Origin of the sequence: Croceicoccus gelatinilyticus (assembly GCF_018398395.1) — a bacterium.
Taxonomy (GTDB): domain Bacteria; phylum Pseudomonadota; class Alphaproteobacteria; order Sphingomonadales; family Sphingomonadaceae; genus Croceicoccus; species Croceicoccus gelatinilyticus.
The window spans coordinates 554,387-669,729 of sequence record NZ_JAHCBF010000001.1; the positions used below are offsets into that span (position 1 = coordinate 554,387).

Annotated in this window: 96 protein-coding genes (2 of these 96 running past the window's edge); 51 read left to right on the forward strand and 45 right to left on the reverse strand. The window is 61.8% G+C overall.

Annotated features, from left to right (window positions below; genetic code table 11):
- The 4 genes in view from nirB to cobA are tightly spaced (at most 4 nt apart) and all read left to right on the forward strand, a layout consistent with a single transcriptional unit that may run on beyond the window.
- Positions 1–2,386, forward strand: the 3' portion of a protein-coding gene (gene nirB / locus KIH45_RS02945; RefSeq protein WP_213174681.1) for a nitrite reductase large subunit NirB. Its footprint begins 101 nt before the window's first position; only the last 2,386 of its 2,487 coding nucleotides appear in the window; its start codon lies off the left edge, out of view; it ends in the stop codon at positions 2,384–2,386.
- Positions 2,386–2,763: a nitrite reductase small subunit NirD gene (nirD, locus tag KIH45_RS02950; RefSeq protein ID WP_213174472.1), complete on the forward strand. Its 378-nt coding sequence runs from the start codon at positions 2,386–2,388 to the stop codon at positions 2,761–2,763. The genes nirB and nirD overlap by 1 nt, the downstream gene beginning before the upstream one ends.
- A 4-nt stretch (positions 2,764–2,767) precedes the next feature.
- Positions 2,768–5,356: a molybdopterin-dependent oxidoreductase gene (locus KIH45_RS02955; protein ID WP_213174473.1), complete on the forward strand. Its 2,589-nt coding sequence runs from the start codon at positions 2,768–2,770 to the stop codon at positions 5,354–5,356.
- A complete protein-coding gene (gene cobA / locus KIH45_RS02960) occupies positions 5,353–6,153 on the forward strand; it encodes a uroporphyrinogen-III C-methyltransferase (protein WP_213174474.1) in 801 nt (266 codons plus the stop codon). The genes KIH45_RS02955 and cobA overlap by 4 nt, the downstream gene beginning before the upstream one ends.
- A 244-nt stretch (positions 6,154–6,397) precedes the next feature.
- Here cobA and KIH45_RS02965 read toward each other — a convergent pair whose 3' ends face one another.
- Positions 6,398–8,224, reverse strand: coding sequence for a S9 family peptidase (locus KIH45_RS02965; protein WP_213174475.1), 1,827 nt, complete (start codon positions 8,222–8,224; stop codon positions 6,398–6,400).
- Between the two features lie 434 nt (positions 8,225–8,658).
- Here KIH45_RS02965 and KIH45_RS02970 point away from each other — a divergent pair, with 434 nt between their 5' ends.
- On the forward strand, positions 8,659–9,594 hold the full coding sequence (locus tag KIH45_RS02970) for a hypothetical protein (RefSeq protein ID WP_213174476.1): 936 nt from the start codon (positions 8,659–8,661) through the stop codon (positions 9,592–9,594).
- Between the two features lie 16 nt (positions 9,595–9,610).
- Here the strand turns inward: KIH45_RS02970 and KIH45_RS02975 are convergent, their stop codons facing one another.
- A complete protein-coding gene (locus KIH45_RS02975; RefSeq protein ID WP_213174477.1) occupies positions 9,611–10,066 on the reverse strand; it encodes a DUF1330 domain-containing protein in 456 nt (151 codons plus the stop codon).
- A gap of 345 nt (positions 10,067–10,411) precedes the next feature.
- Between KIH45_RS02975 and KIH45_RS02980 the strand changes: the two genes are divergently transcribed.
- Positions 10,412–17,332, forward strand: a complete 6,921-nt coding sequence (locus KIH45_RS02980; protein ID WP_213174478.1) for a hypothetical protein — start codon at positions 10,412–10,414, stop codon at positions 17,330–17,332.
- A 136-nt stretch (positions 17,333–17,468) separates the two neighbouring features.
- On the opposite strand, the gene KIH45_RS02985 is transcribed toward KIH45_RS02980, so the two are convergent.
- The 5 genes from KIH45_RS02985 to KIH45_RS03005 all read right to left on the reverse strand — a co-directional run bounded on the left by KIH45_RS02985 (position 17,469) and on the right by KIH45_RS03005 (position 22,507).
- Positions 17,469–18,980, reverse strand: a complete 1,512-nt coding sequence (locus KIH45_RS02985; RefSeq protein WP_213174479.1) for a SulP family inorganic anion transporter — start codon at positions 18,978–18,980, stop codon at positions 17,469–17,471.
- On the reverse strand, positions 18,977–19,660 hold the full coding sequence (locus tag KIH45_RS02990; protein ID WP_213174480.1) for a carbonic anhydrase: 684 nt from the start codon (positions 19,658–19,660) through the stop codon (positions 18,977–18,979). The genes KIH45_RS02985 and KIH45_RS02990 overlap by 4 nt, the downstream gene beginning before the upstream one ends.
- Before the next feature lie 80 nt (positions 19,661–19,740).
- Positions 19,741–21,057 (reverse strand): ATP-binding protein, encoded by a 1,317-nt coding sequence (locus KIH45_RS02995; protein WP_213174481.1) that lies wholly within the window; start codon positions 21,055–21,057, stop codon positions 19,741–19,743.
- A gap of 23 nt (positions 21,058–21,080) precedes the next feature.
- Positions 21,081–21,791, reverse strand: a complete 711-nt coding sequence (locus tag KIH45_RS03000) for a response regulator transcription factor (RefSeq protein WP_213174482.1) — start codon at positions 21,789–21,791, stop codon at positions 21,081–21,083.
- A gap of 59 nt (positions 21,792–21,850) precedes the next feature.
- Positions 21,851–22,507: a hypothetical protein gene (locus tag KIH45_RS03005; RefSeq protein ID WP_213174483.1), complete on the reverse strand. Its 657-nt coding sequence runs from the start codon at positions 22,505–22,507 to the stop codon at positions 21,851–21,853.
- A gap of 155 nt (positions 22,508–22,662) precedes the next feature.
- Between KIH45_RS03005 and KIH45_RS03010 the strand changes: the two genes are divergently transcribed.
- Positions 22,663–23,571 carry a LysR family transcriptional regulator gene (locus tag KIH45_RS03010; protein WP_213174484.1) on the forward strand — a complete coding sequence of 303 codons (909 nt, stop codon included), beginning with the start codon at positions 22,663–22,665 and terminating at the stop codon, positions 23,569–23,571.
- Between the two features lie 90 nt (positions 23,572–23,661).
- Positions 23,662–25,635, forward strand: a complete 1,974-nt coding sequence (locus KIH45_RS03015; protein WP_225899594.1) for a TonB-dependent receptor domain-containing protein — start codon at positions 23,662–23,664, stop codon at positions 25,633–25,635.
- Positions 25,636–25,719: 84 nt separating this feature from the next.
- Here the strand turns inward: KIH45_RS03015 and KIH45_RS03020 are convergent, their stop codons facing one another.
- The gene (locus tag KIH45_RS03020) at positions 25,720–26,091 is read right to left on the reverse strand and encodes a hypothetical protein (protein ID WP_213174707.1); all 372 of its coding nucleotides are present in this window, start codon (positions 26,089–26,091) and stop codon (positions 25,720–25,722) included.
- Here KIH45_RS03020 and KIH45_RS03025 point away from each other — a divergent pair.
- Together KIH45_RS03025 and KIH45_RS03030 are read left to right on the forward strand one after the other, a co-directional pair.
- Positions 26,014–27,627, forward strand: coding sequence for a PepSY-associated TM helix domain-containing protein (locus KIH45_RS03025; protein WP_213174485.1), 1,614 nt, complete (start codon positions 26,014–26,016; stop codon positions 27,625–27,627). The genes KIH45_RS03020 and KIH45_RS03025 overlap by 78 nt on opposite strands.
- Positions 27,624–27,902: a DUF3325 domain-containing protein gene (locus KIH45_RS03030; RefSeq protein ID WP_213174486.1), complete on the forward strand. Its 279-nt coding sequence runs from the start codon at positions 27,624–27,626 to the stop codon at positions 27,900–27,902. Before KIH45_RS03025 ends, KIH45_RS03030 begins: the two co-directional genes overlap by 4 nt.
- A 26-nt stretch (positions 27,903–27,928) precedes the next feature.
- On the opposite strand, the gene KIH45_RS03035 is transcribed toward KIH45_RS03030, so the two are convergent.
- Positions 27,929–28,999 (reverse strand): aromatic ring-hydroxylating oxygenase subunit alpha, encoded by a 1,071-nt coding sequence (locus KIH45_RS03035; RefSeq protein WP_213174487.1) that lies wholly within the window; start codon positions 28,997–28,999, stop codon positions 27,929–27,931.
- 47 nt (positions 29,000–29,046) lie between these two features.
- Between KIH45_RS03035 and KIH45_RS03040 the strand changes: the two genes are divergently transcribed.
- On the forward strand, positions 29,047–30,069 hold the full coding sequence (locus tag KIH45_RS03040; RefSeq protein WP_213174488.1) for a helix-turn-helix transcriptional regulator: 1,023 nt from the start codon (positions 29,047–29,049) through the stop codon (positions 30,067–30,069).
- 49 nt (positions 30,070–30,118) lie between these two features.
- Here KIH45_RS03040 and KIH45_RS03045 read toward each other — a convergent pair whose 3' ends face one another.
- Together KIH45_RS03045 and KIH45_RS03050 are read right to left on the reverse strand one after the other, a co-directional pair.
- Positions 30,119–30,904 (reverse strand): SDR family NAD(P)-dependent oxidoreductase, encoded by a 786-nt coding sequence (locus KIH45_RS03045; RefSeq protein ID WP_213174489.1) that lies wholly within the window; start codon positions 30,902–30,904, stop codon positions 30,119–30,121.
- Between the two features lie 37 nt (positions 30,905–30,941).
- Positions 30,942–31,457 (reverse strand): quinone oxidoreductase family protein, encoded by a 516-nt coding sequence (locus KIH45_RS03050; protein ID WP_337925390.1) that lies wholly within the window; start codon positions 31,455–31,457, stop codon positions 30,942–30,944.
- A gap of 8 nt (positions 31,458–31,465) precedes the next feature.
- Between KIH45_RS03050 and KIH45_RS19060 the strand changes: the two genes are divergently transcribed.
- The gene (locus tag KIH45_RS19060) at positions 31,466–31,912 is read left to right on the forward strand and encodes a hypothetical protein (RefSeq protein ID WP_225899666.1); all 447 of its coding nucleotides are present in this window, start codon (positions 31,466–31,468) and stop codon (positions 31,910–31,912) included.
- A 90-nt stretch (positions 31,913–32,002) separates the two neighbouring features.
- Here the strand turns inward: KIH45_RS19060 and KIH45_RS03055 are convergent, their stop codons facing one another.
- Positions 32,003–32,869 (reverse strand): LysR family transcriptional regulator, encoded by an 867-nt coding sequence (locus KIH45_RS03055; RefSeq protein ID WP_213174490.1) that lies wholly within the window; start codon positions 32,867–32,869, stop codon positions 32,003–32,005.
- A gap of 105 nt (positions 32,870–32,974) precedes the next feature.
- Between KIH45_RS03055 and KIH45_RS03060 the strand changes: the two genes are divergently transcribed.
- The 5 genes from KIH45_RS03060 to KIH45_RS03080 all read left to right on the forward strand — a co-directional run bounded on the left by KIH45_RS03060 (position 32,975) and on the right by KIH45_RS03080 (position 38,018).
- On the forward strand, positions 32,975–33,547 hold the full coding sequence (locus KIH45_RS03060) for an NADPH-dependent FMN reductase (RefSeq protein WP_213174491.1): 573 nt from the start codon (positions 32,975–32,977) through the stop codon (positions 33,545–33,547).
- 14 nt (positions 33,548–33,561) lie between these two features.
- Positions 33,562–34,332 carry a 4,5-DOPA-extradiol-dioxygenase gene (ygiD, locus tag KIH45_RS03065; RefSeq protein WP_213174684.1) on the forward strand — a complete coding sequence of 257 codons (771 nt, stop codon included), beginning with the start codon at positions 33,562–33,564 and terminating at the stop codon, positions 34,330–34,332.
- Positions 34,333–34,411: 79 nt separating this feature from the next.
- Positions 34,412–35,527 carry an MBL fold metallo-hydrolase gene (locus tag KIH45_RS03070; RefSeq protein ID WP_213174492.1) on the forward strand — a complete coding sequence of 372 codons (1,116 nt, stop codon included), beginning with the start codon at positions 34,412–34,414 and terminating at the stop codon, positions 35,525–35,527.
- 32 nt (positions 35,528–35,559) lie between these two features.
- Complete coding sequence (locus KIH45_RS03075; RefSeq protein ID WP_213174493.1) at positions 35,560–36,321, forward strand: SDR family NAD(P)-dependent oxidoreductase; 762 nt, start codon at positions 35,560–35,562, stop codon at positions 36,319–36,321.
- 281 nt (positions 36,322–36,602) lie between these two features.
- A complete protein-coding gene (locus KIH45_RS03080) occupies positions 36,603–38,018 on the forward strand; it encodes a purple acid phosphatase family protein (protein WP_213174494.1) in 1,416 nt (471 codons plus the stop codon).
- A 60-nt stretch (positions 38,019–38,078) separates the two neighbouring features.
- Here KIH45_RS03080 and KIH45_RS03085 read toward each other — a convergent pair whose 3' ends face one another.
- The 3 genes from KIH45_RS03085 to KIH45_RS03095 form a co-directional block, all read right to left on the reverse strand.
- Positions 38,079–39,008: an SDR family oxidoreductase gene (locus KIH45_RS03085; RefSeq protein ID WP_213174495.1), complete on the reverse strand. Its 930-nt coding sequence runs from the start codon at positions 39,006–39,008 to the stop codon at positions 38,079–38,081.
- Positions 39,008–39,736: a TetR/AcrR family transcriptional regulator gene (locus tag KIH45_RS03090; protein ID WP_213174496.1), complete on the reverse strand. Its 729-nt coding sequence runs from the start codon at positions 39,734–39,736 to the stop codon at positions 39,008–39,010. Before KIH45_RS03090 ends, KIH45_RS03085 begins: the two co-directional genes overlap by 1 nt.
- Positions 39,737–39,824: 88 nt before the next feature.
- On the reverse strand, positions 39,825–41,525 hold the full coding sequence (locus KIH45_RS03095; protein ID WP_213174497.1) for an FAD-dependent oxidoreductase: 1,701 nt from the start codon (positions 41,523–41,525) through the stop codon (positions 39,825–39,827).
- 333 nt (positions 41,526–41,858) lie between these two features.
- Between KIH45_RS03095 and KIH45_RS03100 the strand changes: the two genes are divergently transcribed.
- Positions 41,859–44,297 (forward strand): TonB-dependent receptor, encoded by a 2,439-nt coding sequence (locus tag KIH45_RS03100; RefSeq protein ID WP_213174498.1) that lies wholly within the window; start codon positions 41,859–41,861, stop codon positions 44,295–44,297.
- 103 nt (positions 44,298–44,400) lie between these two features.
- On the opposite strand, the gene KIH45_RS03105 is transcribed toward KIH45_RS03100, so the two are convergent.
- Together KIH45_RS03105 and KIH45_RS03110 are read right to left on the reverse strand one after the other, a co-directional pair.
- Positions 44,401–45,747: an aromatic ring-hydroxylating oxygenase subunit alpha gene (locus tag KIH45_RS03105; RefSeq protein WP_213174499.1), complete on the reverse strand. Its 1,347-nt coding sequence runs from the start codon at positions 45,745–45,747 to the stop codon at positions 44,401–44,403.
- Between the two features lie 12 nt (positions 45,748–45,759).
- On the reverse strand, positions 45,760–46,962 hold the full coding sequence (locus tag KIH45_RS03110; RefSeq protein ID WP_225899595.1) for an aromatic ring-hydroxylating oxygenase subunit alpha: 1,203 nt from the start codon (positions 46,960–46,962) through the stop codon (positions 45,760–45,762).
- Positions 46,963–47,154: 192 nt separating this feature from the next.
- Between KIH45_RS03110 and KIH45_RS03115 the strand changes: the two genes are divergently transcribed.
- Positions 47,155–49,110: an oxidoreductase gene (locus KIH45_RS03115; RefSeq protein WP_213174500.1), complete on the forward strand. Its 1,956-nt coding sequence runs from the start codon at positions 47,155–47,157 to the stop codon at positions 49,108–49,110.
- Here the strand turns inward: KIH45_RS03115 and KIH45_RS03120 are convergent.
- The gene (locus KIH45_RS03120; RefSeq protein WP_213174501.1) at positions 49,107–49,691 is read right to left on the reverse strand and encodes a TetR/AcrR family transcriptional regulator; all 585 of its coding nucleotides are present in this window, start codon (positions 49,689–49,691) and stop codon (positions 49,107–49,109) included. The genes KIH45_RS03115 and KIH45_RS03120 overlap by 4 nt on opposite strands.
- Before the next feature lie 128 nt (positions 49,692–49,819).
- Between KIH45_RS03120 and KIH45_RS03125 the strand changes: the two genes are divergently transcribed.
- Positions 49,820–51,139 (forward strand): spinster family MFS transporter, encoded by a 1,320-nt coding sequence (locus tag KIH45_RS03125; protein ID WP_213174502.1) that lies wholly within the window; start codon positions 49,820–49,822, stop codon positions 51,137–51,139.
- Between the two features lie 34 nt (positions 51,140–51,173).
- On the opposite strand, the gene KIH45_RS03130 is transcribed toward KIH45_RS03125, so the two are convergent.
- The 3 genes from KIH45_RS03130 to KIH45_RS03140 form a co-directional block, all read right to left on the reverse strand.
- Positions 51,174–52,949, reverse strand: a complete 1,776-nt coding sequence (locus KIH45_RS03130; protein WP_213174503.1) for an asparagine synthase-related protein — start codon at positions 52,947–52,949, stop codon at positions 51,174–51,176.
- 210 nt (positions 52,950–53,159) lie between these two features.
- Positions 53,160–53,297: a hypothetical protein gene (locus KIH45_RS03135; RefSeq protein ID WP_213174504.1), complete on the reverse strand. Its 138-nt coding sequence runs from the start codon at positions 53,295–53,297 to the stop codon at positions 53,160–53,162.
- 99 nt (positions 53,298–53,396) lie between these two features.
- A complete protein-coding gene (locus KIH45_RS03140) occupies positions 53,397–54,386 on the reverse strand; it encodes a L,D-transpeptidase (RefSeq protein WP_213174505.1) in 990 nt (329 codons plus the stop codon).
- 293 nt (positions 54,387–54,679) lie between these two features.
- Here KIH45_RS03140 and KIH45_RS03145 point away from each other — a divergent pair, with 293 nt between their 5' ends.
- The 4 genes from KIH45_RS03145 (at position 54,680) to KIH45_RS03160 (ending at position 60,745) form a co-directional block, all read left to right on the forward strand.
- Entirely contained in the window at positions 54,680–57,913 is a 3,234-nt protein-coding gene (locus KIH45_RS03145; RefSeq protein ID WP_213174506.1) for an SMC family protein, read from the forward strand.
- Positions 57,913–58,821, forward strand: a complete 909-nt coding sequence (locus KIH45_RS03150) for a mechanosensitive ion channel family protein (protein WP_225899596.1) — start codon at positions 57,913–57,915, stop codon at positions 58,819–58,821. The genes KIH45_RS03145 and KIH45_RS03150 overlap by 1 nt, the downstream gene beginning before the upstream one ends.
- Before the next feature lie 114 nt (positions 58,822–58,935).
- On the forward strand, positions 58,936–60,282 hold the full coding sequence (locus KIH45_RS03155; protein WP_213174507.1) for an aromatic ring-hydroxylating oxygenase subunit alpha: 1,347 nt from the start codon (positions 58,936–58,938) through the stop codon (positions 60,280–60,282).
- Between the two features lie 4 nt (positions 60,283–60,286).
- Positions 60,287–60,745: a nuclear transport factor 2 family protein gene (locus KIH45_RS03160; RefSeq protein WP_213174508.1), complete on the forward strand. Its 459-nt coding sequence runs from the start codon at positions 60,287–60,289 to the stop codon at positions 60,743–60,745.
- Between the two features lie 42 nt (positions 60,746–60,787).
- Here the strand turns inward: KIH45_RS03160 and KIH45_RS03165 are convergent, their stop codons facing one another.
- Positions 60,788–62,953: a M3 family metallopeptidase gene (locus tag KIH45_RS03165; protein ID WP_213174509.1), complete on the reverse strand. Its 2,166-nt coding sequence runs from the start codon at positions 62,951–62,953 to the stop codon at positions 60,788–60,790.
- A gap of 274 nt (positions 62,954–63,227) precedes the next feature.
- Between KIH45_RS03165 and KIH45_RS19425 the strand changes: the two genes are divergently transcribed.
- The 3 genes from KIH45_RS19425 (at position 63,228) to KIH45_RS03180 (ending at position 66,148) form a co-directional block, all read left to right on the forward strand.
- On the forward strand, positions 63,228–63,575 hold the full coding sequence (locus KIH45_RS19425) for an FtsB family cell division protein (RefSeq protein WP_337925391.1): 348 nt from the start codon (positions 63,228–63,230) through the stop codon (positions 63,573–63,575).
- A gap of 123 nt (positions 63,576–63,698) precedes the next feature.
- Entirely contained in the window at positions 63,699–64,784 is a 1,086-nt protein-coding gene (pdhA, locus tag KIH45_RS03175) for a pyruvate dehydrogenase (acetyl-transferring) E1 component subunit alpha (RefSeq protein ID WP_213174510.1), read from the forward strand.
- On the forward strand, positions 64,784–66,148 hold the full coding sequence (locus tag KIH45_RS03180; protein ID WP_213174511.1) for a pyruvate dehydrogenase complex E1 component subunit beta: 1,365 nt from the start codon (positions 64,784–64,786) through the stop codon (positions 66,146–66,148). The genes pdhA and KIH45_RS03180 overlap by 1 nt, the downstream gene beginning before the upstream one ends.
- A 74-nt stretch (positions 66,149–66,222) precedes the next feature.
- Here KIH45_RS03180 and KIH45_RS03185 read toward each other — a convergent pair whose 3' ends face one another.
- The 3 genes from KIH45_RS03185 to KIH45_RS03195 are packed head-to-tail and all read right to left on the reverse strand — an operon-like array spanning position 66,223 to position 68,711.
- On the reverse strand, positions 66,223–66,726 hold the full coding sequence (locus tag KIH45_RS03185; protein WP_213174512.1) for a TadE/TadG family type IV pilus assembly protein: 504 nt from the start codon (positions 66,724–66,726) through the stop codon (positions 66,223–66,225).
- A gap of 5 nt (positions 66,727–66,731) precedes the next feature.
- Positions 66,732–67,223, reverse strand: a complete 492-nt coding sequence (locus KIH45_RS03190) for a TadE/TadG family type IV pilus assembly protein (protein WP_213174513.1) — start codon at positions 67,221–67,223, stop codon at positions 66,732–66,734.
- Between the two features lie 9 nt (positions 67,224–67,232).
- Positions 67,233–68,711 (reverse strand): pilus assembly protein TadG-related protein, encoded by a 1,479-nt coding sequence (locus KIH45_RS03195; protein WP_213174514.1) that lies wholly within the window; start codon positions 68,709–68,711, stop codon positions 67,233–67,235.
- Between the two features lie 127 nt (positions 68,712–68,838).
- Between KIH45_RS03195 and KIH45_RS03200 the strand changes: the two genes are divergently transcribed.
- Both KIH45_RS03200 and KIH45_RS03205 read left to right on the forward strand, forming a co-directional pair.
- On the forward strand, positions 68,839–69,513 hold the full coding sequence (locus tag KIH45_RS03200) for a hypothetical protein (protein ID WP_213174515.1): 675 nt from the start codon (positions 68,839–68,841) through the stop codon (positions 69,511–69,513).
- Positions 69,514–69,583: 70 nt separating this feature from the next.
- On the forward strand, positions 69,584–70,054 hold the full coding sequence (locus KIH45_RS03205) for an EF-hand domain-containing protein (RefSeq protein ID WP_213174516.1): 471 nt from the start codon (positions 69,584–69,586) through the stop codon (positions 70,052–70,054).
- 6 nt (positions 70,055–70,060) lie between these two features.
- Here the strand turns inward: KIH45_RS03205 and trmFO are convergent, their stop codons facing one another.
- Positions 70,061–71,437: a methylenetetrahydrofolate--tRNA-(uracil(54)-C(5))-methyltransferase (FADH(2)-oxidizing) TrmFO gene (trmFO, locus tag KIH45_RS03210; RefSeq protein WP_213174517.1), complete on the reverse strand. Its 1,377-nt coding sequence runs from the start codon at positions 71,435–71,437 to the stop codon at positions 70,061–70,063.
- A gap of 36 nt (positions 71,438–71,473) precedes the next feature.
- On the opposite strand from trmFO, the gene KIH45_RS03215 reads away from it, so the two are divergent.
- A complete protein-coding gene (locus KIH45_RS03215) occupies positions 71,474–72,193 on the forward strand; it encodes a lysoplasmalogenase family protein (RefSeq protein ID WP_213174518.1) in 720 nt (239 codons plus the stop codon).
- Between the two features lie 3 nt (positions 72,194–72,196).
- Here the strand turns inward: KIH45_RS03215 and gyrA are convergent, their stop codons facing one another.
- On the reverse strand, positions 72,197–74,896 hold the full coding sequence (gyrA, locus tag KIH45_RS03220; RefSeq protein WP_213174688.1) for a DNA gyrase subunit A: 2,700 nt from the start codon (positions 74,894–74,896) through the stop codon (positions 72,197–72,199).
- A 408-nt stretch (positions 74,897–75,304) separates the two neighbouring features.
- On the opposite strand from gyrA, the gene KIH45_RS03225 reads away from it, so the two are divergent.
- Positions 75,305–76,543, forward strand: coding sequence for a tetratricopeptide repeat protein (locus KIH45_RS03225; RefSeq protein ID WP_213174519.1), 1,239 nt, complete (start codon positions 75,305–75,307; stop codon positions 76,541–76,543).
- A 77-nt stretch (positions 76,544–76,620) separates the two neighbouring features.
- Here KIH45_RS03225 and KIH45_RS03230 read toward each other — a convergent pair whose 3' ends face one another.
- The 3 genes from KIH45_RS03230 to tyrS form a co-directional block, all read right to left on the reverse strand.
- On the reverse strand, positions 76,621–77,340 hold the full coding sequence (locus KIH45_RS03230) for an NYN domain-containing protein (RefSeq protein ID WP_213174520.1): 720 nt from the start codon (positions 77,338–77,340) through the stop codon (positions 76,621–76,623).
- 59 nt (positions 77,341–77,399) lie between these two features.
- Positions 77,400–77,750, reverse strand: a complete 351-nt coding sequence (locus KIH45_RS03235; protein WP_213174689.1) for a PilZ domain-containing protein — start codon at positions 77,748–77,750, stop codon at positions 77,400–77,402.
- A gap of 112 nt (positions 77,751–77,862) precedes the next feature.
- Entirely contained in the window at positions 77,863–79,092 is a 1,230-nt protein-coding gene (tyrS, locus tag KIH45_RS03240) for a tyrosine--tRNA ligase (protein ID WP_213174521.1), read from the reverse strand.
- A 93-nt stretch (positions 79,093–79,185) separates the two neighbouring features.
- On the opposite strand from tyrS, the gene KIH45_RS03245 reads away from it, so the two are divergent.
- Together KIH45_RS03245 and KIH45_RS03250 are read left to right on the forward strand one after the other, a co-directional pair.
- A complete protein-coding gene (locus tag KIH45_RS03245) occupies positions 79,186–79,716 on the forward strand; it encodes a DOMON-like domain-containing protein (protein ID WP_213174522.1) in 531 nt (176 codons plus the stop codon).
- Positions 79,713–80,909, forward strand: coding sequence for an exo-beta-N-acetylmuramidase NamZ family protein (locus tag KIH45_RS03250; RefSeq protein WP_213174523.1), 1,197 nt, complete (start codon positions 79,713–79,715; stop codon positions 80,907–80,909). Before KIH45_RS03245 ends, KIH45_RS03250 begins: the two co-directional genes overlap by 4 nt.
- On the opposite strand, the gene ygiD (KIH45_RS03255) is transcribed toward KIH45_RS03250, so the two are convergent.
- The 6 genes from ygiD (KIH45_RS03255) to KIH45_RS03280 form a co-directional block, all read right to left on the reverse strand.
- Positions 80,906–81,697 carry a 4,5-DOPA-extradiol-dioxygenase gene (ygiD, locus tag KIH45_RS03255; RefSeq protein ID WP_213174524.1) on the reverse strand — a complete coding sequence of 264 codons (792 nt, stop codon included), beginning with the start codon at positions 81,695–81,697 and terminating at the stop codon, positions 80,906–80,908. The genes KIH45_RS03250 and ygiD (KIH45_RS03255) overlap by 4 nt on opposite strands.
- A 53-nt stretch (positions 81,698–81,750) precedes the next feature.
- A complete protein-coding gene (locus KIH45_RS03260; RefSeq protein ID WP_213174525.1) occupies positions 81,751–82,401 on the reverse strand; it encodes an immunity protein Imm33 domain-containing protein in 651 nt (216 codons plus the stop codon).
- Positions 82,398–83,579: a vWA domain-containing protein gene (locus KIH45_RS03265; RefSeq protein WP_213174526.1), complete on the reverse strand. Its 1,182-nt coding sequence runs from the start codon at positions 83,577–83,579 to the stop codon at positions 82,398–82,400. Before KIH45_RS03265 ends, KIH45_RS03260 begins: the two co-directional genes overlap by 4 nt.
- Before the next feature lie 14 nt (positions 83,580–83,593).
- Positions 83,594–84,445, reverse strand: a complete 852-nt coding sequence (locus KIH45_RS03270) for an AAA family ATPase (RefSeq protein WP_213174527.1) — start codon at positions 84,443–84,445, stop codon at positions 83,594–83,596.
- A 96-nt stretch (positions 84,446–84,541) separates the two neighbouring features.
- The gene (parE, locus tag KIH45_RS03275) at positions 84,542–86,551 is read right to left on the reverse strand and encodes a DNA topoisomerase IV subunit B (protein WP_213174528.1); all 2,010 of its coding nucleotides are present in this window, start codon (positions 86,549–86,551) and stop codon (positions 84,542–84,544) included.
- An 85-nt stretch (positions 86,552–86,636) separates the two neighbouring features.
- Positions 86,637–87,803 (reverse strand): penicillin-binding protein activator, encoded by a 1,167-nt coding sequence (locus KIH45_RS03280; protein ID WP_225899597.1) that lies wholly within the window; start codon positions 87,801–87,803, stop codon positions 86,637–86,639.
- A gap of 40 nt (positions 87,804–87,843) precedes the next feature.
- Between KIH45_RS03280 and rsmI the strand changes: the two genes are divergently transcribed.
- From rsmI to KIH45_RS03300, 4 genes are read left to right on the forward strand one after another with little or no spacing between them, the layout of a single operon-like run.
- Complete coding sequence (rsmI, locus tag KIH45_RS03285) at positions 87,844–88,689, forward strand: 16S rRNA (cytidine(1402)-2'-O)-methyltransferase (protein ID WP_213174529.1); 846 nt, start codon at positions 87,844–87,846, stop codon at positions 88,687–88,689.
- On the forward strand, positions 88,686–89,051 hold the full coding sequence (locus KIH45_RS03290) for a YraN family protein (protein ID WP_213174530.1): 366 nt from the start codon (positions 88,686–88,688) through the stop codon (positions 89,049–89,051). The genes rsmI and KIH45_RS03290 overlap by 4 nt, the downstream gene beginning before the upstream one ends.
- Positions 89,052–89,074: 23 nt before the next feature.
- Complete coding sequence (gshB, locus tag KIH45_RS03295) at positions 89,075–90,058, forward strand: glutathione synthase (protein WP_337925393.1); 984 nt, start codon at positions 89,075–89,077, stop codon at positions 90,056–90,058.
- A 52-nt stretch (positions 90,059–90,110) separates the two neighbouring features.
- Positions 90,111–90,731: a DedA family protein gene (locus KIH45_RS03300; protein ID WP_213174531.1), complete on the forward strand. Its 621-nt coding sequence runs from the start codon at positions 90,111–90,113 to the stop codon at positions 90,729–90,731.
- On the opposite strand, the gene KIH45_RS03305 is transcribed toward KIH45_RS03300, so the two are convergent.
- Complete coding sequence (locus KIH45_RS03305; RefSeq protein ID WP_213174532.1) at positions 90,732–91,655, reverse strand: tyrosine recombinase XerC; 924 nt, start codon at positions 91,653–91,655, stop codon at positions 90,732–90,734.
- Positions 91,652–92,806, reverse strand: a complete 1,155-nt coding sequence (gene hemW / locus KIH45_RS03310) for a radical SAM family heme chaperone HemW (RefSeq protein WP_213174533.1) — start codon at positions 92,804–92,806, stop codon at positions 91,652–91,654. The genes KIH45_RS03305 and hemW overlap by 4 nt, the downstream gene beginning before the upstream one ends.
- A gap of 48 nt (positions 92,807–92,854) precedes the next feature.
- Between hemW and KIH45_RS03315 the strand changes: the two genes are divergently transcribed.
- On the forward strand, positions 92,855–93,409 hold the full coding sequence (locus KIH45_RS03315) for a CAP domain-containing protein (RefSeq protein WP_213174534.1): 555 nt from the start codon (positions 92,855–92,857) through the stop codon (positions 93,407–93,409).
- Here the strand turns inward: KIH45_RS03315 and rdgB are convergent.
- Positions 93,406–94,041, reverse strand: coding sequence for an RdgB/HAM1 family non-canonical purine NTP pyrophosphatase (gene rdgB / locus KIH45_RS03320; protein WP_213174535.1), 636 nt, complete (start codon positions 94,039–94,041; stop codon positions 93,406–93,408). The genes KIH45_RS03315 and rdgB overlap by 4 nt on opposite strands.
- A complete protein-coding gene (rph, locus tag KIH45_RS03325; protein WP_213174536.1) occupies positions 94,038–94,751 on the reverse strand; it encodes a ribonuclease PH in 714 nt (237 codons plus the stop codon). Before rph ends, rdgB begins: the two co-directional genes overlap by 4 nt.
- 92 nt (positions 94,752–94,843) lie before the next feature.
- Between rph and hrcA the strand changes: the two genes are divergently transcribed.
- The 3 genes from hrcA (at position 94,844) to KIH45_RS03340 (ending at position 96,906) form a co-directional block, all read left to right on the forward strand.
- The gene (gene hrcA, locus KIH45_RS03330; RefSeq protein WP_213174537.1) at positions 94,844–95,905 is read left to right on the forward strand and encodes a heat-inducible transcriptional repressor HrcA; all 1,062 of its coding nucleotides are present in this window, start codon (positions 94,844–94,846) and stop codon (positions 95,903–95,905) included.
- 39 nt (positions 95,906–95,944) lie between these two features.
- Positions 95,945–96,517 carry a nucleotide exchange factor GrpE gene (gene grpE / locus KIH45_RS03335; RefSeq protein ID WP_213174538.1) on the forward strand — a complete coding sequence of 191 codons (573 nt, stop codon included), beginning with the start codon at positions 95,945–95,947 and terminating at the stop codon, positions 96,515–96,517.
- A gap of 95 nt (positions 96,518–96,612) precedes the next feature.
- On the forward strand, positions 96,613–96,906 hold the full coding sequence (locus tag KIH45_RS03340; RefSeq protein ID WP_213174539.1) for a YMGG-like glycine zipper-containing protein: 294 nt from the start codon (positions 96,613–96,615) through the stop codon (positions 96,904–96,906).
- Positions 96,907–96,959: 53 nt separating this feature from the next.
- Here the strand turns inward: KIH45_RS03340 and KIH45_RS03345 are convergent, their stop codons facing one another.
- Together KIH45_RS03345 and KIH45_RS03350 are read right to left on the reverse strand one after the other, a co-directional pair.
- Entirely contained in the window at positions 96,960–97,454 is a 495-nt protein-coding gene (locus KIH45_RS03345; RefSeq protein ID WP_213174540.1) for a vgr related protein, read from the reverse strand.
- Between the two features lie 5 nt (positions 97,455–97,459).
- Positions 97,460–97,987 carry a copper chaperone PCu(A)C gene (locus KIH45_RS03350; RefSeq protein WP_213174541.1) on the reverse strand — a complete coding sequence of 176 codons (528 nt, stop codon included), beginning with the start codon at positions 97,985–97,987 and terminating at the stop codon, positions 97,460–97,462.
- A 173-nt stretch (positions 97,988–98,160) separates the two neighbouring features.
- Between KIH45_RS03350 and dnaK the strand changes: the two genes are divergently transcribed.
- Together dnaK and dnaJ are read left to right on the forward strand one after the other, a co-directional pair.
- Positions 98,161–100,074: a molecular chaperone DnaK gene (gene dnaK, locus KIH45_RS03355; protein ID WP_213174542.1), complete on the forward strand. Its 1,914-nt coding sequence runs from the start codon at positions 98,161–98,163 to the stop codon at positions 100,072–100,074.
- 210 nt (positions 100,075–100,284) lie between these two features.
- A complete protein-coding gene (dnaJ, locus tag KIH45_RS03360) occupies positions 100,285–101,403 on the forward strand; it encodes a molecular chaperone DnaJ (protein ID WP_213174543.1) in 1,119 nt (372 codons plus the stop codon).
- Here the strand turns inward: dnaJ and KIH45_RS03365 are convergent.
- Positions 101,400–103,706 (reverse strand): patatin-like protein, encoded by a 2,307-nt coding sequence (locus KIH45_RS03365; RefSeq protein ID WP_213174544.1) that lies wholly within the window; start codon positions 103,704–103,706, stop codon positions 101,400–101,402. The two genes, dnaJ and KIH45_RS03365, sit on opposite strands and share 4 nt — an antisense overlap.
- Before the next feature lie 95 nt (positions 103,707–103,801).
- Between KIH45_RS03365 and radA the strand changes: the two genes are divergently transcribed.
- From radA to proS, 7 genes are all read left to right on the forward strand, one after another.
- Positions 103,802–105,178, forward strand: a complete 1,377-nt coding sequence (gene radA / locus KIH45_RS03370) for a DNA repair protein RadA (protein ID WP_213174545.1) — start codon at positions 103,802–103,804, stop codon at positions 105,176–105,178.
- A 9-nt stretch (positions 105,179–105,187) separates the two neighbouring features.
- Entirely contained in the window at positions 105,188–105,718 is a 531-nt protein-coding gene (locus tag KIH45_RS03375; RefSeq protein WP_213174546.1) for a CvpA family protein, read from the forward strand.
- Positions 105,715–106,131 carry an iron-sulfur cluster assembly scaffold protein gene (locus tag KIH45_RS03380; protein WP_213174547.1) on the forward strand — a complete coding sequence of 139 codons (417 nt, stop codon included), beginning with the start codon at positions 105,715–105,717 and terminating at the stop codon, positions 106,129–106,131. The genes KIH45_RS03375 and KIH45_RS03380 overlap by 4 nt, the downstream gene beginning before the upstream one ends.
- 90 nt (positions 106,132–106,221) lie before the next feature.
- Positions 106,222–107,859, forward strand: a complete 1,638-nt coding sequence (locus tag KIH45_RS03385; RefSeq protein ID WP_213174548.1) for an MFS transporter — start codon at positions 106,222–106,224, stop codon at positions 107,857–107,859.
- Positions 107,856–108,908 (forward strand): alanine racemase, encoded by a 1,053-nt coding sequence (gene alr / locus KIH45_RS03390; RefSeq protein ID WP_213174549.1) that lies wholly within the window; start codon positions 107,856–107,858, stop codon positions 108,906–108,908. Before KIH45_RS03385 ends, alr begins: the two co-directional genes overlap by 4 nt.
- 89 nt (positions 108,909–108,997) lie before the next feature.
- Positions 108,998–109,564 carry a polyhydroxyalkanoate synthesis repressor PhaR gene (phaR, locus tag KIH45_RS03395; RefSeq protein ID WP_213174550.1) on the forward strand — a complete coding sequence of 189 codons (567 nt, stop codon included), beginning with the start codon at positions 108,998–109,000 and terminating at the stop codon, positions 109,562–109,564.
- Between the two features lie 124 nt (positions 109,565–109,688).
- Positions 109,689–111,233, forward strand: a complete 1,545-nt coding sequence (gene proS, locus KIH45_RS03400) for a proline--tRNA ligase (protein ID WP_213174551.1) — start codon at positions 109,689–109,691, stop codon at positions 111,231–111,233.
- Between the two features lie 9 nt (positions 111,234–111,242).
- On the opposite strand, the gene KIH45_RS03405 is transcribed toward proS, so the two are convergent.
- Positions 111,243–112,469, reverse strand: a complete 1,227-nt coding sequence (locus KIH45_RS03405) for a VOC family protein (protein ID WP_213174552.1) — start codon at positions 112,467–112,469, stop codon at positions 111,243–111,245.
- Positions 112,470–112,474: 5 nt separating this feature from the next.
- Positions 112,475–114,505: a M3 family metallopeptidase gene (locus KIH45_RS03410; RefSeq protein ID WP_213174553.1), complete on the reverse strand. Its 2,031-nt coding sequence runs from the start codon at positions 114,503–114,505 to the stop codon at positions 112,475–112,477.
- A gap of 137 nt (positions 114,506–114,642) precedes the next feature.
- Here KIH45_RS03410 and KIH45_RS03415 point away from each other — a divergent pair, with 137 nt between their 5' ends.
- Positions 114,643–115,343: the 5' portion of a ribonuclease R family protein gene (locus KIH45_RS03415; protein WP_225899598.1), read on the forward strand. The gene runs 1,600 nt beyond the window's last position; 701 of the gene's 2,301 nt are visible here — the first part of the coding sequence; its start codon is at positions 114,643–114,645; its stop codon lies beyond the right edge, outside the window.

Below are 115,343 nucleotides of genomic sequence, written 5' to 3' on the forward strand. Positions count from 1 at the left end.
TGGCACCCGCTTCGACGTGACGATCTTCGGCGCAGAGCCGCGGGTGAACTACAACCGCATCATGCTCTCGCCTGTCCTCGCCGGCGAAAAGACGTTCGAGGAAATCGTCATCAATGGCCAGGACTGGTACGATGACAACCACATCCAGCTGGTATCGGGCGACCCCGTCGTCGGCATCGACCGCCAGCAGAAGCACGTCATCACGCGCTCGGGCCGGATCGAGAACTACGACACGCTGCTGATCGCGACGGGTTCGGACCCCTTCATCATTCCGGTTCCGGGCAAGGATCTGGACGGTGTGGTCACTTTCCGCGACCTCGACGACGTCGACAAGATGCTGACCGCTGCCGAAAAGGGCGGTAGCGCAGTCGTCATCGGCGGCGGCCTGCTGGGGCTTGAAGCTGCCCACGGCCTCTCGCTGCGCGGCATGGACGTCACCGTTGTTCACCTGATGCCGACGCTGATGGAACGTCAGCTTGATGAAGCGGCGGGCTACCTGCTCAAGGCCGAGCTTGAAAAGCGTGGCCAGACCATCCTGACGAGCGCCAATACCAAGGAAATTGTTGGCAAGGACGGCAAGGTTTCGGCAGTCCTGCTGGAAGACGGCACCGTCATCCCCGCCGAGATCGTGGTCATGGCCGCCGGCATCCGTCCGGCCACCGGTCTTGCGAAGGAAGCGGGACTCGATGTCGAGCGCGGCATCCTGGTCGACGACCACATGGTCACCAGCGATCCCGACATTCTTGCCGTCGGCGAATGCGTCCAGCACCGCGGGCTTTGCTACGGCCTCGTCGCGCCGCTGTGGGACATGTGCCGCAGCCTTGCCGATTATGCCACCGACACGCCTTCGGGCTACGGCGGTTCCGTCACGTCGACCAAGCTGAAGGTATCGGGCATCGACCTGTTCTCTGCCGGTGACTTCACCAGCGGCGAGGACTGCGAGGACATCGTCATGCGCGATGCCAGCCGCGGCATCTACAAGCGCGTCGTGGTCAAGGACAGCAAGATCGTCGGCGCCGTGCTCTATGGCGATACGGCGGACGGTAACTGGTACTTCGACCTTCTCAAGAAGGAAGAAGACATCTCCGACATCCGCGAGGCGCTGATCTTCGGTCAGGCCTTCGCCAGCGGAGGTGCCTTGCTGGACCCTAACGCCGCCGTTGCCGCCCTTTCGGACGACGCAGAAATCTGCGGCTGCAACGGCGTGTCGAAGGGTCAGGTCGTCTCTTGCATCAACAACGGCGCGCACAGCCTCGACGCGGTCCGCTCGACCTGCAAGGCCTCGGCCTCCTGCGGGTCGTGCACGGGTCTTGTCGAAAGCCTGCTCGCCGTCACGCTGGGCGAGGACGCGGTCGAAACCGGCCCCAAGACGATGTGCAAGTGCACCAGCTTCACCCACGACGACGTGCGCGCGCTGATCCTTGAAAAGAACCTCAAGGCGATCCCGCAGGTCATGCAGGAACTGCACTGGTCGACGCCCGACGGCTGTTCCTCGTGCCGTCCGGCGCTCAACTACTACCTGCTCTGCGCATGGCCCGGCGAATATATCGACGACCAGAAGAGCCGCTTCGTGAACGAACGTCTTCACGCCAACATCCAGAAGGACGGCACCTATTCGGTCGTGCCGCGCATGTGGGGCGGCATCACCAGCCCCAAGGAGCTGCGCGCCATCGCCGACGCGGCAGAGAAGTACCAGGCCCGCCTCGTCAAGGTGACCGGCGGCCAGCGTATCGACCTGTTCGGCATCAAGAAGGAAGACCTGCCCGGCATCTGGGCGGACCTGAATGCCGCCGGCATGGTTTCGGGCCACGCCTACGGCAAGTCGCTGCGCACGGTGAAGACCTGCGTCGGCAGCGAATGGTGCCGCTTCGGCACGCAGGATTCCACCGGCCTCGGCGTCCAGATCGAACGGATGACCTGGGGCAGCTGGATGCCGCACAAGTTCAAGATCGCCGTCAGCGGTTGCCCGCGCAACTGCGCCGAAGCGACGATCAAGGACTTCGGCGTCGTCTGCGTGGACTCGGGCTACGAACTGCACGTCGGCGGCAATGGCGGTATCCACGTCCGCGCGACCGACCTGCTTTGCAAGGTGGAGACCGAGCAGGAGGCGATGGAACACTGCGCGGCCTTCATCCAGCTCTACCGCGAGGATGCGCGTTACCTCGAACGCACCGCCCCGTGGATCGAACGCAAGGGTCTCGACTGGCTCAAGGAGGCGCTGTTCTCCGACCCCAACACGGTCAAGGAACTGGCCCGCCGCTTCCGCTATTCGCAGCGTTTCTCGCAGGACGATCCGTGGGCGCAGCGCGCCGGCGGCGACCGCGCGGACCTGCACAGCCACCTCGCCGAGGTGCGCCCGCTTCAGATCATCTCGGAGGTTGCATAATGCCTGTAGGTAAGTGGCTTGACGTCGGCACGGTCGACCAGATCGAACCGGGCACCGCCCGCACGCTCCCCGTCGAGGGGCGCGAGGAGCTGGCCGTGTTCCGCACCATGCGGGGCGAGGTCTTCACCATCGTCAACAAGTGCCCGCACAAGCAGGGCCCGCTCAGCCAAGGCATCGTCCACGGCAATGTCGTGGCCTGCCCGCTGCACAACTGGAACATCAGCCTCGAAACCGGCCGCGCGCTGGGCGACGATGACGGCTGCGTGCCGACGATCCCCACCAAGGTCGAAGGCGGTCGCATCTTCCTGCTGCGCGAGGCGGTCCTGAACCCGCAAGTCGCGGACGCCGCCGACGAAGCGCCCAAGGCCGCGGCCTGACACGATGACGAAGATCGCCACCACCTGTGCCTATTGCGGCGTCGGCTGCGGCGTGATTGCCGACACCGGCGAAAACGCGGCGGCGCGGCAGGTGGCGATCTCTGGCGACAAGGCGCATCCGGCCAATCACGGCAGGCTCTGCGTCAAGGGCACCATGCTGGGCGACACGGTCGGGATGGAAGGGCGGCTAACCGCCCCCTTCATCGGCAACCGCCGCGCAAGCTGGGACGAGGCGACGCGATTCGTCGCCAGGACCTTTGCCGACACGATTGCCGAGCATGGGCCGGACAGCGTCGCCTTCTACGTCTCGGGCCAGTTGCTGACCGAGGATTACTACGCCGCGAACAAGCTGATGAAGGGCTTCATCGGCTGCGGCAACATCGACACCAATTCGCGCCTCTGCATGGCAAGCGCGGTTGCCGCGCATAACCGCGCATTCGGCGAAGACTACGTGCCGGTAACCTATGACGATCTCGACGAGGCGGACCTGATCGTCCTTGTCGGGTCTAACACCGCGTGGTGCCATCCGGTCGTGTGGCAGCGGATCGAGAAGGCGCGCAAGGAACGCGGCACGAAAATCGTCGTCATCGACCCGCGCCGCACCGAAACCGCCGCAGAGGCCGATCTTCACGTCGCGATCGCGCCTGACGGCGACATCCCGCTGTTCCGCGCACTGCTGGCCGAGATGAAGGCGCGGGGCGCGGTGGACGAGAGCTTTGTCGCGCAGCATTGCAACGTGCCCGAAGGCTTCTGGGACGGCCTCGACGGCGCGCTGGGCGAGCACCTTCCCGACACGCTCGCGGCGCTGGCCGACATGGTTGCGGCGCATCCTCGCATGGTCACCGTGTTCAGCCAGGGATCGAACCAGTCGGTGCGCGGGACCGACAAGGGCAATGCGATCATCAACCTGCACCTCGCCATGGGCCGCATCGGCAAGGCGGGCGCGGGGCCGTTCTCGATGACGGGCCAGCCCAATGCCATGGGCGGGCGCGAAGTCGGCGGGCTTGCCTCGACGCTGGCCTGCCATCTCGGCTTTTCCGAGGACGAGGTGAGCGCGGTCGCCGACTTCTGGCAGGCACCTGCGATGTGCAGTGCGCCGGGCCTCAAGGCCGTCGACATGTTCCGCGCGGTCCACGATGGCCGGATCAAGGCGATCTGGATCATGGCGACGAACCCCGCGGTCTCGATGCCCGATGCAGGCTTCGTCCGCGAGGCGCTGGAAAAGTGCGATTTCGTCGTCGTCTCCGACTGCATGGCCGATACCGATACCGCGCGTTTCGCCCATGTCCGCCTGCCCGCGCTGGGCTGGGGCGAAAAGGACGGGACGGTCACCAATTCCGAACGCATGGTCAGCCGCCAGCGCGCTTTCCTGCCAGCCGCGGGCGAAGCGCGGGCCGACTGGAAAATCATCGCCGACGTCGCCGCCGCGATGGGTTTCGGCGATGCGTTCGGTTGGCAAAGCGTGTCCAGCGTCTTCCGCGAATATGCGGCGATGACGCTGCTGCCCAAGCAGCGCCGCCTGCAGCTCGACCTCACCGACAAGGCGCAGCTTTGCGACGAGGAATACGATGCAATGGAACCGTTCCGCTGGGGCGGCGTGGACCCACTGCTCGAAACCGGTTTCTCCTTCCCCGACCGCCGCGCGCGCCTGATCGATGTCGCCCCGCTGGCCGCTGTTGTGGTCGACCCCGCTTTCCCGCTGCGGCTCAATACCGGACGCTACCGCGACCAGTGGCACACGATGACGCGCACCGGCCTTTCCGCCCGCCTTGCCCGCCACCGCAGCGAGCCGCTGGTCGAAATCCATCCCGCCGACGCGGAGAGCTTCGGCATTACCGACGGCGGCCTTGCCCGTATCTCCACCCCGCGCGGCAGCACCGTGCTGCGCGCAAAGGTGACCGACGGGCAGGCGAAGGGCACGATCTTCTCGCCCATGCACTGGACCGACCTGTTTTCGAGCGGCGGGCGCAGCAACCGGCTGACCGCGCCCCATGTCGATCCCGTCTCCGGACAGCCCGGCTTCAAGGACTGCGGCGCCGCTATCGAGGCGGTAGCGCCCGATTGGCGCGCGTTTCTCGTCTCGGCGACCGAGCCCGACCTACCCGAATGCCTCTACTGGACCAAGGCGAGGCAGGCGAAAGGCTGGCTGGTCGAACTGGCAGGGCTGGGCGAGGCACCGGTTGGCGCGCTCATGCCCGGCGGACGCTACATGGAGGCCGAAGACGTCCGCCGCGGCATGAAGCGCGTTGCCGCGCTCGACGACGATGGCCGGCTGTCGGCCGCGCTCTTCGTGACCTGCAGCGGCGACCTGCCCTCGCGCGAATGGATCGCCGCGCAACTGGGCGACCGCGACCTGACCACTGCCGAACTGCTGGCCGCGCGACCGGCAGAGGCGATGCCCGACCCCGGCCCGCAAGTCTGCGTGTGCTTCGATGTCGGGCTCAACACCATCCTTGCCGCCATCGCCGACCAGCGCCTGTCGAGCGTGACGGCCATCGGCAAGGCTCTCAATGCCGGGACCAACTGCGGCAGCTGCCGTCCGCAGCTGGCCGAGATCCTGCGTGACACCAACATGGCGGAGGCTGCGGAATGACCCAGTTCGATTTCGGAGACGTGTGGCTGGTGGGCGCTGGCCCCGGCGATCCCGACCTGCTGACCCGCAAGGCAGAGCGCCTGATCCGCGAAGCCACCGTTGTCTTCTATGATGCGCTGGTGGGCGAGGGCGTTCTTGCGCTGGTCCCGCCCCATGTCCGCATGGAGCCTGTCGGCAAGCGGTCGGGCCGCCATTCGAAGGACCAGGCCTCGATTGACCGGCTGATCGTGGAGGCTGCGCTCGCTGGAGAGAAGGTCGTGCGCCTGAAGGGCGGGGACCCCGCAATCTTCGCCCGCGCGAACGAGGAACTCGAAGCCTGCCGCGCCGAGGGCATCCGCGTCTCGATCTGCCCCGGCATCACGGCAGCCAGCGCCGCCGCCGCTGATCTGGGTGTTTCGCTCACGTTGCGTGGACTTGCGCGAAAACTGGTATTTGTCACCGCGCATTCAAAGAATGGGGCGACGCTTGATCTCGATTGGCAAAGCCTCGCCGACAAGGACGCGACGCTTGCCGTCTACATGGGCAAGGCAGCCGCTCCGACAGTGTCGCGGAAATTGATCGAGGCTGGGCTGCCAGTTGATACGCCGGTTGCACTGGTCGAGAATGCCAGCCTTGGGAATGGCACACGGATCGTCACACGCCTCGACCTGTTGGGCCTGACCGCCAATGCGGCCCTGACCGACAAGCCAGCGGTGATCTTGATCGGCCGAGCGCTTGGCGAAAGTACCTTCGCCACGTCTGGTTTCTACGGCCCGCAGCAAAAATCAGTTGAAAATAGCGGCAGCGTGGGGGGCTGAGCACTACTAACACCTGGGACAAGGCACGAAGCCAACTTCAGCGGGCAGAGGAAGAGACATTCTCCCAGCATTTGAATGCCCGCCATTGGCTGGTCCGATGCGCTAGTTCACGAATTTTGCGATTACCCTACCGGACAATAATGGGTACCTGCTTTAGGTCTTCACGCAGGTGGCAGCCTGTCCAGTCCACGCAGCCTAAACCGCAACGAACCGCCACTGCCTGCCCGACCAGTCTTCAAGCTGACTATTGCTCTGCATCGGTGAGCAGATCCTGCCAGAACATTACCGCAGCCCAACCGTAATAATCGCTGTTTTCCTTCTTGGCGAAGCCATGGCCTTCGTTCTCGCCGACAAGGTACCAGACGTCCTCTCCGGCTGCGCGGACGCGTTCGACGACTTGGTCTGCTTCCGACTTGGGTACGCGTGGATCGTTGGCTCCCTGGATAACGAACAAGGGATCCTCGATTTCGTCGATCCTTTTAAGAGGCGATATCTCCTCGAGCTTGGCCCGCTGTTCGGGATCGCGCTCGTCGCCGTACTCGGCGCGGCGGAGGTCACGGCGATAATCTTCTGTATTTTCGAGGAAAGTGACAAAATTCGAGATGGCGACATTGCATTCCGCGCCGACGAGTTGCTCGTCATAGGCAAGGATCGAAGCATAGCACATGTACCCGCCATAGGATCCGCCGCGAACGCCTATGCGGTCGGCATCGATGGCGGGATCATCGCCTAGCTTGTCGAGAAACGCTCCGATGTCGCGTACCGAATCTTCTCGCTTGAATGGACCGTTGTCGAGGCTGACGAACCGCTTTCCGAAGCCGGTAGAGCCGCGTACGTTTGGCATGAACTGCGCGACACCAAGCTCGTTCAGGTAATAGTTACGGCTACCGAGAAAACCAGGACGATATTGAGATTCCGGGCCGCCGTGGATCGATATGAGAAGAGGGCGGGGGCCCGGGAATTTCTTTGGATCGGGGCGGTAGAGCCAGCCGGAGATCTGTTCGCCATCGAAACTCGCCACTTCGACGAGCTCAGCCTCGACGTTATCCATCGGGTCGAGCCCGCCAGTTTCGGAACGGGTCCAGCGTGTCACCTCGAACGAAACGGGGTCGATCGAATAAGCATCTGCGGGGCTGGTTGCGGAGGTGAAGGTAAAGCCGAGCGGTCCCCAAGGCGCGAATTCGAGACTTCCGATCAAGCCCGCCGGCAACGTGTCGACGCGGCGCTCCTCACCCGTTGCCGTATCGTAGAACCATAGCTGGCTTGAGCCCTTTTCGTTGGTCACGACCGCCAGCGTTCCGCCGTCTTCTGAAAGCTCGATTCCGGTAATTTCCCAGCCACCGAACTCGCCTTGGCGCACGAACTCGCCGCTTTCGCGATCAAGTGTTCCGAGGCGCTTGATATCGGAGCCTATGTCGGCGGTGAGCCAGACAGTGCCGTCCGGAGACTCTGCGAAACTGCCAAAGGCTTCGTCGGGAGCAGGATCTCGAACGGGCTCGAGCTTACCCGTTTCAATGTCGAGTTCGTAGACGTCCATGTTGGTGATCGAGACATAGCGAATGACCATCAGTTTCGATTTGTCGCGGCTGAACCCCCCGGGAAACCAACCCACGCCCGGCGCTTCGTATACTAGCCGCTCGGTCGAAGGATCGCGCGGATCCATGATGTAAAGGTCGCCTAGCTTCCCCGTTCGTTTGGTGGAGGAAAAGGCAATCAGTTCGCCGTCTTCGGTCCACCCCCCGAAACCGTTCCGACTTTCGCCATCGGTCAGCAAAACGAGTTTGCCATCTTCCCAGCGATAGAGCTGCGAAAATTCATTACCGCCTGCATCCTTCGAGACGATAATCATCGAGCCTGTAGGATCGATTGTCGCACCGACCGGTTCGTTTTCAAAGGTCAGCTGCTGGCGCGCACCCATCGGCATGGCGACGCGGTGGACCTGCCGAACATCGCCAAAGCGGGTTGAAACCAAGATAGAACGGTCGCTGGCATCCCAGCCCATGAAACTGGCGGTACGGTACTCTTGGTAAGGCCGGGTGGCTTCGACGAGAGCGATGGGGACTTCAGGCATTCCGCTGGTGGTAAGTTCCGCCGGTTTCGGCGCCACTTCCGCCGGGGTTTCTGCGAGGGTCTGCGTGGCGCCCGCCAAGGCAATTGTGGCAATTCCAAATTTCAGCGACACTTTCACCTGGTTTCCCCTGAAGCGATGTTCAATGCGGACCAAGCTAGGCGAATGTGTCCGGCAGGGGCAAGGTGGATCCTTTCAAGTGATACCATACGTCGGGTTCGCGTTTCGTTGCCCAACTTGTTGGTATGAGAGGCTTCTGCTGACCGACGCCTGAGAGTAGTGGACACACATCAGCAGCCTTCGGATTGACGAGAGGCCGTCGGATGTGGGGGCGGGCGCAAATAGTCGCCATTCGGTTGACGCCCCCTAATTCTGACATAATCCCTCGTCACGACTGTGGTGCGAGCAGCCTGTGGCAACCAAGACTCGCCCAACTGATGAGGCGGCTGATGAAATTGCCCGTTACACGCCTTGGTCCGCAGCAAATCGGCGGAATGAGCGCTATCGCTGCAACTATGGCGGGCCTGATCTATCTCTCGCTTGCGCAAGCGCCGGTGTCGATGATCGTCGTAAATCTTGCCGCGCTTGGTTTTGGGATGCTGCTCCTCCTGGGTGAACGTATTGCGCGCAGTGGAGGTGGTTTCACTTCCACCCTGATGCTCGTCATGGCGTTGCTGCTGTTGGTCACCGCTCTCTTCGGCGAAGCCACGGAAGGGGCGCGGCGCTGGATCATGGTTGGCCCGCTGTTCATCCAATCGAGCCTGATCGTGCTGCCCGCCCTCATCCTGCTGTTCGTGGGGCGCAGGACCATGCTTTCCGTGCTGGCAATGGTGATTGCGGCCCTGTCTCTGGCCCTGCAACCCGATCGGGCGATGGCAGGTGCGTTGCTGGCCGCTATGGTGACCTTGTCGGTTGTCAGGTTCGACCGCACGCTGCTGATCCCGTTGGCGGCAAGTCTTGCTGCCTTTACGGTCACCGTCGTCCGTTCCGATACCGTGCCTGCGGTGCCGTTCGTCGATCAGGTCTATTACAGCGCATTCGAGCTGCACTGGCTTTGCGGCGCACTTGTGCTTGGTGGTACGGCGCTGCTGCTCCTGCCGGCCTTCGCCGCGGCATGGTCGACAGGGACCGGGCGCGACCGGTGTATCGTCTTTGGCACGATCTGGCTCGCGCTGATCCTTGCCGCAGCGCTGGGCGATTATCCGACACCGGTCGTCGGATACTCCGGCGCCGCAATTCTCGGCTACGTGCTCAGCATCGCAGTTTTACCGCGCAAGACTTGCAAGCAAACGACCCGCGAGTTGCAAGCCGATGATGGCGAACGTTCTTTGCGCGAGGGCGAGGACATGAAACGCATTCCCGTCATGGAATGAAGGCGGCATGCTGGCATCAGAGTTGGGTAAGGGGCAGGAGCCGTGAATCCTCCAATGCCGCGGTGCGGTGGCCGATTGCGGATGTCAGGTATGCTTCATTGCTGGCAAAGGCGATGAACGCTTCGACACTGGTCTGCCGCACCAGCATCACGCGATCCCAGCGCTCTTCTTCGGGTCCGATGAAGAATGCACCGCCAGCGCCCATGAACAGCAGTTCGCCGCCGCTTTTCAACAAGTGCGGCATTGTCTCTTCTACGTAGAGATCGAATGCCTGTGCTCCGCCAATCGCTTCTGCAGGTGCCAGTTCAGGATTGCACGAATAGTCTGCGATTTCCCGAAAACGCAGCAGGTTCAGCATTACGACCGAACCGGCAATCTTTCGTCCGAAAAGTGCCATCGCGGATTGCTGTGTCGGTTCAAGATATCCGGTCATATTCAAGTCCAAAATTCTGTTCAGAAGAAGTGGCGGCAACAGTTGGTCAATTTACTTGGCAATGCCGGGTGTTTTTGGCGGATTTCCGCCGTTATTTACGCAGATTTCGAGGGGCAAGAGCTGTCACTATCGGATCAAACTGCGGAAATCGTTGTATTTAAAATTGCTACTGACACGTTTGTATGCATGTTGCCCCGACTAGTTCCGGTCCGTTCTTTCGATGGATTCGGAGAGTAAAGCCGGGGGGCAGCAATGGCAATTTTGAACAATCATCTTTCCGCTCGATTCTTCGCGAAAGAAAAGAGCAGGAAGCGTTCTCGATTTGGTGCTGCCCTCTTTTCCACGTCTGCCCTGATTGCCATTTCGGGCACCTCATCCGCACAAGTGCAAACAATCGACGGCGGCACGACCGAGACCGTGATCGGCAGCGGCGGGGGCACCCAGGCCAGCCCCTGGGTTTTCTCCGACGTGCTGAACGTCGGGTTAAACAGCGACGGAACGCTGGAGATCAGCGATGGCGGCAGCGTCAGCAATACCTATAGCTATATCGGGAAAAATCGCGGCTCGACCGGCACGGTTACCGTCGACGGCATCGGTTCCTCCTGGACCAACAGCAGTATCCTCTCTGTCGGCCAGCACGGCACGGGCGAGCTCACCATCAGCGACGGCGGCAGCGTCAGCAATACCGCTGCCTGGATCGGTTTCTATTCCGGCCCGACCAGCACGGTTACCGTAACCGGCATCGGTTCCTCCTGGACCAACAACGGCGAACTCTATGTCGGCGCTTACGGCACAGGCGAGCTCACCATCAGCGACGGCGGCAGCGTCAGCAATACCTATGGCTATCTCGGGTATGAACCCGGCTCGAGCGGCATAGTTACCGTCGACGGCATCGCTTCCGAATGGGAGAACACCGGCAACCTCTATGTCGGTAATTCCGGAACCGGCGATCTTACCGTCAGCGACGGCGGCAGCGTCAGCAATGCCATCGGCTTTATCGGGCGCAATTCCGGCTCGACCGGCACGGTTACCGTCGACGGCATCGATTCTTTCTGGACCAACAACGGCAACCTCTTTGTCGGCAATTCCGGCACGGGCGAGCTTACCATCAGCGGCGGCGGCGGCGTCAGCAGTGCCTCTGCCGCTATCGGGCGCAATTCCGGCTCGACCGGCACGGTTACCGTCGACGGCATCGGATCCTCCTGGACCAACAGCAGCGACCTCTTTGTCGGCAATACCGGCACGGGCGAGCTTACCATCAGCGATGGCGGCAGCGTCAGCAATACCGCTGGCTTGATCGGGACCAATTCCGGCTCGACCGGCACGGTTACCGTCGACGGCATCGGATCCTCCTGGACCAACAGTAGCAACCTCTATGTCGGCAGTTCCGGCACGGGCGAGCTTACCATCAGCAACGGTGGCAGCGTCAGCAATACCGTTGGCTTTATCGGGTACGATTCCAGCTCGACCGGCACGGTTACCGTGGACGGCACCGGTTCCTCCTGGACCAACGGCAGCGAGCTCTATGTCGGCTATTACGGCACAGGCGAGCTCACCATCAGCGACGGCGGCAGCGTCAGCAACACGTACGGCTACATCGGTGCGGATACGGGTTCCGATGGCTCGGTCGTGGTCGACGGCAGCGGCTCGACCTGGATCAACAGCAGCGCCCTCTTTGTTGGCGACAGCGGTGCTGGCAGCCTTGCGATCACTAATGGCGGCAGCGTCAGTAACGTTTCCGCTAGTATCGGTGCCGGCGTTGGTTCCCTTGGCGCGGTGACGGTCGACGGTGCTGGCTCGACCTGGACCAACAGCAACACGTTATACGTGGGCGACAGGGGTACTGGCAGCCTTTTGATCAGCAACGGAGGCAGCGTCAGCAGCACGGCTGCTATCATCGGCGACGAACCGGATTCCGATGGCGAGGTGACCGTCAGCGGCACCGGATCAACCTGGACCAGCAGCAACTTGTTGTATCTGGGCAACTCCGGCACGGGCAGTCTGACGATCAGCGATGGCGGCGTTGTCGCCAGCGCGAATCCTCTCTCGGTAGCAGTCAATGCCGGTTCGGTCGGTACGGTCAACATCGGCGCGGCCGTGGGCGATACGGCGACGGGCGCGGGAACGCTCAGCGCCCCGGCACTGGAGTTCGGGGACGGCACCGGCACGCTGGTCTTCAACCACACCGATAGCGATTACATTTTCGACCTCGACGTAAGTGGGGCGGGGGCGCTCGAAACCTATTCGGGCGCGACCACGCTCAGCGGTACGAACACCTATACCGGTGCGACCACGCTGCACGGCGGGACGCTGATCATCGGGGACGGTGGAACGATTGCCGGAACGTCGGGCATCTCGATCGGCGCAGACAGCGGCGATGATGCCGGCATGGTCGTCACGGCGGCCAATGGCGGCGGTTCGGTCACTACGCCCGGCGACGTCCTGGTCGGCAATGCGGGGACCGGCAGCCTTGTGATCACCGATGAAGGCAGCGTCAGCAATGCCGAAGGATACGTCGGCATTGCGGCCGGTTCGACCGGCACGGCCACCGTCGATGGCGTGGGCTCGACCTGGGCCAATAGTGGCAATCTGTACGTCGGCTATGGGGGGGCTGGCAGCCTTTCCATCACAAATGGTGGCAGCGTAAGCGCTGATGTGCTCCGTTTAGGCTTTGATGCTGGTTCGAACTCTACGGTCACGGTCGATGGTGCGGGCTCCAGCCTCACCAGCAGCACGCGCATATGGATGGGCCCCTCCAGCCTCTCGATTACCGATGGAGGTAGCGTCAGCGCCGGTACGGACTTCTATTTGGGTTCAAATGTCGGAGCTGGTACGGTCACGGTAGACGGCATCGATTCCAGCCTGGCCATCGGCGGAATTCTGCGGGTTGGACCGAGTAGCGTGGGTAGCCTCACCATCACCAACGGAGGCAGCGTTAGCAGTAATGCCACGCAGATTGGTTGGTTACCCGGTTCGGTCGGCACGCTGACGGTTGATGGCGCCGGCTCCACCTTGACGACCAATGGAAATGTCGTTGTCGGTCTTGAGGGCTCGGGCAGCCTGTCAATCAGCAATGGTGGTGCCGTCACCAGTTCGGGAGGTCGCATTGGTACATCCGGCCTTCCAGTTGCGATCGGCGAGAGTGCCTGGGTCACGGTCGATGGCGATGGCTCCAGCTGGGCAATGACGGGTGAGTTTATTGTTGGCGACCGAAAGCAGGGCGATCTCCTGATCACCAATGGCGGCAGTGTCAGCAGTACGGTCGGATATATCGGGCGTCATATTTCGGCAGACGGTACACGCTGGGGAAACGGTACGGTCACGGTCGACGGGGCAGATTCCGTCTGGACGAACAGTGCCGAGCTTTATGTCGGCGACGCGGGCACGGGCAGCCTGATCGTCGCAAACGATGGCACCGTATCGGCGACATCGCTGATTGTGGCAAACCAGGCAGGCTCCGTCGGTACCGTGAACATTGGCGCGGCGGCAGGGGATGCGGCGACGGGGGCGGGCGTGATCGACGCCCCGACGCTGGCCTTTGGCGACGGCACCGGCACGCTGGTATTCAACCACACCGATAGTGACTACGTCTTCGACCTCGACGTAAGCGGGGCGGGGACGCTCGAAACCTATTCGGGCACGACGACGCTGAGCGGGACCAGCACCTTTACCGGCTCCGTCACCGTCTATGGCGGCACGTTGGTCATCGGTGACGGGGGCACGCTGACGGGCCTGTCGGACATCTCGATCGGCGAGAACGCGGACGACGATGGCGAGATCATCGTGACCGCGGCCAATGGCGGCGGTTCGATCACGATGCCGGGCAACCTGGTGGTCGGCAAGACGGGGGCGGGCGAGCTCTCCATCGTCGAGGGCGGCAGCGTGACCAACCAGACCGGTTACGTCGGCTTCTTCGAAGGATCGGATGGCACCGTAGTGGTCGATGGTGCAGGCTCGGCCTGGACAAGCACCAACGACCTGAACGTCGGTAACAATGGCAAGGGCACTCTCGCGGTCACCGCTGGCGGCAGCGTCATCAGCAATAGTGGCTACATCGGTCGCTATGCCGGCTCGGAAGGGGCGGTCACCGTCGATGGGGCCGGATCTGCCTGGACTACCGGGACATTGCATGTCGGCAGTTTCGGCACGGGCAGCCTTGCGATAACGGACGGAGGCAGCGTCAGCAGCACAATTGCTATGATAGGCAATCAATCCGATGCACTGAACACCGTCACGGTGGATGGAGCAGGGTCCGTCTGGGCGAACAGCGGCAACCTAAATGTGGGCGCGCGCGGGGCGGGTAGCCTTGCGGTCACCAGTGGCGCAACCGTCAGCAGCGCTGGTGGTAGCATCGGGACTCTGATCAATGCCAACGGATCGGTCACCGTCGATGGAATGGGCTCCGAATGGTCCAACGGCAGCGTCCTCCATGTCGGTCGTTCGGGAACGGGCAGCCTTGCGGTAACCAACGGCGGCAGCGTCAGCAGCGCCGATGGTTATATAGGCTTTGCATCCGGATCGACCGGCACGGTTGCCATTGATGGAGCAGGTTCCAGCTGGACGAACAGCGCCACGCTGCTTGTCGGCGATGAAGGCACGGGCATCCTCACGCTTTCCAACGACGGTGAGGTGTCGGCAACAGCGGTTGTCATCGCGGCCAACGCAGGCTCTGTCGGCACCGTGAACATCGGCGCGGTCGCGGGCGATGCGGCGACGGGTGCGGGCGTGATCGACGCTCCGACCCTGGCCTTTGGCGACGGGATCGGCACGCTGGTCTTCAACCACACCAATAGCGATTACATTTTCGACCTCGACGTAAGCGGGGCGGGGGCGCTCGAAACCTATTCGGGCACGACGACGCTCAGCGGCACGAACACCTACACCAGTGCGACCACGCTGCATGGCGGGACGCTGCTTATCGGTGACGGCGGAACGACTGCCGGAACGTCGGGCATCTCGATCGGCGAGGACAGCGGCGACGATGCGGCCATAATTGTCACGGCGGCCAATGGCGGTGGTTCGGTCACTACGCCCGGCGACGTCTATGTCGGCGATGCGGGCACGGGCAGCCTCGCCATTGGCGATGGTGGTTCCGTCAGCAACACCTTCGGCTCTGTCGGCTATTCGTCCGGTTCGAATGGCACGGTCACGGTTGATGGTGCCGGCTCGACCTGGACAAGCGCCGACGACCTGACGGTAGGTAACAACGGCACCGGCAGTCTCGGCGTCACTGCCGGCGGCAGCGTTATCGACGAAATTGGCTTTATCGGTCGCCTTGCCGGATCGGAAGGGGCGGTCACTGTCGATGGCGCAGGTTCAAGCTGGGCTAATAACGGCGACTTGTATGTCGGCGACGCCGGCACGGGTAGCCTCGGGATCACCGAAGGTGGCAGCGTCAGCAGCGCGGTTGGCGCAATCGGTTTTGAATCCGGTTCGACAGGCATGGTCACGATCGACGGGGCGGGCTCCGTCTGGACGAACCGTGCCGAGCTCCATGTCGGCGATCAGGGCACGGGTAGCCTGATTGTAGCAGACGAGGGCGCTGTATCGGCGACAACGCTGATTGTCGGCGCACAGACAGGTTCCACCGGTACCGTCAATATCGGCGCGGCTGCGGGAGATGCGGCGGTGGGCGCGGGCGTGATCGATGCCCCGACGCTGACTTTCGGTGATGGGACCGGCGCGCTGGTCTTCAACCACACTAACCCGGCCTATGTCTTCGACCTCGAAGTGAGCGGTACCGGCAGCATTGATCACCTCTCGGGCGCTACGATCCTGACCGGTGATAGCTCCGCCTTCGATGGTACTCTCGATCTCGTCGGCGGTACGTTGACGGTCGACGGGGTAATCGGTGGACAGGCGACCATCGGCAACGGAGCCGTGCTGAACGGCCACGGCACTGTGGGTTCCGTCACCGTCGCCGAAGGCGGTACAATCGCGCCGGGCAATTCGATCGGTACGCTGAACGTCGATGGCGACATCACCTTCGCCGCAGGCTCGATATACGAGGTCGAAGTCGATCCGGACGGAGCGGCAAGCGACCTCATCGCCGCGACCGGCACGGCGACACTCAATGGCGGCTCTGTCGCGCACATTGGCCTGTCGGGTACCTACTCTCCAACGTCGACGTACACGATCCTGACGGCAGAGGGTGGCGTTTCCGGCCAGTTCGGCGGTGCGACTTCCGACTTCGCCTTCCTCGATCCGATCCTTGGCTATACGTCCGATGCCGTAACCCTGACCCTGCAGCGCAACGACATCGACTTCTCCGCCGTTGCGACGACCGGCAACGCGTTGCAGGTGGGTGATGCAGTGCAGGACCTGGGCTTCGGCAACGAGATCTTCGATGCCGTCGTCGTTTTGGACGAAGCCGGAGCGGGCGCTGCCTTCGAAAGTCTCTCGGGCGAAATCCATCCTGCGATGCGCACGGTCATTGCCGAAGAGGGCAAGCTGGTTCGCGATGCCGTACTGGGGCAGGCGGCGCGTAGCGTTGGCGGCAACGCCTGGGCACAGGCGTTCGGTAATTGGGGAACCAGCGACGGCTCTTCAGGCACGGCGGATATTGATCGCGATACCGTCGGCGTTGTCGGCGGCGCGGATTTTTCTATCGGCGAAAGCGCGCTTATCGGTCTTGCCGCGGGCTACACCGAGACGGATGTCGATCTCGCTCCGCGGCAGTCTGAAGCTAAGGCAAAGTCAATCTACGTCATGGGCTATGCCGGTCTTAGGTCTGGACCGTTCGGCGCTCGCGCAGGCCTCGGCTACAGCCGTAGCAATATCGACACCAAGCGCAGTGTGAGCTTCACCGGTTTTTCTGACAGCCTGTCGGCCAGCTATGACGGAGAAGCGATCCACGGATCTGGCGAACTGGGTTACGAGGTCGCACTTGGCGGCGGAAAGGTTGAGCCTTTTGCCGGGGTTTCGGTGGTGCGTATCAGGATCGACGGATTTGCCGAAGATGGCGGCGCCGCTGCACTGACGGGAAGCGCCAAGAGCGGGACTACGGCTGTGGGTACACTGGGTGCGCATTTCGCGACCCCTGCGATGGGTCCGCTTCATCTCAACGGAACAATCGGCTGGATGCACGCCTTCAGCGGCCACGAAAGCAGCAGCAATCTTGCATTCGATGGGGGGCAGGCGTTCTCGATCATGAGCGCGAGCCAATCGCGCGACGCAGGTAAGCTCGACATGTCCGCTGTTCTCGAGGCCTCGGAAACGATGACCGTCAATCTCGGCTATCGCGGGGTCCTTGGCAGCTCGAGCCAGGATCACGCAGTCATGGGCGGCCTTGCAGTGCGGTTCTGATCGGATCGCTCGCAAGGCTTCAGAAGAGGCTATCTGCCCATCTGTTTCGCGCAGATGGCGGGTGATCAACAAAGTTCGAATGCCGTGCGACCGAGGGATATGGGGAGATCGCACGGCATTCCGGGGAACATGGTGCTTAGGCGAACTGGCCGATTATATGTTTTGGTCCAGCCACCTGTACCTCCAACCCGCGCCCGCGACGGCGACCTAGCCATTCGCGGACAGTTTCCACTGTCGTGTGATCCATCGCTCGCACCTTGCCGAGATCGAGCTTCACCCGGCACTGCGGACAAGCTTCGAGGATGCGATTAAGGCGCGACAGGCTGAGGAACGTTGCGGTTCCTTCCAGCGTCAATTCGCTTTCCTCGTCCTTGTGATCCTCCTGCACTTTGAGGCGCAGGTTGCGGATGTGAGGGATCAGTTCGAACAAGGTCAGCACAAGGCCCACCAGCACGCCCGTCAGCAGGTCGACCGTCACCACCAGAATGAACGTCGCGGCCCAGATCGCAGCCGGAAACGCGCCGTAAGACGTGTAGAGATGGCGTACGTGCTTGAGGCTGACGAGCTTCCAACCGGTCACCACCAGAACGCCGCCAAGCGCCGCCATCGGGATTTCAGCCAAGAGCCAAGGCAGCAGCGCAACGAAGCCCAGGATCCAGAACCCGTGGATGATGGTCGACAACCGGGTCGTCGCACCGGCCTGCACGTTCGCCGAACTGCGTACGATCACGCCGGTCATCGGCAAGGCGCCTGCCGCACCGCAAAGCAGGTTGCCGATGCCTTGTGCGCGCAGTTCCTTGTCGTAATCGGTGCGAACGCCGTCATGCATCCGGTCGACCGCCGCAGCCGATAGCAACGTTTCGGCACTGGCAATGAACGCCAGGGCCACGGCCGTCATGATCAGAGCCGGATTGGCGAGCGGGCTGAAGAAGTTGCCGTCGGGCGGGATGATCGAACCAACGATGGATTCGGGCACCTCGATCCGCGCCACGTCGAGCCCGAGGGTCCACGCTACGATCGTTGCCGCCATGACGCCCAGAAGCGCGCCCGGCACCAGACCGACCGATTTGGGCTTCACCTTTTCCCAGCCCAGCATGACGCCGATGGTCAGCAGACCGAGGCCGAGCGCAATTTCCGTGGCCCTCAGATCGAACGGTGTCAGCCCCAGGATACGGGCCGGCATTGCCGCAAGGTTCGCGACCCCGCTCGACATCGGTTGTTCGTCGAACAGGATGTGGAACTGGCCGATCACGATCAGCGCGCCGATACCTGCCAGCATGCCGTGCACGACGGCAGGCGAGATCGAGCGGAAGAGCCCGCCCAGTTTCGCCCAACCAGCGACCAGCTGAAGCACGCCCGCCAGCACCAACACGGGGCCGAGTGCTGACAGTCCGTATTCGGTCACGAACTCGAACACGATGACGGCAAGCCCTGCCGCCGGACCACTGACCTGCAGCGGGGAGCCGGCGAAAAGACCGACGACAATGCCGCCGATAATGCCGGTGATGAGGCCTTTTTCAGGCGGGACGCCCGAGGCGATAGCGATGCCCATGCACAAGGGCATCGCCACGAGGAATACGACGATCGAGGCGGTGAAGTCGGTCGTCAGGACCTTCCACCGCCCGTCGCTTGCGGCAGCATCGCTCATTCCGCGGCCTCGGCATAGGCGTGGCGGTTCTGCGGATGATGGGCGACGGGCAGTTCATCGCCTTCGCGCAAGGGTCGGAACTGGCCGGTTTCACCATCAAGCCCCAAGACGACGCCTTCGTGGATGTCGACGAACCAGCCGTGAAGGGCGAGATCTCCGCGAGCCATTGCCGCGCTGACCGAAGGGTGGGTCCGCAAGTTGTTGAGCTGTGCGATCACGTTCTCGAGGCTGAGTGCGCGGACGCGGTCGCCGTCTTCAAGGTCGCCCATGCAGCTGTCTACGATGTGGCTGGCGGCACTGCCGTGACGCAGCCATGCCGCGACGTTGGGCATCCCTTCCAGTGTTTCAGGCTTGCTGAGCGCCTTCATCGCGCCGCAGTCGGAATGACCGCAGATTATGATGTCCGACACGTTCAGCGCCATGACAGCATATTCTACGGTCGACGACACGCCGCCGTTCATGGTCGCAAAGGGCGGGACGATATTGCCGGCGTTGCGGCAGACGAACAGATCGCCGGGATCTGCCTGCATGATCTGTTCGGGCACGACGCGGGAATCCGCGCACGAAATCATGAGGGCCGTGGGGCTCTGACCCTGTTTGGTCAGCCTACCGAAAAGCGCGCTGCTTTCGGGAAAGGTGGAGCGCTCGAAGGAAAAGACGCGGCCGATAAACTCGTTCATGGGGAGTGAACTCCTGTCCTTTTTGGAGAGAGGAGTGCACGGTTAGAGGCGGCGTGTTTCGCACTTGCAGCGAAGATGTTTCAAAGTGTTTCTAGTGACTTGTTTGCCGCTGGATCGTGCAAAGTGACCGGCAGGCGGATAGTCGCAGACAGCCCTCCTGCTTCGCGATTACGCAGGACGAGGTCGCCGCCCTCCGTTCGCGCGATACGGTCCACGATTGCGAGACCAAGCCCCATGCCCGGTGCATCGCGGCGGCGCGCGTCATCGAAGCGGACGAATGGCTCGACTGCGCTTTGCAGGTTTTCGTCCGAAATTCCGGGGCCACTATCATCGACACGAATGATGTAATCCATTCTGTCGCGCGAAAGGCTGAGTTCCGCATTGCCGCCGTAATGAATGGCATTCTGCACAAGATTTCCGATCGCCCGGCGAAGGGGGAGCGGTCTTGCCATGATCACGAGATGGTCAGGCCCCGAGTAGCGCGCATCGCGGCCAAGGTCCTGCGCCCTTTCGACAATGGTCATGGCCATGACGGCAAGGTCAACCCGCTCGCGCGGGCCGCTTTCCCCCGCGCCATCGAGATAGTCCTGCATCGACCCGACGAGTGCTTCCAGTTCGTCCAGGTCCGCCATCAGCGCCGAACCTTCGGGGCTTTCCGACGCCACTTGGTCCAGCCGGAGGCGCAGGCGCATCAATGGCGTGCGCAGGTCATGGCATAGCGCCGCGACCGTGACGTTGCGATTGCGAACGAGTTCGTGGATGCGACCTTGCATCGTGTTGAAGGCGCGAATGAGCTGACGCACTTCCGCAGGACCTGCTTCGTCGATCGGGCGTGGCTGATCGGATCCGACACGGGCACTAAGATGAACCAGCCTGCGAAGCGGAGACAAAACGGCTCGGACGAGCAGCGCCGCCATCAACACCAGCAGCAGGGTCGGCACGACGAGAACGGCCCAGCGTTCAAGATTGAGCGCGCGTGCCATCTGGAGCTCGCTGGAAAAATGCACCGTCGATCCATCGGAAAGAGACATCGACCCATGAATGTCTCCGCCATGGCTAAGCGGCGATAGGTGGAACCGCAGGGCCGTCTGGCGAAGTTCGGGCTCCAGCTCGAGAACCTGACTGGTCAGCGTATCCAGCTCGATGCTGCGCTTTGGACGGGTGTCCTGCGCTTTCCACGAAACTTCGAAAGCGCTGGTCGTCAGCCGGTCCGCTACGTGGCCACGCTCTGCAGGGATTTCTTCGTCGAGCAGTCGATGCGCGATGACGAGATGTTCGGCAATCCGCTCTGCATCGTCGATTCGGATCGAGAACTGATTGGCGCGCTCGAACAGAAACGCATTGGCTATCATGTCGAGCGCAACGGCAAGGGCAACGATAGCCAGAAGCCGCCCCATCAATCCCAGTCGGGAGAAGACCCTCAAACCGGACTGACCTCGGAAGACAACATGTAACCGACGCCGCGGATCGTCGTAATCGGTGCATCTGCGCCTTCGCTCGACAGCTTGCGGCGCAGGCGGCTTACCATGACATCGACACTACGGTCCGACGCGTCACCGATCCGGTCACGCGACATCTCGATCAATCGCTCTCGTCCGATGGCGCGGCGCGCATTTTGGACGAATACCGTCAGCAGGTCGAATTCGGCAGTCGTCAGATCAACGAGCGCGCCATCCGGTGACCGCAATTCGCGCGACTGGTGCGATAGCGTCCAGCCATCGAAGGTGATGACGCCTGCTTTGCCGATCTCGTCATTACCATCACGCGCATGGCGGCGAAGGACCGCGCCGATGCGGGCGACAAGCTCTCGGGTCGAGAACGGCTTTACGAGGTAATCGTCAGCACCCAGTTCAAGACCCAATACGCGATCAGTCTCGCTGCCGCGCGCGCTGATAAAGATGACCGGAACTTCGCTTTGCTGTCTCAGCGATCGCAAAAGCTCGATGCCGTTCGTGCCAGGTAGCATGATGTCGAGGACGATCAGGTCGACCGGCCCGGCCTTGAGCGCAACGCCCATTTCCGCACCGCTGACCGCAGTGCGGACAGTATAGCCATACTGACGCAGATTTCGGGCAAGAAGCGTCCTGAGCGGGGGATCATCCTCAACTACGAGGATCGAAGGGGACGGCATCTGGATTCCTGAAGCGTTCAATTGGTTCTGCGGATAGCTAGGCACCGTCCCGTACCTCTTCAACTGGCTTCTTTTCGCAGTTGCAAAACGGCCTGCATCAAACCGCTCGCTTCGGCCGGCGCAAGACCGCTGGTGACGTCCTGTCCGTGCTCGTCCTTGAAACGCAGGCGCCATGGTTCGCGTGAACCGGCGGCATAGCTTTCGGAAAGGCGCCGCATTTCTTCTGCGGACAGCTCGAAGCTCAGGGTCTGGAAGACGCGGCACTCACCGATTGCGGTGTCGACATCGCAATATTCCTGTCCGGTCTCTCCAATCGCCACATCGCGCAAGACCAGATCGCTACCATCCAGGAACTGGACATGCGTGAATGATCGGCGCGGTGCCCAATAAGCGAGATCGTGAACGACGTGGTAGGAGACGTCACCTTCGCTGCGCGCGATCCTGGCAAGGATATAGACATCCTGGGCCCGTGCTCCGTCGAGCGAGCGGGACTTTGAATAGACGTCCTGCGTGCTGACGACGAGGTCTGGCTCCAGCAGGTCATCGATGACTTCGACAGAATCTGCGAATTCGGCAGGGCTCAGTGCGGCAAGTTTCTGGGGCAGTTCCTCAACGGCATGGGCTGGGACAGCGGCAGCGAGGCAAGCGAAAGCAGCGCCAGCGAATGGAGTGCAAATGCGGGATATACGCTGGCGTCTGCGGGATCTGGTAATCAAGGAAACCTCCTGAAGAACTGAGTTCCCGCTTCTATCCTGCGAACTTGTCGGCCATTTCTCCGCATTGTGACAGAACATTGCTGCGGCGCAGCGATGACACGCAGATCTAAGTGAATGCTCTTGCTAATGCAATCCACTCGCAATAATGCCCTAGCGTGTCTCTAGCGCTCGAACCCAACCAACTCGTCATACTCGCCAAGCTCCTCAGGACGAGGAGTCTCAGTGCCGCTGCAGTCGAGCTAGGCATCAGTCAGCCGAGTGTCAGTCGCGCGCTCGCCAAGATGCGGGACGAACTGCGGGATCCCTTGCTTGTCCGGCAAGGCAACGCGATGGTTCGCACTCCGCGGGGCGAGGAACTGGAGGCTCGACTGGCCACATGGTTGATCCATACCGCAGAGGTCGTGAACGAGCAGCGGTTCGATCCTGCAAATCTCAGCCGGCAATTTCGTATCGGATCGACTGATTTCGGCGTGCAATCGGTTATCGCGCGCGCACATGCGGGGTTCCATGAAGAGGCTCCGCTGAGCACGATCAATGTCGTGCCGTTGGAATGGGACAGCGCAGAGGCGCTTGCTTCCGGGCGGATCGATGTCGTCATAACCGGTTTGGACAACCATCCGGAAAGCCTGCGGCGGCAATTGCTGTTCAAGGACAGATTTGCATGCCTGATGCGGCCCGATCATCCGCTTGCCAAGGATTGTGATACTCCGATCGACCTTGCCGGGTATCTGGACAATCCGCACCTGGGGATGACGGTTACCGACTTGCAGTATGATCGGATCAGCCAGCTACTTGGAGCTGAAGCTGAAAAGCGGAGGGTCGTGCTGAATTGTCCCTATTTCTCGCTGGCGCCCGAGTTGGTGAGGGGCGACATTCTTCTCACCCTGCCGCGCAAGGCGGCAAGACATTATGCCCGTGTCCACGGCCTGTTCTGGAAAGAAGCGCCGGTCGAACTCGGCGATCTTGATTACTGGCTTTTGTGGCACGAGCGCTCGCATCGCGATCCTGCGACCCAATGGCTCATATCCAAGTTCGTGGCCGCGGCGAGCGTCAACGACGAATAACCGATATCCGGATCTGGCGGTTGCCAGCGCGTGCCTATCCTTCCAGACGCTTCTTGCAAATAACTTGCATTAGCATGTCTCGGAGGCTCCTTGTCTGTTCGCTCAATCTCGCTCGCTACTGCCGCTCCATTGGTAATCGGCCTTGCTCCTTCTGCGATGGCGGAGGAACTGCGTCAGGTCACCGACGCCGATGAAATCGTGGTGACTGCGACCAGCAGGGAGCAGGCGGTAAGGGACGCGCCCGCGTCGATCAGTGTGATCACACAGGACGAGCTAGAGCGATTGCCTTATCGCGAAGTAACCGATGCTTTGCTCGAAATTCCGGGCGTTACCGTCACGCAAGGAGAGCGGAACAGCCGGGATATTTCCATCCGCGGAATGTCGCCGCAATACACCCTCATCCTCGTGGACGGGAAAAGGCTGAGTGCCCGCGAATCCCGCACGAACGGAGGCAGCATCAGTGAAGGCGGCATGTTGCCTCCTCTTGAGGCGATCGAACGTATCGAAGTCGTGCGCGGGCCGATGTCTTCGCTCTACGGTTCGGATGCGATGGGCGGGGTCGTGAATGTCATCACCAAGACAGTCGCCGATGAATGGAGCGGAAGCGTCAGGCTGAACGGAACGCTGCAACTGGGCGAGGGCTTTGGCGATTACGGTGATGGCAACTTCTACGTCAGTGGCCCCCTGCTGGGTGACGCGGTCGGCCTGCAATTGCGTGGTTCGCTGAACCGGAGGGCGGAAGACGCAGTCCTTGATGGCAGCCCCCGCCGTGAAGACGAATCCCTTGGCGGCAGGCTGGGCTTCGATCTTGGCGCTGATCACCGGCTGATTGTCGAAGGCGGCTACTATCGGCAGCAAACGACGTCGACCGCGGGAAGGACCGTGGCGGCAACGGAGGATCTCCCCGAAGGCGCCGAGGACACGATGACGGAGAAGCGCTGGGTCGCATCGGTTTCCCACGCGGGCGAATGGGGCTTCGCCTCGTCCGACAGCTACATCCAGTACGAGGACGCGACGCACGTCGAAGGCGAAAAGCAGATCCGCAATATCGTCGGGCAGTCGATCTGGAGCGTTCCGCTCGGTTCGAACATGCTCAGCCTAGGTGGCTTCATCCGCAGCGAAGACCTGACCGATCTTACCGGCAACCTGCTGCCCGACACGGCGACGACCGGAACAACGCGATTGAACTGGGCGCTTTTCGCCGAAAATGAACTGAGCATCACCGACGACTTCAAGCTGACGGGCGGTGTGCGCATGGATGACGACGAGCTTTATGGAACGCACTGGACGCCGCGTATCTATGCCGTCTGGTCGGTGTCGGATCAGATCACGCTGAAGGGAGGCTACTCCAAGGGCTTTCGCGCACCGAACCTGCGCCAGACGCTGGAGGACTGGGGGCAGACCAGCCGGGGCGGAACGATCTACGGCAACCCGGACCTGGAGCCGGAAACGTCGAGCACGATCGAAGCCGCGCTGATGTTCAAGGACGGCGGCTTGCAAGGCAGTCTGACGGCCTACGAAACTCGCTTCAACGACAAGATAACCCGCCTGACTTGCGCTGAGGCAGGCGCATGGTGCGTTGATGAACCGCTGAGTTCGATAGGCCGCCCGCCGACGACATATGTCAACGTCGACGAGGCCCGTATTCGCGGTGTCGAGGCAACGGTCGATGTCCCCCTGTCGGCGACATTCACTTTCAGGGCCACCGGAACGCTGACCGATTCCAAGCAGCTTACAGGTGCAAACGCTGGCTCAGCCCTTAACGATACTCCGAAACAGCAGGCGAGCGCGTCCTTGAACTGGCGTCCGACCGAGCGGTTCAGCGCTTATGCGCGGGCCGTCTTTCGCGGGGAGGAAGCTGTGACCGAAGCACAGATCAGCGGTGAGAATATCGTGGCCGATTCCTTCACCACCGCTGATATCGGCGCTTCCTACCGTCTCTCTCCAACGCTGCAATTTCATGGCGGGGTGCAGAACGTCTTCGACAAGCGGCTCACCTACGACGAATACGCCTATCTCATCGACCCGGTCCGCATCTGGGCCGGTGTGACGGCGCGTTTTTGAAGATCGGAGACGCGTAATGGCTAAAGTCCAAACGGTCCCAAGGGCCGAAATCATTTCCCGCACAATCCTTGGCGTTTTTGGCAGCTACCTGCTGGCGAGCGCCGCTTTGATCGCGATCACCCGACTATGGCCTGAGGGTGGACGAACCGCAGTCTCGCTTGGCGAGATGACGGGTTTCGCTTTGTTCGGGTTGGCAGCCATCATGGCCTTCTCCATGCGGAATGTCCGTATGGCCTGGCTGTTGATCGTTGGCGGCGCGGCCGTTTTGCTGGCGATCGGGTTTGGCCTTGGAAGTGCAGGAGGCCAGCCATGAAGGGGGGAATTCGCCAAAGCAACTCCTGGCTTCACGGATGGGCCGGCCTTCTCCTTGGTTGGGTGATGTTCGCCATCTTCTTTACGGGCACCATCGCGTTCTTTCGCCACGAGGTGACCTTCTGGATGCAGCCCGAACTGCATCGCACGACCGCCGTCGGGCACGAGGAGGCGGCAAAGGTTGCGATCGAGCGGCTTGAGGCGATAGCGCCGCAGGCGCGAGAATGGGGCGTCGTGCTACCGAGCGAGCGGAACCCGACGCTCCGCATCTCATGGGATGACGCCGGGGCAGATCCGGACAATCCGGCAAGTGCTCCCGCTGACAGGCTGTTGCGTGATCGGGCGGAAAAGCAGGCTGAGATTACGAACGCCCGGGGCGGACGCCCTCGCGATCCCGGCCTCTTGCTCGATCCTGCTACCGGGGATGTCCTGACACCGCGCGATACGGCGGGCGGCGAATTTCTTTATCGCTTTCACTATCGGTTGCATGGCCTGCCGAATGAACTGGGCCGTTGGATTATCGGCCTTGCGACGTTCGCCATGTTCATCGCGATCATAAGCGGCATCATCACGCACAAGAAGATCTTCACTGACTTCTTCACTTTCCGCGCGGGGAAGGGCCAGAGAAGCTGGCTGGACGGTCACAACGCGATGGCGGTCCTTTCGCTTCCGTTTCATCTCATGATCACCTTTTCAGGGCTGCTTTTGCTGGGGTCGACTTTGCTTCCCTGGTCTGGCGGCGGCGGACATGGCCATGGCGGGCATGGACGTGCGGGTAACGATGAGATCGTTGCGGCAAGCGGGACGGCGCCCGAGCAAGATCGGATAGCGAGCGATCGGATCATCGCAGAGGGGCAAAGCATATGGGGTGCCCCGGCCGGAAGAATGATCTTTCACCGCGTGAATGGCGTTACTCAGACAGTCGAACTGACATCACAGAAGAACGACGACCTGACCCTTCGCCCGGGGGGAGGACCGGGGCGAACGATCACCTTCGATGCGAAGAATGCAGAAGTAGTGGAGCGCACCGATACGGAGGCAGAAAACGCGATTGCTGCGACGGACCGCACCATGGTCGCGCTACACCTCGGCCGCTTTGCTCCTTGGCAATTTCGCTGGCTCCTTTTCGTGGCCGGAGTTGCCGGAACGCTGATGATCGCGACGGGGCTCGTGCTCTGGTCCGTGAAGCGGAAAGAGAAAAGGCGCGGTGCCCCCGGAACTGTTGGGCATCGCCTTGTCGATAGCTTGAACATCGCGGCCATAACCGGTCTGCCTCTGGCGACGGCAGCCTATTTCTGGGCAAGTAGGATAATATCCGCCGCAAGTCCGGATCGAGCCAATCTCGAGATTTCGATATTCTTCGCGGTCTGGCTCGGCAGCTTCATCCACGCCCTGTTTCGTCCCGATGGGAAAGCGTGGCTCGAACAACTGATTGCCAGTGGACTGGGCTTTGCGTCACTTGCGGTCCTAAATCCCCTCTCCGGCGGGATGGACCTCGTTACCGCCACAAGCCGCGGCAACTGGATTGTTGCCGGCTTTGACCTCACCGTCCTTGTCACTGGGGCTGTTTTCCTTTTGGCAGCCAATCTTCTTGCGGCGCGGGCGACGCGAAATAGCAGCGCTCAGCCCAGACCATCCAACACCGCTGCCGCCACCGAATTGGCGAGAGAAGCACCATGATCACCTTGGCTTTAATTCTTGCCGCTTTCATCGTGATGTCGCTCGGCATGGACAAACATCATCGCGTCTTTTTTGACGGCGGACTAAGCAAGCCGAAGCGTTCGGCGCTGAAAGGCTGTGCGTGGCTGATCCTCTGCTTTGCATTCGTCGTCTGCTGCAAAATCCATGGCCCGCAATTCGGTCCCGTCTGGTTTGCCGGTATCGCGACAGTCGCCGCGTTCATGACGATGGGCTTGGTGAGCCTGCGGACAACAATCTCGAAGAAGGCGCGCTGAAGGAAAAGTCTGGTTCTCGAAAAGCCCTACGTCTGCATTTCGAGCAGCTTGCTCATGCGGCGGCGTGCCTTGATGGCCACGCCGTCGGTTTGGAGCAGCAATGGCTTGAGCGCAAACAGGTCCGTCTCTCCGTCCATGTAGGTCTGGCACAGCTCGATCATAGGGCCATCCTCGTCCACGAGCGTCTGGCGCACGATGCCGATCACGCGGTCGGCTGCCTCCTCGTCCTCGATGTTGGTGTCCCAGCCGATAGCCACGAAATAGTGGCAGCTGTGTTCATCAATGGGCGTGATGAGATGCACGACGATCATTCTCGCGGGCTTCTCGTCTTGGCCGGCCCGTGTCAGGTCAAGCCTCAGGTCGAGGTTCGACGGGGCATACCAGGTGATCCATGAATGCAGATCCGCCAGACCGTAATCCACGATCGGATCCCACAAGGGCGGTTGCGGCTTCTGACGCATCATCTGATGGGCGGTGAGGCTCGTCTCCGTCTCCTCGAACCATACTTCCTGCAGCGGCACTTCGTCGCTTTCGCCGGGTTTGCCCGTCAGGCTGACGGACCAGCGTTCCGCGGCGCTTTTCCCAAAAACGGTTTCCGGATGCAGGAATTGCGCGTGCGTCAGATCGAGCAGGTTGTCGACGACAAGCATGTAATTGCCCTCGATCGAATGATGTTCGGTTCGTGAAGCGAACATGTCCTTTTCAACGAGGAACGAGGTGTCGAGAATCCCGTCCGTGTTGGCCTTGTCCGGGTCGCCAATCCAGATCCAGATCGTACCATTCCGTTCTTCGACCCGGAAGGAATCCGTATGATGACCGGGCGGCACCTGTCCGCTGCCATGCGGGTTGAGAACGCACGTGCCGGTCCCGTCGAAACGCAGCCCGTGGTAAGGGCATTCGATGGCATCGCCTTTCACTTTGCCCTTATGCAAAGGGGCGAAGCGATGCGGGCACCGGTCTGAAAGAGCCTGTACAGCGCCATGGCTATCGCGGAACAGCACGATGTCTTGCCCCATGATCTTGCGGTGCAGGGGAGTGTTGGTCACGTCCGTGGTCCAGCCAGCACAGTACCAGCTATTCTTCATCATGGTGGTCATCGGCCTCTCCTTTTGCTCTTTTTCTGCTACGCCTATGAACGATAAGGATGAGCCGGAAAATCGTTCAAATGGACCACTGTGCCCTACATGCCCCTACCGCCGACCTGCTTGGCGACGTCCTTCTCGGTCTGCACGATGCGGCACGAACACCTGATCTAGTGGCATTTCAGACGTCTGCCCTCGACCAGATCAGGCGACTGGTATCCTTCGATGCAAGCATTTGGGGGATCGGTACGGTCTCAAAGGGAAGGACGCTGGTAAGCGCGGCGCATGTCACGAACATGAGCGATGAGGCCGTCGCCATTCTGAACCGGGAAGATGCCAGGAACCTGGTAGGCAAGGTGATGCGCGAACAGCCGGGGCGGGCGCATGTCTTTTCATCCTCAGAGACATTCAAGGACGCGCCGACCCGGGCGCTATGGTCACAACTGGGCGGGGTGAGACAGGTCCTGTGTCACGGCACACTCAACAGTCAGGCTGGGCTGCTCGGTTTCTTTGCCCTTAGCCGGTATGGCGAAGAGCCATTTTCCGCCAACGACGCGCGCTGGATTGAGGTTATTGCACCGCATCTTGAGGCGACGCTCCAGATTTGCCGCGTATCAGAGCTTCAGCAGGTGTCTGACGACAGTGCGAACGAGGGGGAGCGCGGCCCGCGTTTTCGCGCGGCGGTTTGCGACGCGCGCGGCGTCCTTCACGTCGCCGAACCCGGCTTTGCCGAAGCGCTGCAACAGGAATGGCCACAGTGGCGCGGACCGGAGCTTCCCGTCGAAATCGCGCAGCAAGTGCTCGAGGCCGGGCGGCGAGATTTCCGTAAAGGTCGGCTGGAGATTGAGGTTACAGGATCGGCCCAACAGCGGATCGTGAGAGTTGCTGCCTTTTCCGTTATCAACATCCTGACCAGGCAAGAACGCTGTGTCGCGAAAGCCTATGCCAAGGGGATGTCGCACAAGGACGTCGCGAAGATGATGCAGCGATCACCTGCGACCGTCAGGCACCATTTGCGCAACATCTATGCTAAGCTGGAAATTCACGACAAGGCTCAGCTCGCCGGTGCTATTTTCGGCGAGTGAGGCGCGTTTGCCCTAATCCGAACGCCTTACTTCAGGTCCGTTCTGATGATCAGGTCAGCGAAGGCACGACACCGCCCTCGACCTTTACCGCCGCGCCGTTTGTTGCGGAGGCGAGGGGGCTCGCGATGTAGGCGGCCATATCGGCAACCTCTTCAGGCTTGATGAAGCGTTCGATCAGCGACGTCGGCTTGATCTGGCGGAAAAACTCGCGCTCACGCTCCTCATCGGTTTCCGCCTCGCCAAGGTCGAGACTGCGCAGGAAAGCCAAGGCGCCTTCCGACCAGGTCGGTCCCGGCAGGATGGAGTTGACCGTCACCTGCGTGCCCTTCGTCATCTCGGCAAGACCGCGAGACACGGCAAGCTGGGCGGCCTTGGTCATGCCGTAGTGCAGTGTGCTTGGCGGCACGAGGATCGCACTTTCGGAGGAAATGAAGATGATGCGTCCGCGCCCTGCATCAAGCATTCGGCGCAGATAGTGGCGGCACAGGCGGACGCCGCCGAGCACGTTGGTTTCGAAGATGTCGAGCCATTCGGCATCCGTGATGTCGAAGAACTCGCGCGGAGGATATACGCCCAGATTGTTGATGACGATGTCGGCGTCCGGCAGTTCGGAGACGATCGTATCGGCACCTTCCGCGGTGCCTGCATCCGCGACGATCGCTTGTACCGAACCCAGCTCCGTAATCTCGGCAGCAGCGGCTTCAAGCTTTTGCGCATCTCGACCCGTGATGAAGACCCTCGCGCCTTCGCTGGCAAATCGCTTGGCGGTCGCCAGCCCGATGCCCGCGCTGCCCGCGGTGATCAGTACGGTCTTGTCCTTCAATTGCATATCCATCGCCGAATTTCCTTGTGATCTATTTAGGACGCGGGCTTCAGGCCACCATCAGCACCCGGCCGAAAGGGTGGCCTTCGGCAACATGCCGGTGTGCTTCAACGGCATCGCGGAGCGCGAACACACGATCGATCGGCATGCGATAGGTTCCGTCCAGCAGCTTTGCCATGATCATGTCGATCAGGGCACGCACCCGGTCCGTATGCATCTCCTGCCCCAGCGAAACGCCATAGACGTTCAGCATTTCGCCGATCAGTTCGAAGAAGCTGAAGGAAGGCACTTCCCCGGTCGAAGCGCCGACCGCGCCATAGCGGCCGTGCGGGCGCAGGGCCTTGACCAGCAGGTCCTTTCCTTTGCCGCCTGCCAGATCCAGCGCCACGTCGACGCCGCGTCCGCCTGTGAGTTCCAGGCATCGTTCCGCTATGTCCTGCGTCTTGTAATTGATCCCGTGGTCAAGGCCGTATTGGCGCAGCGTTTCCAGCCTCTCGTCGCTCGAAGAAGTGCCGATGACGATGGCACCGGCTTCCTTTGCGATCTGGAGGGCTGCGATCCCCACGCCACGCCGTGATCGAACAGCGCCGCGAAGCGTTTCTCGAAGATTTTGCCAGGCACATGGATGGGGTCGCAGGGGGATCGCCACGTGAAGTCGTGGGGGCGTACATCGGCTTCCCGTTCGAACGCTTCCATGAAGACGAGTGGCACGATTACGTTCGCGTCCTCGCCAAATCGGCGAACGCCTATGACCTGCCTGCGGTCCGCAGCAATCTCATGAAATTCGACCCGATGCCGAGACGTGTGCAGCAAATGCTGCACGATGTAAGCGGAATAGACGACCAGGCCTTTCTGCGGCGCATCGTGCTTTATGCCGAGTCTACGGTCACAACTCTTTTCATCAGCGATTTCCTGATCGATCGCCGGGTTGGTCCTGCGATGGACGCTTACGCGGAGAAGGTTGTCGCCGAGCTGACTTCGATCATGTCGAGCGCCCTGACATCGGAGCGCCCGGCCTGACCCGGAGTGGATGGCAGCATTCGGAATTTCCGAACGCACCAGGTAGAGAATCGGCCGACCGGGCAGGGGGCGAATGCCAGGATCGTCACATCAATCATCCGGATCGAGCAGATGCGCGTTCTTTGCAAAAGTATCGATCAGGGCGTCCATCGTAACGCGCATTCTTGGCATCTTGCGAAGGTCGGAATGGATGCCCAACCAAATCTCGCGCTTGATAACGGGCAGGTCCGGCCTGACGCGCACCAGTCGCGGATCGTGGTCGGCGCGGAATCGGGGCAACAGTCCGATCCCGCCACCATTGCAGACTGCCTGATACTGTACGTCGCGGTTATTCGATCGGATGCTCGGCACGCTTTCGCGAAAGGTCTGCTCCAGAAGTTTCGCCTCGGGCAAGTGCGACTGATCGTGCAGCACGGTGACGTAACGACGCGAGACTTCTTCCGGATCGGCATTTGCTGCCTGATAGGCGGCCAAGGCCAAGGAGCCGATCTTGCGCTCGACCACCATGCCGCCTTCGAACCGGCGCATGCGAATGGCAATATCGGCCTCGCGGCGTGAGAGGCTGAGCGACTGGGTGGCGGGCACCAGTTCGAAGGCCATGCCCGGATGATCGCGCTGAAGATCGATCAGGCAAGGGGCCACGAATTGCCCCGCCAGCGTCTCCACCGTGGTCAGCCGTACCAGTCCGTCCAGCTGAACATTGCTGCTGTTGATGAGGAGTTCTGCGGCAAGCGCTTCCTCTTCCATGGTCTCGGCACGAGCGAGGACTTGTTCTCCCAGCGCCGTCAAGACGAAACCTTCAGGCGTCCGGACCAGCAAGCGTGTGCCGGTCGTCTCTTCCAGCGAGGCAAGACGACGCCCCATAGTGGGTTGCGTAACGCCCAATGCGCGCGCCGCTGCGGACAAGGTGCCGTGCCGCGCGATGGCAAGGAAGTTTTGCAGATCGTCCCACGTCACAGATTTGTTCCCATGCAGAAACGCATAGGCAATATTACGATTTCGCCAATTCCGAAAGAATTCCGTGGGCCTAAATGACCCTTAACGAAATTCTGGAGGTGACAAATGTCTCGCAACTATAACGTCGCAGTCCTCGTCGGCAGCCTGCGCAAGGATTCCTACACGCGTAAGCTGGCTCAGGTGATTGTCGCACAAGCGCCCGCCAACCTGTCGTTCAACTTCGTCGAGATTGGCGACTTGCCGCTCTACAACGAAGATCTCGACACTGACACGCCGCCCGCGGCCTGGGTGCGTTATCGCGAAGAGATGAATGCGGCCGATGCCGTCCTGTTTGTGACGCCGGAATACAACCGCTCTGTCCCCGGCGCCTTGAAGAACGCCATCGACGTCGGCTCGCGCCCTTACGGTGAAGGCGTATTCAAAGGTAAGCCTGCCGCCGTGGTCACCGGATCGCCCGGCGGCATGGCCGGTTTCGGAGCCAATCACCACCTGCGCCAGTCGCTGGTCTTCCTGGACATGTATGCCATGGCCCAGCCGGAGGCGTACATTGGCGGTATGTGGGACCTGTTCGACGACAACGGCGAGCTGGCCAACGAAGATACCCGCGCCTTCCTGCGCACGATCGCCGAAAGCTTCGCCGACTGGATAGAGCGCACAGTCGCTCCTGCCGTGGAGTAAGGCCGGTGGAAACGATGCCCACCCTGTTCATCGGGCATGGCAGCCCGATGAATGCCTTGGAGACCAACGCCTATACCGAGGCATGGAAAGCCATGGGCGAGACACTGCCGCGCCCGCGCGCGGTGCTCGTGATCTCGGCGCACTGGTTTATCGGATCTACCGTGGTGACGGCCATGCCCGATCCTCGGACGATCCATGACTTCTACGGCTTTCCTCAGGCGTTGTTCGACGTGCAATATCCCGCACCTGGCGATCCGCATCTGGCCGAAGAAGTGGCTGAATTGGCCAAACCCGACTGGGTTGGTGGAGACAAGGACCAGTGGGGTATCGACCACGGTACCTGGAGCGTACTGACGCACATGTACCCCAACGCCGACGTGCCTGTGGTGCAGCTGTCGCTCAACTCGCTCAAGCCGCTGGACTACCATGTGAAGCTGGCGGCACGACTGGCCGACCTGCGGAATCAGGGCGTGCTGATCCTTGCCAGCGGCAACGTGGTGCATAACCTGCGCCTGCTCGACTGGAACAGGCCGGATGGTGCCTTCGACTGGGCTCAACGGTTCGATGAAGCGGCAGAGGAATTGCTGACCAACAATCCCGGCGACGTGCTGAAACTGGTGGAGCATCCGGACTATCCCCGGGCCGTGCCCAGTCCCGATCATTTCCTACCGCTACTCTACACCGCAGGGCTTGCTGCCGGGAACGGGCCGCTCAAGGCTTTCGTCAAGGGAACCACCTTCGGCTCGATCTCGATGACCAGCTACAGTTCGGGCCCGGTCGTCTGACCGCCTGACCCAATCGCCATTCCAACTCTCGTCAACGGACGCTTCGTCCGGCGTTGGCGGCTGCCCAAAGGATTCCGAAATGACACTCAAGATTGATACTTACGTCCCCGAAAACGGCATCTTCCCGATCGCCTCGACCCTTGTTTACGGCGAGAATGAAGCCGTTCTGATCAATGCCCAGTTCCAAGCATCGAAAGCGCGTGAACTGGCGGAGCGGATCAAGGCGACCGGCAAGACGCTGACGACGATCTTCGTTTCGCACAGCGACCCGGACTACTACTTCGCGCTCGACACTCTGCTTGGCGAGTTTCCCGGCGTTCGCGTGGTTGCTACGCCGCAGACGGCTTGGCTGATCGACGCGACAAAGGTCGACAAGCTTGCCGTCTGGCAGGAGCAGCTGGGCGAAGATGCACCGCAGGACCTAATTACGCCCGACGCGCTTACCGGCCCACTGGAAGTCGAAGGCGAAGTGATCGAGGTGCATCAGGCGCAGGATGATCCAGCGCACATCTTCCTCTGGATCCCCTCGCTCAAGACGATGCTGGGCGGTGTGTCCGTCTTTACCGGGGCCCACCCGTGGATGGCAGACACGACGGACCTTGCCGGTGTGGACCAGTGGATCGCACGGCTGGAAGAGATCGCGGCGCTGGCCCCTGAAAAGGTGATCGGCGGCCACATTATCGGCGAATTTTCCGACGCAACGGACGTCGTGTCCTTCCTGATCGGCTACCTGAAGGACTGGCGCGCCGCTGCGGCCGCTGCGCAGTCGTCTGGCGACATCATCGATCCGGTGAAGGCCAAGTACCCGGACCTGCCCGTCACCGACTTTCTCGAAACCGGGGCAAAGGCGTTCACCGGCGAGATCCCGTGGGAAGTCGCAGAACTTTACCCGATGGTCGGGCGCACGGCCAAGGTGGACTTCGACGCGTTTGCCTTTGCGCTCGATTTCAAGACCCACCGCGAGATGACATTCAAGGACCTGACCGGCGCATTTGGCGGCCTCTCCGACACGGTGAACTACACCGCCGTCGCCATCCGTCCGGGTGTCTTCATGGTCTACTGGTCAGAGCCGAACAGCACCCGCGCCAACGTCACTCACGTGCAGGATGTGGCCAAGGGCGTGGTCTACACCAACATTGCCGGTGCTGATGGCTCCTTCACCAACCTCAAGGGCGAATTGAGCGTGATCGCCTGATCGCACTCCCGATTACTGGAAGGAGAAATTTCATGACTTCGACGAACAATTTTCTCGCAGGCAAGGCAGCCCTAGTCACAGGCGGCGGCGCAGGTCTCGGCCGCTCTATCGCGCTGCATTATGCAAAGGCCGGGGCGAAGGTAGTGGTGGCTGACCTTGACGACGAGGGTGGGGCGGAAACCGTACGGCAAATCTCTGATGCCGGGGGTGAGGCGCTGTTCCAGCACACGGACGTATCCTCCGACAGCGACGCCCGCGCACTGGTCGCCAAGGTGCAGTCGGCCTATGGCAAGCTCGATATCGCATGCAACAATGCTGGGGTGGCACCGCCTGCCACGCCGATGGCGGATATCGACGACAAGCTTTGGCGGCGGATCATGTCGATCAATCTTGACGGCGTGTTCTATGGCATTCGTGCCCAGATCCCCGCGCTGATCGACAACGGCGGCGGGCTGATCGTCAATATCGCGTCCATCCTCGGGCAGGTCGGCTTTCCCGGCATGGCACCTTACGTGGCGACGAAGCACGCGGTGGTCGGGCTGACCAAGCAGGTAGCCGTCGACTATGCCGACAAGGGCGTGCGGGCGATTGCCGTGGGGCCGGCTTTCATCAAGACCGGGATGGAAGACAACCTCGACCCGAAATCGCGTGAGGCACTGGAATCAGCGCACCCCATTGGCCGTATGGGTGAACCGGAAGAAGTCGGTTCGGTCGTAGCCATGGTTTCCGCGCCGAACTGGACTTTCGTCAACGGCGCTTATCTTCCAATCGACGGCGGTTATCTGAGCCGCTGACCTTCTGGCGTATTCCAAAATAGCGTGGGTGATCGTGCAGGCCGGTCTGGCTCCGCACGATCATCACCACGGCGAAATTCAGATTGCTCCGTTGACGGGTTTCCTACTGGCAATTCACCGACCTCATATAACCGACTGGCGATCAAGTCCTTGATCTGGAACGCTCTGTCATCATGCCGTCACGGCACCCTGCATGAAGGCCCGTGCGCTTTTCTCGTGCCTAAACACTGCTGCGCGAGACCGGCCACCTGAATCCAGTCCGATCCCGGAGCCGATTTTTCATGCGTTTCAAAATTCCGTTTCTGCTCGCCTCGGCGGCATGTTTTTCGCTTGCTACGAACATCGCGGCACCAGCGGCTGCGAATGAAGAACTGCCGCGCTCCGCAGGAACGCCTTATGCGGCAAAGGGCGTTCCTGACCGGATCATGTTGACGCCGGCCGCTGACCCTGCGCGCGCCATGGCAGTTTCATGGCGTACCGATGCAAGGCAGCAGGCGACTGAAGCGCAGATCACTGTCGCGGTGGATGGTCCGACTCTGGGCCATGGCGCGCAGTCGATCGTCGGTGCGCCCGGCATCACGAAAAACAGCGCCAACGGTCCGGCAATCTATCACAAGGTTCGGTTCGACAACCTGACACCCGACACGGTCTATGCCTACCGCCTGAAAGGCAGTGCAGGCTGGAGTGAGTGGCTGCAATTTCGCACTGCCGCGGCCACGCCTGAGCCCTTTCGTTTCCTTTACCTTGGCGATGTGCAGAACGGGATACTGACTTACGCAAGCCGGGTCATAAGACAGGCCTTTCGTTCGAACGGAGAAATCGAGCTGGTGCTTCTTGCCGGCGATCTGGTCTCGCAACGCGATGATCTCGACCATGATGACGAATGGGGCGAATTCAACGAGGCGGGAGGCTACAACTGGAGCATCGCGCCGCAGATACCGGCGACAGGCAACCATGAATATATAGACGTCGAGCTAGCCGATGGATCGGAAAGCCGAAAGCTGGGCCCTTATTGGCCGCTGCAGTTCGCGCTTCCGGACAATGGCGCCGATGGGGTCAAGGCGACGACCTATTTCGTAGACTATCAGGGTGTGCGGTTCATCGTGCTTGACGGTACGTCGGCAATCGACCTTGGCACAATGGAAGAGCAGACCCGTTGGCTCGACAAGACGCTGGCGTCGAGCGCGGCAAACTGGAACGTCGTGCTGTTCCACCAGCCGGTATTCACCTGCGCGCGGCCGGATGACACTTCGGAAGTGAAGGCGGCGTGGAAGCCGGTCTTCGAAAGCCGCAAGGTCGATCTTGTCCTTCAAGGGCACGATCACTGCTACAGCCGATTGACTAGTGAGGCGGGCAAGGAAGCTTCGGCCCGGATGCGCGCAGACGGCAAAGTCCAGGGGCCGGTCTATCTCGTCTCTGTCACCGGGTCGAAGATGTACCGCCTGAATGATCGAGCGGACACGCAGCCGGACCGCGTGGCCGAAGCGACCGAACTTTACCAGATCGTCGATGTCGACGGTGATACGCTCCGTTTCCGGACTTACACGGCCTCGGGCAGCTTGTACGACGGCTTCGACCTTAATCGCGGAAAAGACGGAAACCGCTTGTCCGAGATCGACGAGCCGACAATTGCAGAGCGGATTTGTCGAGGTGATACCGGGCCCGATGGTGGACCCTGCGTTGCGCGCGCCAAGTGAGGGTAGGGGAGGCTGCGATGAGCCGCATGGCTACGCATCGGGACATTTGCTTCGTCCCGGTCAACCGCCAATCGGATGATTTCCGAGCAGTGGATTGCGGCGTGCCCATTCCTCGATCGAGGTCAGCTTGGCTGGAAGGAGCTTCAGCACCGGCTCCATGTCGACGCGAAAGGGCTTCTCGGGGCTCTGGTTATACCATTCGTAGATACGGCGCAGTTCCGTCATCAGGCGCTCAGCCTCAAGCGTGGCGATGCCGCTGAAGGCGCGGCGCATACCTTCGCAAAACTCCGGTATCGGCTGACTGCGCCAGTCGAGCTTTCGGCCCCAGCCTTGCGAGAGGCGTGCGGTAAGGTCCGGCAGGCGAACCGTCTCCGGTCCGCCGACGGGAATGGATTTTCCGGAAAGGTCGCTCCGGCCAATGGCGGCGATCATGAGGCGGGCCAAATCTTCATGACAGATCCAGCTGACTTCGAGGTCGGGCGCGTGCGGATAGCTGACTACACCGCGCTCGACGATCGAGGGCCATGCCCAGCGTTGGCGCAAGTTGTCGAGATAGACGACAGGCTCGATGCTGACAGTATCCACCCCGCTTTCGAACAAGCGGGCGCGCATGTCGTGGCGTGCATCCTGTGCGGCAAATCCGCGCTTTTCCGCGGGTACTGGCATGGAGGTGTTGGAGACGATTTGTTCGACACCGGCCGAGTTTGCCGCCCGACCAATGCGGGACGCTGCCTCGATCAGGCCGGATGCTTCCTGAAACGACGTCGAGGGCAAGTTCACGAAAATCGCAGTGCAGCCTTGGAAGTTGCGAAAAAGTCCCGCTTCGTCGCCAAGGTCGACGGCCGTTCCCGCGACAGGGCCAAGGGGAGTCGCAACCGCGCCGCCCGATCGGCTCAGCGCGAGTACGTCGTGACCGGCCGAGACCAGTTCCCTGACCTGTGCTGCCCCTTGCACGCCGGTCGCACCGATCACGGCAATCTTGCCGGTCATCAGGACTTTCCGGCCTTGGCCAGAAGCGCCTCAAGCCTGTCGATCTGCGCTGCAAGCCTCGACGCCTCGTTCGGACTGGAATCCGGCTTTGGCGTGGGGATCCGGATCCCGCCCAGCAGCAGGTCGACGTATGCTGCAACTTCGTTGCCGATGTCGAGCGGACGGCCGGCAAAGATCGTGCGCATCGCGATGTGTTCCAAGCCGCCGAACAGGGCGTCGCGGACCATAGCAGGGTTCACCTCTGCGCGCACTTCGCCTCGCTCGATACCGGCCTGGACTGCGTCGACAACCGTCTTCGCAAAGTCGTGATTGATCTTGTGCAGCTGCGTGCCGCGATAGTCGGTCCAGCGGATTTCGCGGTAAAAGATCGTATGGAGCCGCGGAGTGGACTCAAGGCCGCGGAGGAACTGCAGTCCGATCGTGACAAGCTGCGCGTGAAGGTCCGCGATCGAACGCATGTCCTCGTTCAAACGGGCCACAAAGGGCTTTGCCCATTGGGCAAAGACTTCGCTGAGCAGTGCCTGCTTGCTCTCAAAATACTTGTAGATCGTCGCTTCGGACACGCCTGCGCGCTTGGCGATCTGCGCCATCGCGAGGTCGGCCGTTCCCTCTTCCTCAAGCAACTGGGTCGCGGCATCGAGGATTTCCTGAGGACGTGCGCTCTTACGGCGGTGCCATGCGGCACGAGGCTTTTCGTCAGGGGCGTTGGGGGCAGGGGGCTTGCTCATCTTTCCGGAACAGGTCTGTGATCTTGGTGTAAATTAATCAAGCCGCCCCGATGATTGCTTCCGGGTCGGGCCACTATCATCTCCGACATCAGGCTGGCAGCCCGGCCGCGTGGCGTCCTGCCGCATAACCGAAGGTCATGGCGGGGCCCAGTGTCGCCCCGGCACCGGGATAGGCGCCTGCGAATACGCTCTTCTGATCATTGCCCACGGCATAAAGCCCTTCGATGGGTGAGCCGTCGGCACGCAGCACGCGAGCGTGTAGGTCAGTGTTGAGGCCCGCAAATGTCCCGATCAGGCCGCTTTCGATCTTCACGGCGTAGAATGGACCCTTTTCCAGCGGACCAAGGCAATTGTTCGGGCCATGCTCCGGATCGCCCTGATAGCGGTCATATTCGCGGTCACCGCGTCCGAAGTTGGGATCGACCCCATTGCGCGCATTCCGATTGAAATTGGCGACCGTGTCTTCCAGCGCGTCGGCGTTGATGCCGCAGACTTCGGCAAGTTCGAGCAAACTGTCAGCCCGCTTCAGGTATCCGCTTCGGATATGCTGCCCGTGCGGGATCGGGAACGGGCGCGCCATGCCGATACCCCATTTCTTCACCGCAGCAGCATCCCCGATCAGCCATGCTTCGGCCCGTGATTTGCCTTCGCAAGCCTTGATCAGACGCGGCACGAAGTCGTGGTACGAACTGCTTTCATCGCAAAAGCGCGTGCCATCGGCGGTAACCGAAATGAAGCCGGGCTTCTGGCGGTCGATCAGGTGCGGCCATACGCCGGAGAAATCGGTGCTGCCGGGGAGGACAGAAACCGGCATCCACGCAGCCGGATGCGCTACCTCGTTGCTGAACACGCCGCCTGCGCTTTCGGCCAGGCGCGTGCCGTCGCCGGTATTGCCCGGATGAGCGGGGTTGCGATGATCGGCATTCCCGGCGGGCGCAGGGAAAGCTTCCGCCCGTCTTTTGGCATCCTGCGGGAACCCGCCGCATGCCAGTACTACGCCCTTGCGTACATTGACGCGCACGATGCCTTCGGCCGTTTCGATTTCCGCGGCGATGATACGCCCGTCTTCGCCGATCAGGCGCTTTAGCGGCGAATTGAGCCACATTGGCGTTTCCATGTCGAACAGCGTGCGCGCAAGGCGCGCGACCAACGCCCGTCCGCGTACGACTTGCTGCCCTTCGCCGTATCGCACGACATCGAGGAAATGTTTTGCCAGTTTTCGCGCGACAAAGCCGGCAGCCTTGATCGAGCGGCCAGCCTTCATAAACTCGATCATTTCTACGCCCGACCCTACGGCGAAACCGAGGAAAAGGGTCTGAGGCAGCTGATTTTTCAGATGGGGAAGGTGGTCGCCCATCTGCCGCGCTTCGTAATCGACAGTGCCGATCGAGCGTACGCTGGAGGAGTGTTCGCTTTCGGAATGGTAGTCGGGATAGTCCATCCCGTAGAATTTCACTTCGGTTTCATCCTCCAGAAAACGCACCATGCGTGGCGCGACATCCAAATATGTCTCGAGCCGTTCGCGGTCGATGTAGTTGCCGGTCTCCTCAATCAGATAGGCCCGCGCATTGTCGATCGAGTCTGCCCTGCCGACGGCTTTCTGTATGGCCGTCGAATGGTGGTTGCCCGGAACCCACAGGACACCGCCCGACGTTGCGGTGGTTCCGCCGAACACGCTCTCTTTCTCGACGACCAAGACGTCCAGATTTGCCTTTCGCGCTGCGACGGCAGCGGTGAGTCCGCTGGCTCCTGTCCCCGCAACAAGTAGGTCGACCGTAATTTCTTTCATGCCCTCTCTCCCTCGGAAATGCTTACCGGATTCGCGCAGATTCTTAAATGATTATGGCTTACTATTAGACTTCATACGCGACTTTCCGTCCCGTTCTCATCATGGGCCAGATCGTGATCCGGTCAAACAAAAAGTCACACATGAATGTTTTTCTTGCTTTGACGAGGAAAGCGTATCAGAAGGCTTTCTGCAGATTCTGAGCCGGACGCCTGATCTGAAAAAAGACGTTCGCCAGATGATAGCTGGGAAAAATTCAAGCCTCATATTCCACAAATCCGGAAATGAGACTTGCTTACGAAGGCGGGGTGATGCCCGCTCGGAGAGGGGAGAGACATGAGTTTCAATCACTGGAAAACCGCGTCGCGCGCTGCGCTGGTCGCATCGATCTCGGCAATCGCCTTTGCTGCGCCTGCCCACGCACAGGACGCGATGGGCGAAACGGCCGAGGTTCAGCGCGAGGGCGGACTTACCGAGATCATCGTCACGGCGCGCAAGCGCCAGGAGTCGGCACAGGACATTCCCGTCGCGGTAACGGCCTTCGCGCCCGAACAGATCGAGCGGTATGATATTTCCAGTGTGGAACGCATTGCCGCCTCCACCCCGAACCTCCAGGTCGGCAAGGCGACGACCGGTTCGGGCGCGCAGATAACGCTTCGCGGCATCGGTACCCCGGCCAGCGCGCTGGGCATCGAAAGCTCGACCGCGGTCATCGTTGACGGCGTCTATTACGGCAACGGCCGTATCCTCAACGAAGGCTTCTTCGACCTTGCTCGCATCGAGGTTCTGAAAGGCCCGCAGGCGCTGTTCTTCGGCAAGAACGCGACGGCAGGCGTCATCTCGATCACGACTGCCGACCCGACCGACTATTTTGAGGGTTCGACCCGCGTCGGATACGAGATCAAGGGCAAGCGCGCCTTTATCGAGCAGATCATCTCCGGCCCGCTGAGCGACACGCTTTCGGCCCGTGTCGCGCTACGCGGTGCGAAGATGTGGGGCGGCTATACCCGCAACTATGCGACCGACCTGCCGCTGACTTTCACCGATCTCGACACCGGCACGACGTTCGACACCGTTGCCACGGCGGTGGCGGACAAGACGCCGCAGGAAAAGGAACTGCTGGGCCGAGCCTCGCTGAAGTGGGAGCCGACCAGCGACCTCACCAGCGTGACGAAAATGTCGATGGGCTGGAACCGCGCGAACGATCCGGGCTGGAACAATGTCATCTTCGCCTGCGACGGCGGCAATTCGACGCTGATGCCCGACGTCCCGTGCGAACGTAAGTGGTATTCCTATCACAACAACGCACCCGAAGAAGTCGGCGCGGTGTTCCCCTATGCCTATGATGGCGGCAATGTCGGCGCGACCTACAAGTCGTTCCAGGTCACCAACAACACCAACTATGATCTTGGCGATGTCGTTCTGACGGCGGTGCTGAACTACCAGAACCAGCGCAATCGCTGGTTCTCCGACTCCGATTATCAGCAGCGTGTGACCCAGATTTTCGTGGGCAGCTATGAAAAGTGGAAGGCCTTCAGTGGCGAATTCCGCGCCCAGACGCAGTATGACGGCCCGCTCAACGCGATGGTCGGGGTGCTCTACCAGGATTCAAAGCTGCTTGCCGACCAGAACGTGTTCTTCGGCAACGTCCAGAAGAGCAATGAGGATCCGATCAATCAGTTCATGGCGTTCAGCAAGATTTCCACTACCGATGGCGAGACGATCTCTCCCTTCGCGCAGGTGGTCTGGAACGTGGTCCCCTCGGTCGAGCTTTCGGGCGGTGTTCGCTATACGCACGAAACGAAGGACAGCTACTTCGAACATCCCTTCATCCGGCCGGGCATTCCCTATCGCGAGAACGACCCGATCAACACGAAGCAGACGTTCACCGACTGGACCCCGGAAATTACGGTTGCCTACAAACCGTCCCGCGCGCTCAACATCTATGCGGGCTACAAGGCCGGCTACAAGTCGGGCGGCTTCTCGAACGAGAGCACGTATACCAACGCCAGCGTTGCCGGTGACCTCGACTTCGAGCCGGAACGCGCCAAGGGGTTCGAAGGCGGCATCAAGACCACGCTGGCCGACAACCAGCTGCGTCTCGACCTCGCGCTCTATAGCTACAAGTACATCAACCTGCAGGTCGACTTCTTCGAAGCGCAGTCATTCCGCTTCGTGACGACCAACGCCGGTTCGGCCCGTACCAAGGGTGTCGAACTGTCGGGCGAATTTGCTCCGCACGCAGCGCCCGGCCTGTCGGTGCGCGGGTCGATCAACTACAACGATGCGCACTACATCGAGTTCATCGCACCTTGCGTCACCGGCCAGACCCCCGCGCAGGGCTGCAACCTCACCAGCAACCCGTTCGGCGGCCTGCTTGGGCAGGATCTTGGCGGCGTGACGATGGCGATGGCGCCCAAATGGACCGGTTCGCTGGGCTTTGCGTATGAAACCGATGTGTCGGACGGCATGTCGATCGGCATCAGCAGCGATGCGCGCTACTCCAGTTCGTACAACGCATCGCCGTTCGCCAACCCGATCGCGACGCAGGGCGAGTACGTCAATCTCGACGCCAGCCTGTTCCTGAAGAGCGATGCGGGCTGGGAACTGGGTCTGATCGGCAAGAACCTGACCAACCAGTTCGTCGTCTCGGGCGCGCTTGATGCGCCGTCGACGGGTTCGGGAACGGGCACCGATGCCGGCCGCCTTGCCGACCAGCGCGGCTATGCCAACACACCGCGCACGGTGCAGCTGCAGCTGACGTATCGGTACTGATCCGGGCCGTTACTGACTTGGAGCGCTATTGAGCGTTAGGGCTCCTCACTGTTGGGCGCAGGTGTTTCCAATCCGCCTGCGCCCTTCCTTTTTTGGCAATAAGTCAGGACCGCGCGGGCAACCGCCCTTCGAGATAGGCGTCGAGCGTCTCATGGAAATGTCGGATGCGGCTTTCCATGTAGGTCGCAAGCTGGACCGTCCCGGTGCCCGATGCCTTCAGCCCGGTCTGCACGTGCGGCATGTTCGCCATGTCCTGATCGATCACCGGCCCCAGCGCGGGCAGTTCGGTCGCGTTCGACCACGGCTCGTCCTCGCCCAGCCAGTGGACCGGTACACCGCGGGGCTTGGCCGCGCCTTCCTTTACCGGCTTCAGGATCATCACTTCCATGATGCAGCTGTCGACATCGCGCCCGTTGGGCCGCCAGCGATAGACGATGTTCGGCACGAACCCGCCCCACGGCGCAAAGTTGGGAAAGACGTTGTAGACGATGGCGTCGAGCATTTCGGCATCGGTCGCTTCGTCCAGATCGCTGCGCGTGGCGCGCGCCATGCTGCTGCGCGCCGTCTCGCCCAGGATTTCGCGCGGGGGCAGCGCGTCGGCATCGATGCCCTCGGGCACGTCCCGCCCCCACAGGCCGAACATACCTTCCAGCACTTCCCCGTCGCTCGGCCTTTCGCGCAAGTGCGGGCTCGGCTCGCCGAAGGCGGCAAGGTTGCGGTTCACGTGCGGGCCATAGACGTCGTATTCGGAGCCAACGTCGGAAAAGAACGGCAGGATCTGCGGGTGGGTCGCGATGACGTGATAGCTTTCCATGAAAGCTTCCTGCGCGACCTTCCAGTTGCACGGGATCACACGGGCGACGTGCGCGGCCTTCCAACGGTCCTCCAGCCCCCAGCGCTCGAAATGTTCGGGCAGTACGCCAAGGTATTCCTCCAGCGACGGAGCATCGGCGTCGAAGTTCACGAAGACGAACCCGCCCCAGCGGCCCACGCGGATCACCGGCAAGTGCAGGTCGTCATCCGACAGTGCGGCGAATTCCTGGCGGCAGGGCACCGACCGGATCGACCCGTCGAGGTTCCAGCTCCACCCGTGAAAGCCGCAGCGCATGTTCTCCACCCGCCCGCTTTCGTCCATCAGCTTGCGCCCGCGGTGGAGGCAGGAATTCGGGAACGCCTCGATCGTGTCGGGCCCGCTGCGCACGACAAGGACCGAACGGTCGATGATGTCATAGACGTGGACGTCGCCGACTTCGGGAATGTCCTCTTCCCGGCAGGCCATCTGCCAGACTTTCGACCACATCATCCCGGCTTCGCGGTCGAAGAAAGACTGGTCGATGTAACGCTCCGCCCCGATCGGCGCGCTGCCGAAATCGTGGCGATGTTCGTCGCGAAGGACATCGGGCGCGGTGCGGCTGTCGCTGTCGAGCAGTTGGCGGTAAGTGGTGACCATGACGCGCGCTCCTCAGTGGCTCTCGATCCACGGGTCGAGCACGCGGTCGAGCTTCAGCCCGTCCGGCACGGCATCGCCCATCAGGCGGTCGAGCTCCATGTGCCAGGCATAGATGCGCCGCTCCTGGTAAGAGAGGGTGAGCCCCTCGAACCCCTTGGCCTCGACCGATTTCTGGATCGACGGCGCGAACTGGGTGTCCTCTTCAAGGATACGGACGAGGTTCGAAATACGCGTCGGCCACATCTCGTGCCCTTCCGATCCTTCGGGCCCGAACCAGTGAACGTCGACGATCATCGAACGGTCGTCCTTCGGCCAGAAAGTCAGGAACGGCATGCCCGTCGTCGAAGGCGGCGTCACGAGGTTGGGGAAGATGTTGTAGGACGGGTTCTGCTCGAAAATATCCTCGGCCCCTTCGATCTCGGGCATTCCGCGCGCGCCCGGATCGCGCCAGTCGGGATCGCGGTGCGCGGTCGTCATCATCGAATGGCCCCGCTCCCACAGGTTCATGAACGAAGACCGGCTATCGAGGAAGCGGTCCACCGTGTTCGGGTGGATCGATTTGAGGTGATAGGTTTCGAGGAAGGCGTCGATCAGGACCTTGACCTGGCAGTCGATGACGAAGCTGTCCGACTGGATGTGGCGCAAGTGTTCGACACCCAGGTTCGACCAGTCGTCGACGATGCCGCCGAGGAAATCCATGAGCGGTTCGGCATCGGGGTTCTCGTTCACGAAGACCCAGTTGCCCCACGTTTCGCAGCGCACTTTCTTCAGCCCGTGGCACGACTTGTCGAAGTCGGGGAAGTCGCGCATCTCGCGCACGGCATTGAGGTTGCCGGCAAGGTCGTAGGTCCAGCCGTGATAGCGGCAGAAAAACCCCTGCGTCGCCCCCTCGGCCTTTTCGACCAGCGGCGCGCCGCGGTGGCTGCAACTGTTATAAAAGGCGCGGATCTCGTTGTCCTTGCCGCGCACGATGACGATCGGCGAACCCGTCCTGTCCCACAGGCGATAGTCGCCCGGGTTCGGCAGTTCGTCGACGTGAAGCGCATAGAGCCACACGTTTTGCCAGAGATAGGTCTTCTCCAGCGCGAGGAAATCGGGGTCGGTGTAGCGCGCCGCCGGGATCATCGGCAGGCGCGGGAAAGCGTCGGGCGGTGCCTTGCGCGCCTTTTCCGCGGCCATGCCCTCATACAGCGTCATCTCGAATGCGGTGTCCATCGGCTCTCTCCGGTTTCTCGTTTCGCCGGTTTCCTAGCCGCTCGATGCGCGGTTCGACTTGATCGGCGTCAAGAAACCTGCAAAAAACATTCGTGAATGATTTTTATATAGATGGTGTGGATAACGGTCGGGAAGGGGGCCATCCGCCTCATCGAATAACAAGCGTCTTATAAAATATGCGGGAGAAGATCGATGAAGCTGCTGGAACCGATTCGCCTCGGATCGAAGGACGTCCGCAACCGGGTCGTCTCGACCGCTCACGCCGCCTATCTCGATTTCTTCCAGCCCGGTTCCACCGGCGAACGCTACATGGCCTATCAGGAACGACGCGCGCGTGGCGGTGCGGGGATGATCATCCTGACCGCGATGCACGTTCATGAAAGCAGCGGGCTGCTCAATCATTTCAACTACGAGGAAAAGGACATCGCGGCCAAGTTCCGCCAGCTGTCCTCACGCGTGCACGAACACGGTACGACCGCGATCTCGCAGCTGTTCCACTACGGCATGCAGTCGATCTCTTCGGTGCGGCCCGACCTGCACCCGCTCTGGGGCTGGTCCGCACGGGTGAATACCGAGGGCGAAATCGGCCATGCGATGACGGATGAGGAAGTCGAGCTGGTCATCGACGCCTTTTGCCGCACCGCCCTGATCGCGGTCGAGAACGGGATGGACGGCGTCGAGCTTCACGGCACGCACGGCTACCTGATCCAGCAGAGCTTCACGCCTATGTTCAACCAGCGCACCGACCGCTGGGGCGACCCGCTGGCCTTCACGACCGAACTCGCGCGCCGCGTGCGGGCGACAATCGGGCCCGACAAGGTCATGGGTTTCCGCACTTCGGCCGATGATCTCGTGCCGCCGGAAAAGGGCGGGGTCGGCCCCGACAAGTGCCGCGAATACACAGCCGAATTCGTGAAGACCGGCGCCTTCGACTACCTCAACCATTCCGAAGGGCAGGGCGGTTCTCACTATGCGCTGGCGATCGGGTCCTATCGTCACAAGTTCGGCGAATGGCTGCCGCTGACCCGCAAGCTGCGCGAGGCGATTGGGGCGAGCATCCCCGTGCTTGGCGTAGGCAAGATCCCGACGCCCGACCTTGCCGAAGGCGCGCTGCAGAACGGCGACTGCGACATGGTCGGCATGACCCGCGCGCAGATTTCGGACCCCGACCTCGTAAGGAAGCTGATGGAGGGCAAGGCGTCGAAGATCAGGACCTGCACCGGCGCAAACCAGGGCTGCATCGATCGCGCGCGCTATCCGATCACCTGCTTCCAGAACCCCGAGGTCGGCGAGGAAAACCGCCTGCGCGACATGGATGCGGTGCCCACAACGCCCAAGAAGCTGCTCGTCATCGGTGGCGGCCCCGCGGGCATGAAAGCCGCCGAAATCGCCGCTCGCCGCGGCCATAGCGTGACGTTGGCCGAAGCAGGCTCGATCCTTGGCGGAAGGCTCAACATGGTCGGCACAATGGGGGCGGCCAGCAACCTGCTTTCGGCGACCGCGTGGATCGAGCAGGAACTGGAAGAGCTTCCCGTCCGAGTGCAGCTTCAGACCACGGTGGACGAGGCTTACCTGCGCGCGCTCGCCCCCGAAGCGATCGTGCTCGCAACCGGAAGCACGCCGCAAAGCGCGCTTTCGTGCGAAGACGACGGTTCGATCGTCGTGGTCTCTTCTGACGAGGCGGCCAAGGGAGAGTTCGAGGGGCAGAAGTTCGACATGGCCGGAACCCGCGCGCTGATGATCGACCTTCGCGGCAATTACGAATCCGCGCTGGTGCTGGAATCGATGGTCGAACGCGGCGTTACCGTCACCGTCGTCACGCCCTTCCAGGTTTTTGGCCCGAACCTCGGCTTCACTCACATGAACGACCTTCTCGCCCGCTTGCTGCGCAAGGGCACGACTCTGCTGCCGCTGACAAAACTGGCCAAGGTTGCAGACGGCGTCGCCACCTTGCGCCATACGGTTTCGGGACATGAGAGCGAGGAGGAGTTCGACTTCATCGTATCGGGCGCGCCGCCGCGGGCGAGCGACGATCTGCGCGCGCTTTGCGAGAGCCTTGCCCCGACCTACCTTGCCGGCGACGTCATCTCGCCGCGATCGGCGCTCGAAGCCATTCGCGAGGGCGACCGCGTCGCGCGCAAAGTCTAGCTATGGTCGGGAATATGGGTCGCAAGCGCCCGGCTCAGCGCGTCTCGCTGGCTGGCCGCATCCCAGCGTTCGGGATCGAATACCGCTTGCACCGCGATGCCGTAAAGCGCTGCGACAATGCCTCTCGCCACGGACATGCGGGCCTCGTCACTCGTGCCTTCGGGCAGGATGTCGGCGGTGGCAAGATGGGCGTTCACCGCCGCCACGATCTCGCGGTTGCGGGCCTTTTGCTCCGCTTTCAAAACCGGATCGCAAAGCGCCTCCGACCAGAAAGCGATGTAGATCAGCCAGTCTTCGCGCTGTTCGGCATTCAACGGCAGGATCGCCTCAAGCTGGCCGACAAATCCGCCACTCGCATTCTCCTCGCGCCTGCGCCGGACGCGCGCGACGGAGTGGCGATAGGTCGCCAGCAGGATCTCGGCCTTGTTCTTGAAATAGTGGGTCACCGCCGTCGTGCTGCAATCGAGCCTTGCCGCAAGCGCCCGGACCGTCACCGCGTCGAGCCCGCCTTCGCAGATCAGCGCGTGCGCGGCCTCGGTAACTTCGCGCATTCGCTCGATGGGATCGACTTCAACCGGCATTTGCCCCCGAATTCCTGCAACCTTGATCGGTTTTGCAAGACTAGGAGCAATTTCGCGCCCGAGGAAGTAGGGTGCGCCACAAACGACGCCGAAAAGGCGCGCATACAAATAAATACGAGGGAGCAGGCATGACGACGAAAAAGCCAATCGGGGCGCCCGCGCCGCGTCAGGAAGGGGCGGGATGGGGTGCATGGGCCATGGTCGTGGTCCTGACGCTTGCTTATACCGTCAGCTTCATCGACCGGCAGGTGCTGAACCTGCTTGTCGAGCCATTGAAGGCGGAATTCGACCTTTCGGATACGAGATTGAGCCTCTTGCAGGGTCTGGCCTTCACGTCGGCCTATATCGTCTTCAGCCCTATTTTCGGGCGCATGGCCGATACCTCGAACCGCCGGAACATCGTGCTTGGCGGTGTTGCCGTATGGAGCATCTTCACCGCCCTGTGCGGGCTTGCGCGCAACTACTGGCAGATGTTTGGCGCGCGCGTTGGGGTCGGTGCGGCAGAGGCCAGCCTGACGCCAGCAGCATGGTCGATGATTGCCGATCGCTTTCCGCCGCATCTTTTGCCGAGGGCGATGTCGATCCTCCTGATGGGGCCTTACATCGGGGGCGGTCTCGCCCTGATTTTTGGCGGGTTGCTGCTGGAATTTGCGGAAACGAACAGGTTCGGCTCGCTGGAAGCATGGCAAGTCGTGTTCATAGCCGCAGCCGTGCCCGGTATTCTGATCTGCGCGATCCTTTTCCTTGTGCCCGAACCTGCTCGCAGCACGGACGCCGGAGGCGCGGCAGAAGCCGCCATGCCCTTGGCCGAGGTCTGGCGCGGATTTTCTGCACGCGGGAAATTCTATTTCAATTTCTACGCTGGGATGAGCGGGATCGTCATCGCGCTCTATGCCTTTCCGGCGTGGATGCCCGCCGTTCTGATGCGCAAGTTCGGGGCAGAGGCGGCCTCGGTTGGCCTGCACTACGGCACGCTGGTGCTGATTGGCGGGTCGCTGGGCGTTCTGGCCGGACCCACCCTCGGCAGGATCATGGAGAGAAAGGGTCTTCAGGGAAGCCTGATGATCGTCCCGCTCCTCGGGGCGAGTGCGATTTTCCTGCTCTCCATCGGCCTGGCATTGGCAGGTTCATACGAGGCGGGCCTGATCTTCGGAGGCCTTGCCAGTTTTGCCTATTCGCTGCCTATGGCTGCTGCATCGGGAGCATTGCAGATCGTCACTCCCAACCGCATGCGCGGCATGGCGAGCGCTATCTACGTGTTCATCGTGTCGGTTATCGGACTGGGAGCCGCGCCGACGATCGTGGCGCTGATTACGGACCTCGTGATCGGAGACGAAGCGCGCGTCGACCAGTCTTTGGCGATCACTTGCGCAGGATCGGCGCTGGTTTCGCTCATCCTCCTGCGCAACGCACGTCGCGCCTATATCAGGCTCGTGGCGGAAGGTTGAACGTTTAGATCCATGCCGAAGGTGGGCGAAGAATTCACGCGCGAGTATCGAAACTGGGGGTGCGCTCAGCCCACTGGATGAAGCGCGCGGTTGCAATGGCTCTTGGCAGGGCCAGGCAAAGCCTGCTCTCGATCACGGGATCGGCAGGCGCGTCTTCGACCCAGTTATCGAGCGTGGCCTTGAGGTCCTTGATGTTGATCCGGCTGGTGATGGCCTCGTCGCGCTGAAGGCTTGAAAGCTCCTGCGAAAGCGCAGCCCGCTCTTGCGCCAGGCGTTCGCGCCAGTCGCTTGTCTGGACGCCGCGACGTTTCTCGGTTCTCACCTTCTCTGGCACTTTGCCTTCCAGCATGCGGCGGGCAAGCAGTCTCGTTTCACCGTCGGCAATGAACTGCTCTACCGGGATCGAATGGCAGAATTCGACTAACGGCCGATACGCCAGCGGATCACGTTCCTGAATACCATGTATCTGCAGGAACGCCTGATCGATGTCGCCTGCTTCACCACCACCGAAGTCACGCCGATAGGCGGCTGCGCGCGGTTCGAAGCGAAACAACATGTCGTGTCCCATGGCGTCAGATCGATCTGCCACGTTCCATCTCTTGGCCCAATCCGGATTGATGGGGGACCACGTCTCAAACGGGCTGGCATGTTCGCGGCCGGCAAGCTTCTGGAGCACTAGCCAGACAGGTTGCGGTAATCGGGGCGCAAATAGCCGGGCGTATAGAGCTCGCAAGACCGACTGGTCCGACGCCTTTGCAAGCCGCGTCTCACGCAGAAGTCGGCGCCATTGGACGCGGCGAAACCACTCTTCAAAGGCCCAATTGCCGTCAAGGCTGAAGCTCAGGTTGCCCGAACTGCCGGTAAAAAGAACGTCATGCCCTTCATTTCGGGCGCGTTCCGCGATGTCGTGTATCCAATGAAGGTTGGCGGCGTTACGCGGTACGATACCGCCAAATTCGAAAACCTGTTCAAGCTGGTGAGTGAACCAGCGGCCTTCGGTCGTCACCCCTTCGACATCGAGATTGCCATATATCCGGCCGAGTTCCTGCGCATATGGCAGTTCGTTGGTGAAGAACTCACCGGCACGCGCGGGTGTTGCGGGACCGTTGGGAACGCTTGTATAGGCCTTCAGTCGCGCTTCTTCAGGCAGGGCCTGTGCGGTGAAGGCAGCGACGGCCTGTGAATCCAGGCCGCCCGACAAGCTGACCGCGGGTTTTTCGAAACCATCGAGGGACGAACGGACCGCATCCTGAAGTAGTGCACGCCCTTGTTCGACATAGTCCTCTGTCGACTTCAATCTGGTCGGTGAGAGAAGCGCGAGATCATGAAAATGGCGGGTGCGTTCGTCATCGCGGGACAGGTGTTTTATCGTCCCGATCGGTAAGCGCCGGATGCCTTCGAACCAGCTACGCTCCTCTTCGTTGTAGTTCAGGGCAAGGCTGTCGGCGATCTTCTGCTCGTCGATCTCGCGTAAGACCCTTCCCGTCGCGAACAGCAGGTGAGGGGCCGAGCCGACGATCAGTTCGTCGTGGCTACGCCAGAAGTGAAGCGGCGGCGCGCGCAGCGGGCTGCGTGAGAGGCGAATTGACTGGCCTGAGGAGGCGACGATGATCGCTGCATACTGACCGCAAATCCGGACATCGACTTCCTCCCCGTGCCGGATAAATGCCGCAGCGTAGAGGGCGGCATCGGTCGTCGGCGAAATGCCGAGTGACCGCGCCAATGCCGCACGATCATCGAGATGTCCGTTGAATAACAGGATACTGCCGTCGGGCAGTGAAACGGGGTGGGCTGGTGGCTGCCCGTCCAATCTTGACGATGCGAAAACAGCATTGCCAATTGCATCCGAGCGGGCATTTGCCCCTCGTGCTAGCGTAAGCGCCTGAGTGAAACGGTCACGCGGTGGCGGGGCGCTGGCATCCCAGCGAAGATGAAGCGCGATCACTTGCGAAGAGTGGCGTTCAAATAGACGCCCGATGCGCAAACTTCACGCTTCGCCTCATCAATGGGTAGAACGCTGTCAGGAACCGTGGTTGTTCTTGGTGTCGAACCCTGGCTGGCGAACGATGGCGCCGACGTCCTTTAGCGTACCCACGACTTTCAACTCGGGGCGCGACCATTCGCGAGAGTTGACTGATTTTGAGACCGTTTCGTCCATGTTCCGGTGGCTCCTTTTTGCAGCGCCAAAATACACCCTGAGAAGTCGATTGATCAATCATGATTCGGAGCGGTTGCACCGCGCCTCTAAAATGCTCCGTTAGTCGTTCGCGGCCAGCAGGGTCATCTTCGGCCCGCTGTTGTGCGCGCCGACGCTGGCCGAGGTAACCAGAACCGTCGTCCCTTCGACGACGCGTTCTTTCAGAAGCTGATGAAAACCTGACGGAAGGCGCAACTTGTGCAGGGCCATCGCATCGAGAGCGTGATTGGCTTCACCCTCATGGCCCGGCACGCCGATAAGGACCCAGTGTGGCTTCCCGTCCTTGCCGGTGTGCAGCGTCGCGACGTGAGTACCGAGATGGTCGTCGATCTGGGCGCGGGCGCGGCCGACTTCCTGTCCGTTGCGAAGGACGACGATCCGCTGATCACTCGTCGAAATGATGATCGAGAGCGGTCCCTCGTCAGGCACGCTACGGTCCCAATCCCAGTTTTCGCTATCGGTAAGCGGTCTGTGAACCACCTGACCGCCAAGTTCGTCGACCGGCGCAAGAACGCCTCCCGCGAGAGTGCGAACGGGTGCACCCGCACGCCCTGTAACTACGACCGTGCCGCCCATGGACGTGATCTGGAACAGTTCCTTGGCAAAGGTGTATGGCAAATGCACGCAGCCGTGGCTCTCAGGGTAACCGGGCAGGCCGCCAGCGTGCAGGGCCACACCGTCCCAAGTAAGCCGCTCCTGAAAATACATCGGGGCGTTGTTGTACGTGCTGGAGTGGTGGTTGGCGTCCTTCTGCAGGATCTGGAACACACCCGTCGGTGTCTCGTGCCCGGGCTTACCCGTGGAGACCGTCGACACGCCGATATTGATGCCGTTGCGGTAGATGAACGCAAGTTGCGCTGTCAGGTCGACAAGCACCGTTACAGGGCCCGCAGGCGCAATCTCGGGGGCCCAGACCCAGTCGCCCGGCTTCAGGCTATTGGCAGCTTCTGCCAGTTCGAGGGCCGATGACACCTTGGCGCCCTGTGCCAGCGCAGGCACCGCGGAAAGCGCCACCGAGGTTGCCAACAGACACGAAATCAATCTGCGCATGAAATACCCCCCTGAGTTTCGGCAAAGTAAGGGAAGGGCGGATGTCTTCGGCCTATCCCTGAAAATCACCTTTTGATTTGATCGCATACCTGAGCCGAGGCCGTAAGGGCTTTCTTCTCGAAGCCAGCGAAGGCGATAGCATGCGGTAGGTGACAGTCTCGCTCATCGATCGGCCAGCTTTGACAAAGCCTTCCGCCGGATTAAAGGTTCACGGCAGCGTCGTCTTGTCGATCTGGATGAAGAAAATCCGTCAATCATTCCCATCCGTATGGTGTCTGATCGCTGCATTTTTGTTGCTGCAGTCGGTGCCGTCGTCGGTTTTGGCGCAGCCTGCCGCCTCTCCAGAGGCCAGCGCTTCCGATGCCAACCCCGCGCAGGTTCGCGAAGCGCAGATCCGCGATTTGATCGAAGGCGAATTAGACCCAGCTGTTTCTGCCGTGGAACTGCTGCAATTCTCGCTAACGGGGAAGGACGGGCTGCGGCTGCGGGTGGTGTCGCGCCTTATCCGCAATGATGACCTGTTCGATCGTGCTTCCGATGACCCGGCAATTCTCGAAAGCATTTCGCCGGAACAGGCACAGCTGGCTCTTGCCGAGGCTACGTTCCTTCGCCTGCCGCAAGATCGGCGTGAGCGGCTGCTCAAGGATCATGCCGCCCAGCACCAGGAATACCGGAAGGAACAGAACGAACGGCAATCGCAGGCCGATCGCGTTGCCCGGTTCTCGCAGGAACTGGCTGCTCTTCGCGATTTTCTTGATGGAAAGCCAGCCAATCCTGCTTTTCTGACAGCCAATCCCGCGGCGGTCGCAAACTTGCAGGCCGACAATTCCATCCTGTCCACGGCTACGCCGCAGCCCGGACCGGAGCCAGCGGTAGACGCACCGGTTGAGCAGCGGATTGCCTGGCTGCGAGCGCAGGTTCTGCTGGCCAAGCGGAAGATTGTCAGCCTGCCCGCCGACGAACTGTTCCGTCTTACCTCTGCCGCAGGACTGGATTCCGAGGCGGCTGACAGGATCGCGATTGCCGAGGCGAAACTCGACGAAGCGCGCATGCAACTCAACTCGGCAGAGCAGGCTGCATTGGATGCTGCCAGCGAGCATGAGCGGATCATCGCGAGCGAACGCGCGCGGCTGTTGCAGGTCAAAAAGGCCCAGGCACAGTTCCGCGCCGATCTGGCGCAGAGAGCGACGGAGCCGGACCGGATCACCGAGGAAGCACTGAGTTGGCGGCGCAGAATCATGGCCTCGGCAGATCGCCCCGCAGACGAAACTGACGATTTGTACGATGATCTCGTCGACGAACTGTCCCTCGTGCGCCGCCGTTTGCGAGAGGCGCTGAACCGGCCGGTCGATCCGGGCGTGCGCGCACTCCAGCCACCTGCACTCGATAATGCGCTTCAGCCCGGTGCTCCGGAAACGCAGGCCTTGACCACGCAGGCCCGGGCCCTGGGGAGAGAGGCAGATGCCCTGCGTGCGGCCTACGCCAACCAGTTGTGGGAAGAACGTGCAGCGCTGCGTAATGCGATGGCCCTGTTGAACGACGCGCGGCTCGCCATGTTGGCGTCGATAAGTCCGGGCAAGCGGTCGCGCGTAACCGGTTTCGGGTCTGAAGGGGTGGCGCAGGTAAGGCGTGAGATCGCCGAGATCGTGCTGGAAGTCCGCTTCAACCTGCAGTCGTGGCAGCGCACTTTGACTGACCTGTCAAACCGGGTGGCACGGCCCAGTCCCGGCTTCGTGCTCTCCATGCTGAGAATACTGGTCCTGATTCTGGCATTTGCATGGTGGCGCAGGCGAGGGGACGCCATCCTGCTTCGTGCCCAACGTGAGGCGGCGAACCAGCGTCCGCGTACCATGGCACGGTCGGTCCAGACGGCGGCTTTGCGGATATGGCGCGGCATCCGCAAACCGCTCGACTGGCTCGTGCTGGTCGCATTGCTGTGGTGGCTTCTGCCCGAAGAACTGGCGCTGACCGGAAGCGACTTCATCTGGATCATCCTGTTCTGGTCACTCGCGACATTCACGCTGATTCGGCTGGTCAACGAACTGGCCAAGGGGCGTGGCAAGGAGGACCCGCGTGCGGCCTTGCGCTGGAAATCGCTGAAGCTTTTGGCCGGAAGCCTGCTGGTAATCGGCTTGCTGCTCAACCTGACGCGGGCAAGCGTCGGGCGCGGCGCGATCTACAGTTGGGTTCAGACTAGCGCATGGATTCTCGTGCCCGTGGTGGCGATGCTGCTCGCCCACTGGTGGCGTGCGCGGATCGTCACCCTTGCCAAGGCCGAGGCCGGGGACAGCGCTCTGCTGCGCTGGGTCGGCAACGATCCGGGCGGGATTGGCGGCAACGTGGCGCGGATTCTTGTGGGTGTCGTGCTGCTGCTGAAAGGGCTGCGCGCGATCATGGCGCGGCGCATTCGCGACGTGGCCCTGGTGCGCGAAATGCTCGATCAACGCGCGCGGCTCGTTGCCGAAAAACAGGTGGCCGAAGACAAGGCCAGCGGGCGGTTCCATCGTATTCCCGCAGAGGTGCGGGCCTATTTCGATCCTCACCGGCTTCCCGCGACATTGCGGCTAGACGATAGCAGGCCCGGTTATTCGCCGGTGCCGGACATTCCGCGCGGTTCGCTGACCCTGATCGTCGGGGAGCGTGGTTTGGGCAAGTCCTCGATCCTCCACGACGTGACCGAGAAGATTGGCGATAATTGCGAAGTGGTCGCGCTGGAAGTTCCGGGGTGTCCGGGGCCGGACTATCTTGCCGAAATCAGCGAAAAGGTGATGGCAGGCGAAGGCAACGCGGACCGCGACGTGCTCGTCGTTCTGGACGATATCCAGCGGCTGATCGTGCCGGCCATCGGCGGGCTCGGCGCACTTGATCGGCTCATCACGATGGCGCGCGAAAGCGGGCCCAATTATCGCTGGATATTCACGGTCTCCGACGCGTCGTGGCGCTTCTTGCAGCGGGCCCGCAGTGACCGGATCCTGTTCGATGCCATGATATCGCTACCACACTGGACTGCTGGCGAAATCAGGGCTCTGATTGAACGACGCACCGAACAGGCTGGTATCGATCCCGACTTCTCGGACATGGTCGATGATGGCGTTTTCGAATTCGGCGAGGAAGTGTCGCCGCTGGAACGCAGGAAGCGCGGTTATTTCGAGCGGCTTACCGAGTATGTTTCGGGCAATCCGGCGATCGCACTGGATTATTGGCAACAATCGCTTTTCGTCGACGGGCGCAGCGGCACGATCACGGTGCGGACTTTCGATACACCTCCGGTGGAGAAGCTGGCCGCGCTGCCGATGCCTGCGTTGTTCGTCCTTCGCGCCTTGTTGCAGATGGACTTTGCCAATGCCGACATGATCCGGGCCAGCACCGATCTTTCCGCGATGCAGGTGACCGATGCCTTGCGCCGGCTTGAGCGGATCGGGACTGTCGTCTGCCATGATGGCAAGTACCAGATTGCACTGCACTGGTGGATGGAAGCGGTCAGGCTGCTGGCGCGCCAGAACCTGATCGTGCGGGAGAAGTCGTGATGTTCGCAAATGCACGCATCCTAAGGTTCGCCGCCTTGTGGTTGGCTTGCGCGCTGATGGCCCGCCCGGCGTTTGCGCAGGGCGATATCGACGTCAATACGATCAGCAGGCTTGCCGATATTGTCCGCTGGGGCGGTGTCATTACCTCGATCTTCGTAATTGCGGGCGCCTGGGCGCTGCTTCGCCTGCTCGGCCGCTTTGTCGCGGCGTTCGGCACCGAATTTTCATCGCGACGCCTGACCCTTCACAAGATTTCGACGATCGGCCAATTCGTCGTCTACGTGGCAACGACGGCCATCGTGCTGCTTCTGTCCTTCCGCTTTGACGAGACCACCCTAGCTGTCATCGGCGGCACCGTGGCGGTCGCGGTCGGCTTTGCGATGAAGGACCTCGTCGCCTCGTTCATCGCGGGCGTCATCGTAATGCTCGACCGGCCCTTTCAGGTGGGCGACAGGGTCATGTTCGGCGGAGAGTACGGCGACATCACGGCGATCGGTCTGCGTTCGGTGCGCATGCAGACGCTGGACGACAACACCGTGACGATCCCGAACAGCAAGTTTTTGAGCGATGTGACTTCGTCGGGCAACTACGGCGCGCTCGATATGCAGGTCGTCATGGATTTCCATATCGCGGCGGATCAGGACATCGAGCGGGCGAGGGACATCCTGAACGAAGCAGTGCTGTCCAGCCGGTTCGTGTTTCTTTCGAAGCCAGTGGTCATCCTGATCAACCAGTGGGTGACGGATCATCTCGTGGGCGTCAGATTGCGGGTGAAGGCCTATGTTCTCGATACCCGGTTCGAAAAGGCGTTTGAATCCGATGTTAACTTGCGGGCGCTTCGGGCTTTCCAGAACGAGGGCATTGCCACGCCTGCAGGTTCGTTCGGCGTATCCCGCCAATCGGCGTAAAGGGCTGGAGCCTGGATTTGGGAATGCCCTGCGCCTAGCACTTAGGGGAATTCAGTCCGGTCAATTTCCTGCCTAGCCTTACGCTCAAAGCGAAAAGGCGGGAGAGTAATCAGGATGGGTGCCGACAGCTTCAGGATCGACCCTGCATGGTATTGGTCGCGGGAGCGGGCGCAGGCCGAATGGGACGCGGTCTGGACGCGCACATGGCACATGGGCCCGCGTGAGGAAGACCTGCCCGAGGGAGGCGATGTCTTCATCCATTCGCTGGGGCCGGAAAGCCTGCTTTTCGTGCGCCGAGACGATGACAGCGTTCGCGGTTTCTACAACGTGTGCCGCCATCGCGGAAACCGGTTGCTGCTGGGCCCTGACGGTCCGGCCTACGCGCAAAACTTCACCTGCGCTTTTCACGGCTGGGTCTACGATCTCGACGGAAAGCTGGGCCACGTGCCCTATCGCGAACGGTTCGATTCAGCGAAGATCGAAAATGCTGCCTGCACGTCGCTGCGCGGCTTCAGGACCGAGAGTTTTGCGGGCTGGATCTGGTTCACCCTAGACGATGACGCGATGCCCCTGCGCGAGTTTCTCGGCCCCCTTGCAGAGCGGCTCGAAGGCTACCGGATGGAGCGAGCGACGATCGTCGATTACAAGACGTTCGAATTCGGCTGCAACTGGAAGACGACGTTCGACGCGTTCAACGAAAGCTACCACTTCCAGTCGCTGCATCCCGAAATCCTCGCCTGGGGCAACGAGGATGCCCCCATCGCGCTGCAGGGCATCCACAGCTTCATGTACAACGAGTACGGCAGCCCCAGCGCCCTGTTCCCCGAGCAGGACAAGCTGAACCCCGCGCTAGAGGCTCTGCTCGAAGCCAGCGGTATCGATCCGGCGACTTTCCCCGGCAAGGCAACCGATGTGCGCCGCGCGGTGCAGGAGGCCAAGCGAAGCCAGCAGGACGGCAGCGTCTTTCCTTACGCCAGCCTCAGCGACGGGCAGTTGAGCGATGCCTATCACTTCATGCTGTTCCCCAGCCTGCACTTCAATCTCTTCCCCGAGTTCTACGTCGCCATGCGCTATCGCCCGCATCCCAGCGGCGATCCGGAGAAGATGTACTTCGACTTCATCATGTGCGCGCCCTTGCAGGAGGGCGAGAAAGTCGCCCCTTACGAGCACAAGGTCGTGCGCGGCGGTGAACAGGAAGTGGGCGAGGTGCTGGAATGGGGCGTGCGGTCGCACCCTGTCGTCAACCAAGTGCTGGGGCAGGACGTCGACCTTGTCGAGCACGTCCAGAAAGGCATGCATTCGAAGGGTTTCGCCGCCCCGATCCTGAGCAGTGACGAGCGCCGGCTGGAGCATTTCCATCGCAATGTCGACGCGCTGATCAACGGCGCGTCGCTGGCAGAACTTATGGCTGACAATCCGGTCGAAGAAGAGCCTACGAGTGGCGGTAAGGTAAGGGTTTAAATCTATGTCGCGAAAGGAAAACATCGACCTGCTGAACCGCTATTTTCAGCACATGCACGATGGCGAATGGGCCGAGGCGGAGGCGATGTATCACGACGATATCGTGGTCCATATGCTTGGCACGACACCGGCATCGGGCAGGCTCGACGGCAAGGCGATGGTCACCGACGACCTTATTGCCGAAAAGGTCCACGGTGCGCTGGTGCCCGAAGGGATCGCCTTTGCGCGGCGCTGGAAGGTCATGTGCGCGGACGACGAGCGTGTCGTCGCGATCATGGAGGGAGGCGGCCCGACCAAGGCCGGTGACCTTTACGACCAGACCTACTGCGAGATTTTCCGGTTCAAGGACGGCAGGATCATCGAGATGCATGCCTTCTTTGATACAGCGCTGGCGGAGCGGGCGCTGTTCGACAACCCGCTTGCCACTCCGCGTGAGCCCGGATCGGCCCGCATGGATTACTGAAGGGAAGGGCGGTCCGGACAATCGCCTGACCGCCCTGCCTGATCAGTCGGTCTCGTCGAGCAGGCCGCGCTGACGCAGCATCGGTTCGACTTCGGGGTCCTTGCCGGTCATGGCGCGGAAAGCCGCACCGTAATCGACTGTGCCGCCGCGCGACAGGACGGTGGCACGGAAGCGGTCCCCATTGGCGCGGGTCATGCCGCCATGTTCGTCGAACCACTCACCCGTGTCAGCCGAGAGCATCTCCGTCCACAGGTAGGCGTAGTAGCCGGCCGAGTATCCGCCCGACCAGATGTGGCGGAAGTAGCTGGTGCGATAGCGCGGCGGCACGAGGTCCGTGTGCAGCGGGTTCGCTTCCAGCGCGGCAGCCTCGAAGCCGTTGACGTCTTCGGGCACCTTGCCGTCGGGAAGGGTGTGCCAGTCCATGTCGAGCATGGCCGCGGCCAGCGTTTCGCCCAAGGCGTAACCCTGGTTGAAGGTCTGCGATTCCTGGACCTTGGTCAACAGGTCGGCAGGCATCGGCGCGCCGGTTTCGTAGTGCTTGGCGTAGTTGGCAAGCACGGTCGGCTCCATCGCCCACTTCTCGTTCGCCTGCGACGGATACTCGACGAAGTCGCGCGCGACAGCCGTTCCTGAAAGCGAAGGGTACTTCTGGTCCGCGAACAAGCCGTGAAGAGCATGGCCGAATTCGTGGAACATCGTCGTCACGTCATCGAATGTCGCCAGCGCCGGTTCGCCAGCGGCAGGCGGTGCGATGTTGAGCACGTTATAGATGACCGGCTTTTCACCATAGAGATGCGACTGCGATACGAAGCTCGACATCCAGGCCCCGCCGCGCTTGTTGTCGCGCTTGAAGGGGTCGAAATAGAACAGCGCCAGTTCAGACCCGTCCGCGTCGAACACGGTGTAGACCGAGACGGTCGAGTGCCAGGTCGGGATATCGGCGCGCTTCTTGAAGGTCAGGCCGTAGAGCTTGTTGGCGGCATAGAACACGCCGTCTTCCAGCACGCGGTCGACCTGAAAGTAAGGCTTGATCTGCCCTGCATCGAGATCGAACTTCTTGGCGCGGACCTTCTGGGCGTAGAAGTCCCAGTCATAGGGTTCGACAGAGAAGTTCTTGCCCTCGGCAGCGATCTCTTCGTTGATCGCGGCGGCCTCGCGCAGCTGTGCCTTGGCGGTCGGACCGGCAAGGCCCTTCATGAACTCGATCGCGGTCTGCGGATCGCCGGCCATACGGTCGTACATCTGGTAGCTGGCAAAGTCCGGCTCACCGAACAGCGCGGCCTTCTGCGCGCGCAGGGTGGCAAGCTGCCTGATGATCCCGCGCGTGTCGGTGGCGCTGCCGTCGGACGTGCGGTTCCAGCTCTTCTCGAACAGTTCGCGGCGCGTGTCGCGATTGGTGAGAGAGTCGAGCTTGGGCTGCTGCGTCGTGTTCTGGAGTGTGATGATCTCCTTCCCGTCGAGCCCGCGTTCATGCGCGGCCTGCGCGGCAGCGGCGATTTCGGCCTCGCTGAGACCGGCGAGCGCGGCGCGGTCGGCAACGACGAGCGCCTGGTACTTGTCGGCCTCGGTCAGCGTCTGCGAGAACTTCGTGCTGAGCGAGGAGAGCGTCGTGTTGATCTCGCGAAGCTGCGCCTTGGCGTCGGGCGACAGCTTGGCACCGGCGTGGACGAAGTCCTCGTAAGTGCGCTCCAGCAGCGCCTTGTCCTCGCCGGTCAGGTTCATCGTGGCGCGCGTGTCATAGACGGCCTGCACACGCTGGAAGATCGCGTCGTTGAGGTAGAGCGCATCGCTATGGGCGGCGAGCTTGGGCGAGAGTTCTGCATCGATGGCGTCGAGCGTGTCGTTCGTCACCGTGCCGGTCTTGACCGAGAAGACCGAACGGGCGCGGTCCAGCATGCGGCCGGTCTTTTCGAGCGCGATGATCGTGTTGTCGAAGGTGGGCGCTGCAGGGTCGTTGGCAATCGCGGTCCATTCGGCGCGCTGGATCGCCATGCCCTGCTCGATCGCGGGCTTGAAGTCGGCGTCGGCGATGCGGGTGAAATCGGGGGCGTGGAAGGGCAGGGCCGAGGGCTGGGCGAAGATGCCGGTGCCTTCAGGGATCGCGGTCGCTTCAGTCGCGGTGGCCATGGTCGTGTCCGTCGTGGTGGTGCAGGCGCCTAGGCTGGCGACGCAAAGCGCCGTGCCGATCAGCAGAACCGGTTTGTACAAGGAAAAGTCTCCGCAAGCATGCGTTTTCGATGGCCGCGGGAGGGACCGTGGCCGGGGGGATTGATGGGTCGGATTGCCGGGCCAGAAGGCCCGGTCAGGATCGACCGAGCGCGCACAGATCATATTTCCGTATCAATTGAAACCGGTTTGCGGCGGACAGTACTTTTGAGTGAGCCGAATGCAGGCAAGCATTGGACCGAACTTTTCCACCATTCGGCGCAAAACCGCAGTTTCCCGCTTGCGGCGCGGGCCCAGTTGTGATTCTGGTAACCTTATGTCCTCGAACAACCTCACATCGCTTGGTCGGCGCCGCAAGGTGGCTGCACGGCCGCATCTGCCGAAGCGCCGCTTCGGACGGGTCGCTGCGGTTGCTTCGTTGATCTTCCTCGGCGCTCTCATGCTGGTCGGCCCGACCGGCGTTCGCGCGTGGAGCGAGTCTGCGCGCATGCTCGATCAGCGTGAAATGGAATTGTCCGCACTGCAGGCAGAGCGGGACCGGATTGCGAACCGCGTCGAGCTGCTGGATCCGGCCCATGCCGACCCCGATCTCGTGGGGGAATTGCTGCGCAGCAACCTGAATGTTGCGCATCAGGATGAACTGGTTTTGTCGCGAGACGACTGACCTTTTTCCAAATCGGTTAAATCAGTCACTACCCTTGTGCGCCGGGGGGTCCCGACCCTATACGGCGGATGAACGTGCGCACCTCCCTCCCTCGCGCGTAACGTCAGAACAGAGGTACATCGATTGGCTACGAGGAAAGCGAAAGGCGGCAGCCAGGCGGCTGCGGTAACGTCTCCCACCGACGACCCCGAATTCGCCCTGCGGTCGCTGCAGGAAGCATATGAAAAGCAGGGCAGCTACAAGGCGAGCGATGAGGAACTGACAGAGTTCTATCGCCAGATGCTGCTGATCCGCCGCTTTGAAGAGCGTGCAGGGCAGCTTTATGGCCTCGGCCTCATCGGTGGTTTCTGCCATCTTTACATTGGTCAGGAAGCGGTGGCCGTGGGCCTGCAGTCCGCCCTTGCCGAGGGCAAGGACTCGGTCATCACCGGATATCGCGATCATGGCCACATGCTGGCCTACGGCATCGACCCCAAGGTCATCATGGCCGAACTGACCGGCCGTGAAGCCGGCATTTCGCGCGGCAAGGGTGGATCGATGCATATGTTCAGCACCGAACATGCCTTTTACGGCGGCCACGGCATCGTCGGTGCGCAGGTCCCGCTGGGCGCAGGCCTAGCCTTCGCGCACAAGTATCGTGATGATGGCGGCGTATGCATGGCCTACTTTGGTGACGGCGCGGCCAACCAGGGCCAGGTCTATGAAACCTTCAACATGGCTGCCCTTTGGAACCTGCCGATCATCTTCGTGATCGAGAACAACCAGTACGCCATGGGCACCAGCACCGCGCGGTCCAGCGCTGAGACGGAATTCCACCGTCGCGGTACCGCGTTCCGCATTCCTGGCATGGATGTCGACGGCATGGACGTGCTTGCCGTTCGCGGTGCGGCCGAAGTCGCGCTCGAACACGTGCGCGGCGGCGGCGGTCCGGTGCTGATGGAACTCAACACCTATCGCTATCGCGGACACTCGATGTCGGACCCGGCCAAGTACCGCAGCCGCGACGAGGTCAAGGAAATGCGCGACAAGCATGACCCGATCGAGGCCGCCAAGGCCGAGCTGATCAAGCGTGGCGTTGACGAGGCGAAGCTGAAGGAAATGGAAAAGTCCATTCGTGCGCAGGTTGGCGAAGCTGCTGACTTTGCCGAAAGCTCGCCCGAACCGGAATTGTCCGAACTCTACACCGACGTGCTGGTGGAAACCTACTGATGGCTGTCGAACTCAAGATGCCCGCGCTCTCCCCGACGATGGAGGAGGGCACTCTCGCCAAGTGGCTGGTCAAGGAAGGCGACGAGATCGCGCCTGGTGACATCATCGCCGAGATCGAAACCGACAAGGCCACGATGGAATTCGAATCCATCGACGAAGGCACTGTCGGCAAGATCATGGTCGCCGAAGGGACCGAGAACGTGAAGGTCGGCACCGTGATCGCGGTTCTCGATGGTGACGGCTCCGATGTCGCAGCTCCTGCTCCGGTGCCTGCGGCAAGCGAGCCTGCCGCCAAGGAAGAAGCGCCGACCGAGGCTGCCAAGCCCGCGACCGCCAAGGTCGAGATCGCCCGCGATCCGGACTTGCCGGAAGGGACCAAGATGGTCTCCACCACGGTTCGTGAAGCACTGCGCGACGCTATGGCCGAGGAAATGCGCGCCGACGACCGCGTCTTCGTGATGGGCGAGGAAGTCGCCGAGTATCAGGGCGCCTACAAGGTGACTCAGGGCCTGCTCGACGAATTCGGCGCCAAGCGCGTGATCGACACGCCGATCACCGAATACGGCTTTGCCGGTATCGGTACGGGCGCGGCGATGGGCGGCCTTCGTCCGATCGTCGAGTTCATGACGTTCAACTTCGCCATGCAGGCGATTGACCACATCATCAACTCGGCGGCCAAGACGAACTACATGTCGGGCGGCCAGATGCGTTGTCCGGTCGTCTTCCGCGGTCCCAACGGCGCGGCCAGCCGCGTCGCGGCGCAGCACTCGCAGAACTATGGCCCTTGGTACGCCAGCGTCCCCGGCCTCGTCGTCATCGCGCCTTATGACGCGGCGGACGGCAAGGGCCTGCTGAAGGCTGCGATCCGCAGCGAGGATCCGGTCGTCTTCCTCGAAAACGAGCTGATGTACGGCAAGAGCTTCGACGTACCGGACATGGACGATTTCGTCCTGCCGATCGGCAAGGCCCGCATCATGCGCGAAGGTTCGGACGTGACGATCGTGTCCTACTCGATCGGCGTCGGCCTCGCTCTCGAAGCGGCCGAGAAGCTGGCGGGTGAGGGGATCGATGCCGAAGTCATCGACCTGCGCACGCTGCGTCCGCTTGACACCGGAACCGTGCTGGCGAGCCTGAAGAAGACCAACCGCCTCGTCGTCGCCGAAGAAGGCTGGCCGACCTGCTCGATCGCCAGTGAAATCTCGGCGGTCTGCATGGAGGAAGGCTTCGACGATCTCGACGCCCCGGTGATCCGCGTGACCAATGCCGACGTTCCGTTGCCTTACGCTGCGAACCTCGAAAAGGAGGCGCTGATTGATACGGCCAGCATCGTCGCTGCAGTGAAGAAGGTCTGCTACGTCGACTGACGGATCACGATCCGCCAAACAGAAAGGGCCGGCTTCGCAGCCGGCCCTTTTCTTTAGCGCCCAATGTTTCCAGCTCAGGTCCCGAAGACAGGCTCTTCTCCCGTGCCCGGATCGGTGCCGTCGTCAGGCTCTTCATCAGGCAGGTCATTGCCCGGCACGAAAACCGAACGCGTGTATTCCAGCTGAAGCAAATCGACATTCGTGAAGCCAAGCAGGTTCGGCACATCATAGACCATGCGCAGGTCGATCTTGCGCACGCGGTCCATGCTCTGGGTTTCCTCGTTCTCGACGAAGACCTGCAGATCGTTGATGTGCAGCATGTAAGGCGCAGAAACTGCGACGGTCATTGCTTTGGTTTCAATCTGCTCGTCGGTGAGGAAATTGCTCTTCTGCGCCTCGACCGCCATGTACCGGCTCATCTCGCCGGCCACACCGCGAACCGCGTTCTGGGCCTGCAGGTACATGCCGGCCTGAAACACGCCGATCAGCATCGTGATCAGAACGGGAAGAAGCACTGCCATCTCGATGATGGTCGTGCCGCTTTCATCCTTGCGGAAGTTCGAGAGGTGCTTGTTCATCATCATCACCCGATCTGGATCGACCGTTTCACTTCGAAGGTAAGGTCCTTGCCAAGGCCGTAATTGGTCCAGATCGGCGAGTAGCTGTCCTTCATGTAGATGACGAGGAACGCGCTCTGAGTCTGCGATTCATTCGCGCATCCTTCCTCGGCCTGACGCGCACTGTTGTTGCCACACCGCCAACGCTTGTAGACGCTGACCTGGCCCGGTTCGATCTGGTCGCCCGTGTTTGCGAGGGTCAGATTACTGGCCGTCGCTAGATAGGCCTGCAGTTCAGAAACCGTCCGTTCGACATCCGCTTCGTTTTCCGGCGCGGCGGCAAGGATGATCTCCATGCCATTCGCCGCAACCGACTGCATCTCCGTCTGACGCGCGACCATCGAGCTGACTTCGACCCCGCCCAGCGTCAAGGCGATCAGCGCGGGGGCGACGAAAGCGGTTTCGATCAGTGTCGAACCGGCCTGGTCCCGGTGGAATTTGCGGATGATGCTAAGCATAGTCGTGCCTCACGCGATAAGCTTGACGGTGCCATAGATGACAGAGGTCTCGTGGCTGTGACCCTCGGGGCAGAACTCCGTCATGTCGGTCGTACCGGTGAGCGTCACCTTGTTGGCCACGATCATCAGGCACATGTTTGCGACTTGCGCGGTACCGGCCATCGTGATCGAGCTCTTCGGCAAATAGACCGAACCGCTGACCCATGTGCTGCTGGTACCTGCGAAGAGGTGGCCGTTACCTTCGCCCGAGGGGTTGGCACCTTCGGAAGTCGGATCTTCGAAAATCAGCATGCCGGCCATCGCCTGCGCCTCGCCATCGGGAATGCCGTAGCTGAGAAGCGTGTTGTAGGTGATGCCCTGGAGATTGATTTCGGTGCCGTCCGTCGTCACTTCGGTAGTGCCGTCGAAGTTGTTCGTTGAGCTACCGCCCAGCGCAAGCTTTGCACCGCCGGTCAGAATGAACATGATGTCGTTGCCGATGACTTGGTGGTCACCGTTGATCTTCAGCGACCCGCCGTTGATGACATAGATGCCGGACTGGAAGGTCGTGTCGCAAGATACCGTCAGGCCACGTTCGTAGATCCCCGGCTTGGCAATGCCGAGCTCGACGACCTCGCCACTCTTTTTGCCCTTACCGGTTTCCTTGCAAGTGTAGCTGCCTTCGCCGGTGACGTAGTCGAGAGGGGCGTCGATACCTTCGAACGGGTCCAGCAGCTGATCCTGCGGAATGTTCTCAAGGATGATGTCGTCCGTCATCTCGTTCAACTGATCGTCGATCGTGCCGGCCGAGGTGATCGAACCTGCATCGATTGTCGGTTGACCGTTGACGACGATCGCATCGCGACCTTCCCAACCGCTGCTGCCGTCGTCCTGGTCGATGCAGTTGCCGTCGGGGTCGAATGTCGTCACGCACAGCTTCTTAGAGTCCGACATCGCCATGATGCCGCATTCTGCGGTGAAGACGGCGTCGCCGTTCAGGCGGATAGAGTCGGAATCGCTCTTTTCAGTCGAGACGAGGCAGTTGCTGACGATCGCGCCACCGGTGAAAGCGGCCTGCGACATCACCGCGACGGTCGTGTCGTTTTTCGTGAAATAGCTAGTGAAAGGCAGGCGCTTGGTCGCCGAAACGTTCACCGTCACCGCGTTGTTCATGACACCGGCGTAGTGCGACTTCACGATCGTAGGGGTTGCATTGAAATCCTTGGTCACCGCGTCGTTCGCGTTGAACTCGGTCGTACCGCGCGCGGCCCATTCCGTGCTGTTCGGGTTTTCAGCCAGTTCCCACGCCGCGGCCATCGCGGCCTGATCGGCGGCATATTGCAGTTCGCGTTTCCACAGGTAGTACTGCGCGAAATCGATGGCGAAACCGCCACCGCCGATCACCATCGGCATGCCGAAGGCAGTCAGGATGAGGGCATTGGCACTCGTTTCCTGGCGAAAACGCTTGAAGAAGCGGCAGGCGCTCTTGGCCGAACGGCGAAGGATCATCAAATGGCTCCCATGCAAAATCTGCGCCCTGAGCGTGCAATGCGCACGACAGAGATCGGGTACACAGGTTGAGATTACGTAAACTCTGGTAATCGGGGCTTAAACAGATGTGGTTAGCGAGACGTTAGTGACCGAGAATCCTGACTTGCGGGCCTTTTGGGCAGAGGCAGAGGAGCAGCTTTTGCCCCCGATCCGCCTCGCGATCGCCTATGCGCCTGCTGCGGTGCGGCAATTGTGGACCGGTTTCTTTGTGCTTGATCGCCGATTCGCGCAGATCGTTGCGACGGCGCGTGAGCCGATGCTGGCGCAGATGCGCCTCGCGTGGTGGCGGGAGACATTGCACCGTCCGGTGGACGAGTGGCCGGCGGGGGAGCCTTTTCTGGCTGCGTTGTCGCGATGGGGCGAGGAGCGGTCCGCGTTGGCCGGATTGGCCGATGGCTGGGAAGCGATGATTGGCGAGCCGCCGCTCGATGCCGCTGCGTTCGCGTCACTGGCCGGAGCGCGGGAGGATGCGGTTGCGGCGCTTGGCAGGCTTTCGGGCGGAGTTGCGGATAATGCGCGCGCGGCGGCGCATCGCTGGGCACTGGCCGACATTGCGATGAACCTGTCCGATGAAACGGAGCGGGGGAGGGCGGATGCCTTGCTTGCTTCTGCCGACAAGCCGCACGGTAAGGTTGCAAAGGCGATGCGTCCTATCGCCGTCCTCGACGCTCAGATGCAGCGAGCCTTGGCCGAAGGACGGCGTATTGGCGGACCGGGCGATCTGGCCGTGGCCTTGCGTATCGGTCTGTTCGGTCGGTGATAGTTTGAGGCGCTAACTTTTCTTGCACGGTCAGTCCGTTAGGGTCCGAACCTGCAGGAGGGTCGCAAATATGAATCGCATGGTTGTGGGCGCGCTTGGCGCCCTGATGCTTGTCGCCATGGGGCTGTTCTGGTGGCAGGGCCGTGCCATCGAGGTCGAGGGGCTGCCCCCGCCGGACATGGATGCCTCGGCGCAGGTTCGGGAGCCCGAAGCCCTGCCGTCTGCGGATGTGAACGAAATGCAGGGACCCAAGCTGCCCACCGCGATCAAGATGAACGACGAACAGCGTCGCTTCGCCCGTTATGACATCAACCGCGATCTCATCATCACGCGTAACGAAATGCTTTCGACGCGGGTAAGTGCTTTCCGCAAGCTGGACGTCGATGGCAACAACCTGCTGACGTTCGAGGAATGGGCCGTGACGACCGTGAACCGCTTTGAAGGTGCGGACGGGGACAAGGACGGTCGACTGACCCCGGCCGAATACGCGACGACCGCGCCCAAGAAAAAGACGCGTCCTGCGCCCAAGTGTCGCTGCTGAAGTGGCTCAGGCCGGTTCGGTAATCCGCGCTGCGCGCAGCCATTCGGCCATGTCGCGCTTTGCCCGCTCGGTATAGTAGGCCTTGCGCTGCTTCTTCTTGATGCTGTCGTCGTCGGGCATCGGGAAGAGACCGAAATTCACGTTCATCGGCTGATAGCTGTCCGCCTCGGCGTCGCCTGTAATGTGTGACAAAAGTGCGCCCAGCGCCGTCGTGCGGGGCAGGGGCGTCCAGTCGCGGCCCGCCAGTTCGGTCGCGGTCATCAAGCCCGCCAGCATTCCGATGGCGGAGCTTTCGACATAACCTTCACAGCCCGTGATCTGCCCTGCGAACCGCACATGCGGCGCGCTTTTCAGGCGTAGCTGGCGATCGAGCAACGTCGGCGAATTGAGGAACGTGTTGCGGTGCAGTCCGCCAAGCCGCGCGAACTCCGCGTTCTCAAGGCCCGGGATGGTGCGGAACAGTTCAACCTGCGCGCGGTGCTTCAGCTTCGTCTGGAAACCCACCATGTTCCACAGCGTGCCAAGCTTGTTGTCCTGCCGGAGTTGGACCACGGCATAGGGCCAGCGACCCTGCGGAAATTCGGGCGTCACGTCGTGCGGATTATCCAGCCCCACAGGCTTCATGGGTCCGAAACGCAGGGTTTCGACGCCGCGCGCGGCCATGACCTCGATCGGCATGCAGCCGTCGAAATAGGGCGTATCGGCTTCCCATTCCTTGAACTCGGTCTTCTCGCCGTCGATCAGGCCCTGCCAGAAGGCGAGGTACTGTTCCTTCGTCATCGGGCAATTGATGTAGTCGCCTTCCTCGTTCGAGGCCTCGGTCCGCTTGTTCCAGCGCGACTGGATCCAGCAGATGTCCATGTCGATGGAATCGCGATAGACGATGGGCGCGATGGCATCGAAGAAGGCGAGGCTGTCCGCGCCGGTCGCGGTGCCGATCGACTGGGCCAGCGATGCCGCGGTCAGCGGGCCGGTTGCAACGATCGTCGTGCCCTCGCTCGGCAAGGCATCGACGCGTTCGCGCACGATCTCGACGTTGGGGTGTTCGGTCAGGCACTTCTCGACATTGTCGGAGAACACGTCGCGGTCGACGGCGAGCGCCGATCCTGCCGGAACTTGCGCGACTTCTGCGGCCTTCATGACCAGCGAATTGCATTGGCGCATCTCGTAATGGAGCAGGCCGACCGCATTTGCCGTGTCGTCGTCCGAACGGAACGAGTTCGAACAGACGAGTTCCGCCAGCCCGTCACCCTGGTGAGCGGGCGTCGTGTCGCCGCCGCCACGCATTTCGGACAGGCGCACTTTCACGCCCCGGTTCGCAAGCTGCCAAGCCGCCTCGCTGCCTGCGAGACCGCCGCCGATGATATGCACCTGGTGAGTCATGCGCGCGGGTTAGCGATTGCCTATCGGGTAATGCAAATGCAAAGAGACATCGAAGGCCGACTGGTCGGCGCAGGGGAGCACAAGACAAAGGTCGTGAGACGCGCATTGGCACAAAGGCGGCCGTGGTTGCTCGCCAGCATTATCGTCGCGGTGGCGTGGTGGTTCTTCGAGGACAGCCACACGATTCCCGGTCTTTTCAAGGTCGTGTGGAAAGGCCTGCCGCTCGTCCTGCTCGCGCTCTATGCCTTCCAGCGCCACCTCGGCCCCGACGGACACGCGCTTACGGGCCTGCTGTTGATCGCGGGCGTGTCGGACATGTTTTCCGAGCTTCAGTATGCGAGCGCGGCGACTCTAATGGGATTTTCGCTGCTGCTCGGCATCTGGCTCTATGCCCGCAACCGGCGCGATCACACTGTCGGGTCGCAGAAGATACTGGCCTTCGTACTCGTAGTAGCGGTGCCGGTGATCAGCTGGTTCCTGCTTCGCGGTGAGGAAGGACGATTGCTCGCAACCGGTTTCTCGCTGTTGCTTGCCATCATGGCGGCCATGGCCTGGACGAGCCGCTTCTCGCGCTACCGCGTTGGCGTCGGGGCGATCCTGTTCGTGGTGTCGGACCTGCTGCTATTCGCAACGCTTGGCCCCGTCCTCCACGACAATCCCGTCGCGTCGAAGCTGGTCTGGCCGCTCTATTATGCGGCACAGCTCCTGATCGCGACGGGTGTCGTCAGCAGGCTGCGACGCGACGCCGCAGCCTGAGCATTAGGCCTCGGTCGGCGGCGGGTCGTCGCGGTCCTGCGTGGTGTCGGGCGTCGTCTCGTCCGCATCACGGCCGAGGATTTCCTCGACGATCGCTTCTTCCGCCTCGTTCTCGGGCGCTTCTTCCTCGTCCAGGCGGGCGCAGCCCACGACGTGCTCGCCCTTGGCAACGTCGAACAGGCGCACGCCTGCCGAGCCGCGACCGATAACGCGCAGCGACGATAGCGGCATGCGGATCAGCTTTGCCTGATCGGTGACGAGCATCAGTTGCTCGCCCTTGTGCGCGGGGAAGCTGGCGACGACCGGGCCGTTACGTTCAATGTTGTCGATGTTCGTGATGCCCTGACCGCCACGACCGGTGCGGCGATACTCATACGCAGAGCTCATCTTGCCGTAGCCGTTGGCGCAGACGGTGAGGATGAACTCTTCCGCTTCCTCCATCCGCGCCATCGTGTCGGTGTCGAGCGTGGGTTCGGCCTCGTTCTCCTTCCACGGAGCGGCGCGCAGGTATTCGTCGCGCTGTTCGAGTTCCGCACCGTTAAGGACCGAAATCGAGATGACCTTGTCGTCACCCTTAAGCGTCATGCCGCGAACGCCGGTCGACGTGCGCGACTGGAACTCGCGGACATCTTCTGCGGAGAAGCGGATCGCCTTGCCCTCGCGGCTTGCCAGCAGGACGTCGTCGTCCGGCGTCAGCAGACGGACACCGACGAGGTAGTCGTCGCTGTCATCGTCGAAGCGCATCGCGATCTTGCCGTTCGACGGAACGTTGGTGAACGATGCCATCGAGTTGCGGCGCACGGTGCCGTTGCCGGTCGCGAACATGACGTGCAGGTTACCCCACTCTTCCTCGTCCTCAGGGAGGGGAAGGACCGTCTGGATCGTCTCTCCATCACCGAGCGGCAGGAGGTTCACCATCGGGCGGCCGCGCGTGGTCGGGCCGCCTTCGGGCAGCTTCCAGACCTTCATGCGATAGACCTTGCCGGCTGTCGAGAAGAACAGGACCGGATTGTGCGTGCTGGTCACGAAGAGGTTGGTGACAGCATCCTTTTCCTTCGTCGCCATGCCGGCGCGGCCCTTGCCGCCACGGGCCTGTGCGCGGAAGGTCGAGAGCGGGGTGCGCTTGATGTAGCCGCCCATCGTGACGGTGACGACCATCTCGTCCCGCTCGATCAGGTCCTCGTCTTCGATACCGTCCCATGCAGGTGCGATTTCGGAAACGCGCGGCGTTGCATAGGCGTCGCGCACTTCGCGCAACTCGTCCTGCATGACCTGGTAGAGCTTTACCCGGTCGCCGAGGATTTCGAGATATCCGGCGATGTCTTCGGAAAGCTTCTGGAGTTCCTCGCCGATTTCATCGCGGCCCATCGCCGTCAGGCGGTGCAGGCGCAGGTCGAGGATGGCGCGGACCTGTGTCTCGCTCAGCGTATAGGTCGGCTGCTTGTCGAGATCGTCATCGTCCTCGATCGCTTCGACAAGGCGGATATAGGGCGCGATCTCGCCCATCGGCCATTCGCGCGACAGCAGGCTCTCACGCGCGATGGCGGGGCTTGCCGAACCGCGGATGATCTTCACGACCTCGTCGAGGTTGGTGACCGCGATGACGAGGCCGAGCAAGATGTGCGCGCGTTCGCGGGCCTTGTTCAGCTCGAACTTGGTGCGGCGGGTGATGACATCTTCGCGGAAGTGGATGAAGCTTTGCAGGATGTCCCGCAGGTTCAGCACTTCGGGGCGGCCGCCGCGGATCGCCAGCATGTTGGCCGGGAAGCTCGACTGCGCAGGTGTGTAGCGCCAGATCTGGTTGAGGACGACCTCGGGCGATGCATCGCGCTTCAGGTCCACGACGACGCGCACGCCTTCGCGGTTCGATTCGTCGCGGATGTCGGAAACACCCTCGATCCGCTTGTCCTTGGCGGCTTCGGCGATCTTTTCGACGAGGTTCGACTTGCCGACCTGGAACGGGATCGAGGTAAGGACGATCGACCGGCGGTCGCCGCGCTTTTCCTCGATCTCGTGGCGGCAGCGCTGCAGTATGGAACCGCGACCTTCGCGGTAGGCGTTGCGCGCGCCCGACTGGCCAAGGATCAGCGGCGCGGTCGGAAAGTCGGGGCCGGGGATGATCTCGAACAGTTCATCCACGGTGATGGCCGGGTTCTCGATCATGGCGAGGCAGCCGTCGATCACTTCGCCAAGATTGTGCGGCGGAATGTTCGTCGCCATGCCGACCGCGATGCCGCCTGCGCCGTTGACCAGCAGGTTCGGGAAGCGTGCGGGCAGAACCTCGGGCTCGCTGCGCGAACCGTCGTAGTTGTCGGCGAAGTCGACGGTATCCTTGTCGAGGTCGTCGAGTAGCGAGTTCGCGACGCGGGCAAGACGCGCCTCGGTATAACGCATCGATGCCGGCGGATCGGGGTCCATTGAACCGAAGTTGCCCTGACCGTCGATCAGCGGCAGGCGCATCGACCAGTCCTGCGTCATGCGGGCCAGCGCATCGTAGATCGCGCTGTCGCCGTGCGGGTGGTAGTTGCCCATCACGTCGCCGACGATCTTCGCGCTCTTGCGGTAGGGGCGTCCGGCGACGAAGCCGCCTTCCTGGCTGGCGAAGAGGATGCGGCGGTGAACGGGTTTCAGGCCGTCGCGGACATCAGGCAGCGCGCGGCTGACGATGACGCTCATCGCGTAGTCGAGGTAGCTCGACTTCATCTCGTCGACGATGTCGATCGGTTCGATGTCGGGTTCGCCGGGAAGCGGCGCAGTATCAGTCAGATCGTTCACGAATGACGGCTCTTGTTCTCTATGATTTTCCGTATGTCCGCACCCTAGGGAAGGGGGGGCGCAATGGCTAGCGAAACGGCGGAATTGCGCCAGTCAAAGGCGGCTTTTTCCACACTTTCCGACTGCGGCTTAACAGGGGGATGCTGCACGTGGGCAAACGCGCCATTCAATCCGCGTTCAGCGGCGAACCCCTATTACCAATGTCAATTGTGCAGGGCCCTGTCCGGTTGCCATTAGAGCCAAAAATCGGCATTGCCCCGCTCGGAACGGGAATTCACGCGTTTCGGCGGTTCCAAGGGCCGCCGTTGTCGCATTTGGATGGTTGAGGAGTATTTCATGAAGCGTTCGATTTCGCGTGTTGCGATGGCCATGGCACTGGCAATCGGTGCCACCGGTATGGTTGCCGTCGCTGCGCCTGCCGAAGCTGCGCAGAAGAAGAAGGGGGGCAGCGGTCAGTACTCGAAGGAGTTCATCGCGGTCTACCAGCCGATTTCGACCAAGGTCGAGGCCGGTGACACCGCCGTTGCGGCCGAGATTCCGGCTCTGACTGCCACGATCAAGTCGCCTGACGAGATGCTGGCCGGTGGTCAGCTGATCTACAACATCGGCGCGCAGACCAGCGACCAGGCCCTGCAGTACCAGGGCGTGAAGCTGATGGCCGACAGCGGCAAGCTGCCGGAAGAGAACCTCGGCAAGATCTACCTTGCTGCAGGTCAACTCGGCTACAATGCCAAGGATTACGCGACGGCACGTTCGTATCTTCAGAAGGCCCAGCCGCTGATGCCGAACGACCCGCAGGTTCCGGGGCTCATCGCCGAAACGTATGTCGGCGAAGGCCAGTTCGAGCAGGCTCTCGGCATGATCGAGAAGTCGATTGAGACGATGCGCGCCGCCGGTCAGCCGGTCGAGGATTCGACTGCGTTCCGCGGTCTCGCCATCGCGGCGAACAACGGTCTTAACGACCAGGCGTTCAAGTGGGCGACCTACGTCCTCGAAAGCTCGCCGCGCGCAGAATATCGCGGTGAAGCCTACAAGGTGCTTTCGGCTCTTTCGCCGTTCACCAAGGACGAGGAACTGGACCTGCTGCGCCTGATGGCTCGTAATGACGGCCTGACCGTTCGCCAGCAGTACATGGCTTACCTGCAGGGTGCAGACGCACGTCGCCGTCCGGCAGAAGTGAAGCAGGTCATCGACATGGGCATCGCTGACGGCGTGCTCGACGGTTCGTCGGCCATCGTCAGCGAAGAGCTGAACGTCGCCAAGAGCCGCATGGCGCAGACGCTGAAGGAGATCGATACCGACTCCAAGAACCCGTCGAGCGCGAGCGAAGCTATTGCGATCGCCGACGTCTACCTTGGCTACGGCAAGGGTGCTCAGGCCGAGGCGCTTTATACCAAGGCGATCTCGATGGGCGCGACCGACAAGGCTGCTGCTCTGACCGGTCTGGGCATTGCTCAGGCAGACCAGGGCAAGTTCGCCGAAGCCAAGTCGACTTTCGAGCAGATCACGACTGGCAACCGCTCGACGCTTGCCAAGCTGTGGATCGCCTACGTCGACAGCAAAACCGCCGGATAATCGGCGCGTCATTGCCAGAAACAAGAAAGGGCGGCCTTGCGGGGCCGCCCTTTTTCTTTGTCTATCGGTGACGGGCCCTAGCGAAGTCGCTTTACCCAGGCCTGACCGTCGCGCCGCTGAACCTCGAAATTGGGCAGCGATTCCATCATGTCGATCAGGCGCTTGAAGCCGTAATTGCGCACGTCGAAGTTCGACCGGTTGCCCGCGATCTGCCCAACTTCGCCAAGACGCGCATAGCCATCTTCTGATCGGTTCGCCGCGCGCCATGCCTTGCCGAGCAGGGTGACGAGAGCCTCGTCCACGGGCTCGTTATCCGCTTTCCCGCCATTCTTCGCACCGTCGTCGCTGTCGTCGCGAATGAGCGCGTCGATATCGATAAATCGGGTGCAGGCGGTCTGCAGCGCCTGAGGTGCCTTGTTCTTCCAGCCGAAGCCATAGACGAGAAGCCCGTCCTGGCGCAGGCGCGAGACCAGCGGCGTGAAGTCACTGTCGCTGCTCATGATGCCGAAGCCGTCGACCTTGCCTTGATAGAGCAAGTCGATCGCGTCGATCGTCATCGCCATGTCGGTCGCGTTCTTGCCTTTTGTCAGGTCGAACTGCTGCTGCGGGCGGATGCCGTATTCGTTGGTGATCTTCGCCCACTTGGCAAGGCTAGGCTTGGCCCAGTTGCCATAGGCGCGCCGGATATTGACCTGTCCGAGTTCCGCCAGTGCCGTCAGCACGGGGTCAATCCCGGCAGGGGTGGTATTGTCCGCGTCGATAAGCAACGCGATGTTCTGCAATGGTTGTTCTGTCATTGCATCGCGATGTGCGGACTGCATCGCGCGATTACAAGTCGCGGACTTGGGGGAGAGGTTTACTTTGCCTTGCGCGGTCGCGGCTTTGGCTTGGCGCGCGGCTGCATCTGATCGACCATGGAGCCGAAGGCGTCGGGACGCAGGATGCGTTCGAACTGAAAGCCTGCGCGGCCTTCGGACACCCAGATCACATGGGCTTCGATCCGGCCGATTTCCGGCAGGCGAAGCATGACGCGTTCACCGCGACCAATGGCAAGATCGCTCTCTACCATGAAGCCGTTGGCCGACACGTTCGTGATGTGCATGTGGATGTCGCCCATGCGGCGATGTTCGGCAAGGACCGGATAATCAACAGGATGGCGTGCCGCCTGACGAAGGTCCGTTACGGAAAGCTGCGCACCACCGATCACCCGCGTCACTCCAATTGCGTCCGATGCGCAAAGAGTAACCGGCAATGGCGAACAAAAGGTAAATGACGGCAATGTTTTGCGGGCAATTCGTCACCCGCATCCGATTGCCGGATCAGCCTTTCAGGATCGCGTGCTTCTTCTTGCCCAGGCTGAGCTTGGCCGTGGCGCCCGCATCCAGCGCGATCATCGCGCCCGGATCAGTGATCGCCGCGTCGTCCAGCTTCACCGCGCCTTCGCCGACCTTGCGCTTTGCCTCACCATTGGACTTGGTAAAGCCAAGCTCGGTCAGGGCCGCCATTACGGACAGTCCGCCAGCCGGAAGGTCGAGCGTCGGAAGGTCCGCACCAAGACCGCCACCGGCGAACGTCTCGCGGGCCGTAGCCTCGGCGGCCCGCGCCGCTTCGGGGCCGCGGACCATCGCGGTCACTTCGTTGGCAAGGCGGATCTTCGCATCGTTGATTGCGGCGCCTTCAAGCGCTTCGAGCGTAGCGATTTCTTCCAACGAAACATCGGTGAACAGGCGCAGGAACCGGCCAACGTCGGCATCGTCGCAATTGCGCCAGTATTGCCAGAAATCGTAGTGCGGCAGCAGGTCCTCGTTCAGCCAGACGGCACCGGCCGCGGTCTTGCCCATCTTGGCGCCGCTGGCGGTGGTGAGCAGCGGGGTTGTCACGCCATAAAGCTCGGTCCCGTCCATGCGGCGGCCAAGCTCGATACCGTTAACGATATTGCCCCACTGGTCCGATCCGCCCATCTGCAGGCGGCAGCCGTAAGTCTGCGCCAGCGTACGGAAATCGTAGGCTTGCAGGATCATGTAATTGAATTCGAGGAAGGTCAGCGGCTGTTCGCGATCGAGCCGCAGCTTGACCGAATCGAAGGTCAGCATGCGGTTGATCGTGAAGTGCGGACCGACATCGCGCAGCAGTTCGATATAGCCCAGCGTCGACAGCCACTCGTCATTGTTGACCATGACCGCATCGGTCGGACCGTCACCGAAATCGAGCATCCGCATGAAGACCGGGCGGATTGCGGCGATGTTCTCCTCGATCACCTCGTTGGTCAGCATCTTCCGGCTCTCGTCCTTGCCCGACGGATCACCGACCTTGGTCGTGCCGCCGCCCATGACGACGATTGGCTTGTGCCCTGCCTGCTGAAGCCGGCGCAGCAGCATGATCTGCACGAGATGGCCGACGTGGAGCGAGGAAGCGGTCGCATCGAAACCGGCGTACCCGGGAACGACCTGCTTGCCAGCCAGCGCATCGAGAGCGCCTGCGTCGGTAACCTGGTGGATGTAGCCGCGCTCGCTAAGGAGGCGGAGCAGGGAAGAGCTGAATTCGGTCATGGTGGCGCGCGCCTAGCACGGGCGATGCAGAAGGCAAAGCACCTGTGACATGCGCGATTGCCAGTCGCTTCAATCGGGCGCTAGATAGCCGCGATGCACACCCTGATCCCCCATCCGGCACACCCGCCGGTCAGCGTCCGCAGCGTAGAGGCGGAAGTGATCTTTCCCAAACCCGGCATGGCCATGGCGCGGTACCGTATCGAGGGTATCGATGATCTGGTGCTGCCCGAGTTCGCAGGGCGCGGCAAACAGGACGAACTTTGGCAGACGACCTGTTTTGAACTGTTCCTGCGGCACGGGGACGGATCGTACCGCGAATTCAACTTCGCGACATCGGGCCGCTGGGCGATCTACGATTTCGAGAGCTATCGCGCAGGGATGAGCGAGTTCAATCCGACGACGATGCCGGAAGTATCGGCCCGCGCGGGTGATCGCATCCTTGCCGTCAATGTGACGCTCAGCGCGCGGGATCTTTCCGGGTTCGAGACTATGGGCCTTAGCGCGGTCTTAGAAGAGAAGGGCGGCACCAAGTCTTTCTGGGCGCTCGAACAATCCACCGATCGGCCTGATTTCCACGACGCGACTTGCTTTGCCCTGCCGGTTGAAGCAGCAGCAGCCAAATGAAGTTCGGTATTGATCGCCTGCTCGCCGATGCGAGCCTTCGCGCCCCTCTTGAAGGCAAGCGCGTTGCCCTCGTCGCCCATCCCGCCTCGGTTACCGAGGATCTGACCCATTCGCTCGACGCGCTGATCGCGGCAGGAGTGAATATCACGTCCGCTTTCGGTCCGCAGCACGGGCTGAAAGGCGACAAGCAGGACAATATGGTGGAGACCGAGGATGAGACCGATCCGGTCTACGGCATCCCGGTCTTCAGCCTTTACGGCGAAGTCCGGCGTCCGTCGGGGCAGATGATGTCGTCTGCCGATGTATTCCTGTTCGACCTGCAGGACCTCGGCTGCCGTATTTATACTTTCGTCACCACGCTGCTCTACCTGCTGGAAGAGGCGGCGAAGGCGGGCAAGGAAGTCTGGGTTCTTGACCGTCCCAACCCCGCGGGCCGTCCGGTCGAAGGAACACTGCTGCTGCCGGGGCAGGAAAGTTTCGTCGGGGCAGGGCCGATGGTCATGCGCCACGGACTGACTCTGGGTGAAATGGGGCACTGGTTCATCAAGCACTTCGGCCTCGACGTCGAATACCGCGTGATCGGCATGGAGGGCTGGGAGCCGGAAGGCACAGGGTTCGGTTGGCCCGACAGCCGCATCTGGATCAACCCGAGCCCTAATGCCGTCAATCTCAACATGGCGCGCGCCTATGCAGGCACGGTCATGATCGAAGGCGCGACGCTGAGCGAGGGGAGGGGCACGACCCGCCCGCTCGAAGTCCTGTTCGGCGCGCCCGATGTCGATGCCAAGGCGGTGCTGGCACAGATGAATTTGCTCGCGCCCGAATGGCTGGCGGGCTGTGCGATCCGCGAATGCTATTTCGAACCGACGTTCCACAAGCATGCAGGCCAGCTCTGCAATGCGCTGATGGTCCATGCTGAGGGCAGTTTTTACGACCATCAAGCCTTCCGCCCGTGGCGGCTTCAGGCTCTGGCGTTCAAAGCCATACGCCAGCTCTATCCCGACTATCCGATCTGGCGTGACTTTCCGTATGAGTACGAGTTCGACCGGCTCGCCATCGATGTCATCAACGGCGGTCCGGCCTTGCGCGAATGGGTCGACGATGCGGGCAGCCTGCCCGGCGACCTGGATGCGATCGCCGGTGCGGACGAGGCTAAGTGGCGCGAAGAGATCGCGCCGTTGCTCCTGTACTAGAGCCCTTCGACCAGCGCGGCATCGCCCCAGATGACCGAGGTCATCGTCAGCGCGCCGTCCATCGTGTCGTTGAAGACCGCGACCTCGTCATTCGCCTGCCGCGTGCCGAGCGGGTAGAGCAGGGGCACGTAATGCTCTCCGCTGTTGATCGCAGCCTGCGCGGCCTTGTCGTCAGGCGCAAAGCCGGTGAGCGCCGTGTCCTGTCGTTCCAACAGGGCTGCGTTGGTCCGTTCACGAAAGTCGACGGCCCAGTCGGGCTTCGTGCCCGCGGACTGCCGCCAGAGCATCAGGTTGTGAATCACGTTACCGCTGCCCACGATCAGCACGTTTTCGTCACGCAGCGGGGCAAGCCGTTCGCCGATCTGGCGGTGGCCTTCGCCGCTCAGCGACATGTCCACGCTCATCGCGACGACGGGAATGCCGGCATCGGGGAACATCGGCATCAGGGTGCCCCACACGCCGTGGTCGAATCCGTGGGTTTCGTCGAGGACCGCCTTCTCACCGATCAACTCGGCAGCGCGGCGCGCCAGATCGGGCGATCCGGGCGCGGCATAGCGCATGTCGTAAAGCTCCTGCGGAAAGCCGCGGAAGTCGTGGATCGTGTGCGGGGCGATTCCCGAAGTCAGCCGCGTCTCGCCGCGCGTTTCCCAGTGGGCGGTCACGGCAAGGATCGCATCGGGCCTCGGCAGGCGGCGGCCAAGCTCTTCCATGCCGCGACGCTCGACGTTTTCGGTGATCATGGTCATCGGCGAACCGTGGCCGATGAAAAGGGCAGGCTGTCTGGTCATGCAACTGATATAATCAGCCCGGGAGCCTTCCCCAAGAAGGCACAGCCATGTGCCTATTCCAGCTCGAGGTAACGTCCTTCGTCTTCCCACCAGCCGAAGTGGCTGTCGTAGGGCGCGTCGATCAGGTCAATCCACCGATCGTCGGCGTTCAGCACTTTGCCGATGGCAATATAATGCGGCTCCCGCCCGTTCTTCTCGTCTTCCTCGACCTCGGCTTCACTGCCCCGGATGCGCCAGCCGCTATCGGGATACTTGTCGCCTTCACGCGTCATGTCGGGTTCTTCGCGATAGAGGTAATCGACATGACTCCGCCCCGCGAGCACGCAATCGTCGACGAAGCACCGATCCCAGTATTCGCGGCGTTCGGGCACCTCGGGGCGCGGATTGTCCTTGTGAAATGCGGTCGAAATCGCATGGGTGAGGGGGATACGAACGCTGTCGCCCAGCTTGATGCGGTCCATTCCCGATGGTTCATTGTCGAGCGTGCCGATCACGTCGCCGTCCTCGATCCTCTCAATCAGGACCCACATCCGCTCGGCTGAATATTTCGATTCACCAACCACTTGCCGGAAAATGGCCTGAATACCGTCGAGCGGCTTCAATGCGGCCAGTTCGATCTCGAAAGGCATGAAGAAAGTGTAGGGCGCGTCCGCGACAATGGGGCGCGGATCGTCCAGTTCGATGCCGTCGGGAAGCTCGATCATCCCTGCTTCCTGCTCAATTCGCGCATGGCATCGTCCAGACCTTCCAGCGTAAGCGGATACATCCGGTCGTTCATCAACTGGCGAACCATCTTGTTCGACTGGCTGTAGTCCCAGATCCGCTGCGGTTCGGGGTTTAGCCACACGCAGGCGGGGTAAGTATGCGTCACGCGCGAAAGCCAGACGTGTCCCGCTTCCTCGTTCATATGTTCGACGCTGCCGCCGGGGTGGCTGATCTCGTAAGGGCTCATCGCCGCATCGCCGACGAAGACGATCTTGTAGTCGTGTCCGTACTTGTGAAGCACGTCCCATGTCTTCGTCCGCTCGGCCCAGCGGCGGCGGTTGTCCTTCCAGACGCCTTCGTAAAGGCAGTTGTGGAAGTAGAAGAATTCGAGGTTCTTGAACTCGGCATTGGCCGCGCTGAACAGTTCCTCGCACAGCTTGATATGCGGATCCATCGACCCGCCGACGTCGAGAAACAGCAGCAGCTTCACCGCATTGTGCCGTTCCGGCCGCATGTGAATGTCGAGGAAGCCCTGACGCGCCGTACCGCGGATCGTGGCGTCGAGGTCAAGCTCGTCGGCTGCCCCTTCGCGCGCAAAGCGGCGCAGGCGGCGCAGCGCCATCTTGATGTTGCGGGTGCCCAGCTCCTTGGTGTTGTCGAGGTTCGCGAACTCGCGCTTTTCCCAGACCTTGATCGCGCGCTTGTGCCTGCTCTCCCCGCCGATCCGCACGCCTTCGGGATTGTAGCCGCCATTGCCGAAGGGGCTGGTCCCGCCCGTGCCGATCCACTTGTTGCCGCCCTGGTGGCGGCCCTGCTGCTCCTCGAGACGCTTCTTCAGCGTCTCCATGATCTCGTCCCAGTCGCCCAGCGACTTGATCTTCTCCATCTCCTCGGCGCTCAGGAATTTCTCGGCGACGGCCTTCAGCCAATCCTCGGGAATGTCGACGGCTTCCTGCCCGTAATCGGTGAGGACGCCCTTAAAGACTTTCTGGAAGACCTGGTCAAACCGGTCGAGCAGGCCTTCGTCCTTCACGAAAGTCGCGCGCGACAGGTAATAGAACGCCTCGGGCGTTTGCTCGATAACCTCGCGGTCAAGCGCCTCGAGCAGGGTCAGATGCTCCTTGAGACTGGCGGAAATTCCCGCCGCGCGCAGTTCGTCGAGGAAATTGAGGAGCATGGCTTACCGCTCCGTCACCGCCCCTGCCTGCGCGCCATGAAGGCGAGGCGTTCGAACATCATCACGTCCTGCTCGTTCTTGAGCAGCGCGCCGTGGAGCGGCGGGATCGCCTTGGTCGGGTCGCGGTCCTGCAGGATGTCGAGCGGCATGTCCTCGACCAGCAGCAGCTTGAGCCAGTCGAGCAGTTCGCTCGTGCTTGGCTTCTTCTTGAGGCCGGGAACTTCGCGCAGTTCGTAGAAGATCTCCATCGCCTTGGTGACAAGGTTCTTCTGGATGCCGGGGAAGTGGACGTCGATGATCTCGCGCATCGTGTCGGCGTCGGGGAACTTGATGTAGTGGAAGAAACAGCGGCGCAGGAAGGCGTCGGGCAGTTCCTTCTCGTTATTAGAGGTGATGACGACGATCGGGCGTTCCTTCGCCTCGATCCGCTCGCCGGTCTCATAAACGTCGAAGCTCATCCGGTCGAGTTCCTGCAGCAGGTCGTTAGGAAACTCGATGTCGGCTTTGTCGATCTCGTCGATCAGCAGGACGGGCAGTTCGGGCGAGGTGAATGCCTCCCACAGCTTGCCCTTGCGGATGTAGTTCGAGATGTCGTGCACACGCTCGTCGCCAAGCTGGCCGTCGCGAAGGCGCGCAACTGCGTCGTATTCATAGAGGCCCTGCTGAGCCTTGGTCGTGGACTTAACGTTCCATTCGATCAGCGGTGCGCCAGTTGCCTTGGCGATTTCGTGGGCCAGCACGGTCTTGCCGGTGCCGGGTTCGCCCTTCACGAGCAACGGGCGGCGCAGCATGACAGCCGCGTTCACCGCGACTTTCAGGTCATCGGTTGCGACGTAGTTCTTCGTGCCGGTGAATTTCTGATCCATGCCCAATAGCAGTCCTTGCGCCTTGTTCGTTCCTGTTTGACCGCACGCTAGATTGTGCAGTGCAACCAGACAAGGCGCAGAGGCGATAGGTCGGGCTCAGGCGTCGATGAGGTCGCGGTCGATCTCGCTTGCGCGGTTCTGAATGAAGTTGAACCGGTGCTCCGGATTACGGCCCATGAGCTCATCGACAAGGCGGCTGACGCTGGCCCGCTGTTCGAATTCCTGCGGCAGGGTGATGCGGATGAGGCTGCGGCTCTCCATGCTCATCGTCGTTTCGCGAAGCTGCTGCGGGTTCATCTCGCCAAGGCCCTTGAATCGCGCGACTTCGACCTTCTTGTTCTTGAAAACCGTCGCTTCCAATTCAGCGCGATGCGCGTCGTCGCGGGCATAGCGGCTCTCCTTGCCTGCGGTCAGGCGGTAGAGCGGGGGCTGGGCGAGAAAGAGGTGACCGCGCCGGACGATTTCCGGCATTTCGCGGAAGAAGAAGGTCATCAGAAGCGTCGCGATATGCGCGCCGTCGACGTCGGCGTCGGTCATGATGATGATGCGGTCGTAACGCAGGTTTTCCGGATCGCAGTCCTTGCGTATGCCGCAGCCGAGCGCGAGCGTCAGATCGGCGATTTCCTGGTTTGCGCGGATCTTGTCGGCGCTGGCCGATGCCACGTTCAGGATCTTGCCGCGGATCGGCAGGATAGCCTGCGTCTTGCGGTCGCGCGCCTGCTTGGCGCTGCCGCCTGCGCTGTCGCCCTCGACGATGAAAAGCTCGGTCTCGCCATCGCCTTCGCCTGAACAGTCGGTAAGCTTGCCGGGAAGGCGCAGCTTCTTCGCGTTGGTTGCAGTCTTGCGCTTGACCTCACGCTCCTGCTTGCGACGCAGACGTTCGTCCATCCGCTCCATCACCGCGCCAAGCAGCGCCTTGCCGCGCTCCATGTTGTCGGTGAGGAAGTGGTCGAAGTGATCGCGGATCGCATTCTCGACAAGGCGCGCAGCCTCGGGCGAGGTCAGGCGGTCCTTCGTCTGCGACTGAAACTGCGGATCGCGGATGAACAGCGAAAGCATGACTTCGCTGCCGGTCACCACGTCGTCGGGCGTGATGTCCTTGGCCTTCTTCTGGTTCACCAGTTCGGCAAAGGCGCGCAGCCCCTTGGTCAGCGCGGCGCGAAGGCCCTGTTCGTGCGTCCCGCCATCGGGAGTGGGAATGGTGTTGCAGTACCAGCTGTAAGACCCGTCTGACCACAGCGGCCAGGCGATTGCCCATTCGACACGGCCCTGCTGCTGGCCCTGTTCGTTGGCGGGGAAGTCCTGCGATCCGGCGAAGAAATCGGTGGTCACGCACTCGCGGGTGCCGACCTGTTCCTTCAGGTGATCGGCAAGGCCGCCGGGGAACTGGAAGACCGCCTCAGCCGGAACGTCCTCGCTCGCCAGTTCGGTCGCGCATTTCCAGCGGATCTCGACCCCTGCGAAGAGGTAGGCCTTGGAACGGGCAAGGCGGAACAGGCGGGCAGGCTTGAACTTCTGCGCGCCAAAGATTTCCGGGTCGGGCGTGAAGGTAACCGTGGTGCCGCGCCGGTTGGGGGCAGCACCGATCTTTTCGATCGGACCGAGCGGCAGACCCTTCGAAAAGACCTGCGCGAACAGTTCCTTGTTGCGCGCAACCTCGATCCGCGTTTCGACCGACAGCGCGTTGACGACCGAGACACCGACACCGTGCAGACCGCCGCTGGTAGCATATGCCTTGCCAGAGAACTTGCCGCCAGAGTGCAGCGTGGTGAGGATGACCTCCAGCGCCGACTTGCCCGGATATTTCGGATGCTCGTCCACCGGAATGCCGCGGCCATTGTCGCTGATCGTTACTGTGCCGGCGGTACCATCCGGCCCGACGTCGAGCGAGATCTCAATGCGGTTGGCGTGTCCTGCGACAGCTTCGTCCATCGCGTTGTCGAGAACTTCGGCGACAAGGTGATGCAGTGCGCGTTCGTCGGTGCCGCCGATGTACATGCCGGGGCGGCGACGGACGGGTTCGAGGCCTTCGAGAACCTCGATCGCGGAGCCGTCATAAGCCTCGCCGGAGGTTGCGGGCGCATTCTCGAAAAGATCGTCGGACATAATAGGAACGCTAACGCCCGGCGCGCCTGTCAGGCAAGCGCGCCGGGGAAGTTATCGCCAGTGCCGAGGGTCGGCGGAGGGAAGTTCAGAACTTCGCCGGTGCAGGCGCGACCACTTTCACGCCGCCCGCGGTGACCTCGCGCACCTCGAAAGCACGCTCGATCACGCCGCCGTCGAAGCGGAACGCCCCGTCCAAGCCGATAAAGCCGTCATCAGCCGACAGACCCTTGGTCGGGAACCGCGAACCAACTTCCCAGTCGCGAGCGATGTTGATCGTCAGCAGGACAGCATCATACCCCAGCGTCGAAATACGATAGGGCGCGTTCCCGAAACGGCTGCGATAGCTGTCGGAATAGCGCTTGAAGCGGCCGTCGCTGATGGCAGAGAACCAGGCCCCGCGAAGCGCAGCCGACTGCGGGATCTGTTCCTCGCCGCTCCACAATTCGGTGCCGATGATCTTGGCTGCCTTTTCGGCATCGCGGATCATCGGACCTGCGCGAACGGCCATGCGGGAACCGTCGGCAATGACCACCGCCTGATAGTCGCCCTTGACGGCAAGGCGCTTGATCGCATGGGCAAGCGAAGTCGTGTCGCGATCGTACGTCTCGATCGCAAGGACACGAGCACCGGTGTCGCGCGCGGTTTCGAGGATCGCGTCAGACGCGCTACGGCCGTATTCCCCGCTTGGCACAATGGCACCGAAAGTCTGCATGCCCTGACCGACGGCGTACTTCATCGACCGTTCGAGCGACTGCGAAGGGACCTGGCCCATGACATAGACGCCGTCGCCCGCGATCTCCTTGTTATTGGAAAAGCTGATGATCGGCACGCGCGCCGGCGCCGCGACCGACTTCACAGCCTCGACATTGTCGGAAAGCAGGGGGCCGAGAATCAGGCGATTGCCATCCGCGATTGCCCGCTGCGCAGCGGCGCGGGCGCCTGTGGCGGTGTCGTACGTCGTGATGCGGATATTGGCGGTGTTCGTGTCGAGCAGCGCCATCGTCGTCGCGTTTGCAAGGCTTTGGCCCACGCCCGCGTTCGACCCCGATTGCGGCACAAGAAGCGCGACCCGGTGGCGCGTTTCGTTCTGGTCGGGAAGCTGGCCGGCGGTCGGCCCTTCCTCTGTCGGCGGGGGCGGCGGGCCTGCGCTATCCGGAATGACGCCGGCGCAACCGGCCAGCATCATTGCCGTGAAAGCAACGACGCCGTTGCGGATCATGCCCCTGCGATTGGCGGTGGTCCGCGTGTTCATGCTTGCATCTCCCTGAAAACCCCGTGCAATGCGTTTCGATATGGCTGATGCACAAGAAAAGTCCGTGACTGAACCCGGCCTGTATATAGTGGCGACCCCGATTGGCAATCTCGGGGATTTGTCTGCGCGCGCGCTTGCGGTGCTTGGAGGGTGTAGCGCGGTGGCGTGCGAGGATACGCGCGTTACCGGCAAGCTGCTTCACCACGCAGGGCTGAAAAAGCGGCTGATACGGTACGATGACCACGCCGACGAGGCGGTGCGTGAACGCCTGCTGGCGATGGCGGCGGAAGAGCCGGTGGCGCTGGTTTCTGATGCGGGCACGCCGCTCATTTCCGATCCGGGCTACCGGCTCGTGCGCGATGCGCGGGATCGGGGAATCGCGATTACCAGCATTCCGGGGCCGAGCGCACTGATCGTGGCGCTGACGCTTTCAGGCCTCCCGACCGATCGTTTCATGTTCGCAGGCTTTTTTCCCGCGAAGGAAAAGGCGCGTGCCGAGACGTTGGCAGAACTGGCCCCGATCAAGGCCACTCTCGTATTTTACGAAACCGCGCCGCGCCTTGTCACGAGCCTTGATGCCATTGCGCAGGCGCTGCCTCAGCGGGAGGTCGCCGTTGCCCGCGAACTGACCAAGAAATTCGAGGAATGCCGGACAGGCACTGCATCCGAACTATCGGCGCATTACAAAGCGACACCTGCCAAGGGCGAGATCGTTCTGATGATCGGTCCGCCTGACGAGGACGAGGGCAAGGCCGACCTCGATATCGACGCCTTGCTGAGGGCGGAACTCGCCGATCACAAGCCGTCGCAGGCAGCGGCGAGGCTTGCCAAGGCGCACGGGCTCGACCGCAAGATGCTCTACGCCCGCGCAATGGAACTGAAATGAGCGAGGCGGCACCCAGCCGCGTCCGCGCAGAGCGGCAGGGGCGCAAGGGCGAAGCGGCGGCGGCGATGTACTTGCGCGCCAAGGGGTGGCGCATTCTGGCCGAACGTGTCCGCAATCCCGCTGGCGAGATCGACCTCATCGCAAGGCGCGGTTCGATGGTGATTTTTGTCGAGGTCAAATGGCGCGCCAAGGCGGAAGACCTCGATCTCGCCATCGATCAGCGCCGCCTGATGCGCGTCTGCGCTGCCGCCGAGGCCGAGGCGCACAAGTATCTGAAGGACGGCGACGACATGCGTATCGACGTCCTGCTCCTTGCGCCGGGCCGCTTGCCTCGCCATCTGGCCAATGCCGGACAGTTCTGACCGGCGAGCAAAGGGAAATTATCGTGACCAAACCGCTGCGCGTCGCCGTCCAGATGGACCCGATGGATTCGATCAACATCGGCGGGGATTCGAGCTTCGCGCTCATGCTGTCGGCGCAGGCGCGGGGTCACGAACTCTACCACTATGACGTGCGCACTTTGGCTTGGAAGTCGGATGGCAAGGGCGGAGGCCGCGTTACCGCGTGGGCGGCGCCCGTCACCGTGCAGCGCGTCGAGGGCGATCATTTCGAGCTGGGCGAACACCGGACCGTCGACCTCGGCAGCGAGATCGACGTCATCCTCATGCGGCAGGACCCGCCGTTCGACATCGGCTATCTCACCGGCACCTGGCTGCTGGAGCGCATCAGGGACGAGACGCTGGTCGTTAACGATCCCGTCTCGGTCCGCAATGCGCCGGAGAAAGTCTATGTCCTTGACTTCGCGCGCTTCATGCCGCCGACGCTCATTACGCGCCGGATCGAGGATGTGCGCGACTTCATGGATGAGCATGGCGGCATCGTGATCAAGCCGCTCCACGGCAATGGCGGCAAGGCGGTGTTCCGCGTGGGCGAGGACGGTGCAAATCTGTCGGCTCTGGTTGAGATGTTCCTTCAGACCTGGCCCGAACCGTTCATGGTACAGCCGTTCCTTCCCGACGTTTCCAAGGGCGACAAGCGCATCGTGCTGGTCGACGGCGAGGTTGCGGGCGCTATCAATCGCAAGCCGGGCGAGGGCGAGTTCCGCTCCAATCTTGCGCAGGGCGGCTATGCCGAAGCGGCTGACCTCACCGATACCGAGAAGGAAATCTGTGCCGCCATGGGCCCGCAGTTGAAAGATCTGGGCCTCGTATTCGTGGGCATCGACGTCATCGGCGGAAAGTGGCTGACCGAGATCAACGTCACTAGCCCGACCGGCATCGTCGCGATCGACAAGTTCAACGGCACCGATACGTCGGCGATGATCTGGGAAGCTATCGAAGGTCGCGTCGCAGCGCGGCAAGCGGACTGAGCATCGGGACAGGGCGACGGAGCTTTATCAGCTCTCGCCCGTTGGAATGGGCATGAACGACCTAATCGTCCAGCTTATCGAAGGCGGAGGCTATCTCGGCATCGCTTTCCTGATGGCGCTGGAAAACGTGTTCCCGCCGATCCCCAGCGAAGTCATCATGGGCGTCGCTGGCGTTGGCGTGCATGCGGGCCGTCTGTCGTTCTGGCCGGTGCTGTTCTGGGGCACGCTGGGCACTACCGTCGGCAACTACATGTGGTTCTACATTGGCCACAAGCTGGGCTACAAACGGCTCCAGCCCTTTGTCGAGAAACATGGCCGCTGGCTGACGATGGAGTGGTCGGACATCGAGCGTAGCTCTCGCTTCTTTCAGAAGCACGGCCAGTGGGTCGTGTTCTTTTTGCGGTTTTCGCCCCTGATGCGCACGATCATCTCGCTCCCGGCCGGGCTTGCCTGCATGAGCGTTTGGCGTTTCCTCATCTTTACGTTCCTCGGCTCGGCCATCTGGAACGCGGCTCTGATCGGCAGCGCTACGCTGCTGGCCGGTTGGATTTCGGGGTTTGAGGACGTGCTGGGATATGTTGTTCTGGGGCTGATCGTTCTGGGAGGGATCTGGTACGCTTATCGCGTGATCACATGGCAGCCCAAGTCGCCTCCGGGCGAGCCTGCCGAGTAATTAGTCCGCGTCCTCGCGCGGATGCGCGTTGCGATAGACATCAAGCAACGTTGCCGCGTCCACTTTCGTGTAAATCTGTGTCGACCCCAGGCTCGCATGGCCAAGTAGTTCCTGCAGGCTGCGAAGATCTGCGCCCGCGGCCAAAAGATGCGTGGCAAAGCTGTGTCTAAGTGCGTGGGGTGTGGCCGACGGCGGTAGGCCAAGCGCTTGCCTCGCTCGAGCCGTGGCGCGCTGGACCACTCCTTGGGCAAGCCTTCCTCCCCGAGCACCGCGGAACAGGGCCTGATGCGGATTAAGCGTGAAGGGTGTCGCCTGCACATAAGCGGCCACGGCATCACGCACCAAGGGCAGGATCGGAACCGTCCGCTCCTTCCCGCCTTTGCCTTTTACGACCAGCGTATCGCCCAGTGGCAGGGCATCGCCGTTTAGCGAAAGCGCTTCTGCGATGCGAAGGCCCGAACCGTAGAGCAAGAGCAATACAGCACGGTCTCTCGCCCCGATCCAGGGTTCGGCTGCGTCTTCCTCGACCGTCGATGCAAGGTTTACCGCATCGTCAGGCGTCACGGCGCGCGGGATGCCCTTCTTCACGCGTGGCCCGCGCATGCGCGGCGCCGAAAGTCTCTCCGAACCAGTCTTTTGCTGGCAGAACTTCAAGAAACTTCGAATTGCCGACAGTTCTCGCGCGGCCGAGGTGTTCGACAACCCATCAGCGCGTCGGGCGGCCATGAAGCGTCGCAGCAGCGTCTGGTCCGATGCTGCCAGCGGTTGCCATTCGGGCTCCACGCCATCGAACCGCAAGAGCCGCTCTGCCGCTGCGACATAGGCGCGGACGGTATGCTCCGACCGGCGCAGGTTGTGCGAGAGGTGACCGTGCCAAGTCGACAGGATGCGCTCGGCCCGAAAGTCGAGGTCGGGCCCGCTCATTGCGTGTCCATCAGGTCCGGTCCGGCGATCTCGGCCAATACGCTGTCGAGCACGACCATACCGCGTCCGGTCACGCGCAGCCTGTCGCCCTCACGCGCGATCAGGCCGAGTTTGGTGCAAAGCTCCGCCCGCATCTGGTCCACGACCGCATCTTCCCTCAATCCGAACCGACGGGCCAGGGCGGGGGCGTCGATGCCTTCAGCAAGGCGCAGGCCCATCATCAACGCCTCTGCGGCCTGTTCGGCAGCGGGCAGGGCGCGTTCCTCGGAAATACCGTGGCCCTTTTCGGCGGCGGCCTTGAGGTAGTTTTCCGGCTTGCGATGGCGCTGCGTCGCCACCCCGCCACGGCGGCCATGCGCGCCTGGGCCAATGCCGACGTAATCCTCGTAATGCCAATAAGTGAGGTTGTGGCGGCTCTCTTCACCAGGCCTCGCATGGTTGCTGATCTCGTAAGCCGGAAGCCCCGCCGTCTTCGTCCGCGTGCGGGTCATGGCGTAGAGGTCGCTGGCCAAATCTTCGTCCGGAAGCTCGAACTTGCCCAGCCGGAAGTCGGTCGCAAAGCGCGTGCCCGGTTCGATCGTCAGCTGGTAGAGCGAGAGATGCCCCGTTCCAAATGCCAGCGCGGTGCCCAGTTCCGATTGCCACTGCGCCATCGTCTGCCCCGGGCGGGCATAAATGAGGTCGAAACTCACCCGCTCGAAATGGTTCTGCGCGACTTCCAGCGCGGCGATGCCTTCCTTCGCGTCATGTAGACGGCCAAGAAATTTCAATGCATTATCGTCAAGACTTTGCAGACCGAGTGAAGTCCGGTTGATCCCCGCGACGGCCAGATCGGCAAAGCGCGCAGCCTCAACGCTCGAAGGGTTGGCCTCCAGCGTGATCTCGATGTTCGGTGCAAAGTCCCAGAGCTCGCTCGCCTGCCTGATCAGTTTTTCGACGAGCGCGGGTGGCATCAGCGAAGGCGTGCCGCCGCCAAAGAAGATCGAGCCCAGTTCCTGCCGGCCGGTGATTTCGGCCTCGTATGCCATGTCGGCCAGAAGCGCGCGTTCCCACGTGCCGGTGTCGACTTCGTTGCGCACGTGGCTGTTGAAGTCGCAATAGGGGCACTTCTTCAGGCAAAACGGCCAGTGGATGTAAAGCGCGAGCGCCATGGGTTCCTTTCAGCGCCTGTTAACCGGCTGGAGTCAATATCCTAGCCCATGGGACGGGTCACAGCAAAGACGCTCGCCGTGGCGGGTGCAATCGCAATCGTATCGACATTTGCAGCCGGCGTCGCGTCGTCGCGCGAACGGGGCTGGGTTGAAGAAGTCGGCCCCGGCAATTTCGCCGGTCGCCTGCTCGAAGCGCACAACGAGGAACGCCGCCGCGTCGGCGTGCCCCAATTGCGCTGGAGCCCCAAGCTCGCTGCCGAGGCGCAGGCGTATGCGCGCAAGCTGTCCAAGGGCAAGACGCTCGTCCACGCTAACCATGCCGAACGCGGCGGGGCGGGCGAGAACTTGTGGGCTGGCCGTGCGGGTTTCTACTCCGCCGAGGAGATGATCGAAGGCATGGTCGACGAAAAGCGCCACTTCAAGCGCGGCAATTTCCCCAACGTCAGCCGCACCGGACAGTGGCGCGATGTCGGCCACTACACCCAGCTGATCTGGCGCGAGACGACCGAAGTCGGCTGCGCCGTTGCGCCGGGTGGCGGCAACGACTGGCTCGTCTGCCGTTACTGGCCCGCCGGTAACACCTACGGCAAGCCGGTTCTCTAGACCCCGAACTGCTCGGCGACGAGCTTGCGGAATGCGTCGGCGCGGTGGCTCATGCCGTGCTTTTCCTCGGGCTGAAGCTCGGCAAAGGTGACGTCGCGGCCTTCGGGCACGAAGACCGGATCGTAACCGAAGCCCAACGTCCCGCGCGGGGGCCAGGTCAGCGTGCCGTCGACACGGCCCTCGTAAACCGCCTCGCGCCCATCGGGCCATGCGATGGCCAGCACGCACGAGAACCACGCATCGCGCGGCGCATCGGGGCCCTTTTCGGCGAGCATCCCCTCGACCTTGCCCATCGCCATGTACCAGTCGCGGCCAGCCGATCCCTCGAACCACTGCCGCTCTGCCCAGTCGGCGGTATAGACACCGGGGCGCCCGTCGAGCGCGGCAACCGACAGGCCCGAATCGTCGGCAAGGCTGACGATCTGCGATGCCTGTGCCGCCGCCCGCGCCTTGATCAGCGCGTTTTCGACAAACGTGGTCCCCGTCTCGGGCGGTTCGGGCAGACCCAGAGAGCCCGCCGAAATGCAATCGACGCCATAAGGCGCGAGCAGGGCCGAGATTTCCTTCAGCTTGCCCGCGTTGTGCGTGGCGATGACCAGCTTGCCGGAACCGAGACGGGGATTATCGCTCATCGAACCGCGATGTCCTGCGCTTTGAAGATGTCGTCACAGCCGGTGCGGGCCAGACGCAGGAGGCGCAGCAGGCCTTCCTCGTCGTAAGTCGCGCCTTCTGCGGTTGCCTGCACCTCGGCGATCTGGCCGCCTTCGATCAGGACAAAGTTCGCGTCGGCATCGGCGTTCGAATCCTCGTCATAGTCGAGGTCGAGCACCGGCGTGCCCTTGAAGATGCCGCAGGAAACTGCCGCGACCTTGCGGGTCAGCGGGTCTTCCTTGATCGCGCCGCTGTCCATCAGGCCCTGAACCGCAAGGCGCAGGGCAACCCACGCGCCGCTGATCGAGGCAGTGCGCGTGCCGCCGTCGGCCTGCAGAACGTCGCAGTCGAGCGTGATCTGACGCTCACCCAGCTTCTTGAGGTCGGTCACGGCGCGCAGGCTACGGCCGATCAGGCGCTGGATTTCCTGCGTGCGGCCCGACTGCTTGCCCTTGGCCGCTTCACGGCTGCCGCGGGTGTGCGTGGCGCGGGGCAGCATCGAATATTCACCCGTGACCCAGCCTTCGCCCTTGCCGCGCAGCCAAGGCGGAAGGCGCTCTTCGATGCTGGCGGTGCAAAGCACGCGGGTTTCGCCAAAGCTGATCAGGCACGAACCTTCAGCGTGCTTGGTGAAGCCGGTTTCGATAGTGATCGCCCGCATTTCGTCTGCGGCGCGGCCGGATGGACGCATTTTCGGTGATTCCTTGTGATGTCCTCAGGTATTCCACGCGGCGTTAGGCCACGCGGGCTTGAGGCCGCAAGGGGAGGGCCTAAATAAGACCCATGCCAAGCCTGCCGCTCAACGAGATGAACGACCGTGCCCGCGAGATTTTCCGTCTCGTGGTCGAGGGCTATCTCGATTCGGGGCAGCCGGTCGGATCGAAGGCGCTGGCTACGGCGGAGGGGATCAACCTTTCGCCTGCCTCGATCCGCTCGGTCCTTGCCGATCTGGAACGTCTCGGGCTGCTGGCCGCGCCGCATACGAGTGCGGGCCGGATGCCGACCGAATCGGGGCTGAGGCTCTTTGTCGATGGCATGATGCAGGTTGCAGAGCCCAGTCAGGCAGAGCGTATCGCAATTGAGCGTGAATTGGCGCGGCCAGGGCCGGTCGAGGATGCGCTGGCCAAGACTTCGGCCATGCTGTCGAGCCTTTCGGCCTGTGCGGGTGTTGTCATGGTCCCTGCGCGCGAACCGAGCCTTTCGCAGATGAGCCTCGTGCCGCTTGGCAATGGGCGAGCGCTGGCAGTCCTTGTCGGGGCGGACGGCGCTATCGAGAATCGCGTACTAGACCTGCCGCCGGGCACCGACTCTTCTGCGTTGGAGCAGGCGGGCAATTACATTTCCGCACAGATGGCAGGACGCACGCTGGCTGAGGCTGTGGCCGCGGTTAAGCGGGAGCTCGCCGATGAACGCGCCTCACTCGATGTAGCGGCGCGTGATCTTGTCGAGCGGGGCTTAGCCGTCTGGACCGAGGATGCGGCGCGTCGGCCCGTGCTGATCGTCCGCGGTCAGGCGAACCTGCTCGACGAAACCGCGATCGAGGATCTTGAGCGTGTTCGTTCACTGATCGACGATATCGAGCGGTCAGAGCAAGTGGCCGCGCTTCTCGCCTCTGCGCGTGATGCGGATTCGGCGCGGATTTTCATCGGGTCGGAGAACAAGTTGTTCTCGCTTTCCGGCTCGTCCGTGATCGCTTCGCCCTACCGTGACAGGGAAGGGCGCGTGATCGGAGTCGTCGGCGTGATCGGCCCCACGCGGTTGAATTACGCGCGGCTCGTCCCCATGGTGGATTTCACTGCACGGAGCCTCGGGCGAAGCCTCGGGCGTTTTTCCGGTCCCGGCTGAGTTCGGGGCAGATTTTAGTTACAGGACAGATCTAGAGCGATGAGCGAAGAACGCACCCGCGACGAAGCGGTTGAAAACGAACTCAAGGGCGTGCCCGAAGAGATGCTGGACGATACCGACGCGACCGAGGAACTGGCCGCGGACGAAGAGCGTATCGCAGCGCTCGAGGAAGAGCTGGCAGAGGCCAAGCAGCAGGTTCTCTACGCCCGCGCCGAAACGCAGAACGTGCGCCGCCGCATGGAAAAGGACGTGTCGGACGCGCGCGCTTATGCCGCGACCGGCTTTGCCCGCGACATTCTTTCGGTCTCGGACAACCTTGCCCGCGCGCTCGACGCGATCCCCGCCGACTTGCGCGAGGACGAGAAGATGAAGGGCCTTGTCGCCGGGATCGAGGCCACGGGCCGCGAGATCGAGAAGGTCTTCGGCCAGCACGGGATCACGCGCATTGCCGCGATGGGCATGCCGCTCGACCCGAACCAGCACCAGGCAATGGTCGAGATCCCGAGTGACGATGCCGAACCCGGCACTGTCATCCAGGAAATGCAGGCTGGCTACATGATCAAGGACCGCCTGCTGCGCCCCGCCATGGTCGGCGTCGCGCGCAAGCCCTGAATTAGGCGCTGATACAAAAAAAGTCCGGACTTTTTCGGAACTTCGTGTCGCCCCCTCCGTACGTCTTGTGAATGGGGGCTACAGGAGACGTTAAGATGAAGACCCGGACTTTTGCCATTCCCGCCATTGCTGCTGCAGCCCTCGCGACTGCTGGTTGTGCGGACAACTATGCCGTCGAAGGTGCTGCTGCCGGTGCCGCCGCAGGTGCCGCCGTTGGCGCCGTGACCGGCGCTGATGTCGGTACGGCTGCTGCCGTTGGTGCTGCCGCAGGCGCGGCGGGTGGCTATTTCATCGACAAGAACGACGGCTGCGACGGCTATGACCGCGACGGTCGCCTCGATGACGATTGCTATGGAACCGCCGGTTATCCGGTTGATCCGCGTTACTGAGCGCAATTTGTTTTGATTGTAGAGGGCGCAGGGTATCGATCCTGCGCCCTTTTCTATGTGGGCCTGAAGGGCAGGATACTCTCCAGCTGCGCCAATGGCGGAGCTCCCCGCAACTTATAGCCGTTTCGTAACAGAAAAGTGTGGCGCACGATTTCGGCCTGCTGCTCGATGCCATATTTGTGGAGCGGTTGCCCTGGACGCACCGCGTAGTCGTAGCGGCAGAACGGATGGCGCATCAGGGGTAGCCAGAACCGCCCTTTTTCCTGTGCCTGCCAAACATGCGTCATCTCGTGAATGAATAGGCCCTGCGAGGACACTGGCCCTGCAGAAAAGTCGTCGTGATAGGCGACATGTTCTGCCGGAAAGTGGATGTGCCCCATGGGGGCCATCGCGGTGTTCGTCGGCTGGAACGGAAACCAGCGTTTGCGCCGGATCGTCACCGGTCCGACATCGACCGCCGCGCCGAAGACCGAGCGGACGAGGGCTTTTTCCCCGTCCGTCAGTCCTCGTGTTCCGCCGGCAGGACAGGCGTGAACCGGCTTGGTCATTCCGCTCAGTCCATGCCCTCCATGGCGGAATGATCCATCCCGCCAGCGCCGGTGACCGGTGCCTGGATCGAGGCCTTGTCGCCGTCCGCGAAGGAAATCGTGACATCGGCAGTACCACCGGGAGCAATCGTTGCGTCCATGTCGAACAGCATGACGTGGTAGCCGCCGGGCTGGAAATTCAGCGCCTCGCCCGGCTGCAGGTCGATCGTTTCGACAGCTGCCATCGTCATCTTGCCGTCGACTATGTTGGTTTCGTGAATTTCGCTACGGTCTGCGCCAAGCACGCTGACCGACGCGATCGTGCGCGGTGTTTCGGACGCGATTGTGAAATAGGCGACGCCCGGGCGGCCGGACACCGCGGGCATGCGGACTTGGGCGTCGGTGAGTGAAACTCCTTCTGGCGCATCTGCCGCAACAGGGACGTCGACGACTTCGGTCTCCGTAGGCTCAGGCGCGTCCGATCCGCAGGCCGCAAGGGCAAGGGGCGCGCACAGAGTGAGAAGAAGCGTCGCGGTCTTGGTATTCAGTCGCATTTTCAAAGGTTCCACAGCCTGTTCCAATTGGTTCCCAAATAGGACGTGCACAGGTCTTGTGCCACTGAAAAGCGCCCCTATATCGCCGTTGCAGTCACGAGCCGCGCGGCGGGCCTGCCCGCTATTGGGGGGCCCCGAAAGCGCGGTGTCAAACAAAGGATGGAAAGTACAAGATGGCTAAAGTTATCGGCATTGACCTCGGCACGACCAATAGCTGCGTCGCGGTGATGGACGGCGACAAGCCCAAGGTTATCGAGAACTCGGAAGGCGCACGCACCACGCCTTCGATCGTTGCCTTTACCAAGGACGGCGAACGCCTGATCGGCCAGCCGGCAAAGCGCCAGGCCGTGACCAACCCCGACAACACCCTTTTCGCGATCAAGCGCCTTATCGGCCGCCGCTTCGACGACCCCATGACCAAGAAGGACATGGAACTGGTCCCCTATGACATCGTCAAGGGCAAGAACGGCGACGCTTGGGTCAAGGCTGGCGGCGAAGATTATTCGCCCTCGCAGATCAGCGCCTTCATCCTGCAGAAGATGAAGGAAACCGCCGAGAGCTATCTTGGCGAAACGGTCACGCAGGCGGTTATCACCGTTCCCGCGTACTTCAACGACGCGCAGCGCCAGGCGACCAAGGACGCCGGCCAGATTGCTGGCCTTGAAGTCCTGCGCATCATCAACGAGCCGACGGCGGCAGCGCTGGCCTATGGTCTCGACAAGGAAGACGGCAAGACGATTGCTGTTTATGACCTTGGCGGCGGTACGTTCGACGTCTCGATCCTCGAGATCGGCGACGGCGTGTTCGAAGTGAAGTCGACCAACGGCGACACGTTCCTCGGCGGTGAAGATTTCGACACCGCGGTCGTGGAATTCCTCGCCGACGCGTTCAAGAAGGACGAAGGCATCGACCTGCGCGGCGACAAGCTTGCCCTGCAGCGCCTGAAGGAAGCCGCCGAAAAGGCCAAGATCGAGCTGTCCAGCGCGCAGTCGACGGAAGTGAACCTGCCGTTCATCACTGCCGACCAGAACGGTCCGAAGCACCTCGTGAAGACGATCAGCCGCACCGACCTCGAAAAGATGGTTGAGCACCTGATCGCCCGCACCAAGGAGCCGATGAAGAAGGCTCTGGCCGACGCAGGCGTCAAAGCAAGCGAAGTCGATGAGGTCGTTCTCGTCGGCGGCATGACCCGCATGCCCAAGGTTCGCGAAGCCGTGAAGGATTTCTTCGGCAAGGAACCGCACACCGGCGTGAATCCGGACGAAGTCGTTGCCATGGGTGCAGCGATCCAGGCCGGCGTGCTTCAGGGCGACGTCAAGGATGTGCTGCTGCTCGACGTGACCCCGCTCTCGCTGGGCATCGAGACGCTGGGCGGCATCATGACCAAGATGATCGATCGCAACACCACGATCCCCACCAAGAAGAGCCAAGTCTACTCGACCGCTGACGACAATCAGCAGGCTGTGACGATCCGCGTCTTCCAGGGCGAGCGCGAAATGGCGAGCGACAACAAGCTGCTTGGCCAGTTCGACCTAGTCGGCATTCCGCCCGCACCGCGCGGCGTTCCGCAGATCGAGGTTACCTTCGATATCGACGCGAACGGCATCGTGAACGTGTCCGCCAAGGACAAGGGCACCGGCAAGGAACAGCAGATCCGCATCCAGGCATCGGGCGGCTTGTCGGATACCGACATCGACCAGATGGTGCAGGACGCGGAAAAGTTCGCCGAGGAAGACAAGAAGCGCAAGGAACGTGCCGAGGCACGTAACCAGGCCGACAGCCTTGTCCATTCGACCGAACAGCAGCTCAAGGAACACGGCGATGCGATCGACGCTTCGCTGAAGTCCGAGATCGAGGCTGCTGTTGCCGAAGTGAAGACAGCGCTTGAAGGCGACGACGCCGACGCGATCAACGCCAAGAGCCAGGAACTCGCCGAAAAGGCCATGAAGATGGGCCAGGCGATCTACGAGAAGCAGCAGGCCGAAGCGGCACCGGCAGACGGTGCAGCAGCGGGCAGCGAAGGCGCTGACGAAGAAGTCGTCGACGCCGAGTTCTCGGAAGTCGACGAAGGCGAGAACAAGAACTGATCGGCACATGCCGACGGTGAAACCGTGATAACTCCGGCCCGCTTCTTCCAAGGGTTACGCACCTGCGTTAACCAACGGGAGAGCGGGCCGGATTTATATAACGAACCGGCAAACGCGCGAACGGACCCGATGGGCGATTCGACGCACGCCGACACGCTGCTACAGGGCAGCTTTTTCAATGAATTTCAGATCATGAGGACGGGTTAGTCAGTGGAAACCGAGGTCGACTTTTACGAGCTTCTCGAAGTCGAGCGCACGGCGGACGACAAGACGATCAAGTCCGCATATCGCAAGCTCGCGATGAAATATCACCCCGACCGCAATCCGGGTGATGCCGATTCAGAGGCCCGTTTCAAGGCGATCAGCGTCGCCTACGATTGCCTCAAGGATCCGCAGAAGCGCGCCACTTACGACCGTTACGGTCACGCAGCCTATGCACAGGCCCAGCAGGGCGGCGGCGGCGGAGGCGGCGGCTTCTCCGACATCGGCGATATCTTTGAAACGATCTTTGGCAGTGCCTTCGGTGGCGGTGCAGGTGGTCGTCCGCGTCGCGGCGCGGACCTTCGCTACGACATGGAAATCAGCCTTGAAGAGGCATTCCATGGCAAGGAAACCGAGATCGAGATCGAGGTCTCTCAAACGTGCGAGCCTTGCTCCGGCTCCGGCGCCGAACCCGGCACAGACCGTACCCGCTGCCCGACGTGTCAGGGCCACGGCAAGGTCCGCGCGCAGCAGGGCTTCTTCATGGTCGAGCGTCCTTGCCCGACCTGCCACGGCCGCGGCGAGATCATCGAGAAGCCTTGTGCTGCCTGTCGCGGCGAAGGCCGTGTCGATCAGCCGCAGAGGCTGGAAGTCACGATCCCGCCGGGCGTTGAGACGGGCACTCGTATCCGCCTCTCCGGCAAGGGCGAAGCTGGTCCGATGGGTGCGCCTCCGGGCGATCTCTACATCTTCATTCACGTGCGACGTCACGACGTTTACGAACGTGAGGGTACGACCCTTCTGACGCGTGTGCCGATCACATTCACGAAGGCTGCGCTAGGCGGCACAGTCGGGCTTCCCGGCCTCGACGGTGAGTGGGTGACGATCAACATCCCCGCCGGCATCCAGTCGGGCGAACAGCTTCGCAAGCGCGGGGATGGCATGCCGGTGCTTCAGGGGCGCGGCCGTGGGGATCTCGTGATCGAGGTAAAGGTGGAAACACCGCGCAAGCTATCGACCAAGCAGAAAGAGCTTCTTCGCGAGTTTCAGCAGAGCGAAACCGATGCGCAGTGCCCTGAATCGCAGGGATTCTTCGAGCGCATCAAGGCTGGTTTTTCCAAGCTCTAACCCAGCTTTTCGGTGATTTCGTGTTCTAAGCGCGAGATGAGGTGACGGTTCAGAAGACCGGCCTCGCGCTCTTCCGCGAGTACGCCAAGGAAAGCCTCGCGCTTGATCGCGTTTATTTCGCCAAGGGGCACCGGCCCTTCATCGCCAAGCGTTGATGCCGTGATGTCGATCAGACGTTCTGCCCCGTGCAGTCGGCCCCAAAGGTAGTCGTTTTCGCGATAGGCGCGGCTGAAGAACGCGCCGAAATTATAGAACTCGATGCCGCGCAGACTGTCCACTGCTCCACCCTTGCGGATCGCGCTGGCGTCTTCGGGCGAGATCCGATCGACCTTGACCGGATCGAACTCGTCCATACCCCTTGCGCCGAGCAGGGGCAGCGTGGCGATGTCGTAAAACGGGAACCCGAGATAGGCGAGCAGCAACTTGCGACGCTGCTCACGCGGCAGGGGAGACAACCCTTCGGCAAGAAGCGCGTCGACCTGCGGATCTGTCTGCGCAAGATTGCGGCGATCGGCGATGGTCGTGAGAACCGCTTCCGGATCATCGATGATACTTTCCGCAATTGCAGGAAAGTCCGTGCCCAGCGACTCTGCTTGCTCAAGCTTCGTGTAGAGCGCGATCGCCTCGTAAATCGCATTGCGGGCGATCTCGCGCATCTCAGGCTTGAGTTCACCGCCGATATCGCCGGGCGCCAATCGCCTTGCAAGGAGTCGTAGTCGCCGGTTCCTGAACCCGATGTCATGCGTGCGGAAAAAGGCGACTGCCTGTTCGTTTGCGCCGCCGCCATGCGCTGCCAGAGTGGACAGGCCCTGTGCATCGAGGAATCGGGTCAAACTGTCGACCACGGCACCATGCGTCGGCGGTTCGCTTTCGATTGCGCGCCGCACGAGGTGAGCTAGGTGGTCGAGGATTTGCGCATATTTTGCCTGCGCATAACTGTGAAACGCATAGCCGGCTTTCTCTGCAGCGGCCTGTTGCGCTTTCCTGCGCCACTTGCCGAGCCGGTCTGTGTTGGGCCGGTCAAGGAACAGCGTTCGGCCCAGCAACTTGTCGATCGTTGCCTCAACCTCTGGCCGAAGGGCATCGACGATATTTCGCGCGCGCACTGCCTCTGCCGAATGGCGAGCAATGCGTTCGATGTCGTCGCGGATCGGCTGCTCTCTCGGGATGGAGGATAACGCCCCGAAGATCGCGCTGAAAAATCCGATGGGCCGGTTTTCGGTGGTCCTTTCGGCCATTCGGAAATCGGGATGGGGGTCGATATAGACAAAGCGCCGGTCCACCTCGCGCGTTGCTGGCCTGTTTTCCAGCGCCCGGATCGCTTCGGCAAACGGCGCGCCGACAAGGACTGCCCCGTCAATAAGCGCAACGCTATCGAGGTCTCCTGCATGGACATGGTGCGGCATTACACGTCGCAGGAACCTGTCACGGTTGGCCCAACCGGTGCCACGTTCCTCGGTAAGCTCGTCGATTTCTTCCAGCTGGAGTGGCGGGAACGCACCCGGAAAACTGGCCGTGGCTCGCGCCGCGAGAACCAGTTCCGGCCGTGAAGCCATCACCTCGTCACCGCCATGTGCTCGAAAGGATATCGGCAGGCGATGTTCGGCCTCTGATGCGTCAGCGGGGCTATGGACATGCAAGGGCGCGCGATAGCCGCGGAAATCGGTCGTCGTTACAAACAGATCAATCGGATGGCCCGCCGGTATAAGTGGTTGAGCTTCGGGCTGCGCCTGCATCGCGACCAGCGCGTCATCGATCAGGCGAGAGAACCCGGGGCCGGAGAAAGGCGGCGCGAACCAGCGGCTTCGCATGAGACGCGACAGCTTGGCACGCACTTCGGCTCGCGTTTCAGGTGCAACAGTTCGCGATACCGCGTTGCCAGGCCGGCGCAGGGTCCATTCGACTAGCGGCTGCGCCCAGATCTTCGAGAACTTGTGCCCCGGTCTGGCCTCTGGCGCTAGCAGGACGTCGCTGTCGGCGCATTCAAGCCAGAGCCGGGTCAGCGGATCGAGCGACCGCCCGGTGAGAAGCGCTTGTCCAAGGAAAATCGCATTCATGCCCCCGGCACTCGCGCCGGAGAGGATGTCCGGGATGACCCGCAAGCGCGTATGGCCATATTTCTCAATCGCGGTCAGCAGTCGGAAATACGCGCCCTCTGTCCCGGCGGGTTCGGGTTCTCGGTCGCGGTGCTTCTGGCTTGCGGCGGCAAGCTTGAAGACTTCTTTCGTCACGCCATGCATGTAAACGGCGAGGCTGACCCCACCATAGCAGACAAGCGCGATGCGCAGTTCCTTCTCCCGCATAGGAACAGGATGGCACGGCAAGGTGCGGGATGGAAAGCGCTTTTCCCCAGCCAATCACTATTGCGTTCCTTTTATGTTCCAGTTACGCGAAGGGCATGGCCAAACCAAAGCGTCGATACGTCTGCCAGGCATGCGGCAGCATCAGCCACCGATGGCAAGGGCAGTGTCCCGATTGTGCGGAGTGGAACACGCTCATGGAAGAGGCGCCTGCGACGGTGTTCTCGGCCAAGCACGACTTGTCCGGTGGCGGCAGGGCGATCGATTTCGTCGCGCTCGATGCGCCCACGCCGCTTCCGGTGCGGCGCAAGACGGGCCTTGCAGAATTCGACCGCGCGCTTGGCGGTGGCCTGGTGCCGGGAAGCGCGGTCCTCATGGGTGGCGATCCGGGTATCGGCAAATCGACGCTCCTGCTGCAAACGGCGGCCAGCATCGCGCGGGGCGGTGGTAATGTCGTCTACATCAGCGGTGAGGAGGCAGCAGGGCAGGTAAGGCTTCGGGCAGAGCGGCTCGGGCTTGCCGATGCGCCGATCAAGCTGGCATCGGCGACTTCGGTTCGCGACATCCTGACGACTTTGGGCAGCATGGATTCGCCCGACCTGCTGGTGATCGATTCCATCCAAACGATGCATTCCGACCAGATCGAAGGGGCGCCGGGTACGGTCAGCCAGGTCCGGGGCTGTGCGCTGGAACTGATCCGTTATGCCAAGTCCAGCGACTGCGCCCTGGTGCTGGTCGGGCACGTGACAAAGGACGGCAATATCGCAGGACCGCGTGTCATGGAGCACATGGTCGATGTGGTGATGAGTTTTGAGGGCGAACGCTCGCATCAGTACCGCGTGTTGCGGGCTCTCAAGAACCGCTTTGGCGCGGTTGACGAGATCGGGGTGTTTGCCATGGAAGGGCAGGGGCTTGCCGAAGTGTCCAACCCGTCGAGCCTGTTTCTGTCGGGGCGAGATGAGCCCTTGGCCGGGAGCGCGGTTTTCCCCGCCCTGGAAGGCACACGGCCTGTCCTGGTCGAGATCCAGGCGCTGATCGTCCGCCTTCAGTCGGGGGCAACGCCGCGGCGCGCTGTTGTCGGGTGGGACAATGGCAGGCTGGCCATGTTGCTTGCCGTGTTGGAAGCGCGATGCGGGCTCAATTTTTCGTCCGCCGAAGTCTATCTCAACGTGGCGGGCGGCTACCGCCTGACCGATCCGGCTGCGGACCTTGCCGTGGCTGCTGCGCTGGTTTCGGCTTTATCCGACAAGGCCTTGCCGAGGCGTTCGGTGTGGTTCGGTGAAGTTTCCCTCGCTGGAGAAATTCGTCCGGTGGCGCATGCCAACCTTAGGCTTCGCGAATCCGCGAAATTGGGGTTCGATAGTGCCGCTGGTCCGACGAATGGAGGCGGGAAGGAGGGGAAAGACGATTTTCCCGACTACCGTCCGATGACGAGTTTGCTTAACCTGGTGGACAGGGTTGTAGGTAGTTCATAGCTTTTCATCATGACGGCATTCGACATTGCGGTCCTCGTGATCGTCGGGCTCAGCGCGCTGGGCGGACTTTCGCGCGGTTTCGTGCATGAAATTCTCGCATTGGCGGCCTGGATTGCGGCGATCGCTGCCGTGTATCTTTTCCACGCGCCGCTAAGCGATATCATTCTCGCGTTTTTCCGGGACAATCAGACGAATGCGGCGCTGCTGGCGTTCGTTATCCTGCTCATCGTGCCGCTGATCGTGATGCGGCTGATCGCGCGTTGGGCAGGGTCGAAGATGCGGGAATCCGTGCTTGGCTTCATCGACCGGATTCTCGGGTTCGGGTTCGGTCTCGTGAAAGGCTTCATTCTCGTCGTTTTGACGTTCTCGATCATCGCGCTGGGCTACGACACGGTATGGAGTGCGGAGGGCCGGCCGGATTGGGTGACGGATGCGCGATCCTATCCGTTCGTGAATGCTGCCAGTGGTGCTCTGGTCGATACCGTATCAGAACGGAAAGACGAGATGCTGGAGGAACAGGCACCGGAAGCTGAGGCGTGAGCGTCCAAAGGCTCTATACGCCAGAGGTTCTTGCCGCAGCGGTCTCGCTTGCGAAATATCCGCTTACGCCAGATCTGGCAAAGCGTGGCTCGGCCCGATCAGCCTCTTGCGGAAGCAGGATCGAACTTGGCTTGGCACTCGACGCCGATGAGCGAATTGAAAGGGTCGGTTTGGCCTCGCACGCCTGCGCCATTGGGCAAGCTAGCGCCGCCGTTTTCGCAGATGCGGCCAAGGGTATGCGCAAGTTGGACATCAATACTGCGCGCGATCAGATCGCACTTTGGCTGACGGGTGAGGGCGAGATGCCGGGTTGGCCCGGTCTCGATCTGATCTCTGCGGCAAGAGATTATCCGGGACGCCATGGTGCCATGCTTCTTGCGTGGAATGCTGCTTGCGACGCGCTTGCTGACTGAAGGTAGGTGAAATTGCGTTTCGCCGGCTTGGCAAAGCCTCGTCCTGCTGCCTAAGTCTTTTCCCGATTGGACGGGACCCGGGAGGATATCATGGCGGCGGACACGGCCGATGAGCAGGAACTGAGCGGTTCGGAGGTTCGGCTTGTTGTCGGCGCGTCTTCCGTTGGCACTATCTTCGAATGGTATGATTTCTTCATCTACGGGACCTTGTCGGGCCTGATCGGTGCCGCGTTCTTCCCCGGTGAAAACGCAATTCTGCAGACACTCCTGGTGTGGGCCGGTTTTGCCATCGGGTTCGGATTTCGTCCCCTGGGCGCCATACTGTTCGGGTTTCTTGGCGACAGGCTGGGGCGGAAATACACGTTCCTTGTCACGGTCACCCTAATGGGCGTTGCAACGGCCGGGGTCGGACTGGTGCCTTCCGCCGAGACGATCGGGCTTTTTGCGCCTGCAATAGTGATCGTGCTGCGTATCCTGCAAGGCCTTGCCCTAGGCGGCGAATATGGCGGCGCGGCGATCTATGTCGCCGAACATGCTGCACCGAACCGGCGTGGTTTTTACACGTCATTCATTCAGGCAAGCGTGGTCGGCGGTTTCGTTCTCTCGATTGTCGTCGTGCTCGCATGCCGCGCGCTGATACCGGAAGCCGCTTTCGCTGATTGGGGCTGGCGCATTCCGTTCCTGCTTTCGCTCCTCTTGCTGGCTGTCTCTTTGTGGATGCGGCTGAGACTTTCCGAGAGCCCCGTCTTCAAGGCGATGAAGGAAGCGGGCGAAACGTCCGGCAATCCGTTTGTCGAAAGCTTCACTTACCCCGGCAATATCAAGCGGATCATCGTCGCCCTTGGCGTCACGGCGGGTCTGACCACGATCTGGTACACCGCGTTTTTCACAACGCTATCGTTCCTCAAAGGTCCGATGCGCATGGAGGATCTGGCGGTTGAACTGATCCTGCTTATTGCCGCAGTGCTCTCGATGGGGTTCTACATCTTTTTCGGACGCCTTTCGGACCGGATCGGGCGCAAGATCCCGATCGTGTGGGGCAATGCCGCTATCCTCGTGCTGCTGTTCCCGGTCATGTGGGGCATCGGCGCTCTCGCCAATCCGCAACTGGCCCAAACTTCCCGCGCAGCACCCGTCAGCGTGAGCGGGCCCGAATGCTCCTATAACCCGTTTGCGGACCTGACAGGGGCAGAGCAATCACAATGCGGCCAATTGCTTGAAGTGCTGACGGGGTACGGAATTCATTACCAGATCGCGGAAAGCGACGCTCTCAGCATGCAGGTGGCTGACCGTTCGGTTTCTTTCGAAGATGTCGATTGGGAAAACGGCACCGAACGGCGCGATGCCATCCGGACCGAGCTTGAGGCAGAGGGATACTCCTTCGCCAAGCAGACGCCGCCCTTGGTCAACATGATCGGGATCGTCGCCCTGATCGTGGTGCTCGGCATACTGTCCGCGGCGAACTACGGACCCGTGGCCGCCCTTCTATCCGAAATGTTTCCGGCCAAGATCCGGTACAGCTCGATGTCGATACCCTATCATATCGGGGCCGGGTATTTTGGCGGATTTTTGCCGCTGATCGCCGCATATATCGTTGCGCGGACAGGCAATTCCTATGCTGGTCTATGGTACACTTGGGGCTTCGTCGCTATGGGCGTCGTGATCTGTGCTTGGGGCCTGAAAAGCGGGCCGCCGCGCGACTTTGAAGACAGCGATCCAGTCACTTGAAATTTTCCGACCCCGCACTGCCTCCGCCCGCACTACGCCTTCGCGTCGACAGCGCGGCGATTGGCGAAAACTGGCGTACGCTCAACCGGATGTCGGGCAAGGCCGATGCGGGCGCAGCGGTCAAGGCCGATGCATATGGCTTGGGTCTGGACCGTGCCATGCCTGCCCTGCTGGAGGCAGGTTGCCGTAACTTCTTCGTTGCCCACTGGTGTGAAGTTCCCGCGGTGCTGCAGCATGTGACTGGCACGAGCGTTGCGGTTCTGCATGGTCCCACGTCGGAGGCAGATTGCGCCTACGCCCGCGCGGTGGGCGTGCGACCTGTCTTGAACAGTCTCGCTCAGGTGAATGCTTGGCAGAGTACAGGCGGCGGACCATGCGATCTCATGATCGATACCGGCATGAACCGGCTCGGCTTGCGCGCCGAGGAACTGGGCGACCCGGCGCTTGAAGGTCTCGACGTCGAAGTGCTCATGTCGCACCTCGCCTGTGCTGATGAGGATGGACCGCAAAGCTCGCAACAGTTGAGCCGGTTCAGGGACGTGCTTGGCAAGGTTCCACATCGGCGTGCCAGTCTCGCGAACAGCGCCGGTACCGCCTTGGGGGCGGACTATGCTTTCGACATGACCCGGCCGGGGCTTGGTCTTTACGGCGGTGTCGCTCGCCCCGAACAGGCGGAGCATATCAAGCAGGTGGTCACACCTCAGGCGGCGATCATCCAGACACGGACGGTGCCCGCCGGAGAAACCGTCGGTTACGGAGCGACTTACCGCGCAGAACGCGACCTTCCGGTCGCAATCCTCTCGATCGGATATGCCGATGGCTATCTGCGCTGTTGGAGCGGGAAGGGGGCGTTCCGGTATGGCGAGGCCGTTTTGCCGGTACTAGGCCGTGTCTCGATGGACATGACGGCCATCGATATTTCTGCCGCACCGCAGCTAGCAGAGGGCGATTGGGTCGACGCGGAATATGACCTCGTCGAAGCTTCGGCCCGTACCGGTTTGACCCAATACGAATTGTTGACGTTATCAGGCCCCAGATTGCGCGGGTAATCTGTTGCCGCAGATATTGTGCGTGTGCTAATAGCAGTTGCAGCATAATCGCGGCACGAATGCTGCAATAACAGGAGGCACGGATATCTGTGGCTGAGTCCGAGAAGAAAGATGATGTCATCATCATCAAGAAATACGCCAACCGGCGCCTCTACAACACGGATTCGTCCAGCTACATCACGCTGGATCACCTTGCCGAAATGACGCGCAACGGCGTCGACTTCCAGGTCATCGACGCCAAGAGCGGCGCGGACATCACGCACCAGATCCTGACGCAGATCATCATGGACGAGGAAGCGGGCGGCTCGCAGATGCTGCCGGTCTCGTTCCTGCGCGATCTCATCGGCATGTACGGCAATTCCATGCAGTCGATGATCCCGCACTACCTCGAAATGTCGATGCAGCACTTCCGCGACAACCAGCTGAAGATGCGCAAGGCGCTAGAGGACAGCCTCGGCACCAACCCGCTGGCAAAGCTGGCGCAGCAGAACATGGCGATGTTCCAGGCCGCGACCGAAGCATTCATGGCTGCTCGACCGGGTATGCCCGGTGCGGAAGGCTCGACTGAAGAGCCCGAGAAGAAGACCGACGACATCGACACCCTGCGCAAGCAGATGGAAGAGATGCAGAAGCAGCTCGACAAGTTGGGCAAGTAGCGACAACGCTTGGCAAACGGCTTCGCCCCGCATAGGGGCGAAATGCCGGCATGACGGGGCGGCTTCGGCTGCCCCGTGTTATTTCCGGTATCCAGTTCACACGCGTATTCAGGCAGACCAACCCGTGTCCAATTCCAAGATCCGCCATGCTCTCGACATCACGCGCGAGGCCGATTTCGCCGGTTGGTACCAGGCTGTCGTTGCCCAGGCCGACATGGCCGAGGAATCGGGCGTGCGTGGCTGTATGGTCATCAAGCCGTGGGGCTACGGCATCTGGGAACGCATTCAGCGCGTGCTCGACGATGCGATCAAGGCGACGGGCCATCAGAACTGCTATTTCCCGCTGTTCATCCCGCTGTCCTACTTCGCCAAGGAAGCAGAGCACGTCGAAGGCTTCGCCAAGGAAATGGCGGTCGTCACGCACCACCGGCTGAAAGCGGAAGACGGCGGCCTTGTCGTCGATCCCGAGGCGAAGCTGGAAGAGCCGCTTGTCGTGCGCCCGACGTCCGAAACTGTGATTGGCCAGGCGATGAGCCGCTGGGTGCAGTCGTGGCGCGATCTGCCGCTGCTCACCAACCAGTGGGCCAATGTCGTGCGCTGGGAAATGCGGACCCGCATGTTCCTGCGCACCAGCGAATTCCTCTGGCAGGAAGGGCACACCGCCCACGCGAACCGTGAAGAGGCGATGGAGCACACGCTGCAGTCGCTGGAGATCTATCGCAGCTTCGCCGAAGACGTGATGGCCATGCCGGTGATCGCGGGCGAAAAGCCCGAGAACGAGCGCTTCCCCGGTGCTGTCTCGACTTTCTCCATCGAGGCGATGATGCAGGACGGCAAGGCGCTTCAGGCGGGTACCTCGCACTACCTCGGCACCGGTTTCGCAGAAGCTGCGAACATCCAGTACCAAGACAAGGAAGGCCAGCAGACACTGTGCCACACGACCAGCTTCGGCATGTCGACCCGCATGATCGGCGGCATGATCATGACGCATGGCGACGATGACGGCCTTCGCGTCCCGCCGCGGCTTGCGCCGCACCAGATCGTGATCCTTCCGATGCTGCGCGAAAAGGAAGGCGATGCCGAAGTGCTCGCCTACTGCGAACACGTCCGCAAGGCGCTTGCCGAGCAGGATGCTTTCCGCGAACCGGTTCGCGTTCTGCTCGACAGCCGGCCGGGCAAGTCGGCGCAGAAGCGTTGGGACTGGGTCCGCAAGGGTGCGCCGATCATCGTCGAGGTTGGTCCGCGCGACATGGAGAACGGCAAGGTCGCCGTGCTGCGCCGCGACCGGCTGTGGCGTGAAGACGGCAAGCCCGACTTCGATTTTGCCGAACGCGACGACTTCATCTTTTGCGCAGCATCGACGCTCGAAAGCATCCAGTCCTCGCTTTACGAGGAAGCCCTCAAGCGCCGTGACGAGAACATCCGCCACGACATCGAAACGTTCGAGGCGCTGGCGGAGCATTTCAGCGAAACCGCGAAGAAGCCGGGCTGGGTCAAGGTCGCCTGGTCGAAGCCGACCGGCGATGCTCTGGAGGCCGTGGTCGAGAAGCTGAAAAGCCTGAAGCTGACGATCCGCAACACCCCGATGAACGAGGACAAGCCCGAAAAGCCGTGCTTCTTCACCGGCGAAGACGCGGTCGAAACGATCTACGTCGGCCGCGCCTACTGATCGTCCGCATCAGGCGGGGAGGGGGCTCCCCTCCGCCTGTGCTGCGTAAAGTTCGAACATGTCGCGCACGGGGCGGCCAAGCGCAGCCTCGAATGCGACTTGCGTACCGCCCTGCATCGCACTGTCGCGCGCATCGTCGCCGAGGTTGGACTGGAAGATACCGGCCGCGCTGACGGGCAGGAAGTCCTCCCACACGATCGGCACGGCGCCGTTCTCGTCCTCTCGGAAGTAGGCAAGGCCATCGCTGCGCAGCATTGCCCAATCGTCGGGGAAGTCCGCGAAGGACGCGGCAAGCGCTTCCTCGTAGTCCCCGCCTGCAGCAAGCGCGCTGTTGAGGCAGGTGTCGTAGAGGTCGCGGCCCTTGGGTGTGAGTGCAGCACCGCGCTGCTCGATCTCGCCGAAACGTGCGGTATGCGCACCTTCGCTGCCGTCCTTGAACGTGACCGCTTCGGACAGGGCCTTGAAGCTCGTCTGGCGCAGCAGGATCGGACACTTGCGGCGCGGCGGGCCTTCGATGCGGTCTTTCGCATCGATGCCGCGCGCGACCATCTCGGCCTGCACTGTGTCGATGTCGAGCGTCCGCGGGGTGAGGTGATTGATATGCGGCCCCTTGAAGCAGACGATGTCGGCGACAAGGCCATGCTGCGCTTTCATTGCGCGGTAATCGGCTGACGAAACCTGTGCTTCCGAATGCCAGCGGAAAACCTCCAGCCCCTCGGCCAGGAATGCTGCGCCGTCGTCATCGCCGAGCCCGCCATCGCTTTCTGCCTTGGCGATCAGGTCGAGCAGGCGGTCCGAACAGATTTGGCGCTGCGACAAGGCTTCCGAAGCTCGGTCGCGAAGTTCAAGGTCTTCGATCAGTTCCAACCGCAGCAGCGAGCAGAACATGCGGAAGGGATTGGCGGCCAGTGCCTCGTTCGTCACCGGACGGAACGCGGTAGAGTGGACCGGAACGCCCGCGGGCGACAGGTCGTAATAGCCGACCGGCTCCATCCCCATGACCGCGAAGAACCGCCGCATCTGCGACAGCTCTTCCGCCGTCCCGACACGGATCGCGCCGTGACGCTCTGCCGAAAGGCGCGCGCCGTCGCGGCTTGCCAGATCGGCATCGGTCTTCGCATTCACGTCCGCCACGATGTCGAGAAGCGTCGCGTAAAGCGGCACTTCCTCGCGGTACATCGCCGACATTGCCGCGCTGAAACGGGTGCGCAGCAGGTCGCTGGAAACGAAAGTCATTCGGGTCAGTCCTTCTTCGTGCCTTGCGCGACCTCTTCGGAGAATGCCTCGAAGCTGACGGGGCGGCCGAGGAAATCCTCGACCAGCTCGGCAGCGGGGCGGGTGCCGCCTGCGCCGAGCACTTTCACGCGGTAGTCCATCGCGGTTTGCGGATCGCGCAGCCCTGCGGTCTTGAAGCGGGTGAACAGGTCGGCCGCGATCACGCGAGACCAGCCGTAAGTGTAGTAGCCCGCCGAATAGCCATTGAGATGACCGAACCGGCCCTCGCTATGCGTGCCTTCGGGGAAGGGCAGCATCGAGTATTCGTTGACCCACGTACGATACGCTTCCGACAGGTCCTCGGGAGCAGGGCCGCGATAGTAGTTCAGCGATGCGTTCGAATAACCTGCCTGTCGGCGTTCATACTGGCCGCGCCCGAAATAGCGGGCGGCCTGCATCTTCTCGACCAGTTCGTGCGGGATCGTCTCGCCCGCCTCGTTCTTCGCGAAGCGTGCCAGTGTGTCGTAATCGTAGACCCAGTTTTCGAGCATCTGCGAGGGGGCTTCGACAAAGTCCCGCTCGGTCGCGACCCCGGCCTGTCCGTACCAGCGCTGGTTGCCGCCGAGGATGTTGTGAATGAGGTGGCCGAATTCGTGGAGGAAAGTCTCCACGTCGCCATGCTCCATCAACCCGGTGTCATAACCGCCCTTGGGCATGTTCATGACAAGCGCGGAGACTGCCGGGGCGTCGCCCACACCGTCACGCATCGTAACATGATTGGCATGGCTGTATTTGCCGTCACGCGGATGGGAGTCGAGGTAGAAACGGCCCAGCACGGTTCCGGCTTCACGGACCTGACCACGATCGCGGATCTCAAACGTCTCTACATCCTCGTGCCAGACGTCGGTATCCCAAGGCACGATTTCGACCTGGAACAGGTCTTCGACCAGGCGGAAGACCCCGTCACGAACGTTGTCGTATGTGAAGTACTGGCGCACCTCCTGCGGATCGAGGTCGAAGCGATCTTTCATCACCTGCGTCGCGACATAGGACGTGTTGAAAATGTCGAGTTCGACGCCCGGCTTCAGTTCGGCCAGCACTTCTTTCTTCAGCGCAATGTCGGCCTCTGCAGCGGGCAGCGCAGCGGCGGCGACCTGTTCGATCTGTGCCTCTGCCTTGGCAGGCGTGTCGATCATGCGTGGTTCGAGCGCCAGGGCCGCATAGTTTTCGCGGCCCAGCGCCTTGGCCAGTTCGTCACGCTTGTTGATCAGGCGGCGAAGGGCTTCCTGATTTTCCGGATAGGCGCGCGAATAATAGACGCGCATCAGACGCTCTCGCAGTCTCTCGCTCTCTGCATAGGCGAGCACCGGAGTGACATCGGGACTTGCGGTCGTGAGTGTCACGAGGCCGTCCGGGCCGACAGGATGGGCGTCGATGAAGTCCTGCGGCAGGCCGGCCAGTTCTTCTGGTAATGCCTTGATGGAGCCCGTGCTCTCGGCGATGTTGCGGTCGAAGTCGGTCCCGGCCTTGGTGATTTCTTCCTGAAGGGCCGCGATCTTTGCGCGCCCCTCGGCATCCTGGGAAACGCCGTTGCGATCGAAGGCTTCAAGGATCTGCGACAGATAGTACTGCGTCTTCTCATCCTCGCCGCTGACGTCGACGCCTTTCAGGCGGTCATAAAGCGGACGCGAAAGGCTGATCGTGCTGTCAAAGTTATCGATCCGGCTTTCGCAATTGCCGGCAGCTTCGCGGCGTTCGGCATCCAGCATGACTTCGCGATAGACCACGAATTCGCCGCCTGCGGCATAAAGCAGGCCAATGAGTTCGTCATAAGGCTTGAGCGTATTGGCGACCGTCGCGGTGCCTTTTTCCTTTTCGAGTGCGCCGAGGCGGCGCTCAAGCTCGGTCATCACCATTTCGCATCGCGCATTTATGGTCGCAGCGTCCTTGGCCGTAGCGATCGGTTCGCCGAGGAAATCCTCGACCGTCCCGGCCTGGGCGGGGATAGCCGCCAGCGCGGTTGCGGACATCAGCGTTGCGGTGATGAGGGTCTTCATGAGGCCTGTCGTACTCTTTCAGCGTGCGTGGGCGCACGGGAATGGTTTTACATGAAACCGGATACAGGCCTGCGCATGACTGCGCAATGAAGCGTTCCCGCTTGCGCACGGGCGCGGGCAGGGCCACATGGGCGAATATGGCGAAATCTCCCAAGCGTATCCCCGGAATGCCCACCAAGAAGCAGGTCATGGACTTCATCAAGTCGTCCGAGACTCCTGCCGGAAAGCGCGAGATCGCGCGTGCCTTCGGCCTGAAGGGGCAGGAGAAGATCGCGCTCAAGGCGCTGCTGAAGGACATGGCTGACGAAGGCCTGATTGATGGCGGCCGCCGTGCCTTCCACCGCATGGGCGGCGTGCCGACGGTGACAGTGCTGCGTGTGATCGACATCGAGGAGGGCGAGGCCATCGCCATTCCCGACACGTGGGAGCCGGACAGCGGCACCCCGCCGCCGCGCCTGCGCATGATCGAAGCCAAGGCCCGCGGCAGGGCACGGCAGATGCCCGCGCTGCGCAAGGGCGACAGGGTGCTGGCGCGGACCGAGGAAACCACCAACGGCTGGCTCGCCCATCCGATGAAGAAGCTGCCCGACAGCCATGAATCCATCATGGGTGTGGTCGAGATCGACGGTAGCGGGAAGGGCTGGCTGGCTCCGATCGAGAAGTCGATGCGGTCATCGCTGCCCATCGCGAACATGGGCGAGGCTGAAAAGGGTCAGCTCGTCCTTGCCGAACCGGCTGGCAAGTCGCCGCGTTCGGGCGTGAAGGTGACGCAAGTGCTGGGCGATCCGCTGGCGCCGAAATCCTATTCGCTGATCGCGATCAACAAGTACGACATTCC

Coding starts and splice junctions, on each gene's coding strand:
- KIH45_RS03120 (WP_213174501.1), bottom strand. CDS start 49,691: ATGCCGGTTGAAGTCGATCCCATCGAGCGAATGCGCGAAGTTACCGAG.
- KIH45_RS03250 (WP_213174523.1), top strand. CDS start 79,713: ATGAAGTTCGGTATTGATCGCCTGCTCGCCGATGCGAGCCTTCGCGCC.
- KIH45_RS03115 (WP_213174500.1), top strand. CDS start 47,155: ATGAAGCTGCTGGAACCGATTCGCCTCGGATCGAAGGACGTCCGCAAC.
- grpE (WP_213174538.1), top strand. CDS start 95,945: ATGAGCGAAGAACGCACCCGCGACGAAGCGGTTGAAAACGAACTCAAG.
- KIH45_RS03045 (WP_213174489.1), bottom strand. CDS start 30,904: ATGGATATGCAATTGAAGGACAAGACCGTACTGATCACCGCGGGCAGC.
- rph (WP_213174536.1), bottom strand. CDS start 94,751: ATGCGTCCATCCGGCCGCGCCGCAGACGAAATGCGGGCGATCACTATC.
- hrcA (WP_213174537.1), top strand. CDS start 94,844: ATGCCAAGCCTGCCGCTCAACGAGATGAACGACCGTGCCCGCGAGATT.
- KIH45_RS03110 (WP_225899595.1), bottom strand. CDS start 46,962: ATGGACACCGCATTCGAGATGACGCTGTATGAGGGCATGGCCGCGGAA.
- KIH45_RS03035 (WP_213174487.1), bottom strand. CDS start 28,999: ATGACCACCATGATGAAGAATAGCTGGTACTGTGCTGGCTGGACCACG.
- KIH45_RS03105 (WP_213174499.1), bottom strand. CDS start 45,747: ATGGTCACCACTTACCGCCAACTGCTCGACAGCGACAGCCGCACCGCG.
- KIH45_RS03085 (WP_213174495.1), bottom strand. CDS start 39,008: ATGACCGGCAAGATTGCCGTGATCGGTGCGACCGGCGTGCAAGGGGCA.
- KIH45_RS03180 (WP_213174511.1), top strand. CDS start 64,784: ATGGCTGTCGAACTCAAGATGCCCGCGCTCTCCCCGACGATGGAGGAG.
- KIH45_RS03375 (WP_213174546.1), top strand. CDS start 105,188: ATGACGGCATTCGACATTGCGGTCCTCGTGATCGTCGGGCTCAGCGCG.
- KIH45_RS03225 (WP_213174519.1), top strand. CDS start 75,305: ATGAAGCGTTCGATTTCGCGTGTTGCGATGGCCATGGCACTGGCAATC.
- KIH45_RS03025 (WP_213174485.1), top strand. CDS start 26,014: ATGTTCGCCATCTTCTTTACGGGCACCATCGCGTTCTTTCGCCACGAG.
- gyrA (WP_213174688.1), bottom strand. CDS start 74,896: ATGAAGTCGAGCTACCTCGACTACGCGATGAGCGTCATCGTCAGCCGC.
- KIH45_RS03155 (WP_213174507.1), top strand. CDS start 58,936: ATGGGTGCCGACAGCTTCAGGATCGACCCTGCATGGTATTGGTCGCGG.
- KIH45_RS03075 (WP_213174493.1), top strand. CDS start 35,560: ATGACTTCGACGAACAATTTTCTCGCAGGCAAGGCAGCCCTAGTCACA.
- KIH45_RS03135 (WP_213174504.1), bottom strand. CDS start 53,297: ATGGACGAAACGGTCTCAAAATCAGTCAACTCTCGCGAATGGTCGCGC.
- rdgB (WP_213174535.1), bottom strand. CDS start 94,041: ATGAGCGATAATCCCCGTCTCGGTTCCGGCAAGCTGGTCATCGCCACG.
- KIH45_RS03245 (WP_213174522.1), top strand. CDS start 79,186: ATGCACACCCTGATCCCCCATCCGGCACACCCGCCGGTCAGCGTCCGC.
- KIH45_RS02970 (WP_213174476.1), top strand. CDS start 8,659: ATGAGGCGGCTGATGAAATTGCCCGTTACACGCCTTGGTCCGCAGCAA.
- KIH45_RS02990 (WP_213174480.1), bottom strand. CDS start 19,660: ATGAACGAGTTTATCGGCCGCGTCTTTTCCTTCGAGCGCTCCACCTTT.
- trmFO (WP_213174517.1), bottom strand. CDS start 71,437: ATGACTCACCAGGTGCATATCATCGGCGGCGGTCTCGCAGGCAGCGAG.
- KIH45_RS03230 (WP_213174520.1), bottom strand. CDS start 77,340: ATGACAGAACAACCATTGCAGAACATCGCGTTGCTTATCGACGCGGAC.
- KIH45_RS03300 (WP_213174531.1), top strand. CDS start 90,111: ATGAACGACCTAATCGTCCAGCTTATCGAAGGCGGAGGCTATCTCGGC.
- rsmI (WP_213174529.1), top strand. CDS start 87,844: ATGGCTGATGCACAAGAAAAGTCCGTGACTGAACCCGGCCTGTATATA.
- KIH45_RS03350 (WP_213174541.1), bottom strand. CDS start 97,987: ATGCGACTGAATACCAAGACCGCGACGCTTCTTCTCACTCTGTGCGCG.
- dnaK (WP_213174542.1), top strand. CDS start 98,161: ATGGCTAAAGTTATCGGCATTGACCTCGGCACGACCAATAGCTGCGTC.
- KIH45_RS03410 (WP_213174553.1), bottom strand. CDS start 114,505: ATGAAGACCCTCATCACCGCAACGCTGATGTCCGCAACCGCGCTGGCG.
- KIH45_RS03215 (WP_213174518.1), top strand. CDS start 71,474: ATGCAAAGAGACATCGAAGGCCGACTGGTCGGCGCAGGGGAGCACAAG.
- KIH45_RS03080 (WP_213174494.1), top strand. CDS start 36,603: ATGCGTTTCAAAATTCCGTTTCTGCTCGCCTCGGCGGCATGTTTTTCG.
- KIH45_RS03020 (WP_213174707.1), bottom strand. CDS start 26,091: ATGCAGTTCGGGCTGCATCCAGAAGGTCACCTCGTGGCGAAAGAACGC.
- KIH45_RS03040 (WP_213174488.1), top strand. CDS start 29,047: ATGAGCCGGAAAATCGTTCAAATGGACCACTGTGCCCTACATGCCCCT.
- KIH45_RS03385 (WP_213174548.1), top strand. CDS start 106,222: ATGGCGGCGGACACGGCCGATGAGCAGGAACTGAGCGGTTCGGAGGTT.
- KIH45_RS03140 (WP_213174505.1), bottom strand. CDS start 54,386: ATGCGCAGATTGATTTCGTGTCTGTTGGCAACCTCGGTGGCGCTTTCC.
- KIH45_RS03260 (WP_213174525.1), bottom strand. CDS start 82,401: ATGATCGAGCTTCCCGACGGCATCGAACTGGACGATCCGCGCCCCATT.
- KIH45_RS03290 (WP_213174530.1), top strand. CDS start 88,686: ATGAGCGAGGCGGCACCCAGCCGCGTCCGCGCAGAGCGGCAGGGGCGC.
- KIH45_RS03195 (WP_213174514.1), bottom strand. CDS start 68,711: ATGATCCTTCGCCGTTCGGCCAAGAGCGCCTGCCGCTTCTTCAAGCGT.
- KIH45_RS03090 (WP_213174496.1), bottom strand. CDS start 39,736: ATGAGCAAGCCCCCTGCCCCCAACGCCCCTGACGAAAAGCCTCGTGCC.
- KIH45_RS03265 (WP_213174526.1), bottom strand. CDS start 83,579: ATGCTCCTCAATTTCCTCGACGAACTGCGCGCGGCGGGAATTTCCGCC.
- KIH45_RS02995 (WP_213174481.1), bottom strand. CDS start 21,057: ATGGGGCGGCTTCTGGCTATCGTTGCCCTTGCCGTTGCGCTCGACATG.
- KIH45_RS03125 (WP_213174502.1), top strand. CDS start 49,820: ATGACGACGAAAAAGCCAATCGGGGCGCCCGCGCCGCGTCAGGAAGGG.
- KIH45_RS03160 (WP_213174508.1), top strand. CDS start 60,287: ATGTCGCGAAAGGAAAACATCGACCTGCTGAACCGCTATTTTCAGCAC.
- cobA (WP_213174474.1), top strand. CDS start 5,353: ATGACCCAGTTCGATTTCGGAGACGTGTGGCTGGTGGGCGCTGGCCCC.
- KIH45_RS03150 (WP_225899596.1), top strand. CDS start 57,913: ATGTTCGCAAATGCACGCATCCTAAGGTTCGCCGCCTTGTGGTTGGCT.
- KIH45_RS03405 (WP_213174552.1), bottom strand. CDS start 112,469: ATGACTTTCGTTTCCAGCGACCTGCTGCGCACCCGTTTCAGCGCGGCA.
- KIH45_RS02985 (WP_213174479.1), bottom strand. CDS start 18,980: ATGAGCGATGCTGCCGCAAGCGACGGGCGGTGGAAGGTCCTGACGACC.
- KIH45_RS03185 (WP_213174512.1), bottom strand. CDS start 66,726: ATGAACAAGCACCTCTCGAACTTCCGCAAGGATGAAAGCGGCACGACC.
- KIH45_RS03095 (WP_213174497.1), bottom strand. CDS start 41,525: ATGAAAGAAATTACGGTCGACCTACTTGTTGCGGGGACAGGAGCCAGC.
- KIH45_RS03190 (WP_213174513.1), bottom strand. CDS start 67,223: ATGCTTAGCATCATCCGCAAATTCCACCGGGACCAGGCCGGTTCGACA.
- KIH45_RS03060 (WP_213174491.1), top strand. CDS start 32,975: ATGTCTCGCAACTATAACGTCGCAGTCCTCGTCGGCAGCCTGCGCAAG.
- KIH45_RS03365 (WP_213174544.1), bottom strand. CDS start 103,706: ATGCGGGAGAAGGAACTGCGCATCGCGCTTGTCTGCTATGGTGGGGTC.
- KIH45_RS03070 (WP_213174492.1), top strand. CDS start 34,412: ATGACACTCAAGATTGATACTTACGTCCCCGAAAACGGCATCTTCCCG.
- KIH45_RS03345 (WP_213174540.1), bottom strand. CDS start 97,454: ATGACCAAGCCGGTTCACGCCTGTCCTGCCGGCGGAACACGAGGACTG.
- KIH45_RS03205 (WP_213174516.1), top strand. CDS start 69,584: ATGAATCGCATGGTTGTGGGCGCGCTTGGCGCCCTGATGCTTGTCGCC.
- ygiD (WP_213174524.1), bottom strand. CDS start 81,697: ATGACCAGACAGCCTGCCCTTTTCATCGGCCACGGTTCGCCGATGACC.
- KIH45_RS03270 (WP_213174527.1), bottom strand. CDS start 84,445: ATGGATCAGAAATTCACCGGCACGAAGAACTACGTCGCAACCGATGAC.
- nirD (WP_213174472.1), top strand. CDS start 2,386: ATGCCTGTAGGTAAGTGGCTTGACGTCGGCACGGTCGACCAGATCGAA.
- KIH45_RS03100 (WP_213174498.1), top strand. CDS start 41,859: ATGAGTTTCAATCACTGGAAAACCGCGTCGCGCGCTGCGCTGGTCGCA.
- KIH45_RS02955 (WP_213174473.1), top strand. CDS start 2,768: ATGACGAAGATCGCCACCACCTGTGCCTATTGCGGCGTCGGCTGCGGC.
- tyrS (WP_213174521.1), bottom strand. CDS start 79,092: ATGACCGAATTCAGCTCTTCCCTGCTCCGCCTCCTTAGCGAGCGCGGC.
- KIH45_RS03305 (WP_213174532.1), bottom strand. CDS start 91,655: ATGAGCGGGCCCGACCTCGACTTTCGGGCCGAGCGCATCCTGTCGACT.
- ygiD (WP_213174684.1), top strand. CDS start 33,562: ATGCCCACCCTGTTCATCGGGCATGGCAGCCCGATGAATGCCTTGGAG.
- KIH45_RS19425 (WP_337925391.1), top strand. CDS start 63,228: ATGTCCTCGAACAACCTCACATCGCTTGGTCGGCGCCGCAAGGTGGCT.
- hemW (WP_213174533.1), bottom strand. CDS start 92,806: ATGGCGCTCGCGCTTTACATCCACTGGCCGTTTTGCCTGAAGAAGTGC.
- KIH45_RS02965 (WP_213174475.1), bottom strand. CDS start 8,224: ATGCCTGAAGTCCCCATCGCTCTCGTCGAAGCCACCCGGCCTTACCAA.
- KIH45_RS03000 (WP_213174482.1), bottom strand. CDS start 21,791: ATGCCGTCCCCTTCGATCCTCGTAGTTGAGGATGATCCCCCGCTCAGG.
- parE (WP_213174528.1), bottom strand. CDS start 86,551: ATGTCCGACGATCTTTTCGAGAATGCGCCCGCAACCTCCGGCGAGGCT.
- KIH45_RS03315 (WP_213174534.1), top strand. CDS start 92,855: ATGGGACGGGTCACAGCAAAGACGCTCGCCGTGGCGGGTGCAATCGCA.
- KIH45_RS03340 (WP_213174539.1), top strand. CDS start 96,613: ATGAAGACCCGGACTTTTGCCATTCCCGCCATTGCTGCTGCAGCCCTC.
- KIH45_RS03280 (WP_225899597.1), bottom strand. CDS start 87,803: ATGAACACGCGGACCACCGCCAATCGCAGGGGCATGATCCGCAACGGC.
- radA (WP_213174545.1), top strand. CDS start 103,802: ATGGCCAAACCAAAGCGTCGATACGTCTGCCAGGCATGCGGCAGCATC.
- KIH45_RS03030 (WP_213174486.1), top strand. CDS start 27,624: ATGATCACCTTGGCTTTAATTCTTGCCGCTTTCATCGTGATGTCGCTC.